The following is a 96230-nucleotide window of genomic DNA, read 5'->3' as shown; positions in this document are numbered from 1 at the left end:
GTGCATCCCCTATTTATCCATTTTTAAATTTAAAAAACAAAAAACCACCACCCTTGCATTCCGAAGGGGTCGCCATTCTAACCAAGTTATCCACATCTGTCAGGAAAATTTCAGATACTTTCGATGAAAAAGAAAGCATTCGTGAATTAAATTTAAATTCAAAGCACTTGTGAATAACTTTTAGCACATCCTGTGGATAGTTTTAACCACCAAGTTATCCACAATCTATAAAATCAATAAAAACAGAGTTACCCACAAGGTAACCATATGTTTAATGATGAAAATATGTGGTTCTCCACAGAAAATATCCACCCTAATAGTAATAAATTTAAATTTTAAAATTTGAATTTATTTATAAATCGAACCCGAAGTGTGGATAACTGAGCATATCGAAATTTAAATTCAAAATCCAAAGAATAAATTTAAAACATTTGCTTTATTGTGGGTAAGTCTATGGATAGGCTGTGAATATATCTTATTATTGATATAATTTAAATAGATAGCTTGTGTATGTTTTTTGTTTTCAAGAATAGAGAAGAAAGTGCACGACCAAAATATGAAAGAAAAAGTACAAGATAAAATGTAAAGTTTTTGATTTTTGATTGACAGCGTAAACATTGCACAATAAAATCGCGGACCTTTATAGAAAGATCATTTTGGGAGTTTCGATATGAAACGTACTTTCCAACCATCTGAATTAAAGCGTAAACGCGTTCATGGTTTCCGTGCTCGTATGGCAACTAAAGCTGGTCGTCAGGTTTTAGCTCGTCGTCGTGCGAAAGGTCGTCATAGCTTAACTGTTTAATACTGTTAAGCTGACCAGATTTGGGTGATGACACTTTACAGTTTTGGCACTGAATTTCGTATTCGTTGTGCTGCAGATTACAAAAGTGTATTTGATGGTGCGCTTTTTAAAGTGCATCAGCCCCATTTCCTTTTTTTAGCAAAATTAACCGAACAGCCAAATAGCCGTTTGGGTATTGTCGTTGCTAAAAAAAAGGTGCGTCGTGCACATGAACGAAATCGGGTAAAACGTCTTGCTCGTGAGAGCTTTCGTTTACATCAAGCACAATTTAATGCTGATATCGATATTGTGGTAATGCCTAAAGTAGGTATAGACACAATTTCAAATCAAGAATTACATCAACAATTAGATTTTGCTTGGCAAAAATTACAACGTTTAGCAAAAAAGCATTCTAAAGTCGCTACCACCGCCCTCCAAAATTAGAGATCTCCAATGGTACGTATCCTGCATTGGTTGATAAGATGCTACCAAATCGCAATAAGTCCATTATTGGGGCCACGTTGCCGCTATATTCCAACTTGTTCTCAATATGCTATAGAAGCTTTACAAACGCATGGGGCAGTTAAAGGAGTCTGGCTGTCAACTAAACGCGTTTGTCGTTGTCATCCTTGGGGAGGGTCGGGTTATGACCCAGTGCCGCCTAAAGCAGTTCGTTTTATTTCGTTTCATCAAATAGATTCTCAAATGCATCACGTTGCTGTACCCTTTCGTGATCGTTTATGTAAGCAAAATTTCTCTAATCATTTGGGATATTAGTTATGCAACAATGGGCCAGATTTGCAATTCTTGGAGCCATGTTTGTTACCGCATATTTGCTTATTTTGGCTTGGCAAAAAGATTATGGTCATGCTGCACCAGCTCCGCAACAACAAGCGGCAGTGGTCAGTGCACATGATGTGTCTGCAGATTTGCCAAATGCTCAAAATGCAACAGCGGCTTCAGACTTGCCACAAGCAAATGTGACTGCATCACAACAAGCCACAGAAACTACCTCTGTGAATCAGCAACTGATTTCAGTACAAACCGATCTCTATCATCTTTGGATTAATCCAAAAGGTGGTGACATTGTTCGTATTGAGTTATTGAGCCATGATCAAAGCAAAAATGGTGATCAACCATTTGTCATGCTGGAAAATGATGCGAACCGTACTTACGTCGCTCAATCAGGCTTAATTGGATTAAATGGACCAGATAGCAGCCGAAATGGTCGTCCAATGTATGATGTTGAAAAAACAGCATATACAATGGAAGATGCCAAAAAAGTGGCGACGACAGATGGTGCAAGCAGTCAAGTTTTGACTGTTCCATTGGTCTTTAAAACACCTGAAGGCGTTGAAGTGATTAAAACTTTCACTTTCACTCAAGGTGAATATCCAATTACCGTTAAACACCAAGTCGTTAACCGCAGTCAGCAAAACTGGCAAGGTCAAATGTTTGGTCAGTTAAAACGTGATAACTCAGATGATCCAGGTAAATCTGATCAAGGTATCTTTACCTTAGGGACCTTCTTGGGTGGCGCATGGGGTACACCTGATGCACATTACAATAAACTCAAGTTTTCAAACTTCTCTGATGAGAAGTTAAATCTTGATGCGAAAAATGCTTGGGTTGCGATGGTTCAGCACTATTTCGTGAGTGCATGGATTCCAGGTAATTTAAAACTGACGCAAGCGGATGGTCAGCCATATACTGCTAAATTAGAATCACGTCAGTCTGCGGACAAGATGAATATTATTGGCTTTACTTCTCCGACCATTAATGTGCCTGCAGGTACGTCGATGGAAGTTGATGCAAAGTTCTATTCAGGTCCAAAGATCCAGTCTGAGCTGAAAGATTTAGCTGTAGGTTTAAATCAAACCGTAGATTATGGTTGGTTATGGCCGATTGCAAAACTATTGTTCCTTGGCTTGCAATTTTTCCATAACATCGTGGGGAACTGGGGTTGGTCAATTATTCTTTTGACGATCTTAGTGAAGCTGATTTTGTGGCCACTTTCATCGAAAAGCTATCGTTCGATGGCAAAAATGCGTGTCATTGCACCTGAAATGCAACGCATGAAAGAAGAGTTTGGCGATGACCGTATGCGTTTCTCTCAAGAAATGATGGCATTGTATAAGCGTGAACAAGTAAATCCATTATCGGGTTGTTTGCCGTTGTTACTGCAAATGCCAATTTTCCTTGCCCTGTATTGGGTACTCATGGAAAGTGTGGAATTACGTCATGCACCTTGGTTGCTATGGATTCAAGATTTATCGGCGATGGATCCTTGGTTTATTTTGCCGCTACTCATGGGGGTTACCATGTATGTGCAGCAAATGCTCAATCCACAACCGACTGATCCAATGCAGGCAAAGGTTTTCCGTTTGATGCCAATCATCTTTACGGTATTTATGTTGTTCTTCCCAGCAGGTTTAGTCCTTTACTGGATTGTCAACAACGCCATTACGATTCTGCAACAGTCATTTATCAATAAGAGTGTAGAAAAAGATCGTCTCAACAAGGTTGAGTCAGCGTCTTAATTCTCCAACTTTTACTGAATAAATCCGCTTAAGATGGTAATCTTAAGCGGATTTTTATTTGGCTGAATTTTAGGGTTGTGAAGTGAAAAATATGCAACATCAAACCACAATTGCTGCGATTGCTACACCGTTGGGTCGTGGAGGTGTGGGAGTCATTCGTCTCTCTGGACCGAAGGCTTATATGATTGCCGAACAACTCACACAAAAACAACTACCTACTGCAAGAATGGCGGCTTTTCGCCAGTTTTATGATGTAGATAATTCAGTGATGGATGAAGGCATTATCTTGTGTTTTCCAAATCCCCACTCGTTCACGGGCGAGGATGTAGTGGAAATCCAAGGACATGGTGGTCCAGTCATTCAAAATGCATTGTTGGCGCGCTTGCTTGATTTAGGTGCGACAGCTGCAAAGGCGGGTGAATTTTCCATGCGTGCCTTTGAAAATGGCAAAATGGATTTGGTTCAAGCAGAAGCGATTGCAGATTTGATTGATGCAACCTCACAGGCAGCAGCACGTTCAGCGGTACGTTCTTTACAAGGTGCTTTTTCAACTAAAATTAATACCGTTTTAGAAAAATTGATTCACTTGCGTTTGCATGTGGAAGCCGCGATTGATTTTCCAGAAGAAGAAATTGATTTTTTAGCGGATGGTAAAATTCTAGCGTTATTGGATGATGTACAAGATTCTGTCAAGGCCGTACAACAATCGGCGCGTCAAGGTCAATTGTTACGTGAAGGTTTGCAAGTCGTGATCGCAGGTAAACCGAATGCTGGAAAATCGAGCTTATTAAACGCATTGGCTGGACATGAGCGTGCCATTGTGACCGATATTGCGGGTACCACACGTGATGTTTTACACGAAAAAATCAGTTTGAATGGCCTGCCGATTACTTTAACGGATACGGCTGGTTTACGCGAAACAGGTGATGTTGTTGAACGCGAAGGTATTCGCCGAGCGATCAAAGAGATTGAGCAAGCGGATTTGTTACTGTTGGTATACGACTTAAATCAAGGTGATGAACCGTTGCAATTGGCACATGAATATTTTGCAGATCATCTTGAGCCGAAACGGTTATTGTTGATCGGAAATAAATGCGATTTAACGGGTCAACCAGCAGAAATGACGGATTATCAAGGTTTCCGCCACATTCGGGTTTCAGCAAAACAGGATATGGGGGTTCAGGTGCTCATAGATGCGATTACAGCGCATGCAGGCTTCCAGCCCGAAGAAGATACCTTTATTGCCCGTACGCGTCATCTAGACGCAATGAAGCGCACTCAGCGCTATTTGGCAGAGGCTCGTGAGCAGCTTGTGGTATTTAATGCAGGTGAGCTTGTTGCAGAGTCTTTACGTTTGGCACAAAACGCCCTCGGTGAAATCACTGGTGATTTTAGTGCGGATGATCTGCTCGGAAAAATCTTTGGTTCGTTTTGTATTGGGAAATGATTCCAATTAGAAAAGTGTTCCACGTGAAACATCTCGGGTATTGGTTTGATTTTGGTTGTGACTCAGTAAGTCGTGCTGTATAGCCTTGTGAGACGGATTACAATAGCGGCTGATTTTTGATTCGAGTGTCAGTCATGTTAAAAAAAATTGGGATATTCTCATTATTGAGCTGTGTTTCTATGATGAGTTTAGCCAATGTGGAAACCTTAAAAAGTAATCTAAATAAAAACTATCCCGATATCCAAGTGACCAATATTCAAGCCACTGAAATGACGGGTTTATATAGTGCAAATCTAGATAATCAAATCATCTACCTCGATGAAAATGCCGAGCATATGTTTATCGGTTCAATGGTGCGTTTAAAAGACCAAAAAAATCTCACAAAAGATTTAGTACTTAAGCAAAATTCAATTGATTGGCAAAAACTCCCTTTACAAGATGCAATTAAAACGGTCAAAGGGAATGGTAAACGTCAGCTCGCTATTTTTTCAGATCCAAACTGTCCGTACTGTAAGCAATTAGAAGCAGAACTCGATAAGCTCAATGATGTAACGATTTATACCTTTATCTATGCCTTAAAACCGCAATCTATCGCTGTTTCTAAGCAAGTTTGGTGCGATGCAAATCCATCCTATGCATGGAAAAATTTACTGCAAAAAAATGTTCAACCTAAAGCAAAAAACTGTGCCAATCCAATTGATCGAAACCTAGCTTTAGGACGTAAATTAGGCGTGAATGGCACACCGACTTTGATTTTTTCAAATGGCTTAAAGATGGTGGGGGGACGTAGTGCTGAAGATATTCAAATGATTTGGAAGGAATTGGGACTATAAATATAAACCTCCCAATTCATAACAATCATGAATTGGGAGTGATTTCTATGCCTCTAGCTCTTCTTGGTAACGAGGTTGTAGATGAATAAAATAATCACAGCACCGACCACAGATGCAATAAATCCAGCCGCTGAATTTTCACCATATAAGCCGAGTAATCGGCCGCCATAGGTTGCCAATAAAGAACCCGAAATACCGAGTAAAGTGGTAACAATAAAGCCAGCTTTGTCATCACCTGGATGGAGCGCTCGTGCAATTAAACCCGCAAAGAAACCAACGACAATTGCTACAATTAGAGACCACATTGTTATTTCTCCTTGTTTTAACAATAGTATTTGTAGTTATCCTGCTTGATGAGGAGAGCTTTTGTCTGTAGCGGATTGCTTATTTATGTCGTATTTTTGTGCAGTGTTGAGATATTTTTAATTAGGATTTAAAAATAAAAAAGCGACGAAATCGTCGCTGAACAGGTGCTTGAGTTACTTTTGCATGGGGAGTTCAAGCACCGATAATACAGATTTTTTATTGATCAAAGACCAATTTCACCGATAAATGGAAGATGACGATATTTTTGATCATAATCGAGACCATAGCCCACAATAAATCGATCTTCGACTTCGAAACCTAAGAATTTGACTTCTAAATCAATTTCACGGCGTGATGGTTTGCTCACCAGCGTACACAATTCAATTGAATTGGGCTTGCGCGTTTGCAACATTTGAATGACTTTGTTGAGTGTATTGCCTGAGTCAATAATGTCTTCGACCACCAATACATCTTTACCGTGAATTTCACCATCCAAGTCCTTTAGAATTTTGACGTCACGGCTAGATGTGGTACCACCGCCATAGCTTGAAACGGTCATAAAATCGAGTTCATGCGGTTTTTCAATCGCACGGCATAAATCTGCCATAAAAATGACTGAGCCGCGCAGTAAACCAATCAATACCAGTTCTTTATCACTTTGAGCATAGTGTGCATTGATTTTTTCACCTAGCTCTTTCACTTTGGCTTGGATCTCTTCACTGGAAATCATTACGCGCATCGCAACAGTCATCGATAGATTCCTAAAACTTTAAAAATGGGAAAATAAAAAAGGTGTTGACCTGCAACACCTCGAAATCTTGAGTTAATGTGAGAATTTTAAAACAAAATGAGTTTTCATGCATCTTTTGATGATGAAGAATATGTATCATTTTGCCGTGAAGCACTGTCTCGCTTCAACAAAACTGCGCAGCTCATGGCAAAGATGATCAATCCAATCCTACGCTTATTGAATACTCTAGTTGGCGCTATAGGCTTTTTGTCCATAGATATAGGTTGCCTCGATATTACGGTCATCACCCATAGTAAACAGCGCAAATAAGCTGTCATCAATTGATTTAGAACGTGATTGACGTAGTTGTTGTAGAGCCGTTGCTTGCAGATTTAGCACGACAAAATCCGCTTCTTTACCAACATTGAAGTTACCGAGCTTATCATCGAGATCAAGTGCTTTTGCACCACCTAAGGTTGCATGATACAACGACTCAAAAGCAGAGAGTTTATCACCTTGTAACTGCTGCACTTTATAGGCTTCATTGACGGTTTGTAATAAGCTAAATGAAGTCCCTGCCCCAATATCTGTACCCAAACCAACTTTGACTTGTTGTTCCCAAGTTTTCTTTAATGGAAATAAGCCACTACCTAAGAACAGGTTTGACGTTGGACAAAAGGCAATTGCAGAGTCAGTCTCATGCATGCATTGCCATTCTGCATCTTCTAAATGTACGCAATGCGCGAATACCGAACGCTGACCCGTTAAACCATAATGATGATAGACATCGAGATAGCCCTTTTGCGCTGGGAATAAATCTTTAACCCATGCGATTTCATCTTTATTTTCACTTAAATGAGTATGTACATAGACATCAGGATATTCTGCTTTGAGTTGCCCTGCTTTTTCTAGCTGTTCTGGTGTAGAGGTTGGTGCAAATCGTGGTGTAATCGCGTATAAGGCGCGACCTTGGCCATGCCACTTTTCGATCAGGGTCTTAGAATCATCATAGGCGCTCTCTGCAGTGTCACACAGTGCTTCAGGTGCATGACGATCCATCATGACTTTACCTGCGATTAAACGCATTTGGTACTGTTCTGCGGCTTCAAATAAAGCATTCACAGACTCAGGATGAACAGTACAAAACACCAGTGCCGTAGTGGTGCCATTTTTAAGCAATTCCTGCACAAAGAATTTTGCAATTTCTTCGGCATAGGCTTGGTCTTTGAACTGGATTTCAGTTGGGAAGGTATAGGTATTGAGCCAACTGAGTAATTGTTCACCGTAGGCACCGACCATTTCTGTTTGTGGAAAGTGAATATGGGTGTCAATCATGCCAGGAATGATCAATTGATCTGGATAATGTTGAATCTCAACATCTGTAGGCAGATGATCTTGAGCGGCATCCCAAGTGCCAAACCAACGAATTTTGCCCTGTTCAGTGATCAGAACACCATCTTCGATATAACGCACTTGGTCTGCGATTTCAGTCGCTTGGGAAACAGTTTTTTTAATATCTAAGAAGCGACCACGAATAACCGTGATCGGAGTAGCCAACGTCATAACAACCTACAGTTTTACTTTTTTCGGTTGATTGTACCTGATTTTGTCCAGATTACTGGAATATTCGCCTAAATTAAGCGACCAAAATCTGCATTAGTAAGTTATGAAACTTTTAAGCAGCGTGTAAATTCTAAAAAATGGTTGCAGCAATGGCCTAAATTACAATGGGTTGATCCAATAACAAATTACACAATACCTGAATAGAAAAAAGGGCCTTCATTGAAGACCCATTTGATATGCTTTTTAATTATTCCGCTTGATGTTTATTGTGACGTAACGATAGATACGCCGTAATACTCAATACCAAGATGATAAAGCCGAGTGAGATCCAGATCGGCATGTGGAACACATCCAACAACAACATTTTCGTACCGATAAACAATAAAATAATACCTAAGCCATAAGGTAAATAATGCATTTTGGTTGCTGCGCCAGCGAGTAAGAAGAACATCGCACGCAAGCCTAAAATTGCCATTAAGTTTGCAGTTAAAACGATGAATGGGTCAGTCGTTACAGCAAAAATCGCAGGTATCGAGTCCACAGCAAAAATGACATCAGAAGCTTCGACCAGTACTAATACTAAAAATAACGGCGTTGCCCACAAAAGTCCATTTCGGCGGACGAAGAATTTATTGCCTTCTAGTTGAGGTGTAATGCGTAGGTGTTTACGTAACCATTTGAGTAAAGCATTGTCTTCGATATTGCTTTCTTCCTCCTGCCCTTTAAGAAATTTAAAGCCGGTGTAAACGAGGAAAGCACCAAAGATATAAAGAATCCATGAAAACTCTTGAACGAACCAAGCGCCAATAAAGATAAAGATGGTTCTAAGTACAATTGCGCCGAGAACTCCATAGAGCAAGATTTTGCGTTGTAAAGCAGGTGGAATCGTGAAAGCAGCAAAGATCATGAGCCAAACGAAGACATTATCGATTGCTAAGGATTTTTCGAGCAGATAGCCTGCGAAGTATTCCATGGTTTTTTGATTGGCAATGTTCACCCCAACTGTTTGCTGGAGATACAGCCACAATGCACCACCAAACAGTATGGCGACAGTGACCCAAGCAATACTCCAATAAGCAGCTTGTTTAAAAGGAACATTTTGGTTTTGCTTCTGTTTAAAACCTAAAAAGTCGATGATTAACATCACCGACACAATGCCAAAAAAGGCAAGGTATAGCCATAAATTGCCGATAGTTTCCATCACTACTCCCTATCTGGCAAATGGACATAAAAAAACCTTGACCAGTTGCCAGATGAATTAAAAAAACATCTGTTTCAACATGATCAAGGTCTTGCCTACATCACCATGAGAGATGATGCTCAGAGTCCGACTTTTTGCAAAGTGTAATGACGGAGCTCTGACACCTGAGTTTTAATTGCAACACTCAGGTTTGGAGGAGGCTACTCCCCTTGTCAACAAATACGGTATGGATGATGCCATCCAAATCTGCGCGTAGCATTACATAATTTGAGTAAATCTGCAAATGGATGCTTCATGGTTTCGCATTAAAAATGTTTAGAATTTCATGCCGTAAAAATTGATGGCGAGGGTTTTGTTTGACGTGGTCATGCCAATACATCCCCATCGTGATTTTTGGTAATTCGATAGGTAAGGCATGAATCTGTAATGTTTCCGCATAATGCAGATGATTCAGAATACTTTGTGGAATGGTTAATATCGCATTTGGGTATTGTGCCAAGACTTGTAGTGCGGTTGCGTAATGCTGGCAACGCAGAAAAACTTGTCGAGATAATTGTTGGCGATTCAAATAAATATCTTCCAATAAAACCCCAGTGCGACGAGAAGATACCCCAATATGTGGAGAGGATAAGTAGGTTGCTAGATCCATTTTACTTTGTTGGGTGCACACCACAAAATGATCTTGGATGAGTTGTTCAAACTGTAGATGTGCTTGATGAGGTTGTACTAGATCAATCACAAAATCGATCTGCTGGGCAGATAAGTCCGCCAGCATATTTTTACGATCGAGTTTGGAGCTAAGAAATTGAATATCGAGATTTAACTGTGCAAAGTGATGTACCAATCGAGGAAAAATAATCGGTTCAATTTCATCGTGAATCGCAATCTTAATACTTTGTAGCATGCTCGGAACAAACTCTTGCTGTGGCACAGCAATCTGTTGAATCGTCAATAACGCCTCTTGGATTGGATGATAAATTTGCTCTGCATAAGGCGTTGGAAGCATCTTTTGTCCACTTCGTACAAATAATTCGTCATTCAACTGTGTACGTAAACGTTGTAAGGCATGACTAACGGCAGATTGGCTAATACAGAGTAATTGAGCAGCTTTAGAAATGCTTTTTTGTTCAAAGATCGCAATAAAAAGTGGGTATAAATTAATATCTATACGGTGGAATTGTCCGACTTCGAGCGGGTTTATATTATGAATCTGGTTCATAGTTTTAAATAAAATAAAATCATTTCATTCATAATAAGTTTTCGCTTAAGGTGATGTAAAGCAGCGAATCAAGTTTCGTTAAATATTTACCTTGAGGGAAATAATGATGTTTGCATTATCTGAACGCGCGCAGGATTTTATTGCAAGAACGCAAACCTTTATTCAACAAGAAATAGAACCGATTGAAAAAGCCTTTTGGGATGAGGTCCATCATCTCAATGTCGATGGCGACTGGACCAAATGGCAATGGCCAGCCCAACTCGAACAATTAAAAAGCAAGGCCAAAGCAGCAGGCTTATGGAATATGTTCTTGCCAGATGCGGAACTCGGTGCAGGTTTATCGGTTCAAGAATATGCGCATATTGCTGAGTTGACAGGACGTAGCCTCCTTGCACCAACGGTATTTAACTGTAATGCGCCTGATACTGGCAATATGGAGGTGTTATGGCGCTATGGCAGTCAGGAACAAAAACAACAATGGTTGCAGCCCTTACTTGCTGGGGAAATACGTTCTGTATTCTGCATGACTGAACCTGCGGTTGCGTCGAGTGATGCCACTAATATGCAAGCTACGGCGGTGATTGAGGGTGATGAAATTGTTCTGAATGGTCGTAAATGGTGGTCATCTGGCTTGGGTGATCCGAATGCTAAAGTGATCATTTTTATGGCCTACACCCCTGATTCAAGCAAAGACCGTCACCATCAGCATTCGATGGTTCTGGTGCCGATTGATATCCAAGGTGTGACCATTGAACGGATGTTGCCTGTCTTTGGCGATTATGATGCACCGCATGGACATGGACAGGTCAGTTTTGACAATGTACGTGTACCTGTTAGTAATTTTATTGGTGGCGCAGGGCAAGGTTTTGAAATTGCTCAAGGTCGTTTAGGACCTGGGCGGATTCACCACTGTATGCGTTGTATCGGTGCAGCAGAAAAAGCGTTAGAGCTGATGATTGATCGTGGCATGTCGCGTAAAGCCTTTGGTAAAGAAATTCTTAAACTCGGTGGAAATTTAGAACGTGTTGCTGAAGCACGTGTGCAAATTGATCAAGCCCGTTTATTAACCCTTTATGCCGCTTATAAGATGGATACCTTAGGCAATATGGCAGCCCTCACTGAAATTTCTGCAATCAAGGTCGTTGCACCAACCGTATTGCAGAACGTAGTCGATATGGCGATTCAAATTCATGGTGGTGAAGGAGTATCTCGTGATACGCCATTGACTGCATTTTTTAATCAGGCACGAAGTTTACGTTTAGCCGATGGACCTGATGAAGTGCATAAGGGCATGATTGCTAAATTAGAACTGAAAAAACGTGGTTATGGTCGCGGATAAGGATATAAAAATGACAGTAATTGATGTGGGTGGTCAGGTTCGTCATGGCGAAGAACTCGATATTTCCGCTGTTGAAACATGGTTAAAAAAACAAGGTATCGTGCTCGAAGGTCAAGCACAAGTGACCCAATATTCTGGGGGAGCATCAAATTGGACGTATCGTATTCAATATGAAAATACCGATTTAATTTTACGTCGTCCGCCAAAGGGAACCAAAGCTAAGTCAGCACATGATATGGCGCGTGAATACAATGTGCAGAAGCATCTTGCACCGTTCTACCCTGTCCTACCTGAAATGGTTGCATTGTGTCAGGATGACAGTGTGATTGGCTGTGATTTCTATGTGATGCAGCGGATTGAGGGCATCATTCCACGAGCTAATTTACCCAAAGAATTACAACTCGATGAGCAACAAGTTCGGCAACTTTGTTTAAATGTACTCGATAAGTTGATCGAATTGCATCAAGTGCCGTATCAAGGCACAGAACTTGAAAAGCTAGGCAAAGGTGAAGGCTATTGTCGTCGTCAAGTGGAAGGTTGGGATGGCCGTTATAGCAAGGCGCTTACACCGAATGTACCTGATTTTAGCTTTGTGCGGGAATGGCTAAAGCAACATATTCCAACGGATGCTAAGACCTGCGTAATTCACAATGATTGGCGTTTTGATAATGTCATTTTAGATCCACAACAACCAACTACAGTGATTGGCGTACTTGACTGGGAAATGGCGACATTGGGTGATCCGCTCATGGATTTAGGCAGTGCTCTCGCCTATTGGATTCAAGAGGATGACGATGCTTTGATGAAATCTAGCCGCCGTCAACCAACCAATCTAAAAGGCATGCTGACACGTCAACAAGTCGTGGACTACTACTTAGAGAAAACTGGGCTGAAACCTGACAATTGGGCCTTTTATGAAGTGTTCGGTTTGTTCCGTTTAGCCGTGATTGCCCAGCAGATCTATTATCGCTATTACCATCAACAAACGGATAACCCAGCCTTTAAGGATTTTTGGATCATGATTCATGCCTTACATATTCGGGCACTCAAATTAATTGCACTGAACAATGCTGAAGCACAGCAGTTAATTCCTGAATATGGCGCAAAGCTAAAGGATATTTTAAAAGGATGAGCACAATTTATTTGGTGCGACATGGGCAGGCTTCATTTGGTGCTGATAGCTATGACCTGCTCTCTGCAAAAGGCGAGCAACAGGCACAAGTAGTGGGTAATTTTTTTAAACATACCTTAAAAAATCAGCCTTTAGTACTTGCAGGTTCAATGCAACGCCATCAGCAAACGGCGCAGCTCGCTTTAGCGCAAGGTTTTGCAGATGTATCGATTCAAACCGAGTCGGCTTGGAATGAATTTGACCATCAACAAGTGTTTGCCAAATACGATGCGCGCTTTAATCATCCTGAATTACTCAAACAGGATATTGCACAAGTTGCGAACCCACGTGCCTATCTAGCCAACATCTTTGATGGTGCGATAGATCGCTGGATTGGAGAGCAGTATGACCACGAATATCATGAAACATGGTTAGGTTTTCAATCACGGGTCGAAGGTGCCCTACAGACGTTATGTCAGTACATTGACGTCACACAACAACGTCAGGCGGTGGTGTTTAGTTCGGGTGGCGTGATTTCTGTAGCAGTCGGCAAGGTATTAGGTTTGAACGCCAAACAGATTTTTGCCCTGAATTGGTCAATCGCCAATGCCAGTATCACCACGCTACGTTGGACTGATGAGTGTTTGCAATTACTGAGTTTTAATGAGCATCATTATTTAAAAGCGCATGATGCAGAACTTTTAACATGGATTTAAATAAGAATAGGTGAAGGAAATGACAAAGACGATTTTAATTACAGGTGCAAGTTCAGGTTTAGGCGCTGGGATGGCACGCGAATTTGCGGCTAAAGGCTACAATCTAGCACTGTGTGCACGTCGTTTAGAGCGTTTGGAAGCCTTACAGCAAGAATTGCAAAGCCAGTTTGCAATTCAGGTCAAAATCAAAACCCTTGATGTGACTCATTACAATGACGTCTTTACGGTTTTTAAAGCTTTTCAGCAAGAGTTTGGCAGTATTGATCGAATTATTGTTAATGCAGGTGTGGGCGAAGGTCGCCGTATTGGGAAAGGACATTTTGAGGTGAACCGTGCCACAGCGGAAACCAACTTTATTTCAGCATTGGCACAATGTGAAGCAGCAGTAGAAATTTTTAGGGCACAAAATAAAGGGCATTTGGTGGTGATCTCCTCAATGAGTGCAATGCGTGGTTTACCGAAGCATTTGTCGACCTATGCAGCCAGTAAAGCAGCAGTGGCACATTTGGCTGAGGGGATTCGAGCGGAGTTGTTAGATACGCCAATTAAGGTTTCGACGATTTTCCCCGGTTATATTCGCACTGAATTGAATGAGGGTGCAAAAAAATTGCCGTTTGAAGTGGATGAGAAAACGGGTAGTCAGGCGTTGGTGAAAGCGATTGAGAAAGAGCCTGTGAAGGCATATGTACCGCAGTGGCCGTGGTTGCCAATGGGTATTGCAATGAAGATTTTGCCGTTAAAATTGGTGAATAAACTGAGTTGATTTGGATGGTTATTGCTGAGTCTTATGGAGATCTCATTTTAATTTCAAGCTAAGCCACTACGTCTTGCACTTCAGTTGAAATATATTTCAACTTCGTTCAGGCTCGACCTGAGAAGCGTGTAAAGCTTCGTAAGTCTTTCGGGAAAAGTAGGCAAAACCTGAGGTACGAATAGCAAAGATTAATAATCTTTGCCGTACCGCAAGGTAAAAGCTCGGCTTGAGCAATAAACTACGCACTTTGTTTGTCTTGCGCTAGTCCAAAGCTTTAAGCGCTTTGGTTAGCTCAGGTTGTGGATGACGTTTACTCGTATCATCTTTCTTGTCGAAATCAGATTAAATTAATTTTTTGCTGATATTTACTATTGTGACGGCGGCATGGATGCCGCCTGTTTGGCAGGGGTCACATGGATGTACCCTCTGCCAAACAAAGGGGTTTGGTTACTTTGCCCCGTCAAAGTAATAAATGCCTATACAAAAGTCATTTGTTCTTTCTTTATACACGAGGCCGTGCAAAGTTCATCTTTATTAAGACAAAGCCGTAATCAATTTTTGGTGTAAACCACCAAAACCACCATTGGACATGATCACCACTGCATCGCCCTCACCTGCTTCATTGACCACACGGGCAATGATCTCATCCAAAGAACGACTCACTTCAGCTTTGTTTGATGAAGCTGCAATCACAGGTTGTAAATCCCAATCTAAACCTTCTGGTTGATACCAAATCACTTCATCGGCCAAACGCGCAGAATGTGCTAAACCATCTTTGTGGCTGCCCATACGCATAGTATTTGAGCGCGGTTCAATGATTGCCCATAATTTACGTTCGCCTAGGCGTTTACGTGCACCGTCCAAAGTCGTTTCAATTGCTGTTGGATGGTGGGCAAAGTCATCATAGACTTCGATCCCACGGACTGTACCTAAAAGCTCCATACGGCGTTTCACACCACCGAAGTTAGATAATGCTTCACAGGCTTGTTCAATGCTGACACCGACATGTTGTGCAGCAGCAATGGTTGCCAAAGCATTGGCAACGCTATGCTGTCCAGTCATGCTCCATTTCACTTCCCCGATCACTTTGCCATTTTCAAGAACTTTAAAATGGCTGCCATCGGCACTGATCAGTTCAGCAGATAAAGCGGCTTGGTCATTTGGCTCAAGACTGGTACGAACCACAGGTGTCCAGCAGCCTTGTTCTAAGACTTCATCAATATTGGTCTCAGTAATTGGAGCAATAATACGACCTTCACTTGGAATGGTACGCACTAAATGATGGAACTGTTTTTGAATCGCAGCAAGGTCATCAAAAATGTCGGCATGATCAAATTCAAGATTATTTAAAATCGCGGTCTTTGGATGGTAGTGAACGAACTTAGAACGTTTGTCGAAAAAGGCTGAATCATATTCATCAGCTTCCACACAGAAGTATTTCCCGCCACCTAAGCGAGCGCTTTCGCTAAAACCAAGTGGTACGCCGCCGATCAAGAAGCCAGGGTTTAAACCTGCCTGATCGAGTACCCAAGCCAGCATAGTCGTAGTAGTGGTTTTACCATGTGTACCTGCAACACCTAATACATGTTTGCCTTGTAATACATGATCAGCTAAGAATTGTGGACCAGAAATATAAGGAAGACCTTCATTCAGCATATATTCAATCGCATCAATGCCACGTTTCATGGCGTTGCCAACGATGACAAGATCAGGATGTGGTTGTAAATGGCTACGGTCATAGCCTTGCATCAACTCAATACCTGCATTTTCGAGTTGCGTCGACATCGGTGGATAAACATTGGCATCTGAACCTGTGACTTTATGTCCTAAATCTCGTGCTAATAGAGCCAAAGACCCCATAAAAGTGCCACAAATACCCAAAATATGCAGATGCATCGTGCTTCTCTCTTATTCAATCACGTAATAAACGTGTGTAATGCAATTAAAAATTTGCTTGAAAAGATAGCAAGGCTGTTATGGAAAAGATAGTCAAAATTCGTTGTTGTTTACTTAAAATTAAAGCCAGAAATGTTAAGATTTCAGCGTTACCGTTGCAAAAAAATAGACACTATCCTCTTCACCGTTTTGCATAAATTTAACAACTTTATTCAATGGGAATATAAAACTTTCACCATCCGTAAGTACAGCGGCAAGTTCAATTGAATGGGCTTTTTCTTTAAAAAAATCAGGATTTATTTCTTTTGCTGTCTCATAGTCGACCCAATACCACTTTCTATTTTTATCATTTTTTCTTATTACTTCCCCGACATAAGCCCCTGCGCGTAAAATCGTCTTAAATCTTTGATCATCTGAGGTTTGATCTAAATTGGTCTTTCTTAAATCAGATAAATAAGTATCAATCAGTTTTAAGCTTTCAATAGAATAGTCTAGTTTTTTAGGGTTTAAAGTCTCAAACTGATATACAGGATCATTTTTTTCACTATAAAACATGTCTGCTAAATCTGATAGCGCCTCATTTTGATTGTCGAGATCTAATTCTACTGAATGACTTATACTGATTGAGAAGCACAAAATAGTCGTTAAAAATAATTTTTTCATAGCATCCTTAAGTTTTTGAAACCTTATCCAGGAACTGATTTTAATATAAAATTATTGCAAAATTTTTAGAGTAAATACAATTGAGCCCTACTCTTTTAGCGCTGTGTTTATTGGTGATTTCCAATTGTTTTATGACCTTGGCATGGTATGGTCATTTGAAATATTTACATGATGCGCCGATTTGGCAAGCAATTTTATTGAGTTGGTGTATTGCCCTACTCGAATACAGTTTTATGATTCCAGCGACCAAACTATTGAGTCAACATGGCTGGGGTCTGGGGCAAATGAAAATTACTCAGGAAGTGGTGACCTTGCTGGTGTTTGTCCCATTTTTACTATTTATGTTTAAACAGCCTTTTAAGTTAGATTATGTTTGGGCGATGCTCTGTTTATTGGGCTGCGTCTATTTTGTTTTCCGCAATCACAGCTAATTTTTCTGCGATCAGTTCAAGCGTTCTGTAGTTGGGGATGCTTGAAAAAACCGCTATAATATCTGCCAATTTATTCCTTTGTGTTTGGCGTAAGTCGAGACACTGCCCTCTTTTTTTATCAAGTTTTGGAAAAGCCAATGAATGCGGTCGCAACAGATAGCCAACCTTTAGTCGGGATTATCATGGGTTCTCAATCAGATTGGGCAACACTTGAACATACCGCTAACATGCTCAAACAATTGGGTGTGCCTTTTGAAGCTGAAGTGGTTTCTGCGCACCGTACACCAGATCGTTTATTTGAATATGCTGAAACAGCACGTGATCGTGGTATCCAAGTGATTATTGCAGGTGCTGGTGGTGCGGCACATTTACCAGGAATGTGTGCAGCAAAAACTGATTTGCCTGTGCTGGGTGTACCTGTTAAATCTTCGATTTTAAATGGTGTAGATTCATTACTTTCGATTGTACAAATGCCTGCAGGTATTGCAGTAGGTACATTGGCGATTGGTCAAGCGGGTGCAACCAATGCAGCCATCATGGCAGCGCAAATTCTGGGTTTAACACGTCCTGAGATCGCAAAAAATGTTGCGGATTTCCGTACTGCGCAAACTGAGAAAGTGTCGAGCAAAAATATCCCTGGTCATGAATGAGGATAAGCAAAGCAACGCTTTGCCCGAATGCAAGGCGAAGACTTTGTCTGAGCAAGTAGAGTCATATAAATGAATAAAACCATCGGTATTTTTGGTGGCGGACAACTTGGACGCATGATGGCGCAAGCAGCTCTGCCACTGAATATTCAATGTAGCTTTTTTGAAGCAGAAACGGATTGCCCAGCGGCGATTTTAGGTCCAGTCTTTTCAAGTAAAAATGAGCATGCCTTGCAGGATTTTATTGCCAGTGCAGATGTATTTAGCCTTGAATTTGAAAATACGCCTGTTGCGGATGTGGACGTCTTGACACAAACCAAAACTTTACACCCTCCTCGCCTTGCTTTAGCAACAGCGCAGAATCGTTTGGCTGAAAAATCCTTATTTGATGAATTAGGTATTCCTGTTGCGCCGTATCGTGCAGTAGATAGCTTAGACAGCTTAAAACAAGCAGTAACTGATCTAGGTTTGCCAATCGTTTTAAAAACCGTAACTGGTGGCTACGATGGTAAAGGTCAATTTGTTCTACGTTCAGAAGATCAGATTGATACCGCTTGGGCTGAGCTTGGACCTGCGAAAAGCTTAATCGCTGAAAGTTTTGTGAAATTCAGTCGTGAAGTATCCATTATTGCGGTACGTGGTCAAGATGGTGATGTCAAAACATGGGCATTGGCAGAAAACCACCATCACAATGGTATTTTGTCGCACTCGATTGTTCCTGCGCCAAATAGCACCGATTTACAACCTGTTGCACAAGACTACATCACACGCCTGTTGAATCATCTCAATTATGTGGGTGTATTGACGCTTGAATTGTTTGTGACAGAACAAGGTTTATATGCCAATGAAATGGCATGTCGCGTACACAACTCAGGTCACTGGTCGATTGAAGGCTCAATTTGCTCGCAATTTGAAAACCATATTCGTGCAGTTGCAGGCTTGCCACTCGGTGCAACTGATGTGGTGCGTCCGACAGTCATGGTAAATATCATTGGGCAACATCCAAAATCTGAGGATGTTTTAGCGCTCAAAGGTGCACATTTGCATCTATATAATAAATCTGAACGTGAAGGTCGTAAGTTAGGGCATATTACATTGATGCCGAATAATCGTGATGAGTTAACGTCATTGTGTCGTCAACTTGCTCAAATTTTACCTGTACCATTGGCATTAACAGATGAGATGACCATCTAACTTATCCACAGAACATCAAAAGCGATCTTCGGATCGCTTTTTTTATTACTTTAAATTCATAAAATAAAAGATATATCAAAAAGTGGGTGTGGATAACTTTTCTTTAAACTTTGAATTTAAATATTGTCTGTTTGTTTTGAATTTAAAACTTTGATTTGGGTGCGTGTGTTATTTTAAATTCAAAAAATCAAAGCGTTTTAAATTTAAAAGTTTGAAGGAGGTTGAGTTTTGAATTTAAAGTTGTGGTTTGTGGATATCTATTTGATCTAAAACAATAGGAATTAAGTCTATTTCTTTATTTTTATAAATGTATGGTGTGAAATGAATTCATAAGTGGTTGCTATTTTTGAATTCAAATGATGGTATAAGCCATACAGCTGCTTTTGAATTCAAAATATAGGTGTTATCTATTTTTAAATTTAAAAGAAATGATACTTTTGAATTTAAATCTTATGTTTTAAATTTAAAACTCAATTATGAATTCAAAAATTACGATTTCAAACGTTGTAACGTCAATGATCGTGTTATGTTAATCCTGAAATTTAAATTTAAAAATATGGTTTAGACATCATGCACCGTTTTCCTCTTTTTCTAGGCACTGCCTTATTGACCTTATCTTATAATGCTCATGCTGAGTTGATTATCAATGGCGCAAAAGTTTCAACCACGACGACGACGCCAGTGGTAAGCAATACCAGTACATTTAGTCCAACACGTGATTTTCAAAGCTGTATAGCAGGTTTACGATCTCAAGCAATTGCATCTGGTGTTTCGGCTGCAAGTTTTGATCGTTATACCCAAAATCTAAGTGCGGATTATTCAGTGATTGATCGTTTGAATTATCAGCCAGAGTTTTCTACACCGATTTGGGATTATTTATCAGGCTTGGTTGATAATGAGCGTGTACAAGCAGGGCAACAAAAACTTGCGCAACATCGTGATGTGCTTAGACGTGTAGAACAAGCTTACGGCGTGCCTGCTGAAACGGTGGTTGCAGTTTGGGGTGTCGAAAGTAACTATGGTGATATTTCTGGTCGATATCCTTTATTACAGGCATTAGGTACATTGAGCTGTGAAGGTCGTCGTCAAAGTTATTTCCGTGGTGAATTTTTTGCCACCATGCGTATTTTGCAACGAGGTGATGTGACTCAAGATCAACTTTATGGTTCTTGGGCAGGAGCATTTGGTCACACGCAATTTATGCCATCTACTTATGAACGTTTAGCCGTAGATTTTGACGGTGATGGTCGCCGTGATCTCGTATCGAGTATCCCAGATGCTTTGGCTTCGACAGCAAACTTTTTAAAACGTGCTGGATGGCAAACAGGTATGCCTTGGGGTTTTGAAGTGAAAATTCCACAAGGTATGTCGATTTCTGGCGAAAGTCGCCGCAATAAAAAATCACTTAATAATTGGATCGCACAGGGTGTAACACGTGCAGATGGAACAGCTTTGATCCAAGGGAATTTGACAGGAAGTACTCAAGCAGGTTTGATTTCACCCGCAGGTGCGAATGGCCCATTATTTTTAGTGTTTAGAAATTTTGATGCGATATATAGCTATAACGCTGCTGAAAGCTATGGTTTGGCAATCGCACATTTGTCTGATCGTCTGCGTGGTGGAACACCATTTTTAACGGCATGGCCTACAGATGATGCGGGAACATCAAGAGCAGAACGCCGTGAAATTCAACAATTTTTGATTCAGCGTGGTCATGACATTGGTGCAGTGGATGGTTTGATTGGTGATAAAAGTCGCCAAGCCATTCGTCAAGAGCAAACTCGTTTGGGATTCAATCCAACAGGACGCGCAGGGCAGCAAATTTTACGTGCTTTCCGCCAAGAGCAAGCGCGTAAAATGATGCAATAAGCTAATCATGTGAAAAGGTCTGCCAAGTGCAGACCTTTTTTTATGGCGCAGCGTCTAATTTGACGGCTTCTAAAATATCAAAAATAACCGCCGTAACATCTTGGCTTAGATCCCGATCATTAAAAATTTCATAAGCCGTAATTGTGACATCAGTATCACTTGGCAGTTGTTTTTGTTCTTCTTCGATTAAATGTTCAATTGGAAGCAAGGTTTGTTTCACTTCCAAATGTAAAATCTCGTCATAAGGCACATTTTCATCTTCTAATTCAACAATTTGTTCGTTGAAATAAGGAATCAAAATCGAATGAAGAAAGGGGCTAATATCTTCAATATTTAGGATTTCGATATCACGAGTCTGCTCAATCGTACTGATGTGGTCGTTCACTTCAATGAGGATATGATAATAACTCATGCTGATCTCCATTTAGATTAAAATGATGCTTTCACACCACAATAACATGAATAAATCAAAACAATCGACCCATTCTTGTTATCTCATAAAAACATCAGCTTAATCGATTTATCTTCAGTGAGACAAGCCTAATAGCGCTAAATCTGTGTCAGTTAACCTAAAGTCTTTTGCATCTTGTACTTTGATTCTCGGATACATCAAAGATTGTGGATCTTGAGTATGTTTCAGACCTAAAGCATGTCCGAATTCATGTGCCAAGGTGAGGCGTAGGTCATCAATTGAAGAAAACTCATAAATAAAGATTTGTTTTCCTTGAAATTGTCCCTTGTGTAAAACTTGTGGAGCAAACGTTTGATTAAATTGCTCGATGGCTTGCGTCAGTTGCTGATAAAGTTGTTTCGACTTTTGAGTTTGCAGATCAAACTGTTGGGTGAGTCGTTGATGTTGTTCTACGCTTTGTTGATAGATTGGCGTTTCTATTTGATGTTCATGTTTTAATGATTCCAGATGTGCCGTCGAAATAGCAATTTGTCTTTTAAGCTCTTGTAGTTGTTGGTTTTCATTTAACCAAATCTGTTGTTGCTGTTCCAGTTGATGTAAATTTTCCGAACGTTTCATGCTGCGGATCTGGCGTTGATCCATCACCAAATGAATCGAAAATTCAGCATTTGGATCATAAACGAAATAGTTTTGACCCGTATCTTTTTCCCAAATCGCGGCTGCTTGTTTGCTGATTTCAATCATTTGCTGTTGCGTGATATTCAAGCGAGGATCAAAATCAGCAATACGATAACGGAGTGGATGACCAGTACCATATTTTATGGGCGTAGAATTCTGTACCGAGGAAATTTGAGCAAAAGAGGTTGTATGGCCAAACATGAACATACATGTTGCCAATAGGAGAGGGAGCAAACGCATAACAGGAGAAATAAAACAAGAAAAAGGATGTATTTTAATCAGCTTTCATGATTAGTCAATTTGGGGAAAGGTATTTAAATTGATTGATTTAATAAAAAATCATTGAAAATAAATAAAGATACAAGTGTATAAAAATTAATCTATTAAATATAATTTATAGTCAATTTTGGTGATGGATTAATCAAAAATAGCCCGATAACAGAGATTTATTTTTTATGATCTGAGATTTAAATAGGGATAAATCGTTAAAATTTTAGATCGTGCTATGCCAGTCAATTTCTAAAAATTATTTCCTATTTCATTTAATATAAAAAACTGTTTGATCAAAAAATAATCAAAAACAACTGTAACTTTACGGTTTATTTGAGATTAGTACATGGCTTTAACTAGGGCTTTATCACTTTGTGTTAGTGCAAAGCGTTGTAAATTTTGTTGTTGTATAACAGGATACATGAGTGAAGTCGGATCATCGGTATGTGGCAAGCCTAAGGCATGCCCAAATTCATGTGCCAATGTTAAACGAAGATCATCGGTTGAACTAAACTCGTAAATCGTGATTTGTTTGCCATTAAAATTTCCTTTATGGAATAGACGCGGTTTGAATACCTGATTGAATCGCTGTGCTGATGATACAAGTAGCTGATTATTATCATTTAATTTTTTAATTTCTTGGTTGAGTTGTTGAGCTTTTAGATTGTGTAGATTCACCTCTTGTTGTAAAGCTTTGGATTGTTGATGTAATGCTTGCTGACGTTGTGCCAATTGATCTGCTAAGGATTTAGATGAAGAGCGCTGTTGGTTGAAGTGTTTTACATCTGCATTATATTGCTGAAATTGGGCTTGTAGTTGATTCTGCTTGATGGCCAGCAATGCATTATTTTTTTCAAGCTCTGCTCTAGCTTGTTGCAACTGTTGATTTTGATGCTCCCATCGTTGCTGCTGTTGATGAATTTGATCGAGGCTTTGCAGACGATGACTGCTTTGTTGTTGTCGCTCATCATAAATCAAATGAATGCTGAAACTCGCTTCAGGGTCATAAATAAAATGCTGTTTACCCGTTTCTTGGTGCCAAATATCCGCAGCTTGTTGGGTAAGTTGAATCACTTGCTGCATACTTAAATTAAAGCGGGGATCAACCTCTGCGATACGATAAAATATAGGCGTTTGAATAGCTTTATGGTCATGTTTATGGGTGCTATGTGACGTATTTTGGGCATGGCCAAGGTGCGGAATCCCCATGCATAAACATGCAATGATATTCAGTGCGGTAGTTAAATTTCGCATGACCTTTATCCCCCAAATAAAACTTATTTTTGGATAATTTTGTAAATAGGTCAAAAAGCTATCTAATTAATAAATAAAATAAAAAATGTGATTTTATTTGAGTAAATATAATAATTGATCGAATAATAGGCAAAATATAAAATCAAGAATTTGGCTTTCTATTTGCACATAAATTTATAAATATCAGTCCATTAATGTTAAAGAGCAGAATTTTAAGCGCAAAGTAGCTAAAAAATGCTCATTTGTTATCTTTTGTAAAAAAAATTATAAACTGAAAATATTTTGCTCTTTAACTGCAAAATTGTTGATTTATGACATTAAAGGTCGCTGGCTGTTTTAGCTGTGAGTTACTTATTTGCTTATATTAACGCTTCAAAAGCAGCTGAAGTTTTACGACAGTGTTAAGTCCGAGATTTTATGCTGTCTACCTAGCCATCAATAGATCACGATCTGTCTGGGTTAGGTGAAAGTCAGTAAAGTTCTGTTCTTTCAAAATCGGATGCATCAATGCTTTGGGATCATCAGTATGCTGTAATCCTAAAGCATGACCGAATTCATGGGCTAGCGTTAAACGTAAATCATCTTTGGATTCAAATTCATAGATAATAATTTGCTTACCATTAAATAAACCTTTATGAAATAAATGAGGCTGAAAGCGTTGTTTATATTCTTTCACAGCATCATGTAATTGCTGGTCAAGCGCATTTAGTTCATCTACTTTTTGATTTAAGTTATTGATTTTTTGATTAAAGTTGGTGATTTCTTGTTTTAATGCATCGACGTTGTATTGTAAGTTTTGTTGTTTTTGCTGTAGATGTTGTTGATAGGCACCAGTCATTGAGTTGAAATGTGCATTTTTTTTCTCTTGATTATATTGTTGGATTTGCTGATCTAGTTGTTGACGTTTTAAGCTTAAAGATTGTTTCGTCTCAACTAGTTCTTGTTCAATATGATCCAATTGCTTTTTTTTATCACGCCACTGTTGTTGATTAAATTCTAATTGGCTTAAATGGGCACGTCGTTGTTCGCTTTCAATTTGTCGTTGATCGTAAATTAAATGAATGGCCAGTTGCGCATTTGGATCATATACAAAGTAATCTTTACCTGTTCCATCTTTCCAAATTTGAGCTGCTTGATGGCTGATTTCTTGTACTTGTTCTAGGCTAAGTTTAAAACGAGGATCAACTTCAGCGATACGATAACGAAGACGCGTATCAAAAGGATGTGTTATGCGATCAAGCAGAGAATTAAATTTAAGCTGCGGGTGCTGATGGCTTTGATAACCAGACCATAAGATAAGGAAGAGTAATCCTGAAAAAATCAACAGACGAATCATTTTAGTTTCTTCTGAAATACGGCGCTCAATTGAGTTTATTAATCGTGCTTGCAGATCAGACTATAACAAAAATAGCGAGTATCGGGAAATGATATGATTAAACGGCAGATTTTGTTTTAATGCCTTATATAAGATAGATAAATAAAAAGATTAAGGAATAAAAATGCTGAAATATTTACTCAAAACTCCTGACATAGCATGGTCTGCGACGTCACCGGCCTTAGCAAATACTGAGAATTTAACCATTAAATATTTAGGTACAGCGGGTTTTATCCTTTCGGATCGAAATCGTACAGTCGTACTTGATCCTTTTATTAGTCGTCCCACGCTATGGCATACACTGACTCAACCTTTGCTCAGCGATCCAATATTGGTTCAGCAATATATTCCTCACGCAGATGATGTACTGATAGGACATGCACATTATGATCATATTTTGGATGCGCCTGAAGTATGTAAACAAACAGGGGCACGATTAATTGGTTCTCAAGCGAGTTTATGTATGGGCGATCGGCAGGTTTGTCTGAACAGCAAATGCTTGAAACAAAAGGGCGGGAAATTGTTGAATGTGGTAAATGGCAAGTTGTTGGGTTGCCTTCGATTCATGGCAAAGCATTGTTTGGTCGGGTGCCATTACCAGGTGATATGACCACACCGCCACCTTATCCACCGAAATTTCATCACCTACGGCATGGGCAGGTATTTAATTGGTGGATTAATACGGGGCATCTTCGCGTTGTACACATTGATTCAGCTGACTTTATTGAACAAGAATTGCAGGGTAGGCAGGCAGATATTGTTTGCTTATGTGCCATTGGGCGTAAATATCGTCCAAACTATGTTAAGGATGTCGTAAGACTACTCAAGCCAAAATATATTATTCCATGCCATTGGGATACGATGGTAACGCCAATTGATCAACCACCCCAGTTATTACCTGATGTGAATATCCCTGAGTTTTTAGGCGAAATTAAGGCTTGTGGAGTAGTACCTTTGTTTATACCGATTTTGGGTGAACTGTATTTCGATCAATCTAAATCTACTTAATAGTTACTTTCTATAAATAAGATTTAATTCATTTATGAAAGTCACAGCCTCAAATTTTGTGTAAAGTTTAAATGTTTTGCGTAGGCAAGATCCTACTTTGTTTTTGGACAAAGTAGGCAAAACCATTTGTTGGGCTGACAGTACATCCATGTTACCGCAGCCCAACAGGGCGGCTTCCATGCCGCCTCTACTGTAGCTAAAACTAATTTGAATTTAAGTATGGATATAAAAATTTAATGCAAAAAAAACCGCGCTTTCGCGCGGTCTTTTTTAAAGAGACAAATTATTTTTTGTCATCTTTTACTTCTGTGAACTCAGCATCTACAACGCCATCGTCCGCTTTTTGTTGTTGACCAGCATCACCACCTTGGAATGCATTTGGATCAAAACCTTCTGCGCCGCCAGCACCTTGTGCTTGTTCATAAGCACGTTGAGTGATTGGCATCAAGATGTTTTGTAAAGCTTCAGTTTTCGCTTTGATGTCTTCAACATCATTTTCTTTAGTTGCTGCTTCAAGCTCAGAAACCGCAGTAGCGATTGCAGTTTTTTCATCTTCAGTCACTTTGTCACCTAGATCTTTAACTGCTTTGTTAGAGCTAGATACTAAAGCATCCGCTTCGTTACGTGCTTTCGCTAACTCTTCAAATTTACGGTCTTCTTCAGCATTCGCTTCAGCATCTTTAATCATTGCTTCGATTTCAGCATCAGACAAACCTGAGTTTGCTTTGATCTGGATTGATTGCTCTTTACCAGTGCTCTTATCTTTAGCCGATACTTTTAAGATACCGTCAGCGTTGATGTCGAACGATACTTCAATTTGCGGTACGCCACGTGGAGCAGGTGGGATATCGCCTAATTGGAAGTTACCCAACAATTTGTTTTGTTGAGCCATTTTACGTTCACCTTGGTAAACAGAAATATCTACAGCAGGCTGGTTGTCAGCAGCAGTAGAGAACACTTGTGATTTCTTCGCAGGAATCGTGGTGTTCTTCTCAATGATCGGAGTTAATACGCCGCCCATTGTTTCGATACCTAAAGTTAACGGTGTTACGTCTAATAAAAGTACGTCAGTTTTGTCACCAGACAACACCGCACCTTGAATCGCTGCACCAATCGCAACTGCTTCGTCAGGGTTCACGTCTTTACGTGGCTCTTTACCAAAGAATTCTTGTACTTTTTGCTGAACCATTGGCATACGAGACTGACCGCCCACCAAAATCACGTCAGAGATGTCAGAAGTCGAAAGACCAGCATCTTTAAGCGCGATTTTGCAAGGTTCGATTGTACGAGCAACTAAATCAGCAACTAAACCTTCAAGTTTTGCACGCGTTACATTGATCACTAAGTGTTTAGGACCAGTTGCATCAGCCGTGATGTATGGAAGGTTGATTTCAGTTGCATTTGATGAAGAAAGCTCGATTTTTGCTTTTTCAGCAGCTTCTTTCAAACGTTGTAACGCAAGTGGATCATTTTTCAAGTTCACACTTTGTTCTTTCTTAAATTCTTCAACCAAGAATTCAATTAACGCGTTATCAAAGTCTTCACCACCAAGGAAAGTATCACCATTAGTTGATAACACTTCGATTTGTTGGTCGCCATCAAGGTCTGCAATTTCAATGATTGATACGTCGAATGTACCACCACCTAAGTCGTAAACTGCAACTTTACGGTCGCCTTCTTTTTTGTCCATACCGAACGCAAGTGCCGCAGCAGTTGGTTCGTTAATGATACGTTTAACATCAAGACCTGCAATTTTACCCGCATCTTTAGTTGCTTGACGTTGAGCATCGTTAAAGTAAGCAGGAACTGTAATCACTGCTTCAGTAACTGTTTCACCTAAATAGTCTTCTGCAGTTTTCTTCATCTTTTTCAAGATTTCCGCAGAGATCTGTTGAGGCGCTAATTTTTTGTCGTTTACTTCAACCCAAGCATCGCCATTGTCTGCTTTGATGATTTTGTAAGGTACAAGACCGATATCTTTTTGTACCGCTTGATCTTCGTAACGACGACCGATTAAACGCTTGATTGCGAATAATGTGTTTTTCGGGTTGGTTACAGCCTGACGTTTTGCACTTTGACCAACTAAGATTTCACCATCTTTATATGCAATGATCGATGGAGTGGTACGTGCACCTTCAGCGTTTTCGATTACTTTTACTTTATCGCCTTCGAGTACAGCAACACATGAGTTGGTAGTACCTAAGTCAATACCAATAATTTTTGCCATTTGGGATGTTCCTCTAAAATTTTGTGAATCCCCGATTTCTCCAGTAATAAAGGGGAGAGTCAAAAGGGGATTTTCTTGTTATTCGATATGAGAGTTAATCGGTTTTTTTCAAGCATTTTTGTGAAAAAAAATCAAAAAACTCTCAAAATTTTGCATTTTTGAGCAAATAAAGGCTTTGCTCCAGAGGGTTATTGACCCACCATCACCATTGCTGGGCGAAGTAGGCGACCATTTAAGGTATAACCTTTCTGTAAAACTGTACCGATTTCATTTGCTTTGGCATTTGGATCGATACCTACAGCTTGGTGTAGATCCGCATTAAAACCATTTTGTGTATCTGCTTCTACCACCCCAAATTTTTCAAGTGTAGTGAGAAGTGATTTCAACGTTAGTTTGACACCTTCAAGCACAGGTGTTTCTTCTGCGCCAGCGGCTTGAATTGCACGTTCGAGATTATCGACAGAATCCAATAATTCTTTGGCGAACTTTTCCAGCACAGTATCTTTGTGCTTTTCAGATTCACGTTGAATACGTTCAACACTCTTTTGTGCCTCGTAAACCGCATTGGCCGTACGTGCTTTTTCGAGTTTCAAGCTTTCTTCAAGTTGGGTGATGTGCGCTTGTAAATCTTCAACGCTAAGCTCGTTAGCTTGCTCTACACCTTCAGCTTGAGTTTGTTCAGCTTGTTGCTCATTTTGAATGTCTTGAGCTTGCTCATTGTGCTCATTAGCCATTGATGATCTCCGTTTAAAAAAGTTCTCAAACATGTACAGTCCTTTTGGCGTGAATGCTCATCGGGTTAAACCTGAACTGCCACATCTTGGTCATTCATTGATACGGATGAGGTATGGGCAAGGCGACAAAATTCAAGCGTTCAGGTGAATTTAAATCTTTTAATTTTGCTGATTTAAGTAAAAATTTAAGTTTTCGATGACAAAAGCAATAAATTCTTGGGTGATTTTGGGCAAATGTTGTCTTGATGCATAGACTAACGACAAGGTGAGATCGGGTGCAGAAAAATCTGTAAATACCTGTTGCAAGCGTTGTTGAGCAATATCTTGGCGTACAAGCAAGGTCGGAAGCATGGCAATTCCTTCTGCTTTGAGACACATTTGATAGAGTGCAATCACATCATTGCTTTTAAACGTAACATTTAAAGGATAGTTCTGCGGTTGCTGATCTGTATCAAACAGAGTCCAGTATTGATTATGAGTATGATGAGCAATACAGTCATGTTGAATCAATTGGCTTGGGTGTGACAGGGGCGTGTGATCTTGTAAATAATGTGGATGCGCACAAAAGATAGACTCAATTTGACAGACGGGACGAGCAATTAAACCCTCTGCCACTTTTTGGGTAATTCGCAAAGCAAGGTCAACCTGAGCATCCATCAGATCAATTGTATTTTCAGTAAGATATACATCAAAATGAATATGGGGGTAGCGTTTTTTAAACTGTTTAATGCATTCATTCACACCGAGCTGAAATAGAAATAGACCACAAGTAAAACGAATCGTGCCACTATGCTGTTCGGGTGCAGCCAAACCTTCAAGTAACTGTTGTTGCTGTAGGATATTTTCACAATAAAGCAGCGCTTTTTCGCCCGCAGGGGTCAGTGAAACTTTACGCGTATTACGTTGAAAAAGTCGCGTTGAAAATGTGGCTTCAAGATGCTCTAAATAACGAGACACCATGGCTTTAGAATAATTTAAATGTTGCGCCGCTTTGCTGAGATTACCTTGATGAGCAATACAGACAAACACTTGGATGGCTTTTAATGTATCCATATTAATGATCATTGTTGCAAGATATGCAACATTTTATCTTAATTTAGGGTGTTTATTTGGCAATAATTGCAACGTAAAGTGTGTCTTATCAGATAGGAGACATATAAATGAACCTTAAACCTTATGCATTGGCATTGACAGCATTTGCTGTAACTTCAACAAGCTTTGCGCAAGACTTAAAAATCCAAAATTTCTTAGCAAAACCTGAACACTTTGGCGTGACTTCAACCTTGATCGAAGGTGATAAAGAAGTGTTATTGGTCAATGCGCAATTTTCTAAATCAGAAGCTTTACGAATTGCTGCAGACATTCTGGATAGCGGTAAAACCTTAAAAACGATTTTCGTGAGTTATGGTGATCCAGATTTTTACTTTGGTTTAGATGTCTTTAAGCAATATTTTCCAAATGTTCAGATTGTTGCGACACCAGAAACGGTAAAGCATATTCAAGATACACAAGCACTAAAAGTAGCGTATTGGGGACCAAAGATGGGAGCCAATGCGCCGAGCAAAATTATTGTTCCGCAGCCTTATACGGCTAAAACTTTAAAATTCGAAAATGAAAATATCGAAATCAAGGGTAAAAAGGAACTGACTTATTTGTGGATTCCAAGTGCTAAAGCTGTTGTTGGTGGGATTCCTGTCTCGTCAGGTATTCATTTATGGATGGCGGATACACCCAATACGAAAGATCGTAATGAAGTCGTACAAACTTTAGAAAATATTAAGGCATTAAATCCTCAAGTGGTTGTGCCTGCACATATGAAAGCGGGTGCTGCTGAAGGTTTAGACGCAGTTAATTTTTCAATCGATTATCTAAAGCAATATGAAAAAGCAGTGAAAGCCAGCAAAAATTCGGCTGAGTTAATTCAAATGATGCAAAAACAATATCCAGCTTTAGGTGAGTCAAGTAGCCTTGAGTTAGGAGCTAAAGTAGTTAAAGGTGAAATGCAGTGGCCTTAATCTAGTGCTCAAGATCAAAAAAGTCGTGGTTTTCCACGGCTTTTTTTATTTGCGCTACATTTATTTTTAATCAGAATTACGCAATTGTAAGCTTATGAGAGGATTGTGCGGTGTTTCTATGAATTATAAAAACATAAGCTGATCATATTATTGGGTTATTCAAAATGCACCCAAATTGATTAAGTAATTAAATTATTGGTGATTTGTGGTGAACATTTAAAAGTATTAGAGCGTGAATAATAAAGTGAACTGATTTAATAAAAATTGCAAAAACATCCTGCATAAATAACAAACTGCAACTAATCCTCATCACGTTCTAGAAAAAAATTGTGAATCATAGGCAACGCAAAGACAACTTTGCTTTTTGTCATAATGAAAGGAAATACGTAATGAAAAAGTTAGCATTGATTTCTATGGTGGTATCTGGTGTTGCATTAACGGCAGTAGGTTGCTCAACTCAAGGTGGTCTAGAGGCATCAGGTTCAGCGCAAACAAGTGCAAGTCCAACGGGTGTTCAAGGTGGCGTTGGTATTCAAGCGGATACATCTATGGGCGTTGATCATAGCGGTGCATCGGCAGATGTATCTGGCGCAGTAGATGCTGAGGCTTCAGCGCAGTAATTTATCATGACCTTTAAACACAATAGATCATCACATTGATGCCAATAGATCGATCGAATCATATACTGCTATATATGCTGTGTTAGAGGTACTGAGTAAATTGAAAAAACTAGAATCATTGGCTTGATTCTAGTTTTTTGTTGTGGTGATTTAGCGTTTTATCAAACTGCGAAATTTGCCAAACTGACAATAAATAAATCCAATCCGGTCTATACACTCATACTTAAAATCGTAATGATGAGGATGTGCAACAAAAGTGCACATAGAAAATAGTAAAGGAAAAAATATGAAGCAATTTGCTCTAGTCTCTGTGTTAAGTCTAATGGTCATCAGCATGATTGGCTGTGTTTCTGTTGAAGCAACAGGTTCAACCAATGTTGGAGTTGGTTCTCATGGTGTTCAAACAGGAGGGGGCGTCAAAGCGCAGGTTCAACCTGGACAAGTTGGTGTTAATATTTCAGGTTCAGCTGCAGCAGGCCGAAAATAAAATTGTGTATATAAAACTCAAAAGTATTGAATATTCACTTTTGAGTTTTGTTTCAAATACGTCATAGATTAATCAATTGGCCTAAATAATGATCATGGATAAGCATAATGGTTAATGACTTTTGAAAACCAACACTATAGCGTACAAAATATTTTTAAATTCTTGATCTATCGCTTTGGATAAGCATATAGTCGAGAGGAAAAGAACGATGGATAGCGTAAGAAGGGGACAAAAAGTGACGGCATTACCTCAAAAAATACAAACCATTTTAGATCATGGACAAGGTCCTGCTGCACGAGCACTCGATAAGTTACCTACATTTGTACAAGAGTCTTTAGCTAAAATTTTAGGTTACCCACACCAATATCCTGATTTGGATGCATTTACCAAATGTTTGATGGCTGTTCAAATTAAACAAGGGCGCATTGGTTTTATTGGTGATGATCCGATTGAATCTCGACGCCAATTTGATGCGCAGATGCTCGCGATACTTAATAAATCGACATTTATTGAATCTGTTGAAGATATTCGTTTACCTTTGCAAAGCGGTACAGTTTTCGCAAGACATTATCATCCAGCACCCAATAAGAAACTACCGATGATCGTGTTCTATCATGGTGGTGGTTTTGTTGTCGGTGGTTTGGATACGCATGATGAAGCATGTCGCCTCATTGCCAAATATGCGAAAGTTCAGGTCATGAGTATTGATTATCCGCTTGCTCCAGAAGTTTCACCTAAACTGCTTATTCAATCATGTGAAGATGCTTTAGCATGGGTATATCAAAATCGCCGTCAGTTAAAGATCTATAAAAATCGTATTGCGGTCGCGGGGGATAGTGCTGGCGGAAATATTAGTACAGTTGTTGCACAGCATTCAGTGGGTAAGGCCTATGCGCCTCAAGCACAGTTACTAATCTATCCTGTGGTTGATTTTAAAAGTAGACACCCATCATTTTATGCTTATGGTGAAGGTTTAGTCTTGACCAGTAAAGATGTGGATTATGTGACAGCGTATTATGCCACCCAACATAATGTTGCTTTGGATAACCCATTAATTTCTCCAACCTATGGTGGTTTAAGAAAACTTGCACCTGCTTATGTGATCACAGCAGGGCATGATTTACTTCATGATGAAGGTGAAATTTATAGTCATAAACTTAGACAAAATGGCGTTAAAGTGAAATATATTGATTATCCAGACCAAACACATGGCTTTATCAACTTAACGCCTATTTCAACCAAAGCAAGACGCAATACCGTCGAAATTGCACGGAACTTTAGAAAGTTCTGGGACAAACACAGTTAAGCCGCCACGTACTGTAGTGCTATGTTTCACGTGGAACATGGCACTTAACAAATAAAAATAGTAAAGACCGATATGTAAAACTAAAATTAGGCTTCACGGTTAATTCTATTCTTAGACTGAGAATATAAAGATGAAAAAGTTATTTATTACGGCTAGTTTATTACTCGCAAGCAGCCATTTATTTGCAAATACCATGGTTGAAATGAAAACGAGTATGGGGAATATCGAAATTGAGCTTTTTGATGATAAAGCACCAGTTTCGGCAAAAAACTTTGAAAGTTATGTAAAAAGCAATTTTTACGCAGGGACGATTTTCCATCGTGTGATTCCTGGCTTTATGGTTCAGGGCGGTGGCTTAGATGCCAATATGGTAGAAAAGACAACCAAAGCACCAATCGTAAACGAAGCAGGCAATGGTTTGAAAAATACACGTGGTACTTTAGCAATGGCGCGTACGCGAGATCCAAACTCTGCTACAAGCCAATTTTTCATTAATGTTGTAGATAATAGTTTTCTAAACCGATCTGCAATGGATGCAGGTTATGCTGTTTTCGGTAAAGTGACCAAAGGTATGGAGGTTGTTGATAAAATCGTGAGTGTGCCTACGGGTAATCAGGGATTGCATCAAAATGTACCTAAACAACCTGTTAAAATCATTAGCGTTCAAATAAAGAGCAAAAAATAGAAAAGTGAAGCAGAAATATAAATAAAGTATTTCTGCTTTTATTTCATATGCTTGCTATCGATTTTAAATAGTTTGAATTGATTTTGTGCACAAAAAAAGAACACTCAATAAAACAAGGGATTAAAAAAGCTTGCATGCCTTTAAAAAACTCCTATAATGCACCTCATCCCGACGCGATACACGAAAATATCTTAGCTTACAGGGTTAAGATGATAGGTAGTGTTTTGCGTTAATTTTTTGCTGACGAAGTAAGAAATTAATCATTAAGAGAATAGAAGAACAACTTGTGTGGATTTTTACTGGTTGATCAATCGAAAATATTTCATTGATTGAATGGTAGAAATTACTCGAAGTTTATTTGAGAAATTAATGTCAGAAAATTGATGAGCCAAGATTTGTAGCCATAAGCTACTAATGATTTTAAACTGAAGAGTTTGATCATGGCTCAGATTGAACGCTGGCGGCAGGCTTAACACATGCAAGTCGAGCGGGGAAGTGTAGCTTGCTACATTACCTAGCGGCGGACGGGTGAGTAATGCTTAGGAATCTGCCTATTAGTGGGGGACAACATTCCGAAAGGAATGCTAATACCGCATACGTCCTACGGGAGAAAGCAGGGGATCTTCGGACCTTGCGCTAATAGATGAGCCTAAGTCGGATTAGCTAGTTGGTGGGGTAAAGGCCTACCAAGGCGACGATCTGTAGCGGGTCTGAGAGGATGATCCGCCACACTGGGACTGAGACACGGCCCAGACTCCTACGGGAGGCAGCAGTGGGGAATATTGGACAATGGGCGGAAGCCTGATCCAGCCATGCCGCGTGTGTGAAGAAGGCCTTTTGGTTGTAAAGCACTTTAAGCGAGGAGGAGGCTACTCTAGTTAATACCTAGAGATAGTGGACGTTACTCGCAGAATAAGCACCGGCTAACTCTGTGCCAGCAGCCGCGGTAATACAGAGGGTGCGAGCGTTAATCGGATTTACTGGGCGTAAAGCGTGCGTAGGCGGCTGATTAAGTCGGATGTGAAATCCCTGAGCTTAACTTAGGAATTGCATTCGATACTGGTCAGCTAGAGTATGGGAGAGGATGGTAGAATTCCAGGTGTAGCGGTGAAATGCGTAGAGATCTGGAGGAATACCGATGGCGAAGGCAGCCATCTGGCCTAATACTGACGCTGAGGTACGAAAGCATGGGGAGCAAACAGGATTAGATACCCTGGTAGTCCATGCCGTAAACGATGTCTACTAGCCGTTGGGGCCTTTGAGGCTTTAGTGGCGCAGCTAACGCGATAAGTAGACCGCCTGGGGAGTACGGTCGCAAGACTAAAACTCAAATGAATTGACGGGGGCCCGCACAAGCGGTGGAGCATGTGGTTTAATTCGATGCAACGCGAAGAACCTTACCTGGTCTTGACATAGTAAGAACTTTCCAGAGATGGATTGGTACCTTCGGGAACTTACATACAGGTGCTGCATGGCTGTCGTCAGCTCGTGTCGTGAGATGTTGGGTTAAGTCCCGCAACGAGCGCAACCCTTTTCCTTATTTGCCAGCGGGTTAAGCCGGGAACTTTAAGGATACTGCCAGTGACAAACTGGAGGAAGGCGGGGACGACGTCAAGTCATCATGGCCCTTACGACCAGGGCTACACACGTGCTACAATGGTCGGTACAAAGGGTTGCTACCTAGCGATAGGATGCTAATCTCAAAAAGCCGATCGTAGTCCGGATTGGAGTCTGCAACTCGACTCCATGAAGTCGGAATCGCTAGTAATCGCGGATCAGAATGCCGCGGTGAATACGTTCCCGGGCCTTGTACACACCGCCCGTCACACCATGGGAGTTTGTTGCACCAGAAGTAGGTAGTCTAACCGTAAGGAGGACGCTTACCACGGTGTGGCCGATGACTGGGGTGAAGTCGTAACAAGGTAGCCGTAGGGGAACCTGCGGCTGGATCACCTCCTTAACGAAAGATTGATGGCCGGTAAGAATCCACAACAAGTTGTTCTTCGAAGATGTATCTGAGGGTCTGTAGCTCAGTTGGTTAGAGCACACGCTTGATAAGCGTGGGGTCACAAGTTCAAGTCTTGTCAGACCCACCACTACTGACGAAGTGATGAATAATCACAAGCTGCTAGATGAGAAGATATATCGTTCATTATGATTAAAGCTGGGGACTTAGCTTAGTTGGTAGAGCGCCTGCTTTGCACGCAGGAGGTCAGGAGTTCGACTCTCCTAGTCTCCACCACGTACTTTACGAAGTACGAGCTAAAGTAAATTATAGAAATTAATAAATATCTAAATAAATCAAAAGAGATTTTGATTTGAGTTTATTAACTTCTGTGATTTATCACAGTTTACTGCAAGCTGACGAGGCTGTAGTTAATCATTAACAGATTAGTAGAATTGAGTCTGAAATAAATTGTTCACTCAATTCATTCGAAAGAATGAAATTGAGAACTAGCAAAAACACTGAATCAAGCGTTTTGGTATATGAATTTAGATTGAAGCTGTACGGTGCTTAAGTGCACGAGGCAACAAACTGGATGAGAGCGATGTGAGTTGAAAAACAAACATAGCAATCTGTCCTAACCTTACTTGTAAGGGTTAGCGACTGTTTGGGGTTGTATAGTCAAGTAATTAAGTGCATGTGGTGGATGCCTTGGCAGTCAGAGGCGATGAAAGACGTGATAGCCTGCGAAAAGCTCCGGGGAGGCGGCAAATATCCTTTGATCCGGAGATATCTGAATGGGGGAACCCACCCGCTATAAGGCGGGTATCATAAGCTGAATACATAGGCTTATGAAGCGAACGAGGGGAAGTGAAACATCTCAGTACCCTTAGGAAAAGAAATCAATTGAGATTCCCTTAGTAGCGGCGAGCGAACGGGGATCAGCCCATTAAGTTGTGTGTGTTCTAGTGGAACGCTCTGGGAAGTGCGAACGTAGAGGGTGATATTCCCGTACACGAAAGGGCACACACAATGATGACGAGTAGGGCGAGGCACGTGAAACCTTGTCTGAATATGGGGGGACCATCCTCCAAGGCTAAATACTCCTGACTGACCGATAGTGAACCAGTACCGTGAGGGAAAGGCGAAAAGAACCCCTGTGAGGGGAGTGAAATAGATCCTGAAACCGCATGCATACAAGCAGTGGGAGCACCTTCGTGGTGTGACTGCGTACCTTTTGTATAATGGGTCAGCGACTTATATTCAGTAGCGAGGTTAACCGCATAGGGGAGCCGTAGAGAAATCGAGTCTTAATAGGGCGTATAGTTGCTGGGTATAGACCCGAAACCAGGCGATCTATCCATGAGCAGGTTGAAGGTTGGGTAACACTAACTGGAGGACCGAACCCACTGTCGTTGAAAAGCCAGGGGATGACTTGTGGATAGGGGTGAAAGGCTAATCAAGCCTGGTGATAGCTGGTTCTCCCCGAAAGCTATTTAGGTAGCGCCTCGGACGAATACCATTGGGGGTAGAGCACTGTTTCGGCTAGGGGGTCATCCCGACTTACCAAACCGATGCAAACTCCGAATACCAATGAGTACTATCCGGGAGACAGACTGCGGGTGCTAACGTCCGTAGTCAAGAGGAAAACAATCCAGACCGCCAGCTAAGGCCCCAAAATCATAGTTAAGTGGGAAACGATGTGGGAAGGCATAGACAGCTAGGAGGTTGGCTTAGAAGCAGCCACCCTTTAAAGAAAGCGTAATAGCTCACTAGTCGAGTCGGCCTGCGCGGAAGATGTAACGGGGCTAAAACTATGTGCCGAAGCTGCGGATTTGACTTTAAGTCAAGTGGTAGGGGAGCGTTCTGTAAGCCGATGAAGGTGTATTGAGAAGTATGCTGGAGGTATCAGAAGTGCGAATGCTGACGTGAGTAACGACAAAACGGGTGAAAAACCCGTTCGCTGAAAGACCAAGGGTTCCAGTCCAACGTTAATCGGGGCTGGGTGAGTCGACCCCTAAGGCGAGGCCGAGAGGCGTAGTCGATGGGAAATTGGTTAATATTCCAATACTTCTGTGTAATGCGATGAGAGGACGGAGAAGGTTAAGTCAGCCTGGCGTTGGTTGTCCAGGTGGAAGACAGTAGGCATGCATCTTAGGCAAATCCGGGGTGCTCTATGCTGAGAGTCGATAGCAAGCTGTACTTGTACAGTGAAGTGGCTGATACCATGCTTCCAGGAAAAGTCTCTAAGCTTCAGTTACACAGGAATCGTACCCGAAACCGACACAGGTGGTCAGGTCGAGTAGACCAAAGCGCTTGAGAGAACTCTGCTGAAGGAACTAGGCAAAATGGTACCGTAACTTCGGGAGAAGGTACGCTGCTGACGGTGATGGGACTTGCTCCCTGAGCTATTGGCAGCCACAGAAACCAGGCCGCTGCAACTGTTTATTAAAAACATAGCACTCTGCAAACACGAAAGTGGACGTATAGGGTGTGATGCCTGCCCGGTGCTGGAAGGTTAATTGATGGGGTTAGCGTAAGCGAAGCTCTTGATCGAAGCCCCAGTAAACGGCGGCCGTAACTATAACGGTCCTAAGGTAGCGAAATTCCTTGTCGGGTAAGTTCCGACCTGCACGAATGGCATAATGATGGCGGCGCTGTCTCCAGCAGAGGCTCAGTGAAATCGAAATCGCTGTGAAGATGCAGTGTACCCGCGGCTAGACGGAAAGACCCCGTGAACCTTTACTGCAGCTTGACATTGAACTTTGACCTTACTTGTGTAGGATAGGTGGGAGGCTTTGAAGTTGGAACGCTAGTTCCAATGGAGCCGTCCTTGAAATACCACCCTGGTAATGTTGAGGTTCTAACTCTGTCCCGTTATCCGGGACGAGGACCATGTCTGGTGGGTAGTTTGACTGGGGCGGTCTCCTCCTAAAGAGTAACGGAGGAGTACGAAGGTGCGCTCAGCGTGGTCGGAAATCACGCGTAGAGTATAAAGGCAAAAGCGCGCTTAACTGCGAGACCCACAAGTCGAGCAGGTACGAAAGTAGGTCTTAGTGATCCGGTGGTTCTGTATGGAAGGGCCATCGCTCAACGGATAAAAGGTACTCTGGGGATAACAGGCTGATACCGCCCAAGAGTTCATATCGACGGCGGTGTTTGGCACCTCGATGTCGGCTCATCTCATCCTGGGGCTGAAGCAGGTCCCAAGGGTATGGCTGTTCGCCATTTAAAGAGGTACGCGAGCTGGGTTTAGAACGTCGTGAGACAGTTCGGTCCCTATCTACCGTGGGCGCTGGAAATTTGAGAGGATCTGCTCCTAGTACGAGAGGACCAGAGTGGACGAACCTCTGGTGTACCGGTTGTGACGCCAGTCGCATCGCCGGGTAGCTATGTTCGGAAGGGATAACCGCTGAAAGCATCTAAGCGGGAAGCCTACCTCAAGATAAGATTTCCCTAGGAATTTATTCCTCTAAAGAGCCGTTCGAGACTAGGACGTTGATAGGTTGGGTGTGGAAGCACGGTGACGTGTGAAGCTGACCAATACTAATTGCTCGTGAGGCTTGACTATACAACACCCAAACAGTTGTTGTATTCAAGATAAATTCAATACATAACTTGATTTAGTGTCAAAACTAGTTACAATACGACTCGATTAACTAATCCGTTAATAACTCTTTCGGTACTAAGTGGCATGAACTTAATAATAAGTTCAAAAGTAAGACCACCCAAAGCCAAAACAGTTTGCTGGCGACAATAGCAAGAGTGAACCACCTGATCCCTTCCCGAACTCAGAAGTGAAACCTCTTCGCGCTGATGGTAGTGTGGCACTTGCCATGTGAGAGTAAGTCATCGCCAGCTTTTAAATTCAAACACCCCCAACCTAACCGTTGGGGGTGTTTTTTATTGTGATTAAAAAATAACTAAAAGGTAATAGAAATTGAAAAGACTTATGTGGCATCGTGTTTAACTAATTTGAAACGTATAGAGATTTTGCATGTCTAATCAATATAATGGAAAAAAGCTGTATACATATATGAGTGCTAGTCAGGCCATTTATGAAGTAAGGGGCAATAAAATTTATAAATGCATAAACCTATTTCAGCCAGTTTATGAAATAAAGGATAATGAAATCTATCCATATATGGATTTAGTACAGGCGGAGTTTGAAATAAGAGGAAATAAAATTTATCAATATAATGATATGTATCAACCAATTTATGAGATTCGATAAATTGAGATTCGATATATATTATTTATTGATATTACGTACTATATGGAATTAGCTGTTTCTCTATTCCTAGAAGATGATGATGAAGAAGGTCTGATTTAATAGTAAATATTGATGATCTTAAAGCTTTAATGTCGCTATATAAAAAAAAGCCCCATCATCCTGACGGGGCTTCTTCATATTCAGTTTATTGTTGTTTACTTCCTATAAACAACCACTTCCTGTGGGTCTTGTTATTTTCAATGAGACTTCCTGTCTCTGTATGATTTGTATATTAAGATGAATCAGAGGCGTTGTATATTCGTCAATCTCCCCGATCCATGTACGTTCAGACTTACAGCTAAGCTGAACGATATTTCTCTAATTTCTCAAGCATTGCTTTCAAACCCTTCACCTCAAATTCATTTGCTTCAAAGGTTTGTTCTTTATTGCGTTTGAAGATATCCCGAATTTCTAAGGTCGCATTGGAATCAATCAAGCCAAGTTGTGTACCCACTTGACGGATCTGGTCAATCGAACGAGAGCCATTGGTTGAGCCATAACCGATGTAAGCAGCAGGTTTACCTTGCCATTCCTTACCTAAGTAATCCAATGCATTCTTCAGAGCTGGGCTATAACCATGATTGTATTCAGGACTAATCAAGATAAAAGCATCAGCAGTTGCAATTTTATCCGCCCACGCTTGTTGCTTTGGCTGATCATAGATGCCTGAAGCTGGCGGATGAGCGCCCGCAAAAATAGGCAGATCCCATTCTTTTAAGTCTACGATTTCTGTTTGAATATTATTTAACGCGAGTTCAGAAGTTGCTTGCTGTACCCAGTTTGCGACTTTAATTGCAGTTCGTCCTTCGCGTACACTACCGACAATAATATAAATGAGCATTTTTAATCCTATATTGTTTGAGTTGAAGTTTTGAAAATGAATTGTTGAATATGATCTTATACTTTTCTTTAGGGATAAAAAAAGCTCTCATTTGAGAGCTTTTATGTTACATCAGTTTAATGCCTTGCTGACCCGCAGGGGTAACTTTGAAAATTTCCACTTCAAAGGTGATATTCTTACCTGCCAATGGATGATTAAAGTCGATTTCAGTAATGTCCTCATTGACTGATTTAACGATGCCAAACAAAGTTGCTTTGGCCTTATCTTCAAATTCAATCATGTGACCAACAATAGGACGTTGCTCAAATTTCACCGTATCAAAACTTTGAACATTTTCAGGGTTCCAAGGACCAAAAGCATCTTCTGGTGGCAAATGTACGGTACGGCGATCACCTGCACGTAAACCAAATAAAGCCTTTTCAAAGCCCGGAAGTAAATTTCCATCACCAATCACTAAAGTGACTGGTTCTTCACGACCGCGGGTATTGTCGATTTCAACACCATTTTCAATCGATACTGAAAAATGCAAATCAACTTTTGAGCCGTCTTGAATACGGATTTCTTCGTTTGGTTCGATAATGTCAGTCATTATACATCCGCCTTTTGGTTACGTTTCTTCTCTAAGAAGAAGGTGTCAATGAGAAGCAAAATCGTACCTAAGGTAATGGCACTGTCTGCGAGGTTGAAGGCAGGGAAATGACTATTCTGATAATAGACATGGATAAAATCGACAACATAACCCAGACTGACGCGATCAATCAAATTACCAACTGCACCGCCTAAAATCAAAGCAATCGCCATAGGTAAAATAATCATTTTCTTAGGCATACGCATGAGCCAAAATACAAAAATGATCGAAACAATTGCTGCAAGTGAGGTGAAGAAGTAGCGTTGCCATCCGCCTGCATCAGATAAAAAGCTAAATGCGGCACCGTAATTATGCAACAAGGTCCAATTGAGAAAAGGCAATACGGGTACAGGATCTGCATAGTTTAAATGTGAGCTTGCGATCCATTTTGTCCATTGATCCAACACAATGGCAAGGACTGAAAGTCCAAGCCACAGCAAGTTATGAGGATAGAATTGGAACAAGCCTTGTTTTGCTTGTGAATTAGGCATACTTTCTCACTTCGCCACTGCCAGTGACGTTGACAATACAACGCGCGCATAAACCCGCATGACCTTCATGTGTATTTACGTCTGGTAATACATGCCAGCAACGTACACATTTTTCACCATCCGCAGCTGAGACCTTCACACGTAAACCTTCAAGGTCAGTGCTTTCGCCTTGTTCTGCATAAGGGTGGACGATGACTTGAGAGGTAATCAAGACAAAACGTAATTCGTCAGCCAGTTGGTTTAGCAGTTTTTGTAACGCTTCATCCGCCCAAAGTTCGACTTTGGCAGATAAGTTACTGCCGATCAGTTTAGCGTTACGTGCTGCTTCGATCTGTTTATTTACTGCTGATTTTACGCTAATCAATGTTTGCCAATCTGCTTCAGAAAGCAAGTTTGCTGTTGATGCAGTTGGGATATCGTACCATTCAGCCGTAAATACATATTTATCTGTTTGTTCAGGAATCAATGGCCAAGCTTCTTGAGCGGTAAAGCTTAGAATTGGTGACATCCAACGAACGAAAGCTTGTACCAAATGATACAGCGCAGTTTGTGCTGAACGACGCGCTTGTGAGTCCGCTTTTGTTGTGTATTGACGGTCTTTGATGATGTCGAGATAGAAACCACCTAAGTCATTGATACAGAAATTGGTCAATGCGTTAGTGACAATGTGGAAGTTCATCTCTTCATAGGCTTGCTGAATGGTTTTTTGTACTTCAGCCGCACGTTGTAAAATGTACTGATCCAATGCAATCAGTTCATCTACAAGTAATGCATCGGTTGATGGTTTAAAACCATTTAAATTCGCCAATAAGAAACGTAGGGTATTACGGATACGACGATAACCATCAGATGCACGGCTAAAGATCTCTTTACCTGCGGTCATTTCATAGCGATAGTCAGCCGAAGCGATCCAGAAGCGTAAGCCATCTGCACCCATATCTTTGATGATATCTTGTGGCGTGATGATGTTGCCTAATGATTTAGACATTTTACGACCTTTCTCATCTACGACGAAGCCGTGTGTGAGTAAGCCTTTATAAGGTGCACGTTCATTGATTGCAATTGAAGTTAACAAAGACGATTGGAACCAGCCACGGTGTTGGTCTGAACCCTCAAGGTATAGATCAGCAGGGTCTTGCAACTCTTCACGTTCACGCAATACTGCGTAGTGTGTGGTTCCTGAGTCGAACCAAACGTCTAAGGTATCGCGAACAGCATTGTATTGTTCGGCATCAGCACCAATGAAGTCGCTGGCATCACGGTTATACCAAGCATCAATCCCTTCTTGCTCAATCAGTTGGGCAACTTTTTCGATTAATTCAGGTGTACGTGGGTGTAACGCATTGGTATCTTTGTGTACAAAGAATGGGATTGGTACACCCCAAGTACGTTGACGAGAAATACACCAATCTGGACGGCCTTCAATCATCGATTGGATACGGTTTTTACCCCAATCTGGGACAAATTCGATGTCATTTTCAATCGCATTTAATGCAGTTTGACGCAAGCCTTTGGCATCCATGCTGATAAACCATTGCGGTGTCGCACGGAAGATGATTGGCGTTTTATGACGCCAGCAATGTGGGTAGCTGTGTTTGATCGGTTGATGCGCCCACAAACGACCTGTTGCTCCCAATGCTTCGATAATTTTTGGATTGGCTTTATAGATGTGCTCGCCAGCAAAAATCGGTGCTGTTGGTAAATATACACCATTGCCACCGACTGGATTATCCACTTTTAGGTTGTACTGTAGGCCAACCTTATAGTCGTCCACACCATGGCCCGGTGCGGTATGTACGGCACCTGTACCACTGGTTGCGATGACATGTTCACCGACGATCACAGGGACTTGGCGATCTGTAATCAACGGATGTTGTAATAATAGGTTTTCGATGACAGCGCCTTTAAAATCAGCCAGTACGACTGGATTTTCAAGCTTGTAACGTTCGATGGCAGATTCCACTAGATCTTTAGCAAGAATGAAGTTTTGCGCACCACGATCGTTCTGAATTTGAACAAGTTGGTAGTCAATGTCGGCATGTACAGCAACTGCTTGGTTGGCAGGTAGTGTCCATGGCGTGGTCGTCCAGATCACGATATCCGTTACATCTTGAACATCAACACTTAGGCGTGCGCTTAAATCTTTGAGATCAACAACGGTGAAGCCAACGTCAATTGCATCTGATTTTTTATCTTCGTATTCAACTTCGGCTTCAGCCAGTGCAGAACCACAGTCCAAACACCAGTTCACAGGTTTTAAGCCCGGTTCAATATGACCAGCTTTAGCAATCGCACCAAGCGAGCGAACGATGTCCGCTTCTTGTTGAAAGTTCATGGTCAGATACGGATTGTCCCAGTCACCAAATACACCCATACGCACGAAGTCTTTCTTTTGTAATTCAACTTGTGTGTAAGCGTATTCACGGCAGGCTTTACGGAACGTTGATGCGTCTACTTTCACGCCAACTTTACCGACTTTTTCTTCCACTTTAAGTTCGATTGGCAGACCATGACAGTCCCAACCTGGTACATAAGGTGCATCGAAGCCATCCAATACACGGCTTTTAATAATAATGTCCTTGAGGACTTTATTGACCGCATGACCTAAATGGATTTGTCCATTGGCATATGGAGGACCGTCATGTAGCACGTATTTCTTCTTGCCAATACGCGATGCGCGAATCTGCTGATAAATGTTGTCGGCATACCACTCTTCTAACCATTTGGCTTCACGCACAGCCAAATTTGCTTTCATCGCAAATTCAGTATGAGGTAAATTGAGTGTGGCTTTATAATCCACTGCATTTTCAGGAGTTTGCTTATCGCTCATGCAAGTTTTCTTCCAGTTTGATCAGTGTATAAACTGACATGTATTACAAATGAAAATTAAATTTAAAAAGGAAATTCTGAAGTACGATTACGATAGTCTCGTAATTTTTGCACATCATCATCTATTCCAGCTTTGAGTGCTTCAAGCGAAGGGTAATTCAGTTCACCATGCAAATAGTGAAGAAAGGTTACCCGCATTAATAAGCCATACAGATTAGCAGAAACATCAGGGAAATGTACTTCTAATCGCCACTCAGGCTGAACTTGTTCGATCGCAGGACGAGTCCCCACATGGCCAGCACCGAATAAGCTATCACTTTGATACCCTGCAATGCCGTTCAGGGCAGGGTTTGTATGTTTTACTTTTGCTGTCAGTGAGGCATTTTCACACACCACATCGACTGCATAGATGCCACTTAGGCAAGGCTTATGACGATTTAAACGAACATTAATTGTTGGAAAATCCAGTGTACGTCCGATTTGATCGCCATATTGCACACGACCCGTGATGCTGTAAGGACGACCCAGCAGTTTAGCTGCTAATGCCAGATCACCTTCTTGTAGAACCTGACGAATACGGGTTGAACTGACACGTTCATCATTCAGTGCAATCGTATCTAAATTGGTGACATTAAAACCATAATCTCTTAAAAATTCACTGTTTCCTTGGCGGTCTTTGCCAAAATGAAAGTCATCTCCCAAAACAAGGGTTTGGGCATTGAGCTTAAATTTGAGTAAATCCGCAAATTCAGTCGCATTCAGGCTTCTAAAGTATTGATCAAACTTTGCTACCGCAATGTAATCCACACCCAGTTCAGTTAAATATTCTACTTTTTCTCGTAAGGAGCTAATGCGGGGTGGGGCATCATAACCTTTAAAAAATTCAAGCGGTTGTGGCTCAAAAATCATCACTAAAGTTTTTAAGCCTTGAGCAGATGCTAACGATTTAAGCTGGGCAATCATCGCTTGATGACCAAGATGGACACCATCAAAATTGCCAATCGTTACCGCAGTCGGAGGTAACTGAAAATTTGGCGATAATGCGTTGAGACGAAGCAACTTCATGGGCGTTAAATACAGTGATTTTTACAAAGGCTATATATTGCCATATTCTCAGCGTTTCGTCTTGTTGTTGTGTTTTTACACAGAGAAATTTCAATATTTAAGCATTTTTATATAAATAAATCTGATTGATTAAATAAAAATAAATCAATTTTTCTTATTTTAAAGCTGAACTAAAATCAATCCATGTTGCTGAATATTGAGATAGAGATGAAAAAGCCATTTTATCAGCTAGAACAAAGTCGAGATGTCATTCGCCATTTTACCCCAAACTGGTTTACAGCCACTATGGGAACTGGTGTTGTGGCAATGATTTTAGCACAGTTACCTTTTGCTTCTGCTCTATTATTCAAGTTAGCGACACAATTATGGCAATTGAATATTTTGCTCTTCATAAGTTTTAGTGTGCTTTATATGTTGCGATGGATTTTATTTCCAACGGAAGCAAAACAGATTTTTAGTCATCCAAATATGAGCCTGTTTTTAGGAGCTATTCCGATGGGGCTGGCGACGATCATCAATGGTTTTCTCAGCTTTGGAACGCATTTATATGGTGATATTGCGGTGCAAATTGCGGAGTATCTTTGGTATTTCGATGTATTTCTCGCTGTGATGATCGCATGGATCGTGCCATTTTGTATGTTTAGCTGCCAAGATCATTTATTACAACGGATGACCGCAGTATGGTTATTACCGATAGTGGCTTGTGAGGTGGCTGCGAGTTCAGCGGGAGTATTACTACAACATTTAACTGCCGATCAGCACGCATTCAATATTTTAGTCACAGGCTATGTACTATGGGGCATTTCTGTATTGCCGGCTTTTGCAATTTTGACCATCTTAATGCTACGTTTGGCTTTACATCAACTGCCTGAGAAAGAGGTGGCAATTTCTAGCTGGCTTTGTTTAGGACCAATTGGCACAGGGGCTTTGGCGTTATTATTATTGGGGGAACAAGCACCACGTATCATGCAGGCGATGGGCTTTGAAAATTTAGCAAACTTACTGCCTGCATTAGGCATTGTGGCGAGTTTAGTATTATTGGGCTTTGGATTATGGTGGTTTGGAATCGCGATCTTGACCACATTGCGCCATATTCGTACTGGGATTCCATTTAATTTGGGTTGGTGGGGACTAACTTTCCCCTTCGGCGTGTTTATTTTAGCAATCTTTAACTTAGCGCATCAGCTGCAAGTTGCTTTTTTACAATCTATCGCTGTGGTTCTAAGTTTATTGCTAATAGGGCTGTGGGCTTTGGTAATGAAAAAAACTGTAGCTGGAGCATACAGCGGTCAACTGTTTTTCTCGCCTTGTTTGGCTGCGTTGCAACAGAAGATGCGATAATATCAAGGTGTGCTTTAGCACACCTTCTTTGTGTCTCTATTTTAATTTGAACGAGTCTTTTTATGAATGCTGATATTGCCCTGATTATGGCGTTGCCGAATGAATCTAAAGGTTTGTTTGAGCAAGCTGGTATTGACGTTCATTACAGTGGAATCGGCAAAGTAAATGCGGCATTCAAAGCCTTTGAAGTGATTCAGAAAACAGGCTGCAAGACGCTGATTAATTTAGGTAGTGCGGGTAGTTCGCATTTTGATGCACATAGCTTGGTAGAAGTAACGACATTTGTGCAACGTGATATGGATGTATCGCCTTTGGGTTTTGCTGTAGGTGTAACCCCAATGGATGATGACATCCCCGCAGAGATTTATACTCAACCACACTTTGAACACTTACCCAAAGGCATTTGTGGCACAGGTGATTCTTTTGAAACAGGTTTACCAAAGGTCAGCTGTAATTTGGTGGATATGGAAGCGTATGCTTTAGCCAAAGTTTGTCAAAAACTGGGTGTGCGTTTAATCTCGGTCAAATACATAACGGATGGCGCCAATGATACGGCTCATTTAGATTGGGAAGAGAATTTATTACTAGGAGCACAAAAATTATTGGCGTTGTATCAAGATCATTTTTAAATGCAAAGGTCTAGCCTTGTAGTTTGTATGGGTAAGTTTCTGTTTATAAATTATTGAAGTTAAATAATTGTTTTGTGGTAAATTCACATAATAGCTCATATATTAAATGATGAGGTGGCGAGAGATGAGATGCCTTACGGGATAAGGATTCGTAGCTTTATATGAAAGATTAATCTTAAAGAAATTCATTCAATATAAAGTAATTTTTTTTCTTGAGGACTCATTCTGTCCAAAATATCGGGAAAAAAATTTAGCATATTGCAACAACCACGAATTAAATAACTTTCAGCAAGTTCTAAAGCTATTGCACTATATTTTTCTTCAACTTCAGAATGGACTCCTGTTCCTCTATTTCCATCAATCATTCTAAAAAAACCCATGGGGAAAGAATGAACATTTGCTGATAAGAGCTTATACCAGTACCTGAAATCATTTTTATTCACTCCCTCTCGCTCTTCAATATCTTCTCTACTTATAAAAAAGCATTTTTACCTTTTAAATATTTTCCTCTATCTCTTTCATCTAAATTTTTAAAAAATATAGAGTTTTTTAGCTGATCTAAAACAATTTTTTCAATTTCAAAATCTTCGTTTTGCACATCATAAGTCTCAGGGAAAAAGGAGAAAAACTGTTTTCGAGAATAATAATCATGTACATTAAAAAGTGCTTTTCGTGCTTTTAATTCTTCTTCAGGCACATTATCAAAACATAAATAAAAAAGTGTTTGATAACATTCCATTATATTCCTTGTAAGACTAAAAGCAGATGCATAATCCCAGTCAGCTTTATATTCCTTTGAGATATCGTGATCTAATAGTTTTTTTAAGCTCCTACCAGTTGTGCATAGTTTAGTAAAAAGAATAGAGGCCCAAACTACTTTATCCTCTTGATCATACCGTCCTGCACCCAAGCGAGAAATTTTCACTGCTAAGTTGAGAGTTCTACAGTAACTTTTAAAAGCTACAGTAAATTTTTTATCACCTATTGCCATTTACTTTAAATTTTCGGAAAAGAGAAATTGTTTGTATCTTAACTTTTCTTTTCTCGACATTGTACACCTTAGAGTTTCAACTAAAAATTTTCCTTTTCAAATCTTTCTGGCTTTGATTTCATTTTTTATTATTTATATGGGTTTGTCTATGATTGTTCCATGATTTTATTCAGATAAATTTAATAATATTCTCAGCCATTCAATAAAAAAGCGACTATTGAAGTCGCTTTACTCGTGTATTTCAATCACTAAAATAAGGCTTGTGAAGAAAACTTAACGAGGAATTACGCCATACAGCATCAAATGGACAGTGTGTTCAATAGTGCGTTGGTACATACTACGGTTACGTAGTGTTTTACCCGTTACCATTTCCATTTGCGTTGCAAAATCAGCATAGTTCTGTGTAATTGCCCAAATATTGATAATCAATAATTCTGGATCAATATCCTGAGACAATTTACCTTGTTCTTGCCACGTTTGAATCACTTTGGTTTTACGCTTAAATAGCTTTTTCAAAGGGCCTTTTAAGATGGGCAAAATATGTGGTGCACCTTGAATGATTTCCAAGGCAAATAAACGAGAAGCCTTAGGCTGGTCACGCGAGCTTTCAAGCTTTTGAATCAAATAGTGGGTCAGTGCTTCAGTTGGTTCAAGCTCTGATTCTAATGTTTGTAAGGGAGCAAGCCACTTTTGTAATACGGTGGTCAAGACTTCCACATAGAGGGATTCTTTATTTTCATAATAATAGAAAATATTCGACTTATGCATATTCGCAAGCTGAGCAATCTCATCGAGACTAGCACCACTGAACCCATAGACAGAGAAAACATCGAGGGCAGCATTCAGCAGTTGATTGCGCTTTTGTGTACTTTTTTTCTGTTCCATCTGCGAGCTTGATTCAAAAAATGTCTTTGACATTGTAAGATAAATTGTCGGATTTGTGCACAACAACACAGTTTTTTTATTTAAAAAGTTGCGATTCTACGATCAGTGGTAGGGATCTATTTGATAATTATTAGAATCTAAACTCTAAAATACATATTTTGTTAATAATTTGATCATGATCGCGGCAGCATCTGCATGATGTTTGAGATATTTTAGTGCAATTTTAAAGAGGTATACGGTTTTAGCTGGCTAAAACCGCATCAAGGACTTGTTGTTCGAGTTGCGCAAAAGCAATGCTCTTTTTACGAGGGCGGGGGAGATTAACTTTGAAATCCTGTGCAATATGACCCTGATCAAGCAGGATAATTCGATCAGCCAATTGCACAGCTTCACTAACATCATGGGTGACTAAAACTGCGGTAAAGCCTTGTTCTTTCCACAGTTGTTCAATCAGATTTTGCATTTCCAAACGCGTTAATGCATCCAGCGCTCCAAGTGGTTCATCTAGCAGCAAAATGCGTGGAGAGTGAGACAATGCTCGTGCTAAAGCAACACGTTGACGTTGTCCACCTGAAAGTTGTGCAGGCCATTGTGAGGCTTTGTCTTTTAAGCCAACTTTTTCTAATAGCGTACTTGCCAGCGTATGCTGATGTTTGGATAAGCCAAGTTGCACATTTGCTAAAACATTTTTCCATGGCAATAATCTTGGGTCTTGGAACATGACTCGAATATCCGCACTGCTAATGCCTTCACGAAAATTTCGAGCAGATTGAAATTTGATTTCACCATAGCTGGGTTTTTCTAATTGAGCGATAAGGCGCAATAAGGTGCTTTTCCCACACCCACTCCGACCAACGATTGCAACAAATTCACCGGCTTTGATCTGGAGGTCTAAATCTTCAAGCACCTTGACCTCTGCATAGAATTTATACAGCTGTTCGATCAGAATCTCTGCCCCATTGGCAGATGAGAGTGCTGTTTTTACTTCAGTAAGTGTTTTAATTTCATGGTTTTCATGAAAATTTAGGTTTAAATTACTCATTTTAGTCCCCCCTTTTTATTTTTGATAACCCGCATGCCAGCGTAATAAATAACGTTCCAATGCTTGTGCCAGTACATCTGCTAATTTACCGAGTAAGGCGTACAGTAAAATGCCGACCAAGACGATATCCGTTTGCAAAAACTCACGTGCATTCATGGTCATATAGCCGATACCTGCTTGTGCTGAAATCGTCTCTGCAACGATGAGTAAGACCCATACCAAACCTAGGGAGAAACGTAGTCCCACCAGAATCGAAGGCATGGCACCGGGGAGAATAATCTCTTTATAGAGTTGCCAGCGATTGAGTCCGTAACTTTTCCCCATTTCAATCAGTTGAGGATCGACGGAACGAATACCATGATAGGTGTTGATATACATCGGGAAAAACACCCCCACAGCCACCAAAAACAGCTTGGCGGTTTCATCAATGCCAAACCATAAAATCACCAATGGAATCAGAGCAAGTGCAGGAATATTGCGAATCATTTGCAAGGTGGTATCAAGTAAGGTTGATGCGATGCGAGATGAACCATTCAATAAGCCTAAAATGAGACCTAAACCACCTCCAATCAATAAACCGAGTAAGGCACGACCAGCACTAACTTGGACGTGCTGCCAAAGTTCACCACTGACCAATAGTTGCCAAAATGCACTTACCACTGCGCTTGGAGCGGGTAAAACACGATATTGTAAAATGCCTGAGCTTGACGCAATTTGCCAAATGGTCAAAAGTAGAATTGGAAATAGCCAAGGGAGCAAACCTTTAGTGATATGTTTTGTTCCACGTGAAACATTGCTCAAATAAAGTTGTTTGGTCATGCGCTTTCCTTGCTTGGAAGTTTGGATTGCTTCTCTTCAGGTACATAGTTGTTGGCAATGATTTCTCCAAAAGGACCAGTCAAATGCGGTTGTGCCAGTTTTTGTCGTGTCTGTAAGGGAAGTAAAGGAAAGACTAACTCGGCAAATCGAATGGATTCCTCTAGATGCGGATAGCCAGAAAAGATAAAGGTATCAATGCCTAAATCCGCATATTCTTGAATGCGTGCAGCCACAGTTTCTGGGTCACCAACTAAAGCTGTACCAGCACCACCACGGACCAAACCAATACCTGCCCATAAATTTGGCGAGACTTCGAGTTGGTCTTTACGTCCGCCGTGCAAAGCGGCCATTCGTTGTTGACCAACAGAGTCCATTTTTGCAAATTTTTTCTGTGCTGCTGCAATTGTTGCATCATCTAAATATTGGATCAGTTCATTAGCAGCTGCCCATGCCTGTTCATTGGTTTCGCGAACAATCACATGTAAGCGAATGCCATAAGTGAGTGTGCGACCTTTAGCTGCTGCTTTGGCGCGGAGATATTCAATTTTCTCTTTTACTGCGGCAGGAGGTTCACCCCAAGTTAAATAGGTATCGACCTGTTCCGCTGCTAATTCAGTTGCAGCTTCTGATGAACCGCCAAACCATAACGGTGGATAAGGACGTTGTACGGGCGGGTAGAGCAGTTTGGCATCATCGACACTTAACCGCTCACCATGAAAAGTGAAGGATTCACCTGTATGTGAGCGGGTCAAGATTTCACGCCAGATTTTGACATATTCGGATGCGGTTTGATAACGGGTGTTATGGTCTTCATACAGGCCATCACCTTTAAGCTCTTGTTCATCACCACCTGTCACTAGGTTCAATAAAATACGACCATTAGACAGGCGATCAAAGGTTGCTGCCATTCGTGCGGCCAATGCGGGTGTGGTAATGCCTGGGCGCAGTGCCACCAAAAATTTAAGTTGTTTGGTGGCATCAATTAAGCTGGCGGCTGTGATCCAAGGGTCTTCACAAGAACGTCCCGTTGGAATTAATACACCTGCATAGCCGAGATTATCCACCGCTACAGCAATCTGTTTCATATAAGCATGATCAACTTGACGTGCACCCTTGCTGGTACCTAAATAACGACTGTCACCGTGAGTGGGGATAAACCAGAAAATATTCATGTTGATATTCCTTATAAAATCAATCTTTATTGCGTCATGCACATACTGTGCTGAATACACATGGGACTAGGAATCACTTGCTTTAAATCGTAATCCTCTTTGTTCCCTTGATTATTCAACTTGGTTTTTCAAGACAGCCTCTTGAATGTGAAGTTGTTTTGGGATGAGCTGTTGTGCAAAGAAAGCATCAGCAACATATTGTTGTTCTGTTACCACTTTTTCTGAGATGGGTTGAACGCCAAAACCCATACGAGATATCGAGGTCTTTAACACATCAAACCCAAGACCAGTCGGCTTTTCGAGTAGTTTTGCTGCATCTTCAGGATGTGCTTTGACCCAGTCTGTGGTCTGATTCAGTGTGGTAATCACTGTTTGTAAAACTGCTAGATTGTTCTCCGCATATTGGCGATCTGCCAAATAAAATTGATGGTTGTTCACCAGATCTTCGCCATTAGCGATTACACGGGCTTGGATTTGGTGCTCAGCTGCAGCAAGGAACGGGTCCCAAATAACCCAAGCGTCAACCACGCCTTTTTCAAAGGCCGCACGTGCATCTGAAGGCGGTAAATAAACAGGTTGAATATCACTGAGCTTGAGATTGTGAGCTTCAAGTAGTTTAAGGAGGAGGTAATGCACATTCGAGCCTTTATTAAGCGCGATTCGTTTACCTTTTAAGTCTTGTATCGATTGTATAGGTGAGTCTTTATGAACGATTAATGCCTCAGCTGTTGGAGCAGGTGGTTGGTTGGCGACATAAATCAAATTGGGATTCGCTGCTTGTGCGAATATCGGTGGTGCTTCGCCTGCTTCACCAAAAACAACACTTCCTACATTCAAACCTTCCAGAAGCTGGGGACCCGCTGGGAATTCAATCCATTTCACCTTGATTCCCTGAGCAGCAAGGCGTTTTTCTAATTCACCTTTTGTTTTAACGATCGGCAAGATGCCATACTTTTGAAAGCCGATATTGAATGTTGTGGTTTCTTGTTGTGTTGTTGCTTGCTGCTCAGGTTTCTTTGCACAACCTGTGATTCCCATCAAACTGGCAAGGCTCGCTGCAATGATGAGATATGACCATGAGTGATTGCTTGAAATGATCATGTTGGTTGTGCTCCCCAAAAAATCAAAGATTGAATTAAGATGAGCAACCACGCTAAAACTTTTTCTATGATAGAAAAAATAACGAATTAGGCTTTATTTATACGGAAAAGTGCAAAACACAAGATTGCATAAGCTTAGCCATGCTTTGTATAAACGCGATCATCAGAAAAGTTTATAAGGTATTGTTTTTAGTTTAATTAATTTTGGTATTTCAAGAAGATGACTATTTTTTATTTTAGATCAATCAGTAATATTGATGTGTTGTAGATATCTTTATGAGAAATAAAAATATCTACAACCGAAATGAACTCAAACTAAAACTTTTTTAAAGACTAAGGAGTTACGTTGATAGTTATAGAGCGCTTGGCGAGCATTGGGTAAATCATCGATGCTGGCCGCGATAAAGCCTTGTTCCAAGAACCAGTGGGCCGTGCGAGTGGTTAGCACGAACAGTTGTTGAATGCCTTGTTGTTTGGCTTTAGTTTCTAGAAATTGCAAGATCTGGCTGCCACGATTGGATTTTCGATAGTTTGAATCCACAGCAACGCAGGCAATTTCTGCTGAACGGATTTCATTTTCTCCTGTAGGGATGGGGTAGAGTGCCGCACAGGCCAAAATCATGCCGTCACGTTCAATCACGGCAAATTGCTCAATTTCGCTTTCAAGAAGTTCGCGTGAGCGATAGACCAGAATCCCTTCTTGTTCGAGTGGGCGAAGTAGGTTAATCAAACCACCGACATCTTGAATATTGGCGATTCGTACCTCCTCATAGTGAGCATCTGTGATTAGTGTACCGACCCCATCACGTGTAAATAGTTCTTCAATTAATGCACCATCATACGCATAAGAAATTAGATGCACACGATGTACACCAGACAATGATGCCTGTTGAGCTTGTTTGAGGTGTAAGGCAAACTCAGGATATTGGGATTGGAATTGTTGAATATAGGGTTCAAGTTGACGCGGACTTAACTCGCGTAGCAGTTGTTGTTGATCATTGATTAGCCCTTGTTTTTCACCTAAGAAAATCAGTTTATCGGCGTTTAATGCAGTTGCCGTTTTGGTTGCGACTTCTTCAGCGAGTAAATTAAAGACTTCACCCGTGGTCGAATAGCCAGTTGGCCCTAATAAAACAATATTATGATTATCTAAATGACGTTGAATTGCATCGGTATCAATCGAACGTACATCGCCAGTAAGTTGGAAGTCGATTCCTTCACGAATACCATAAGGTTTTGCAGTCACGAAATTGCCTGAAACCACATCAATGCGTGCGCCGTACATCGGCGAATTGGCTAAACCCATGGATAATAGAGCTTCAATTTCTAGGCGAATTGAACCCACGGCATTCATTACACCACGTAGAGATTCGCGTGTGGTAATACGACGATTTTGATGAAACGGTGTTTCGATCTGTTGTTGATGTAGATTTTGATTAATCTGAGGACGTGCGCCATGTACGAGAATTAAGCGAATGCCTAAAGAATGCAGCAGGGCAATATCGTGAATAATATGCTGAAAATTTTCATGCTGAACGGCTTCACCACCGAACATCAGAACAAAGGTTTTATCTCGGTGTGCATTAATATAAGGTGCAGAATGGCGAAACCAATGTACATAATGTTGAGTGCTGTGATGCAATTTTTCTACAGGCTTACTTGGCATACCGATCTCAAATCAACAGATATGAGATGATTCTAAACAAAAAAACTCAAACTCACATGATTTAGTTTAATAAAAAGCACTCAAATGAAATTTGAGTGCGATCTTGTGAGCCATCCATCTCGTATAGGACTATGTGGTGTAGTTAGAATGCTCGAATAGTGACAATACTATTATCATCTGAGTTAACTAAGATATAGTCGTTGTTGATTTTGTACCATTGTTGATTACGTCCCGGCTTCGGTAGATTATTTTCTTTGTAATCTATTTTATAGCCATTGCCACGGTAGTGTTGGGGCATGACATATCCCGCTTGCCAGCGATGTTGTTTCAAGCGCTCTACACCACGTTCCTCACGCATCCGGCGTTCACGCATCCGGTTGTCATTATCTGAACGTTCAAAATTGCGACCATGTTTGCCTCGCGTATCTTCATCGCGATCAAATGGAGGACTCGCAAAACTTGTTACACTCCCCAATAAGGCAGTTGAACCTAAAATCAAAATAATGAAAAATTTTTTCATGATACACCTAATATCGGATGTCTCTCATGTGAAAACTGTACCTTAAAAATGCAGAGAAACTGTGAAGATCAATTCATTGTTCCTTTAAAAAGATGAAGATAATTTACACGGCTCTCTGCATCAAGTTAGTCTTCAATGCTGTTTGGAATTATTCTCATAAAGTCTTAATCTTGCGCATCAATACTTTGCCCATTCATGTCTAGGCTATCATCACCCATCAGATAAAGATAGGCAGGCATGATGCTGTCTGGTGTAGGTAACACTTTTGGATCTTCATCTGGATAGGCTTTAGCACGCATTGCGGTACGTGTTCCACCCGGATTAATACAGTTATAGCGAATGTTTGGGAAGCTATTTTCTAAGGCAAAGATTTTGCTCATGGCTTCCGTCGCAATCTTGGAAACTGAATAAGCACCCCACAATGCACGCGCTTCACGCCCAACACCTGAACTGGTAAAGATCACAGAAGCATGTTCTGATTTTTCGAGTAAAGGTAATAAGGCTTGAGTTAAAGCAAAAGGTGCACGTAAATTTACCGCCATGACATCATCCCAGACATCCACAGGATAATTGGCGAGTTCCACACGATCACCTAGCATGCCAGCATTGTGCAAAATACCATCTAAACGGCCAAACTGCTGTTCTAAGGTATCGACCAAAAGCTCATAATCATGACTCGATGCCGTTGAGAGTTGTAATGGGAGAATAGCAGGTTGCGGCGCACCTAAAGCCTCAATTTCATCATAAATGACTTCAAGTTTGTTTAAGGTACGACCGTGTAATACCACAGTTGCACCATGAAGGGCATAACTCATCGCAGCAGCTCGTCCGATCCCATCACCAGCACCTGTGATTAAGATAATGCGATCTTTAAGTAGATCTGGGCGAGGTTGATATTCTGAATATTTCATTGTTATGCCTCCTGTTGTTATCTGAGTTGTTTAACTCATCATACCCTGATTTTCTGCTAAAACTGTGATTTTCTGTTGGAGCAATTGTTGAAGCTCAGCAACAGTGTGAATAATGGCATCTGCTTGCCACGCACTAAGATCATCACGGGATTCAATAGGTAAATAGCCATATGCAGCTAGAATGGTGTACATCTCTGCATGACGACCCGCATCAATATCACGAGGATGATCTCCGACATAGATAATCTCTTTCGGATCAATCTGTAGTTGTTTTGCCGCTAAATACATGGGTTCAGGATCTGGTTTAGTTTTACTCACATCTTCAGGACAAACCAAAACAGAACAACGTTTAGTCAGTTGCAATTCTGCCAGTAAGGACTCACTCAAACCACGTGGTTTATTGGTCACGATCCCCCAAGGAATCTGATTTGCCTCAAGTTGTTCAAGTAATGGATACATGCCCTCAAATAGATCGGTATCAACGACGATGTTGTCACCATATACATCTAAAAAGCGTTGGCGATGTGCTAAGAAAATAGGATCAGTGAGTTCTAATTCAGGATAAACCAATTTCACCATAGCACGCGCGCCCTCGGACACTTGGGTGCGAATGAGTTCTGCATCAACGACTGGACGTTGCTCGTCCCGACACATTTGCTGAATGATTCGAATAAAGTCAGCTGCTGTGTCAATTAAGGTGCCATCTAGATCAAATAAAACAGCTTTCATTAAGCACCTGTATTCGTAGTATGAACCATGTAATTCACATCGACATTTGGGGCAAGCCAATAGTGCTTGGTGATCGGATTGTAATGTAAGCCAATCATTTCCTTGAGGGTTAAACCTGCATTGCGAATATCATGTGCCATTTCTGAAGGGCGGATGAATTTATGATAATCATGTGTGCCCTTTGGCAGTAAGCGCAATACATATTCTGCGCCAATAATCGCAAATAAATAGGATTTTGGATTGCGATTAATAGTTGAAAAGAACACATGACCACCGGGTTTCACCAAATTTTGGCAAGCTTGAACAATTGATGCAGGATCAGGTACGTGCTCCATCATTTCCATGCAAGTAACGACATCATATTGACCTGCTTGCTCTAGTGCTAGTTGTTCAACAGGAATTTGGCGATATTCGATATTTTGTACATTTTCTTGTTGCGCATGTAGGCGGCCCACTGCAAGCGGAGCCTCACCCATATCAATGCCAAGAACATCAGCACCACGACGGGCCATACTCTCAGCTAAAATTCCACCACCACAACCCACGTCGAGGACTTTTTTACCCGTCAAACCGCTAACGCGTTCATCAATCCAGTTTAGACGTAAAGGATTGATTTGATGGAGCGGGCGAAATTCCGAATGTTGATCCCACCATTTGGCAGCCAATGCTTCAAATTTTGCGATTTCTTGCGGGTCAACATTCAATTGCGACATAGTGTCACCTCTATATTAGGATGATTATTTCGGTTTAATCTTTGGGTAGTGTAGCGATTCTGGCAAAAAAAGCGATAAATCCTATAAAAAACTTCACAGAAGAAAAACGAATTAGTCGAGTTTGCTTTATATTTAGCATATAAACTTACGAAAAATGCTTAGAGGAAAAGCACAGGCAATGAAAAAGTTAGTACTCAGTGGTTTAGGTGCAGTTGCGTTGACGTTTTCAATGAATACAATGGCTGCCAATTTTGTTGAAGGCAAAGACTATACAGTTGTGGCCAATCCTGGAAAAACGGTTGCGCCAGCAGGACAATACGAAGTCCGTGAATTTTTTTGGTATGGTTGTGGTCACTGCTATAACCTTGAGCCGCATATGCAAACTTGGTTAAAGAAAATTCCAAAAGATGTGTATTTCCTTCGTACACCAGCAGCCATGAATAAAGTGTGGGAACAAGGTGCGCGTGGTTACTATGTGTCAGAGGCACTTGGTGTTCGTAAGAGAACTCATATTCCATTGTTCCATGCGATTCATGAGGGTGGTCAGCAGATCTTTGACCAAGCATCTCAAGCGAAGTTCTTTGCGCGTTATGGTGTGCCAGAACAGAAATTTAATAGTATGTTTAACTCTTTCCCAATTACTGCAAAAATTGCGGAATCAAATCAGTTGGCTCAACAGTACCAATTGACAGGCGTACCTGCAGTCGTGGTAAACGGGAAATATGTGGTACAGGGTGAAGATGCAAAAGTCACCCAAGTGGTTGACTTCTTGCTAGAAAAAGAGCGTAAAGGCAAATAAAATTGCCATTTAACTCAAATACAAAGGACTGAGGAATTACCACAGTCCTTTTTTATTCAGGGTTATTCACTATCCAAAGCTTCTATGTCAATTTGCACTTTTTGTGTAGGTAGAGATAAAGCTTGGTTGACGTAGAGGTTAATTAATTTTTCCCGTGAGCCGATTGAGCGTTGGTAATAGCTTGAATTTAATAATAAGGCTGCGCCATAGGTCAGTGACCAAATATAAGACAAATAATCACGAATCGACATGTCATAATTTTGCGACTTTAAATATTTTTCGGTCATTTCTTTCAAAGAAACAATACGTTGCTGACGAATTTCATAGAGCTCATCAAAGAGATGTTTTAACTTTGATTCAGTCATGGTGAGATGTTCTTCTAATTGATGCAATAGAATCGTACGACTGGGTGCTTTTAGATGATAGAGCATATAGCGAGGCGCATATTCTTTGACATCAGTATTATATTTATCTGAAATTTTTAAAATTTCTTTTTCATTTTGAATAATAAGTTCCAGGAGCAGTTCGTTTTTGCTGCGGAAATGTTTGTATAGTGTACCTTTGGCAATGTCCAGTTCGGCAACCAGTTCATCTAGGGTCATTTCTTGGTTGTTTTCTAGTAATAGTTTTTCAGCAACCTGCAAAATTTTTTCTTTGCGAATTAAGAACTGTGTATGACGATCAGGATTCATGATGCTTATAAGCTCCTCATAGTGTTCTAAACGGCAATGCTTTATTGTCTAATGCATAATAACGCGAAGCAATGCTTTTATATATCAAACTTTAAGCTTGATATAGTCAAACGTTTTGTGGTTCCCAATTTGAGATCCCATTAAATAACAAACGAACCTGAGTGGTTGCGTTGTCTATAAATAGATTCTGTTGTTCTAATAAATTATCGATCTCAAACTGTTTGGGTAGATTGATCCACGTCATCGCCCATGTAAAAGACATATTGATTAAAATGGTGGATAAGACTTGTAAATGTTTGGCGTCTTTAATGTGCTTGAAGGTTTCAAGCTTGCAGAGATCAATAGCGAGATCTTCAATCAAAAACTCAATTTCACGTGCAATTGCGATTCTTACCGTTTCAGATCCACCCCAACGTTCGGCAATCATAAACTGCCATTGTTGCGGACTATGATTGACCGCTTGCACGAACAGCTCAATACTGGTGCGGGTTTTAGCTGCTCCACTATGTTTTAGATAGCTTTGACCGAGTTGATGAATCAGACTTTTGAGATGTAAAGAGACTTGATCAACGAGCTCTTGCCCCAGTGCTTCCATATCTTGGAAATGACGATAAAACGCTGTTGGTACTAAACCAACTTCACGAGCAACTTCTCGCAAACTAATACTACTAAATGAGCGCCCAGAGGTACTGAGGTGAAGTGCTGCATCCAGTAGAGCTTGCCGACTCTGTTGTTTTCGTTCATCTCTAATCGACATGAATAAGATCCATTAAAACCATATAGTAGGGTTTGTTGATATTTCAGCCATGCCTTGCGTTATAGGCTAAAACCACACAAACAAGGCATGAAACGCAGACAATGGCGGCTCCCTTGTCAAGCTTCATAACGAAGTTTGGGGCAGTTTTAGCCATAACCCTGCGGGACAGGTTCATCTTTTGTCGCTACTGCGTTATGCCTTACTCATTTAGAAGGGCTAAATTTCGTAAGTCAAGCCTTGTATCGTCAAAAAGATGTTCTCTGTCGCAAGCATCTGTGAAATGCCAACAGACCCTATAGTCTAGCAAAAAAAATAGCTTTTTTTTAGCTTTAATCCATTGCTCAATCAGACACTTTTTAGCTTTTGGCAAATTCAGTCACATTTTCAGCAGGTTCAGTATCTCCTCAAGGTGTTGTTTTTCTCAAGAGAATTTAAGCATTTATAAAAAAGAGTAAAAAACACTCAGAAAATTAGTGAACAAGTGTTGACTCAGTGAACACAAGTGAATATAGTGTACACATGTTCACTACATGAACATTTGTTCACTCAATATAAATAGCCAGATACAAAACGAGGAACGTATGAACGCAAAGTTAGAGTATCAGCCACACTGGGTTAGAGAAGATTTTGTTGATTTTGTTTTGCAAAAAATAAAACCAACTTTTGCTTGGAAACGTATTCTTGCTGAAGTGACAGCAGTACGCTCATTAAGTACAGATATGGTTTTATTGACTTTAAAGCCAAATCATAACTTTGACCTTTCGCAAGTAAGTGCAGGACAAAGTATTTTGATTACCTTGATGATTCAGGGGATTTATCATCAGCGTAGTTATTCAATTATTGATATTACGCCACAAGGTGAGATCCGTCTGGGAATCAAAGTGCAAGGTCTGGTTTCTAGCGCAGCTCAGCTTTTACATGTGGGTGATTGTATCGAAATCTCGCAAGCACAAGGTGATTTTGTTTTGCACCAAGGGCAGCAACCCGCGCTATTAATTGCATCAGGTTCTGGTATTACTGCCATCTATTCTTTATTGCAACAAGCGATTACACAGAACTTAAAAGAAATTCATGTGGTGTACTTCAACCGCGCTGAAGTGTTCCATCAAGAGATCGTGGATTTGGGGAAACAATATCCACAGCTAAAATATCATTTCTTTAATACCTCTGTAGCCAAACAACATTTAGATACAGCTTTATTAGAGCAATTGGTACCGAATTTTAAAGAAATTCAAGCCTATGCATGTGGTCACCACAGCATGATGCGTCAAGCACAAGAGATCTATATGCAACATGGCGCAGCAGAAAATTTCCATCAGGAATTCTTCCAGCCTGTGCAGTTGGAACAGTCCAATGAAGCCCAACAGATTACCTTCCGTCGTGCACAACAGAACTTTATTGCAACGACGAATCTCCTAAGTAGTGCAGAACAAGCAGGTTTACGCCCACAACATGGTTGCCGTATGGGTGTATGTAACCGCTGTAGCTGTACCAAAGTCAGCGGCGTGACAAAAAATGTGATCACGGGTGAAATTGATGATCAACCGAACCGCGCAATCAAATTATGTGTGAGTCAGGCGCTTAGCCCAGTCACGATTGACCTATAAAAAGAAATATTGAGGATTATCACAATGAATATGGCATTAGAGTTTAAAACCGCATCCAAATCGGCCCATTTAACACCTGAGCAAGTTGCAGAGTTTGGTCGCCGTGTAGAAGCAATTCGTCTTGAGGTGATGCAAAACCTTGGTGAACAAGATTCGAAATATATCTACAAAGTACGTAATTTTGTGCGTTATACCGAGATTGCTTCACGTAGCATGTTGATGTTTGGAGGCTGGATCCCACCTGTATGGTTAGTCGGAACAGCAATGCTGGGCGTTTCTAAAATCGTAGAAAACATGGAGCTTGGACACAATGTTATGCATGGCCAGTTTGACTGGCTGAATGATCCAAGTTTACGTGGTGAAGACTATGATTGGGACAATACCTGTTCAGGCAATGACTGGCGTTATACGCATAACTATATGCACCATACTTACACCAATATCGTTGGTAAAGACCACGATGTCGGCTATGGTATTTTACGCGTAAGTGAAGATCAGAAATGGGAAGTCCGTCACTTGGCGAATATTCCATTGGCATTGCAATTGATGTTCTTTTTCCAGTGGTATGTGGGCGTACAAAATTTACATTTGGAAGATGCTTTAGTCTATAAAACCAAAACCTGGAAACAGGTATGGGCAGACGCTGCTGAGTTCCGTAAAAAAGCGAAACGCCAAGTCCTAAAAGATTATGTATTTTTCCCTGCGATTGCGACCATTAACTTTATTCCTGTGTTAGCTGGAAATGCAGTGGCGAACATTATCCGTAATCTTTGGTCATCGGCAGTGATTTTTAATGGTCACTTCACCGAAGATGCTGAAACTTTTGAAGCAGACAATACTGAAAATGAAACCAAGGCTGAATGGTACTTACGTCAGATTCGTGGTTCAAGCAACTTCACCGGTGGGAAATGGATGCACTTTATGAGTGGTAACTTGAGCCATCAGATTGAACACCATTTATTCCCAGATATGCCAGCCAATCGTTATGAAGAAGTTGCACCTAAAATCAGAGCGTTATGTGCTGAATATGGTATCAACTATAACGAAGCGAACTTTATGAAGCAGTTTTGGACGGTTTGGGTACGTTTAGCCAAATGTTCATTGCCAAATGATGTCGGTAGCCATCTTGCTCAAGCAATAAGCAAACTGAAGGCAAAATTGAAGTTTGCTTAAATGAGTGAATTGTAACGAATAAGTAAAACGGAATAGGTAGGCAAATGAGCTATACTATGGCGCAATTACTTTTGTGCCATAGTTTTAAGGAATCATTATGCGTATTGACCAGAGAGCATTAGACCAATTACGAGAGGTAAAAATTACCCGTAACTATACCCGTTACGCTGAAGGTTCAGTTTTGGTTGAGTTTGGTCATACCAAAGTGCTGTGTACAGCAAGCATTGACAACTCTGTTCCGCGATTTTTAAAAGGACAAGGGCAAGGTTGGGTGACTGCTGAATATGGCATGTTACCGCGTTCAACACATACCCGTAGTGATCGTGAAGCAGCACGCGGTAAGCAAAGTGGTCGTACTCAAGAGATTCAACGTTTGATTGGTCGTAGTTTGCGTGCCATGGTGGATTTGAAGAAGTTAGGTGAAAACACCATTACGATTGACTGTGATGTGATCCAAGCGGATGGCGGAACGCGTACTGCAGCAATTACAGGTGCAGCAGTGGCTTTGGTTGATGCAATGAATGTATTGCTCAGCAACAAAAAAATTAAACAAGACCCTTTAAAAGGTCTGATCGCTGCAATCTCGGTGGGAATGTATCAAGACGAAGTTCTCCTCGATTTATGCTACGAAGAAGATTCAAATTGCCAAACGGATTTAAATGTGGTGATGACACAAGCGGGTGAATTTATTGAAATTCAAGGAACGGCAGAAGATAAACCGTTTACTCGCCAACAGTGTAATGCCATGTTAGAGCTTGCAGAAAAAGGAATCGCGGAATTGATTCAGAAGCAACAGCAAGCACTCGGTTGGTAAGTTCCAGTTGATAGTGCGGGCGGTCTGGTTTTTTTAGACCGCCTTTTTTTTATTTGAATGCGACCTAATAGATTATCATTGATAACATCATAATAGGATGTTTATATTTAAAGACCTGTTACTGGGATAGCCTACAAAGATCAAGCGAATACTTTCATAAAGTAACAGAGCACTCTGATTTACCCCATTTTATTTTGATAGATTGAGTAAAAATTGAAATGAAGAATGATAGGGGAAATGATGCTACAGATATTTCTGGTATTTCTAACAGCAGTTACGTTTGTATTAATGGCGGTTGATCCGCGACCAAATGATGTGGCGGAGTCAAAATCAGCGTGGACTGAACAGACCAAAGCATCTGATAATTCGAAACCAGATGCTTCGTTTACTGAGCAATTAACGATGAATAAAAACGACTCCGAGCAGGTTTAAGCATTAAAACGCATTGATAAATCAACAGCTCTTACATCTTTGGTGAGCACACCCATTGAAATGTAATCCACACCTGTTGTCGCAACTTCGCGTAAATTCTCAATGGTGATATTGCCAGAAGCTTCTAATTTACAGCGACCTGCAACATGTTTTACAGCATCAATCATTTGTTGCTGACTAAAGTTATCTAACATGACAATATCAGCACCTGCTTCAAGTGCCTGATTGAGTTCATCCCAAGTTTCAACTTCAACTTCGACAGGTTTACCCGGCGCGATTTCATGGGCCTTAGTAATAGCTTGTGCAATACCACCCGCTGCCATGATGTGATTTTCTTTAATTAGGAAAGCATCAAATAAACCTAAACGATGGTTTTGACCACCACCTACAGCCACTGCATATTTTTGTGCGATGCGTAAACCCGGTAAGGTTTTTCGTGTATCGAGTAGTTTGGTATGTAAGCCATCAAGTTGTTTTACATAACTGGCTGTTTTGGTTGCAACTGCTGAAAGTGTCTGGATAAAGTTTAAAGCTGGACGTTCCACTGTCAATAAACTACGGGCTGAACCTGCAAGCTTTAAAAAAGCTTCATTGGCAGCCACAACATCACCTTCTTGTTTTAACCAAGTGACTTGAACCGTGTTGTCATAAGCTTGAATCAGTGCATTGACCCAAGGTTGACCCGCCAAGACCATTTCCTCACGGCTGATAATAGTTGCAGTTGCTAGTTCATCTGCTGGTGTGAGCATGGCGGTGATATCACCGTCCCCAATATCTTCTTGTAATGCTTGTTGAATATTGATTTGAATAGATTGTTCAAGCAAAGATTGAGGAATACTCATACCATTTCCAGTAGATTCTGATTAAAAAACTTGGGGCTTATATTAGCACCCTCGGCTTAAAAAATAAGTATTTCATCTCGATTATTCTGGATAAAGCATGTCAAAATGGAAACATAAATATTAAATTGCTGATTCGAGTCACAATGTCACAATCTAGATTTACGCAAGTTCAAGATGGAATATTATTGGGTGCAACACAGATTGCATCACCAAATTTTAACGCACGCCCCGCGGATATCGATATTCAATTGATTGTGATTCATAATATCAGCTTACCGCCGTCGCAGTTTGGTGGTGGTTATATTCAGCAGTTTTTTCAGAATCAATTGGACTGGTCCGTGCATCCTTATTTTCAGACCATTGAAGGTATGCAGGTATCGGCTCATTTATTGATTTTGCGGACAGGTGAAGTCATTCAATTTGTGAATTTTCAGCACCGTTCGTGGCATGCAGGCCGTTCGAGTTATCTTGCCCAAAAAGAATGCAATGATTATTCGATTGGTATTGAACTCGAGGGGAGTGATGATCTGCCATTTGAGCCTGAACAATATCAAGCTTTAGTTGAGGTGGTGCACACACTGCGTCAAGCATATCCTAAGATTCAACGCCATATTGCAGGGCATTCGGATATTGCGCCTCAGCGTAAAACTGATCCTGGCCCTTATTTTGATTGGCAATTATTTCGTAATATGCTCGCGAAACACAAATGAAGTGAAAAAACAGCATCAGATTTATGATTCTACAACGAAATTTGTTTGAACTTTTATTACAATAACGCTTTTGAAAAATAAGCCGTAGGTGAGTGTGATGGCATTGTGGCGATCGACTGTTATTGTCAGTGCAATGACGATGTTATCTCGAGTACTTGGATTGGTACGAGACATTGTACTGCTCAATGTTTTTGGTGCAGGTAAGGATTTCGATACCTTTGTCGTGGCGTTTCGTATTCCCAACTTTTTTCGACGATTGTTTGCGGAAGGGGCATTTTCACAAGCTTTTATTCCTGTTTTGACGGAATATAAGACCAGTCGCACCCATGCCGAAGTACAAATTCTCATTAGTCGTGTTTTTGGGTGCTTACTAACAGCGATGTCACTGCTGACGCTGATTGCAATGATTGCCGCGCCTGTGATCATTTATATCTATGCACCTGGCTTTCATAAAGATCCAGAAAAATTTGCACTTGCGGTAGATTTGTTTCGCCTCACTATTCCTTACTTAATGTTTATGTCACTGACGGCTTTCGCCAGCAGTATTTTAAATAGTTATGGCTCTTTTGCCTCACCTGCATTTGCCCCCGTACTACTGAACATTGCAATGATCGCAGGTGCATGGTGGCTGACACCTTTTATGGCAGAACCGATCATGGCGCTGGGCTGGGCAGTGGTGGTGGCGGGTGTACTGCAACTGGCGATCCAGATCCCTGAATTATGGAAAAAGAAATTACTGATTCCACCAAAAGTTGATTTTAAACACGAAGGTGTGGATCGTATCTTAAAGTTAATGCTGCCCGCGTTATTTGGTGTTTCTGTCACTCAAATCAATTTATTACTGAATACGATTTGGGCATCGTTTATGCAAGATGGCTCAGTATCATGGTTGTATAGTGCTGAACGTATGACTGAGCTGCCATTAGGTCTGATTGGGGTCGCGATTGGTACCGTGATTTTACCGTCATTGTCTGCCCGTCATGCGGAACAGGATCAAACAAAGTTTAGAGGAATGTTGGATTGGGCAGCAAAGATCATCATGTTGGTGGGCATTCCAGCCAGCATTGCTTTATTTATGTTGTCTACACCGATTATTCAGGCTTTGTTCCAACGTGGTGAGTTTACCTTACAAGATACACAAATGACGGCTTTGGCTTTGCAATGTATGAGTGCAGGTGTCATTTCATTTATGCTGATAAAAGTTTTTGCCCCAGGTTTTTATGCACAACAAGATACCAAGACACCTGTGCGTGTCGGCTTAATCGCAGTTGCTGCAAATGCGATTTTAAATGTCCTATTTATTGGTTTATTTAAATTGAATGGTTGGGAGGCGGAGCACATGGCGTTGGCGATGGCGTCTTCAGGTTCGGCTTTAGTAAATGCAGGCCTACTCTATTACTATTTGCACAAGCGCAATATTTATCGCTTTGGGGCACACTGGAAGAAACTCGCTTTCCAATTTAGTGTTGCCAATATCGTAATGATTGCTGCCTTGTGGTATGGCCTAACGTGGTATCAAGGTGATATTTCACAGTGGTTACGTGTTGCAGAGGTCATGGGTTTGTGCGTACTTGGTGTAGTTGCTTATGTTATTGGATTATTCGTAACAGGATTTAGACCAAGACATTTGAAACACTAAATTATAAGCATTAAAAAAATACCCCTCCTTATTGAAAGAAGGGGTATTTCAAATTTGAATTACTTAACTTCGATGAGCTCAATTTCAAAAATGAGTGTGCTGTTGGGACCAATCGCATCACCCGCACCGACTTCACCATAAGCAAGATTTGATGGAATAAAGAAACGACTTTTGCCACCTTCCTTCATGGTTTGTAGTCCTTCGGTCCAACCGGGAATCACTTGACTGAGTTTAAACTCAACCGGTTGATTGCGGGCAATTGAGCTATCAAACACTGTACCATCCAGTAAGCGTCCTTCATAGTTAACCTTTACCGTTGCACTAGCTTTAGGTGACTTTCCTTTACCGGCTTGAAGCACTTGATACTGTAAACCTGATCTTGTGGTTACGATATTGGCTTTTTTACGATTTTCTGCCAAGAATGCTTTGCCAATTTTGTCATTCTCTTGAGCAATTTCTTGAAACTCAACCAGTTGTTTGGCTTCTATGCGCTTTTTATACTGATTTAATACGTTTGCCATTTCTTCATCGCTTAAGGATGCAGGCTTGCCCTGTGTTGCTTCTTTTAAGCCTTGTATGAAAGCATCAATATTCAAATCTTTGAGGGTATTGGCATTGCCTTTACCCATCAAATAACCGTAGCTATAGCCCAATTGTTCTTGTTGTGGGCTTTTCAAAGTGATTGGTGACGCATAAGCGCTACCCATCAGCATACTCATTAAAATTAAACTTAATTTTTTCATTATTTCTTCCAGAATGCATTTGCAAAAATAAGGGAGAGCACATGCTCTCCCTATATCTATTATTTAACTGCGATGAGTTCAACATCAAAAATCAAAGTACTATTCGGCGGAATAGAGCCTGGAACACCTTGAGTACCATAACCTAAGTTTGCAGGAATATAGAAGGTTGCCTTACCACCTTCTTTCATCAATTGTAAGCCTTCAGTCCAGCCAGGAATCACTTGATTGAGTGGGAACTCGATTGGCTCACCACGATCATAAGAACTGTCAAATACTTTACCATCAGTCAATTGACCTTTGTAATGTACTTTCACCACTGAAGTCTCGGTTGGTTTTTTACCTGTGCCTTCTTTCGTGACTTTATATTGCAAGCCCGAATCTGTGGTTTTAACGCCTTCTTTCTTGGCATTTTCTGTTAAGAATGTATTGCTGGTTGCTTCAGCTTTTTGAGACTCTTCGATTTGCTTTTGTTGCATATCTTGTTGAAACGCTACGTAAGCGGCTTGTAGCTCTTCCTCGGTATAAGCAGCAGGTTTATCTGCATGTCCATCACGAAAACCTGTGATAAATGCGCTTGTTTCTAACTCTGGTGGAGTCTGTTTCGCAACTTCATAACCTAAGGCGTAGCTAATTTTAGCAACTGGGGCTGCATTTTTATCAGCTTTACTACCAAGCTCAGTCGCAGGATGTTGAGTGGCATAATAAATTGGAACAAGGGCTGCACCGCCTAAAACGGCTGCGACAATAACAGGTAACGCTTTACTCATGAGATGTCCAAAATTGAGATTTTGATAAAAAATATGGCATTGATCTTAGCATGTCTCTGCTTTCGCATTGAATAACTGATCAGAAAAATGCGTGTATTTTTTATAGGCTTTATGTTTTCTAAAAGATGTTAGTATCTGGTTTCGCAATAAAGCCAGATCATTGATCTGGCTTTATCATCATGTAGATAAAGAGGGTTTAGTCGTCTTTGTTATTTGCTTTGTAGGCATAGGCATAGTTATAACCATAGCCATAACCACCGCTGGCACGTTGAATATCATTCAAAATGAATCCATTTACTTTGACGCCAGCTTGATCAAAACGATTCAAACTGAGCTCAAGTTCTTTCATTTGTGATTTGGCATAACGAGCAACCAATAAAGTAACGCCGACGTATTGAGAAATGATAATACCATCCGTTACTGCCAAAATTGGTGGTGTATCAATGATGATATGGTCGTATTGAGAGCTGAGGGTTTCAAGCAAAGTTTTAAATTGCTCAGAGCTTAGAATTTCAGATGGATTAGCTGGGTTTTTGCCACGAGTAATAATACTCAGACCTGAAACTTCCGTCTCATGAATCACTTGGCTCAGTTCAGCTTGACCAGTCAGTAATTCAGCAAGTCCTGGTTTCACGTCTTTGCTAAAGTATTTATGCAAATAGCCGCGACGAAGGTCCGCATCAATCAGTAAGATCTTTTTATTACTTTGAGCAAAGATCGTTGCAAGATTGGTTGAGATGAATGACTTCCCGACCTCAGGTGCAGGGCCTGCGATCATCACAATATTGTTTTTGGCATTATTTAATGCAAAGTGAATGGCGGTACGAATACTCCGTAAACTTTCGACAGCAATATCATCACTATTTTTAACTGCAAGAATTGGAATGCTCTTTTTCTTTTTCAAAATACTCATACGAGTTTCTTGAACTGGGGAACGTGGTACTGTGGCATAAACAGGTAGATCAAGCTCTCGTTCAATCTGAGCTGAATCTTTAATCCCGGTACGTAACATATTACGTAACAAAGCAATCAAAGTGCCAAGGAAGCCACCAAGGAAAATAGCAAGTATTAGAATTTGCAACTTTTTCGGTTTAATTGGTTCTACTGGTTCTACAGCGGTATCCACAATACGTACATTACCAATCTCACCAGCTTTGGCAATACGAAGCTGTTGGTAAGAGTTTAACAATGCTGTGTACAATTGCGTGTTGACTTCAACTTCACGATAAAGCTGTAAATATTGTCTTTGTAGATCAGGTAATTGTTTTAATGTGCTGTTCAGATCGGCAATTTGCTTTTTTATCGCAATGATTTGGGCATTAATTTCACGCATTGCTGGGTGTTCTGCCGTATATTTGGCTGCAATATCTGCTTGTTTCTGTTCTAGTTCAATCTTTTTAGTTTCTAATGTGATGCTCTGTGTGAGATATAGTTCCGACTCTTTGGTAACGTCCACAGTATTGTACTGTTGGCGGAACTTATTGAACTCGCGCTCTGCCTTATCCAGTTGTTGTTTTAACTCTGGTAATTGTTCATCCAAAAATTTGAGTGTTTGTTCTGTTTCTGCCGATTTACGTGCTACATTTTGTGCACTATAAGCGGACAAGATTGCATTGAGCACTTTGGTGATGTGTTGTTTGTCTTCACCTTGATAGCTCAGTCCTAAAATCCCAGTCAACTTACCTTTTTCTGCTACCGAATAGTTTGCACTAATGGCCTTAACTGCTGCAGGTAAAGAGCGTTTACGAATCAGGTAGTTAGTCTCTAGCTGATCTCTTGAGAAAATACTGAGTTTCCATACTCCATAATGATTTGAAAGTTGATTAACTTGATTTAATGGCGCAGACAAGAGTATTTCATCTGTTTGTGTATCAATTAATTCAAACTGATCTGCTTTAAAGTTTAAGTTGAGTGTTTTATCCAAAAATGCTTGAGGCACATCAAACTGACGAACTTCAAATGATTTTTGACCATCTTGAAATGTGATGCCTTTAGGAGCATATTCGATAGCATCATCAGGTTTTCCAAGTAATCGTTGTACAAAAGTATCATTCGGATTTGATATATTGATATCGAGATTTAAGGCTTGAATTACTGAGCCAAGAACCAAGCGCGATTTTAAAATTTCGATTTCAGATTGGGCTGGGGATTTTTGATCGATGACTTGTGAAAGATCACCTAATAATGCTGCCGAGGCACCTTTAGTATTCTCGACTTGTACGAGCGCATCTACAGAATATGTATTGGGGGTGGTACGTAGATATAACAATGCACATACAAGACTGAGCATGACGCATAATGCGATCAGTTTCCATTGTGCCAGTAGCGCAAAGAAAAGTTCCTTTAAGTCAATCGTATCTTCAGTATTGGTATTTTGGCTCATAATCTTAAATCTAAAAGTTAAATATATTTTTTCCAATCAGCCACACACTGCTGAATCAGCTGGCATGTACTATCAAAAAAAGCTTGATCATGTTGATAGGGATCGGACACATTCTTATTTTGCCAATGTCCTAGGCGAAAGACTTTGCCTTTCGCAAATGGCCATGTTTGTTCAATATGTTTTTGTTGATTTTGACTCATCACCAAAACCAAATCCGCATTTTTAAGATGTTCGGCTTTTAGCTTTTTTGCAATATGTGCACTCATGTCGATATCAAGTGCTTGCATGCAATGCAGCGCTTTTTCATCTGCTGGATGACCTGTTAAGCCTGAGATACCAGCAGATTCAATATGAAGTTGGGGGTAGGCTTGCTTTAAGAAATATTCTGCCATTGGACTTCGACAGATATTTCCTACACAGATCACCAAGATATTTTTAATCTGCATCAGTTCCCCAAACGATCAATATTATATAAAGCACTTGAGAAAGGAATAATTTGGTTGACCACACGCTGCCAACGCGTTAAACCAGTTGCATCCACATAGACAATATCGTTACTGCGCAATTTAAATTGATTGGCAAGACCAAAATCACCTAAGCTCATCAAATTCATATGATACAGTGCCGTGCTGCGGTCATTTGGATTGGTTCTGAGTACGTAAATACGACTAGCACTGCCTGATAGCGGGTTGATTCCTAAGCTTTCACCTAAAGCATCACTTAAGGTCATGCCTTGATCACGCATAGGTAACGCCTGATTCTTACCAGATTCACCCATCACATAAATTTTTTGATTCTCTCTGGTGCTCACATAAATCGTATCATTCGGTTGTACTAAAAGTTTATGTAGTGAGTAGCCTGACTTTTCAAGCTCGATTGTGTTCAGATCGTAAGTTTGGCCATTACGAATCAACTGAATATAAGTATTTGCGCCTTTGTCATTAATGCCGCCGGCCATACCAAGTGCAGTATAAATACTGGTTGGCTGGTCATTTAAATAGAATTGACCGCCACGAAGCACACTGCCTTGTACTGAATAACGTTGGCCCTGATAAGATAAAACACGAACGATAACATCAGGATTTTTTAAATAACGTGCAAACTGGTTCCGTAGCTCAGTATTTAGCTGTGCCAAACTTTTCCCAGACGCTTTGTAACGACCAACTAAAGGGAGTTGAATATAGCCACTCGCATCAATCGGGTAACCACTTGCTTTAGGATCAGCTGTGTTGCCAGTAATTTCAGGATATGCCCAAAGTTGAATGGAAAGTACATCACCTGCACTTAAACGATAGCTGACTTGTTGTTTTTGAAATAAAGTATTGTATTGATGCTGATAGTTCACTTGTGCGGGTTGTATAGCAACTAGGTTTTCCTGATCTATTTTAATGACATTGACTGTTGTTCCCAGATCGGTGGTATACAGCCCTTCTGCTGGGATGTCATAGGTTTGTAAGCCCGAGGTAACAGCACAACTAGTTGCAGCGATACTCACCGCGAGAATAGAAAAAAGCTGATAATACTTCACACACGACCCTTGATTATTTATATCTAATTAATATCAGTGGCCCAAAAACTCACAGTCTTGAGGCCCAGAATTTTTCCAATTCTAGCTGAAAAAACTCAAAAAAGCATTGAGAAATATAGGGGCTTTGTATGTTTAGTATTACTGCAATGATCGGCATTTCTAAACAGACTTTTCTTTTCTGTGAGGATTTTCCCGCTTTGAACAGATTCTTTTTATTGTAATTGTAACTTAATGAAGTAAAAACGTTCTGAGCCGTTTTCGTTGAGAGGATGTGTTGTATGATGGCTTCGTATAAAAAATAATAGGTGAGATCAAATGAAAAAAAGAATTTTACTGATATTCGGTACACGACCAGAAGCAATTAAAATGGCACCTTTAGCATTAAAATTACAAGCATACGATCAAGACTTTGAAACTAAGGTATGTGTGACAGGACAGCATCGTCAGATGCTAGATCAAGTTTTAGAGCTATTTAGTTTAAAGCCTGATTTTGATCTTAACTTGATGAAACCTGGGCAAACCTTATCTGATGTGACATCTGGTGTTTTAAAAGGGCTCGAACGGGTATTTGCAGAATGGATGCCGGATCTGATTCTTGTTCATGGCGATACTGCAACAACTTTTGCAGCCTCACTAGCGGGTTATTATCATAAAATTAAAATTGGTCATGTAGAAGCAGGATTGCGGACAGGTGATCTTTACTCACCTTGGCCAGAAGAAGCAAATCGTCAGCTTACAGGCGTTCTCGCAAATTATCACTTTGCACCGACTCAGTCATCTTATCAGAATTTGATGAATGAGAATGTTGATCCCGCAACAGTGGTGATTACAGGGAATACCGTGATTGATGCTTTACTTCAGGTTAAAACCAAAGTGGAACAAGAGCAGCAACTCATTCAGACGTTAGAGCAAGAATTTAGCTTTTTAGATAAAAGTAAAAAATTAATTTTAGTTACCGGCCATCGCCGTGAGAACTTCGGGCAAGGTTTTCTCAATATTTGTACTGCTTTGGCAAACCTTGCAAAAAAATATCCTGATATTCAGATCGTGTACCCTGTTCATCTAAATCCAAATGTACAGCAGCCTGTAAATGAACTGCTGGCAAATATTGACAATGTTTTTCTGATCGCACCTCAAGATTATCTACCATTTGTTTACTTGATGAATCGTAGCTATTTAATCTTGACTGACTCCGGTGGTATCCAAGAAGAAGCTCCTTCTTTAGGTAAACCAGTTTTAGTAATGCGAGATACAACAGAACGCCCTGAAGCTGTTGAGGCAGGAACGGTGCGTTTAGTAGGCACCGATGTGAATACAATTGAAAATGCTGTGATTGATTTATTAGAAAATCTAACAACCTATAAGACGATGTCTGAAGCACACAATCCCTATGGTGACGGCACGGCTTGTCAGAAAATCGTTGGATATATGAAAAGTAAGATGGTTTGAACACTACTAAATATTAAACTTACCATTTAATTTATAATATTGTGATGAACTTCACGATATAGGGTTGGCAGTGTATGGGTTATGAAAGCTTGTAAACACATTCATACAATTGAAATGTAGAGGCTATAAAAAATCTACTATATAGTACGCGCAATTATTTCATTGCTGTTCTATGCAGTATCTACAGATAAAAATTGTAAGGGATAAGGCTTCAATTTATGCTAACACTTGCCGAGTTAAAAATAGCAATTATTGGTTTAGGGTATGTCGGTTTGCCACTGGCAGTTGAATTTGGTAAGAAAGTCTCGGTTGTTGGATTTGATATTCATCAAAAACGTGTAGATGAACTTAAAAGTGGGCAAGATCACACGCTAGAAGTTTCGCCAGAAGAATTAAAGCAAGCCTCTCATTTGAGCTATACAGCAGATTTAGACGATTTAAAAGATTGTAATTTTTTTATTGTCACCGTTCCAACTCCGATTGATGACTATAAACAACCCGATTTAACACCTCTAATAAAAGCCTCTACGAGTATTGGTAAGGTCTTGAAAAAAAGAGATATCGTTGTTTATGAATCAACTGTTTATCCTGGGGCAACAGAAGAAGCATGTATTCCAGTGCTTGAGCAGGTATCTGGTTTAAAATTTAATCAGGATTTTTTCGCAGGCTATAGTCCAGAGCGTATTAATCCAGGTGATAAATTGCACCGTGTGACTAATATTCTTAAAATTACGTCTGGTTCAACGCCAGAAATTGCTGAATTTGTTGATCAGGTTTATAACTTAGTTATTGAGGCGGGAACGCATAAAGCACCGAGTATTAAAGTTGCTGAAGCTGCTAAAGTAATCGAAAATACGCAGCGTGATGTCAATATTGCACTGATTAATGAGTTGGCTGTGATCTTCAATAAGATGGGCATAGATACTGAAGCCGTACTTGAGGCTGCAGGTACTAAATGGAACTTCTTGCCATTCCGTCCTGGTTTGGTTGGGGGGCATTGTATTGGGGTTGATCCATACTACTTAACTCATAAAGCCCAAGCAATTGGTTATCACCCTGAAATTATTCTTGCTGGTCGTCGTTTAAATGACAATATGGGTGCTTATGTCGTTACTCAGCTTGTTAAAGGAATGATTAAAAAGAAAATTCAGGTGGAAGGTGCCAAAGTTTTAATCCTAGGCCTTAGTTTTAAAGAAAACTGCCCAGATATTCGAAACACCAAAATTATTGATATAGTAGCTGAGCTAAAAGAATACGAGACACAAGTTGATGTGTATGATCCGTGGGTTGACCAAGCAGAAGCTGAGCATGAATATGGGATTACACCCGTTCAGTCAGTTGAAAAAAATACTTATGATGCGGTGATCTTGGCTGTTGCGCATGAGCAGTTTAAAGAAATGGGTGCTGATGCTATCCGTGCTTTGGGTAAAACAAATCATGTTTTATATGACTTAAAATATGTTTTATCTCAAGCAGAGTCAGATATCCGTTTATAAATCATAAGGAAACTAAAAATGAGCCAATATCAATCAGTGTGTGAGCAATTAAAACAACAGCCTAAAATCTGGTTAATTACGGGAGTTGCTGGTTTTATTGGCTCAAACTTGCTTGAGACCTTGTTAAAACTAGATCAAAAAATCATTGGCCTAGATAACTTCGCAACGGGTCATCAACATAATTTAGATGAAGTGCAGAGTTTAGTTACGACAGAACAGTGGGCGAGATTCACATTTATCCAAGGTGATATTCGAAATCTTGAAGACTGTCAAAAAGCGTGTGCAAATGTTGATTACGTTTTACATCAGGCAGCTCTAGGTTCAGTCCCTCGTTCCATTGCTGATCCAATTACGACTAATGCCGCAAATATTACAGGTTTTCTTAATATGTTAGTAGCTGCTCGTGATGCACAGGTAAAAAGTTTTACCTATGCAGCAAGTAGCTCGACTTATGGCGACCATCCTGCACTTCCTAAAGTAGAAGAAAATATCGGTAATCCATTATCTCCATATGCTGTAACTAAATACGTTAATGAGTTATATGCAGATGTATTCGCTCGTACATACGACTTTAAATGTATTGGTCTACGTTATTTTAATGTATTTGGAAAGCGTCAAGATCCAAATGGAGCATATGCTGCGGTAATTCCAAAGTGGACAGCTGCAATGATTCAAGGCGATGATGTCTTTATCAATGGTGACGGTGAAACCAGTCGAGATTTCTGCTTTATCGAAAATACAGTTCAGGCAAATATTTTAGCTGCTACTACTGAAAATGAAGAAGCAAAAAATCAGGTCTATAACGTTGCAGTAGGGGATAGAACCACCCTAAATGATTTATTTAATGCGATTAAATTTGCCTTAGGCGAAAATAAGGTGATTTATGAGAAAGAGCCTTTATATCGTGACTTTAGAGCTGGAGACGTAAGACACTCGCAAGCGAGCGTAGAGAAAATTCAAAAATTATTAGGATATAAAGCTATTTATAAAATAGATGATGGAATTAAGTTAGCTATGGCATGGTATTGTAATTAAATAATTATGAAATTGAAAACTAAGTTACAAAGAGTCTTTCAAACCTATTTGAAAGATACCTTTATTGTTCTTCTAGGTACACTGTTAGGTGCTCTTTTTGCTTTTCTTTCTCAAACGTTAATTGCTAGAAACCTGACGGTAGCTCAGTATGGAGTTTTTTCTACACAACTTACACTACTGAATTTTTTAGCACCATGTATTGGAATGGGTATCTCTGCCTTTTGGTTAAAAGTATATGGGGAAGAACAAAGTAATGCAATAAGATGGATGCCTATTTCTCTGAGACTAGTAAAGTTAACGAGTTGTATAGTTCTGTTTATTTTAATTGTAAATGCTTTAATGGTTAAGAATATTTCTTTTCTAATTTTACTTTTTTTTAGTTTTTATTGTTTCGGACAATCTTTTGTTGAATTAATAGGCTCAAAGTATCAAATAGAATTAAATTATAAGAAATTTTCAATTATACAATTAATCCCCCATACCTTAAGATTTATCCTCATATTAATAATAATTGCTTTAGGTGAAGGGAAACTAATTAATTTCATGATTGCATATGGTTTTTCAGGGGCTTTAATTATTTTTTGGGGAGCAAAAGATTTAATTAATTTTTTGAGTGAAAAGCCTAAAAATTATGCAGGAAAAATAATTAAGACATCAGAGTTGCTAAAAAAATCGCTTCCTTTCTGGTCAGCAGGATTTTTATATCTAATTTATGTGCAAAGTGCAGTTTTAATATTGAGTTTTTTAGCTGGATCTGAATCTACAGGATATTATAGTGCAGCATTTGTCTTTTTAGCCTCAGTATATATTATCCCAAGTGTAGTATATCAAAAATTTTTACTTCCCCAGTTACATAAATGGGCTTATCATGATAATAAAAAGATAATTAAAGTTTATTCTTTAGGTAATAAATTAATGTTTTTTATTGGATGTATATTTTTAATAATTTTGTTTTTTTATTCAGATTTTCTTGTGGGCACGATTTATGGGGAAAATTATAGTCATGCAGCCCTAATAGTTAAAATTCTTTGTTTTGCTATTCCATTTAAATTTATATCTTCAAGTGTAGGAGCAATTCTATCAACTAAGGATTATGTAGGGCGCAAAGTAAAAGTAATGTTGTTAGCGAGTATATTTAATGTAGTAATGAATTTTTTCTTTATTTACTATTTTTCATCTGTAGGAGCTGCGATAGTTACTGTACTTACTGAAATCTTCTTGATGATTATGTTGATGGCTTTATATAAATTCAGTTATGAGAGAAATTTATGAAATTTAAATATGTATATATAAAAATCTTAAACTTTATCAAAGGATTTTATGGTCTTTTTAGTAATGGACTATTAATGAATTATTGTATTGAAAAAAATGCAGGTGATTTATTTAACAAAGATTATCCAAACTATAAGTTTGGAAATAAAGTTTATAAATATTCTTTCGGGAAAAAGAAGCATTTTTTGTTTTGTGGAAGTATTTTAGGTCGTTCAAATTGTTATAGCACGATTATAGGTGCTGGTTTTATTTCACGTGAACAGTCAGAAAGTCCAATTGAATTCGATAAAGTAATTGGTGTAAGAGGAGAACTCACAGCACAAGCTTTATTAAAGAAAAACTCTAAATTAGAATTAGTTTTTTTGGGTGATCCTGGTCTATTAGCAAGAGAAGTTGTTCAGCCAAGAATTAATAGTAGCGTATCACCTACATCATCTATAGGTATTATCCCTCATTTTATGGACTTAGATAAAGTTCGAAGTCTTATTAAAGATTGCGATGGAGTTAAAATTATTGATATAAGAGATGATTTTAAGAGTGTTTGCCTTCAAATATTAAATTGCGATAAAATTTTATCATCTTCTTTACATGGATTGATCTTTTCTGATGCAATGAATGTCCCTAATAATTGGATTAGTGTGGGGAACGAAATTATTGGAGGGGATTTCAAGTTTAAAGATTATTACTCTGTTATGACTCATCCTAAAAAAAATCCTATTCTTTGTAAGAATATATCTGATTTAAGAAAAGCAGCCACTAGTGCAAATGTATGTAGTAATGTTAATTATGAATTAATGAAGTCTTCTATAGAAAATAATTTAGGTATATGATGACATTTTTTTCAATTGTAATTCCTTTATTCAATAAAGAACACTTAGTCACTAAAGCTATAAGTTCTATAATTGATCAAGATTATAAAAAATGGGAACTTATAATAGTAGATGATGGATCTACTGATTCTTCTTTAAGTATTGTACAAAGTTATTTATTCAAAATAGATAACTCAAAATTTGATATAAAATTAATTCACCAGATTAATCAAGGAGTTTCAGTAGCAAGAAATCGCGGTGTGGAAGAAGCAAAGTATCCGTATGTTTGTTTTTTAGATGCGGATGATGAATGGTATCCAGATTTCTTATATAATATAAATTCTTTAATAAATAAATATCCTGATGCTAGCATGTATTCACTTCAGCATGAAAATTGTATTGATGGAAAAGATATCTTAAGAAATTCATCATATTATGAGAATGATTATAGAGGCTACGTCGAAAACTTTTTTAAAGATTCCTTGTATGGTAGCCTTGTAAATAGTTCAAAAGTATGCTTGAGGAAAAGAGAATTTCTAGAAGTTAATGGATTTCCGGTAGGATATAAATCTGGCGAAGATTTATATGTATGGATTGAATTGGCTTTAAGAGGTAAAATGGTTTTTTATAATAAAGTTTCTACGAGAATTAATATTGTATCAGATCACTCTCGTTCAGGTAGAGATATTAGTATTCCTTATCCATTTACTTATTATTCTAATCCGAAGAATAGGAATAGATTATCTTTTTGGGCAAAAGTTTATTTGAGAAAAATTTATTTAGCTCATATAAAGGAATCTATTTCTTCTAAGAACTATTATGCTGCAAAAATTCGGGCTAAGTCAGCAAGACGATTGTTTCCTGTTTTAAGTAAACTTTTACTATTAATTCTTTTTTTTATTTCAATATAAGGAGTAAGCTATGTCTTTAAAGGAGAAAATTGTTAGAATTAGTCCATATTTTATTCAAAATATTGCAGTTACTTTTTTTAATGTATATCAATATAAGATACGACATAGTGGTGATTACTCTAAATTTAGAAAATATTATAAAGATATAGAGAAATTACCTAAAGATCATCTAGATAAAGAGATAGAAAGTAAGAAAAAAGCTTTCTTTGGATATGTATCTAAAAATTCAATCTGGTATAAGGATTATGATTTTGATAATTTATCTATTAACAGGCTTTTAGAAAAAAAAGAAGTTATCAATAATTTGGATTTAATCAAAACAATAAATGAATCAGAAGGCCTAGTTAGTCTAACGGGAGGAACAACAGGGGCTTCTATGAAAGTGATATATACAAAAAAGGATATGCAAGAAAGATTTGCTATTTTAGATCACTTTCGAGCACAACATGGTTACGAGCTTGGTAAAAAGACAGCTTGGTTCTCTGGAAAAAATTTAATTACTAATGAAGATCTTAAGAAAGGTAGATGTTCACATTATGATTTTATAAATAAAATTCGTTTCTATTCTACTTTTCAGATTAATGAAAAAAATTTTGATATTTATTGGAATTCAATAAATAATTTTCAACCAGAATTTATTGTTGGTTTTCCTTCTAGTGTTTATGAGTTGTGTAAAATTGCCCAGGCAAGAGGGTTAAGATATAAAGGAAAAGTTCAAGTATTTTTTCCAACAGCAGAAACAGTTCTTAATGAACATAGAGAAGTAATTAATGCAGTATTTGGATGTAAATTGGTTGATCAATATGCTTCATCTGAAGGAGCACCATTTATATTAGAGTGTTTGCATGGTGGGTTACATATACATCCTTTAACAGGAATTTTTGAAGTTTTAGACGATAATTTGCAGCCTAGTCAAATTGGTCAGCTTGTAATTACATCCTTTACTACACATGGAACACCATTAGTAAGATATAAAATTGGTGATTCTATAATATTAGCTGATGATAATAAGAAATGTAAATGTGGTTCGGTATTTCCTCTTGTTGAGAGTATACAGGGAAGAACTAATGATTATATTCTTTCACCTGATTTTGGAAAAGTAAATTTAGGTAATATTAGTAATTCTACTAAAGATACTCAAGGGATTATTTGTTTTCAACTTATTCAAAATGAAATTTACAATATTGATGTTAACTTGGTTGTAAATGATAAATATAGTAAAACTCAAGAAATTAATTTTATTTCTGCTTTAAGAGAAAGAGTTGGACCGAATGTTAAACTAAATTTTAATTACTTAGATGAAATCCCTAAGGAGAAAAGTGGGAAATTTAGACTAGTTAAAAATAATATAGGTAATTAAAGTGAAAGATTATAGTTTAGAGCAGAATATGTTGTCTATTTCTATCTTTTTTTTGGGATGGATAATTGTTTTTCTGATTGCTCATAAAAGTTATAAAGAAACTTTTTTTACTTTTTTTTTGTATATTTGGCATACTTTTTTTTGTATTTATTACTACAATTTTTCAATTATCAATGGTGCAGATGCAATTACATATTATGACAAAATTGTTTCAGGTGAGGGAGCATTTTATCCTGGAACTCCTTTTGTTACTTTCTTAGGTGGAATTGTTTATAAAATATTTAGTGCTTCCTATTTAAATGTTTTTCTTTTTTATAATATTGTTGGGACTATTGGCTTAGTGTTGTTGTATATTGTTTTAAAGGGATATGCAAAGAATAAGTTATGGTTATTAATTATTTTTCTGCCATCCATGAGTTTTTGGACATCTGCGTTAGGAAAAGACTCTATAGCTTTTTTATCCGTTTGCATTTTTCTTTATACATTAGTAACAAATAAAAAAGTTTATTTATTACTTCCACTTTCTTTTTTCTTTATGTTTATGGTGCGTCCGCATATCGCTCTTTGTATGATTGTAGCATATGGAGCCTCTTTATTATTTAAGTCAAAAGTTCATCTTATATTAAAATTATTATTTGTTCCTATTTTATTTGGTTTAATGTTTATAGCTTCCAGTTTTGTAAGGGATTATGTAGGGTTAGAGGATGGGGGGTATGAAGATGTATCTGCATATGTAGATCAAAGACAGTCGCTAAATGCTTCAGGTGGCTCATCTATTGATATTGCATCTATGAGTTATCCAATGCAAATGTTTACTTATGTTTTTAGACCATTACCTTATGAAAGTCATAGCTTACTTGCATTTATTAATAGTCTTGAAAATTCATTATTGTTATTGATATTTTTATTAATATTGTATAAATCAAGGATGAATTTAAAATTTCTCTTTGATGGAAAAAATTTATTACTTTTCATATATACCTTGCTAGTATGGTCTATTCTCGCAATGACAACAGCTAATTTAGGAATAGCAACGAGACAAAAGTGGATGTTTATGCCTATTTTAATTTATTTCTTAATTTATGGGATGTCAAAAATCAATAGTTTATCAAACAATAAAATTAGGTAGTAATAGGTAGATGAAATTTTTAATAATTAGTAGCTATTTGCCTTCCATTTTGAACTTCCGTGGAAAGCTTCTTGAGGCAATTTCAAAAAAAGACATTCAAGTTTATATCTTAGGTCCTGATCTAGATTTATTTACTAGTGAAGTGAGTCAACTAAGAAACTTGGGCTATAGTGTAGATGAAATTCCAATGCAGCGTACAGGAACTAATCCACTTTCCGATATGAAAACCTTATGGGCTGTATATAACTGTATAAGAAAAATAAAACCAGATTATGTATTGTCTTATACTATTAAACCTGTCATTTATGGGACGTTAGCTGCTAAATTGGCAAAAGTCCCTCATCGTTTTGCGCTAATAACAGGATTAGGTTACGCTTTTCAAAATGTAGAACAGGGGAGTAAACGAAGTTTTTTCCAAAAAATTGTGCATGGCCTATATCAATATGCGCTCTTACATAGTGAAAAAGTGTTCTTTCAGAATCCAGATGATCAACAATTATTCCACGATCTAAACTTAGTTAATCACAATAAACCGACTGTAGTCGTAAATGGTTCTGGTGTGAATGTTCAAGACTTTACAGTTGTTGAGCCACCTAAAAGTAATTCTGGACAAATTAAGATATCTTTTTTGCTTATTGCACGTTTATTGGTTGACAAAGGCGTAAGAGAGTTTGCTGAGGCAGCTAAACAGATTAAGCAAATATACCCAGAAACTGAGTTTCACTTGGTCGGATGGATCGATGAGAACCCAACAGCAATTGCTCAAGAAGCATTAGATGAATGGATCGCCGATGGTAGGCTAAATTATTGGGGTAAACTTGCTGATGTTCGTCCTGCAATCGCGGCTAGCTCAATATATGTTTTACCTTCTTATCGTGAAGGAACCCCTAGGACAGTTTTAGAAGCAATGGCGATGGGCAGAGCTGTTATTACAACGAATGCACCTGGATGTAAAGAAACTGTAATTCATGGTGAGAACGGATTCCTAATTGAAGTAAAATCAAGTGAAAGTTTAGTCAAAGCAATGCAACAATTTATTCTTGATCCGAGTTTAATTGAAAAAATGGGAAAAAGATCGCGTGAAATTGCTTTAAATAAATATGATGTTGATGCAGTTAATAAACATATGCTAACTGAAATGGGCTTATTGAAATGATCAAACGTTTATTAGATATCATTATTGCTTCAACGGCACTGGTTTTGCTGTCGCCTTTATATTTTTACGTTGCCTATAAGGTAAAGAAAAATTTAGGTTCTCCAGTCTTGTTTCGTCAGGTTCGTCCAGGTCTGCATGGTAAACCGTTTGAAATGATTAAGTTTCGTACCATGAAAGATGCTGTTGATGCACAGGGAAATCCATTGCCGGATAGTGAGCGTTTAACCCCTTTTGGTAAAATGTTACGTTCCACCAGTCTGGATGAAATGCCAGAACTTTGGAATGTGATTAAAGGTGATATGAGTATTGTAGGGCCTCGTCCTTTATTAATGGAATATTTACCACTTTACAATAAAGAGCAAGCCAAGCGTCATGATGTACGTCCAGGTATGACGGGCCATGCGCAAGTCAATGGACGGAATGCCATCAGCTGGGAAGAGAAGTTTAAACTAGATACATGGTACGTTGAAAATCAGTCGATCTGGTTGGACTTTAAAATCATGTTGAAAACAGTGAAAAAAGTGATCGCTAAAGATGATATCAGTGAAGCAGGCGAAGCAACGATGACCAAGTTTACAGGTTCAGCATCGGACAATCAGAATGAACCACAATAATATTTATGCTGTTTATGGCGCTTCAGGTTGTGGCCGAAGTTTAATGCCAGTTGCACGTCAGCACTTACAACGGATGGGCATCCAAGCCGAACTCTACTTTATAGATGACAGCTTGGTCGCGTCTCAAAAGATTAATGGTCATGTGGCATTAAACTATCAGACTTTCAAAGATTTAAATTACTTAAATAAACATGTGCTTATCGCGATTGCCAATAGTAGTGTTAGAGAAAAGATAGCCAATCGTCTTGCAGAAGATGGAATGAATCTATGGTCTGTATATGCTGACAATACCTTGTTTATGGATGAGGTTGAGATCGGAGAGGGTGCTGCGCTGAGCCCATTCGTGACAATTACGTCAAATATCAAGATAGGTAAATGCTTTCATGCTAATTTGTACAGTTATGTCGAGCATGACTGTGTAATTGGCGATTACGTCACCTTTGCGCCTGGCGTAAAATGCAATGGCAATATTCATATAGAAGACCATGCATATATTGGGACAGGTGCTGTTATTAAACAGGGTACGCCTGATAAACCTTTAGTCATTGGAAAAGGTGCGGTTGTTGGAATGGGCGCGGTTGTGACCAAAAGTGTACTGGCAGGCGTAACAGTGGTCGGAAATCCTGCACGTATATTGGAAAAGAAATAATACAAACTGTATGAAAAAGACAGTTTTTTCATATAAGTAAATGATAGCGGAAAAGCATGCCATTTTTGATAATGGTCAATGAGAAGGTAAATTAAGATGTTAAACACTGCATTTGAACCATGGCCAAGTTTCACTCAACAAGAAGCAGATGCCGTATCTAAGGTATTACTTTCAAATAAGGTGAACTATTGGACGGGGCAGGAGTGTCGCGAATTTGAAAAAGAGTTTGCTACATTTGCTGGTACTCAATATGCGGTCGCTTTAGCGAATGGAACGGTTGCATTGGATGTAGCACTTAAGGCATTAGGTATCGGTGCTGGACATGATGTGATTGTGACATCTAGAACTTTTCTTGCTTCAGCTAGTTCAATTGTCACAGCTGGTGCAAATCCTATATTTGCAGATGTTGAGTTAGATTCTCAAAATATTTCGCGACGAACCATTGAAGCTGTTTTAACACCTAATACTAAAGCGATTATCTGCGTGCATTTAGCAGGTTGGATGTGTGACATGGATCCGATTATGCAACTTGCTGAGGAAAAGGGTTTGTATGTTATTGAAGATTGTGCTCAGGCTCATGGTGCTCAATACAAAGGCAAACCCGCTGGCTCTATTGGACATATTTCTGCTTGGTCATTCTGCCAAGATAAAATCATGACGACAGGCGGTGAAGGTGGTATGGTCACCACCAATGATGAAATACTTTGGAAAAAAATGTGGTCTTATAAAGATCACGGTAAGAGCTACGATAGCGTTTATAACAAGCAACATCCTCCAGGTTTCCGATGGTTACATGATTCGTTCGGCACGAATTGGCGTATGATGGAAATGCAGGCTGTAATTGGTCGTATTCAGTTACAGCGTATGCCTGAGTGGACTCAGCAGCGGACGATTAATGCAGAAAAGATATGGGCTGCTTTTGATGATTCGCCATATTTTACAGTACATCGTCCAAGTGAGGATTATGTGCATGCTCACTATAAATGTTATGTCCAAATTAATGAACAGGCGTTACCTGAAGATTGGTCACGTGATCGAGTGATGCAAGAAATTAATGCTCAGCAAGTGCCGTGCTTTAGTGGGTCATGTTCAGAGGTTTATTTGGAACATGCTTTTGATGATACTGCTTGGCGACCTGTTGAGCGTCTAAAAAATGCACAACAACTCGGTGAAACGAGTTTAATGTTTTTGGTTCATCCAACTTTGAGTGAATTGAGTGTTCAAAAAACTGTAGATGCAATTGAGAAATTACATACATTGATGGTCAATTAGAATCGCAGACTAATTCATAAAAATAGTAGGATGTGAGGTGCATATCTTACTATTTTAAAGATAATGTACATCATATGTAAAAGTTATTTCGAGTGAGATCAGAAGTGCGTATAAAGATCGAACTGAATGTAGGATGATTAGAAGATCACTGTGAAAAAGATTATTCATCAATTTGCCTCAGCGCCAAGATTATATAAACAACTTTTTCTTGTTTTTTTAGACATTTTAGTCTTCCCAATCATTTTATGGTTGTGCTATTCCATTCGCCTGTTTGATATAGGTGCGCAGGTTATTCCTGGTATTGATCATGGGATTCTCCTCGTCAGTTTGATTGCTGTGATTAGCTTAGGTGTTACAGGCGTATACCGATTTATCGTAAGAACCTTTGATGAGGTTTTTATTGTTAAATTGGCATTTGCTGTCGCATTGACCATGATTGCTTTATATGTGCTTAATGCATGTACTGAAGCTTATGTGCCTATGTCGATCCCATTCATGTTCGGTTTTATGATGTTTGCATGGGTCTGGGCGAGTCGTGCATTTATCCGTTTTGTGGTGAAAGCCTCTTTCTATTCTGAACTTGGGCGGAAAAGAATTGCAATTTATGGTGCAGGGGATGCAGGTCAACAAATTGCGGCTGCATTGAACCGTTCTGATGATCATTTGTCCGTATTTTTTATTGATGACTATGCATCATTACAAGGTCAGATTGTTGGTGGTTTAAAGGTTTATTCGGTAGAAAAGGCACTACAACGTTTCGAAAAAGATCGCATCGATGAAATTCTTTTGGCCTTGCCTTCTGTTGGTCGTGTACGCAAAACTGAGATCATTCAACAATTTGAATCTGCTCGTGTTAAAATCACCGAGCTGCCTGGTTTAACCCAGTTGGTGGATGGTGAAATTCGTGTTTCAGATATTCAGGAAGTCGATATTATTGACTTATTGGGACGTGATCCTGTACCGCCAATTGCTCATTTATTGGTTAAAAATATTCAAGATAAAGTTGTGATGGTGACAGGTGCTGGTGGTTCAATTGGCTCAGAGCTATGTCGTCAAATTATTAAAAACCAACCCAAACTTTTGGTGTTATATGAACTCACCGAGTTTGCATTATATGATATTGATAAAGAGCTAAGACGCAACACAACTTGCGAGATTATTCCTATTTTAGGAACGGTACAAGATCAACAAAAGCTTGAACGAATTATCGAACAATATCACGTACAGACGGTTTATCATGCGGCTGCGTATAAACATGTACCATTAGTTGAATGTAACCCAATTGCAGGCTTAAAAAACAATGCAATTGGTACGGCAAATAGTTTGAATGCAGCAGTGAAAAAGGGTGTAGAAACCTTTGTGCTTATTTCAACAGATAAAGCGGTGCGACCGACCAATGTGATGGGGGCGTCTAAACGTATGGCTGAGCTTTATTGTCAGGCTGTTGCCGAGACGAAGCCAAATACGCAAATCAGTATCGTTCGTTTTGGTAATGTTCTCGGTTCTTCGGGCTCTGTGGTGCCATTATTCAAGCAGCAAATCGCTGTCGGTGGTCCAATTACAGTGACGCATCCAGATGTGACACGCTACTTTATGACCATTCCTGAGGCATCACAGTTGGTGATTCAAGCTGGTGCATTAGGTTCAGGCGGTGATGTATTTCTGCTGGATATGGGAGAGCCTGTTCGCATCCAAGATCTCGCACGTCAAATGATTAAACTCAGTGGTTTAAAAGTGCGTGAAACAGGTTCTTTAGAGGGTGATATTGAAATCGCGTATAGTGGTTTAAGACCAGGTGAAAAACTGTATGAAGAGTTGCTGATTGATCAGGAAAATACAGAATATACGCAGCATACGCGAATTCTTCGTTCTTTTGAAAAGCATTATCCGCTAGAAGAGATCCAAGATATTTTTGCTAGAATCAACCAAATGACAGCGATTGATCATGATGTGGACTGGGCTTTGACCCAGCTGGAACATTATGTGGACGGTTATAAGCGTAGTGGCGAAGTCAGAGTGAATTAATTCGAGAAAAGTTATGATCAAAAAAGCAATTTTACCTGTTGCAGGTTTAGGCACGCGTTTTCTGCCAGCAAGTAAATCCATTCCTAAAGAGATGGTAACGGTGGTGGATCGTCCAGCGATTGAATATGTTGTGAATGAAGCAGTAAAGGCGGGAATCGAGCAAATTATTTTGGTTACGCATTCTTCCAAAGCATCGATTGAAAATTATTTCGATCGCAACTTTGAGCTTGAAACAACGTTAGAGCAAAAAAAGAAATTCGATTTACTCAAAGAAATTACTGATATTCTACCAAAACATGTCAGCGTCGTGAGTGTACGTCAGCCGCAACCTTTAGGGCTAGGACATGCTGTGCTTTGTGCAAAAGATATCGTGGGGGATGACGCTTTTGCTGTTTTGCTGCCTGATGTGTTGGTGAAAGATACTGCGCCAGAAAATGATTTATCGCTCATGATTCAACGCTTTGAGCAATCGCAAGCTGCGCAAATTATGGTGGAAGCAGTGCCCGACCATTTGGTCGATCAATACGGTATTGTAGATGTGGCAAACTCTCCAAACGAGGGTGAGAGTATTGTTATGCAAGGGATTGTTGAGAAACCCGCAGTGGGAACAGCACCTTCGAATTTATCGGTTGTGGGTCGTTATATCTTACCTGCCAAAATTATGACAATGTTGGAAAATACCCCTCGTGGTGCGGGTAATGAGATTCAATTGACAGATGCTATTGCAAGCCTGCAACAACTTGAACCTGTTGAAGCCTATCGTATGAAAGGTCAAACCTTTGATTGTGGCAGTAAGATTGGTTATCTTAAAGCTGTATTACATTATGGTATTGAACATCCAAAACTGGGTGAAGATTTTAAGGGCTTAATTCGCGAGTTAGCCCTATAGGTTTAGGGTTAACGGTTATGAAAATCGCAGTTTTTGGCAATACCTTATATGCTGGGGTGATGTCTGCACTTCTATCTGAATCTGGGCACTTTGTGTATTGGTGTTCAGATACTCAGAAACAACAAAATTATTTGCAATATGCATTTCATGATGAAAATGTCAGCCGCTTATTAGAAAAACAGTTGAAAAGTGGGTTTCTAAAAGATACTGCGCTTCAAAATATCCCTTTAGATATCGATGGATATTTATTCAGCTTTAATCAAACTCAAGAGGCCTTTGTCTTTGAGCTTTTAGAGACTCTTAAGCAAAGAACCATTATTCACCCCAAGTTAATGATCAATGCTTCGACCTTTGGTTTACATGGTACTGAGAAAATGCAGCAGATCCTTTCAGAAGATGATTGGGTTTATTTACCTGATACGATTCAGGAAGGTAATGCTTTGCAAAGTTTAACTCAAGCGAAGCAGTTGATCGTTGGATGTTTAGACAGTCGTGCCCAAAGCAAAGTCAAAGAGTTATTAAGACCTTTTTTCCCTCTAGAGCAACAATATTTGTTCATGCCGATTTTGGATGCGGAGTTTACCAAACTCAGTATTTCAGGCATGTTAGCAACCCGAATTAGCTATATTAATGATTTAGCAGTGGTTGCTGAAAAACTCGGTATTGATATCGCTTCGGTTAGACAGGGAATGGCTGCGGATAATCGAATTGGTGCTGCCTATTTGTATCCTGGTGCAGGCTTTGGTGGGGAGAATTTCTCTCATGATGTTATGACATTGGCAAGTACTGTTGCAAATACTGGAGTCAAAAGTCAATTACTCGCGCAAGTTTGGGATATTAATGAGCAACAAAAAGAAATTCTGTTCCGTAAATTGTGGAATTATTATCATGGAGAATTACAAGCCAAAACCATAGCAATATGGGGGGCTTCATTTAAGGAAAATACGTCAAGTATTCAACAATCACCGATACACCAAATGCTAAAAGCATTATGGGCGCAAGGCGTAAAGGTTCGTTTACATGATCCACAAGCATTAGATGAAATCGCGATGATTTATGGTGAAAGAGCTGATTTAATTCTCTGTAATGATCAATATGATGCAGTACATCATGCTCACGGTTTGTGTGTCTTAACTGCTTGGAAGCAATATTGGAGTCCAGACTTTAAGCAACTCATTCAGTTGATGGAACATCCGTTGATTTTAGATGGGCGCAATATTTATGATCCTCATTATGTGAAAGCACAAGGTTTTGCTTATATGGGAGTGGGGCGTTAATTATGATTAAAAACATACAGCCTTTTCCTGTACAAGAGCAGGCTTCTGTTTTAGAGCGTTTAGTCTCTTTGCAAAAGCAATTTAAAGATGTCCACCTCAATACTTTGTTTGCAGATAATCCTACGCGTTTTAGCCACTTCTCGGTTGAACATGATCAAATTGTCTTGGATTTTAGTAAGCATCGTGTTGATCAAAACATCTTAAAAGCGTTGGTTGAACTCGCAGATGCACAAAGCCTAGGGCGTTGGATCAAAACATTATTTTCATCTGAGCAAATTAATTATACAGAGCAGCGCGCAGCGATGCATTGGGCATTACGACTGCCACGAGATTCAGCGTTTCAGTCTGAAATCACAGCACAAGTCCATGCACAACTTGATCGTATGTATGCCTTAGTAGAAAAAATTCATGCGGGACAATATCGCGGTGCAACAGGTGAAGTGATTCAAGATGTGGTCAATATCGGTGTTGGTGGATCCGATTTAGGTCCATTGATGGTGACTCATGCACTGTCTGATTTTAAAGTCTCGACGGCTAAACCTTTAGTTGTACATTTTGTTTCCACCATGGATGGAAGTCAGTTATCTGATTTATTACATCAGTTACGACCAGAAACAACGCTTTTTATTATTTCGTCAAAATCGTTTGGCACCATTGATACGCTTTCCAATGCACAAACTGTTCGTCAATGGTTAGAAAAAGCATTAGGTAGTAATGATAAAATTCTGAAAAATCATTTTATTGGGGTTTCAACTAAGCCTGAAAAAATGACGGAATGGGGCATTGCAGCTGATAAACAATTGCAACTTTGGGATTGGGTCGGTGGTCGTTACTCTCTGTGGTCTTGTATCGGTTTGCCAATTGCATTAACCATTGGCGTAGCAGGTTTTAAGCAACTGTTGGCTGGTGCGCATGCGATTGATCAGCATTTTCAAAACGCGTCATTTCATCAAAATATCCCTGTCTTAATGGGCTTGTTAGGTGCATGGAATAACAATTTCCTCGATATTCAGACCCATGCTGTATTGCCTTATGATGGACGCTTAAAATATTTTGCGGCGTATTTACAGCAGTTAGAAATGGAGTCGAATGGAAAGTCGATTCAGCGAAATGGAGACAAAGTCGATACTGCAACTTGTCCAATTGTTTGGGGCGAGGTTGGGCCGAATGCACAACATGCATTTTATCAACTTTTACATCAAGGCACACATTCGGTGAGTTGTGATTTCATCGCACCCGTGAAACGCTATAACGGCAATCAGTTTACCTATGTGGAAAATGCAGATGCGTTCGTTGAACAACATCATTTAGCATTGTCAAATTGTTTGGCACAATCAAGATTATTGGCCTTTGGTAATCAAGCTCTTGCGGCCAATGAGTTACAAGACTTACCTGCTTATAAACAATATTCTGGTAATCAACCAAGTTCAACAATTCTATTAAAAGAATTGAATCCTTATAGTTTAGGGATGTTGATTGCAATGTATGAACATAAAGTCTTTGTGCAATCCGTACTTTGGAATATTAATCCTTTTGACCAATGGGGTGTTGAGAAAGGCAAAGAAATTGCCAATCAACTGTTACCGATTCTAAATCGTGAACAAGAGGATTTATCAAGTTTCGATGCATCTACTCAAGGTTTATTAAAGATATTATTAGGAAAGACAGATGGCTAAAATTTTAGTAACTGGCGGTGCTGGCTATATTGGTTCACATACCTGTTTAGAATTACTCAGCGCGGGTCATGAGGTCATTGTATTTGATAATCTTTCAAATAGTTCCGAAGAATCGCTAGTTAGAGTACAAAAATTAGCAAATAAAACCTTGGTTTTTGTACAAGGTGATATTCGTGATGAAATTGCATTAGATCAGCTTTTTCAGTCTCATCAAATTGATGCGGTGATCCATTTTGCTGGTTTAAAAGCCGTTGGAGAAAGTCAGGAAAAGCCATTAATTTATTTTGATAATAATATTGCAGGTAGTATTCAGCTTGTAAAATCTATGGAAAAAGCAGGTGTATTCACTTTAGTTTTTAGTTCATCTGCAACAGTTTATGATGAAGCTAATACATCACCTTTGAATGAAAATATGCCGACAGGTATGCCTAGTAATAATTATGGCTATACGAAGCTTATAGTTGAGCAATTATTACAAAAATTATCCTTATCAAATCCAAAATGGTCAATCGCATTACTTCGTTATTTTAATCCAGTTGGTGCGCATAAAAGTGGTCAAATTGGCGAAGACCCACAAGGCATTCCAAATAATTTAATGCCGTACGTCACCCAAGTTGCTGTAGGGCGTCGTGAGAAGTTATCAATTTATGGTCATGATTATGATACGGTAGATGGTACGGGTGTTCGTGATTACATTCATGTGGTGGACTTAGCGAATGCTCATCTTTGTGCCCTGAATAACCGCCTTTCAGTCCAAGGATGCCGTGCTTGGAATATTGGTACAGGCAATGGTTCATCCGTACTACAAGTAAAAAATACCTTTGAACGGGTGAATGGAGTACCAGTGGTCTTTGAGTTTGCACCTCGTCGAGCAGGAGATGTAGCCACTTCATTTGCAGATAACTCAAGAGCTATTACAGAGTTGGGTTGGAAACCTCAATATACTTTGGAAGATATGCTAGCAGATAGTTGGTATTGGCAAAAGCATAATCCTAAAGGATATCAGTAACTACTGTTTCAAATAGAACAGGGAGCAATTGCTCCCTGTTTTTTTTTAATTCTTAGATTACCCTTGAATCAGTGCAGTTAGCTCATCCACATAACTTTGCATTGGCTGTGGATTCCGATCAGCACGGCTTTCGATATTCAGTCGAAGTAATGGTTCTGTATTTGACGCACGAACATTTAAACGCCATGCACCGAAATCCAGACTCACACCATCGGTACGGTCTACTAATGGATTTTGGTCTGCATAATGATCAAAGATCTTTTGGACCGTTGCTTGCGTGTCGGCCACTTTAAAATTGATTTCGCCACTACATGGGAATTTGGCAATCATATTTTCCACGAGTGTCGAAAGAGATTGCCTTGTTTCTGAGAGTAGGGCAATGCTGAGTAACCAAGGAATCATACCGCTATCACAATAAGCAAAGTCGCGGAAATAATGATGAGCGCTCATTTCCCCACCGTAAACAGCATTGTGTTCACGCATTACATCTTTAATAAAAGCATGTCCAGATTTAGATTGTACTGCGATACCTTGGTATTGCTCTACGATATCAAAGGTATTCCAAACTAGGCGTGGGTCATGCACAATCTTTTCGCCTGATTGTTTGATCAGGAATGCTTGTGCCAATAAGCCAACAATGTAATAGCCTTCGATGAATTGCCCCTTCTCATCAAATAGGAAGCAACGGTCAAAGTCACCATCCCATGCAATACCCATATCTGCATGGTGTGCAAGCACAGCATCGCGGGTGCTGTCTCGGTTTCCAATTAAAATTGGGTTCGGAATCCCATTTGGAAAAGTACCGTCTGCTTCATGATGAATTTTGATAAATTCAACTGGAATATTGAGTTGCTGGAATTTCTGCTCAATCGCATCAATCACATGACCTGCTGCGCCATTGCCTGCATTCACCACCAGCTTAAGTGGTTTAATTTTTTGAGGGTCGATGTAGGTTAATAAGTGATCGATAAACTCTGGCAGAATATTATAGTTTTCAGTCGAACCTTTTTGCTCAACTTCGATAAAAGCACCTGATTCAGCGAGTGCTTGGATGTCTTTTAATCCTGTATCGGCACTGATTGGACGTGCATTTTCACGAACCAATTTCATGCCATTGTAGTCCATCGGATTATGGCTGGCGGTCACTTCAATGCCACCTTGTACATCAAGATGGAAAGCGCCGAAATAAACTTCTTCAGTACCCGTCATGCCTAAATCTAGAACATTGACACCTGCATCATTCAGACCACGAATGGTTGCTTGCTTTAAGCCTTCACTACTCAGACGGATGTCACAACCAATCACTACTTTTTTAGGTTGATAGATTTGTCCGTATGCACGACCAATTTTATAGGCGATGTCTTCGTTCAGTTCTGTACCTAATTTTCCGCGAATATCATACGCTTTGAAGCAAGTTAGTTGAGTCATTTAAAAGAGCTGTTTGTAGTTTATCAATGTGTTGAAGTATACAAAGACTAAGCGTAATTGAACATTGATTGATACAGAATTAAGCAAAGAGAAAGTCTTATTTTTAGGTGGTTGAGCGTTTCTCATTTCAATCACTCTTAGCTTAGAAAATAAAAAAGGTTGTTTCACGTGAAACAACCTTTTTTGATCCATAAAGTCTCCCTTTTGAAAGGGAGATGAGGAGCGATTATAGCTCCGCAAGGGGATGTTTAGCTGATTTCGCTAGAACTTCAGCCATTGCTTTAGCAACTTTATAAATATTATTCATATTTAAACCAGCAACGCAGATACGACCACTGCGCACAAGGTAAATGGCATACTCTTCACGCAGCGTATCGACTTGTTCGCCTGTCAAACCTGTATAGCTGAACATGCCTTTTTGGTTTACAAGGTAGCTAAAATCACGGTCAGGAAGTGCTTTAGTCAACTCATCTTTTAAGATGCTACGCATTTTGATAATACGCTCGCGCATCTCTTTCACTTCGCCTTGCCATTGTTGATTCAGATCAGCGTCATTGAGCACTTGATCAACCAACCAGGCACCCGTTGTTGGTGGGCTAGAGTAGATACGACGTACCGTTGCTTTTAACTGACCGAATGTGCATTTTGCTGCTTCAGCATCGTCACATACGAAAGTTAAACCACCAACACGCTCACCATAAAGTGAGAAGATTTTAGAGAATGAGTTGCTGACGATGAAGTTCAAACCTGCTTGGTCTAAAGCACGAATCGCATAAGCATCTTGTTCCATACCATCGCCAAAACCTTGATAAGCGATGTCGAGGAATGGGATGAGGTTACGCTCTTTTAATACCGCAATCACTTGATCCCACTGTGCTGGATTTAGATCTGCACCTGTTGGGTTGTGGCAGCACGGGTGTAACAACACGATGCTTTGCTCTGACAAAGTTTTTAGTGTTGATAACATGCCATCAAAATCAACGC

87 protein-coding genes, 2 tRNA genes, 3 rRNA genes and 2 pseudogenes (1 of these 94 only partly in view) are annotated in these 96230 nt (G+C 39.7%); 53 read left to right on the top strand and 41 right to left on the bottom strand.

All coding sequences use genetic code 11. From position 1 onward, the window contains the following. The first annotated feature begins 670 nt into the window (after positions 1 to 670). The 6 genes from rpmH (at position 671) to DS737_RS15945 (ending at position 5604) form a co-directional block, all read left to right on the top strand. Positions 671 to 805, top strand: a complete 135-nt coding sequence (gene rpmH / locus DS737_RS15970) for a 50S ribosomal protein L34 (protein WP_000831329.1) — start codon at positions 671 to 673, stop codon at positions 803 to 805. Positions 806 to 832: 27 nt separating this feature from the next. Then, positions 833 to 1228 carry a ribonuclease P protein component gene (rnpA, locus tag DS737_RS15965; protein WP_004637316.1) on the top strand — a complete coding sequence of 132 codons (396 nt, stop codon included), beginning with the start codon at positions 833 to 835 and terminating at the stop codon, positions 1226 to 1228. A gap of 9 nt (positions 1229 to 1237) precedes the next feature. Next, positions 1238 to 1561 carry a membrane protein insertion efficiency factor YidD gene (gene yidD, locus DS737_RS15960; protein WP_005086077.1) on the top strand — a complete coding sequence of 108 codons (324 nt, stop codon included), beginning with the start codon at positions 1238 to 1240 and terminating at the stop codon, positions 1559 to 1561. 2 nt (positions 1562 to 1563) lie between these two features. Then, positions 1564 to 3324, top strand: coding sequence for a membrane protein insertase YidC (yidC, locus tag DS737_RS15955; protein WP_005086079.1), 1761 nt, complete (start codon positions 1564 to 1566; stop codon positions 3322 to 3324). 91 nt (positions 3325 to 3415) lie between these two features. After that, positions 3416 to 4771 carry a tRNA uridine-5-carboxymethylaminomethyl(34) synthesis GTPase MnmE gene (gene mnmE / locus DS737_RS15950; protein WP_005086080.1) on the top strand — a complete coding sequence of 452 codons (1356 nt, stop codon included), beginning with the start codon at positions 3416 to 3418 and terminating at the stop codon, positions 4769 to 4771. Between the two features lie 134 nt (positions 4772 to 4905). Beyond that, complete coding sequence (locus DS737_RS15945) at positions 4906 to 5604, top strand: DsbC family protein (protein WP_113997941.1); 699 nt, start codon at positions 4906 to 4908, stop codon at positions 5602 to 5604. A 53-nt stretch (positions 5605 to 5657) separates the two neighbouring features. Here the strand turns inward: DS737_RS15945 and DS737_RS15940 are convergent, their stop codons facing one another. The 3 genes from DS737_RS15940 to guaD all read right to left on the bottom strand — a co-directional run bounded on the left by DS737_RS15940 (position 5658) and on the right by guaD (position 8203). Then, positions 5658 to 5909 carry a GlsB/YeaQ/YmgE family stress response membrane protein gene (locus DS737_RS15940; RefSeq protein ID WP_004637321.1) on the bottom strand — a complete coding sequence of 84 codons (252 nt, stop codon included), beginning with the start codon at positions 5907 to 5909 and terminating at the stop codon, positions 5658 to 5660. A gap of 224 nt (positions 5910 to 6133) precedes the next feature. Continuing rightward, a complete protein-coding gene (gene hpt, locus DS737_RS15935) occupies positions 6134 to 6661 on the bottom strand; it encodes a hypoxanthine phosphoribosyltransferase (RefSeq protein ID WP_004637322.1) in 528 nt (175 codons plus the stop codon). A gap of 225 nt (positions 6662 to 6886) precedes the next feature. After that, a complete protein-coding gene (gene guaD, locus DS737_RS15930) occupies positions 6887 to 8203 on the bottom strand; it encodes a guanine deaminase (RefSeq protein WP_113997940.1) in 1317 nt (438 codons plus the stop codon). Positions 8204 to 8281: 78 nt separating this feature from the next. On the opposite strand from guaD, the pseudogene DS737_RS16415 reads away from it, so the two are divergent. Next, a pseudogene (locus DS737_RS16415) lies at positions 8282 to 8407 on the top strand (nucleotidyltransferase family protein); the annotation flags it as partial. Between the two features lie 43 nt (positions 8408 to 8450). On the opposite strand, the gene DS737_RS15925 reads toward DS737_RS16415, so the two are convergent. Together DS737_RS15925 and DS737_RS15920 are read right to left on the bottom strand one after the other, a co-directional pair. Continuing rightward, a complete protein-coding gene (locus DS737_RS15925) occupies positions 8451 to 9404 on the bottom strand; it encodes a TerC family protein (protein WP_113997939.1) in 954 nt (317 codons plus the stop codon). 292 nt (positions 9405 to 9696) lie between these two features. Then, a complete protein-coding gene (locus DS737_RS15920; RefSeq protein ID WP_113997938.1) occupies positions 9697 to 10623 on the bottom strand; it encodes a LysR family transcriptional regulator in 927 nt (308 codons plus the stop codon). 106 nt (positions 10624 to 10729) lie between these two features. Between DS737_RS15920 and DS737_RS15915 the strand changes: the two genes are divergently transcribed. From DS737_RS15915 to DS737_RS15900, 4 genes are read left to right on the top strand one after another with little or no spacing between them, the layout of a single operon-like run. Further along, the gene (locus DS737_RS15915; RefSeq protein ID WP_162784547.1) at positions 10730 to 11962 is read left to right on the top strand and encodes an acyl-CoA dehydrogenase family protein; all 1233 of its coding nucleotides are present in this window, start codon (positions 10730 to 10732) and stop codon (positions 11960 to 11962) included. Between the two features lie 10 nt (positions 11963 to 11972). Next, complete coding sequence (locus DS737_RS15910) at positions 11973 to 13094, top strand: phosphotransferase family protein (protein WP_113997936.1); 1122 nt, start codon at positions 11973 to 11975, stop codon at positions 13092 to 13094. Beyond that, the gene (locus DS737_RS15905; RefSeq protein WP_113997935.1) at positions 13091 to 13789 is read left to right on the top strand and encodes a histidine phosphatase family protein; all 699 of its coding nucleotides are present in this window, start codon (positions 13091 to 13093) and stop codon (positions 13787 to 13789) included. Before DS737_RS15910 ends, DS737_RS15905 begins: the two co-directional genes overlap by 4 nt. A gap of 19 nt (positions 13790 to 13808) precedes the next feature. After that, on the top strand, positions 13809 to 14552 hold the full coding sequence (locus tag DS737_RS15900) for an SDR family oxidoreductase (protein ID WP_005091975.1): 744 nt from the start codon (positions 13809 to 13811) through the stop codon (positions 14550 to 14552). Between the two features lie 525 nt (positions 14553 to 15077). On the opposite strand, the gene mpl is transcribed toward DS737_RS15900, so the two are convergent. Both mpl and DS737_RS15885 read right to left on the bottom strand, forming a co-directional pair. Continuing rightward, positions 15078 to 16439, bottom strand: coding sequence for a UDP-N-acetylmuramate:L-alanyl-gamma-D-glutamyl-meso-diaminopimelate ligase (gene mpl / locus DS737_RS15890; protein ID WP_005086091.1), 1362 nt, complete (start codon positions 16437 to 16439; stop codon positions 15078 to 15080). 135 nt (positions 16440 to 16574) lie between these two features. After that, on the bottom strand, positions 16575 to 17102 hold the full coding sequence (locus tag DS737_RS15885; protein WP_113997934.1) for a hypothetical protein: 528 nt from the start codon (positions 17100 to 17102) through the stop codon (positions 16575 to 16577). A gap of 131 nt (positions 17103 to 17233) precedes the next feature. On the opposite strand from DS737_RS15885, the gene DS737_RS15880 reads away from it, so the two are divergent. The 4 genes from DS737_RS15880 to DS737_RS15865 all read left to right on the top strand — a co-directional run bounded on the left by DS737_RS15880 (position 17234) and on the right by DS737_RS15865 (position 21243). Continuing rightward, on the top strand, positions 17234 to 17533 hold the full coding sequence (locus tag DS737_RS15880) for a DMT family protein (RefSeq protein ID WP_008942560.1): 300 nt from the start codon (positions 17234 to 17236) through the stop codon (positions 17531 to 17533). Positions 17534 to 17670: 137 nt separating this feature from the next. After that, positions 17671 to 18183, top strand: coding sequence for a 5-(carboxyamino)imidazole ribonucleotide mutase (purE, locus tag DS737_RS15875; RefSeq protein ID WP_005086095.1), 513 nt, complete (start codon positions 17671 to 17673; stop codon positions 18181 to 18183). 69 nt (positions 18184 to 18252) lie between these two features. Beyond that, positions 18253 to 19374, top strand: coding sequence for a 5-(carboxyamino)imidazole ribonucleotide synthase (locus DS737_RS15870; protein WP_005091979.1), 1122 nt, complete (start codon positions 18253 to 18255; stop codon positions 19372 to 19374). Positions 19375 to 19944: 570 nt separating this feature from the next. Beyond that, a complete protein-coding gene (locus DS737_RS15865) occupies positions 19945 to 21243 on the top strand; it encodes a lytic murein transglycosylase (RefSeq protein ID WP_113997933.1) in 1299 nt (432 codons plus the stop codon). A gap of 40 nt (positions 21244 to 21283) precedes the next feature. Here the strand turns inward: DS737_RS15865 and DS737_RS15860 are convergent, their stop codons facing one another. The 4 genes from DS737_RS15860 to DS737_RS15845 form a co-directional block, all read right to left on the bottom strand. Then, positions 21284 to 21667 carry a hypothetical protein gene (locus DS737_RS15860; RefSeq protein WP_004637339.1) on the bottom strand — a complete coding sequence of 128 codons (384 nt, stop codon included), beginning with the start codon at positions 21665 to 21667 and terminating at the stop codon, positions 21284 to 21286. Between the two features lie 102 nt (positions 21668 to 21769). Next, positions 21770 to 22573 carry a matrixin family metalloprotease gene (locus DS737_RS15855; RefSeq protein ID WP_113997932.1) on the bottom strand — a complete coding sequence of 268 codons (804 nt, stop codon included), beginning with the start codon at positions 22571 to 22573 and terminating at the stop codon, positions 21770 to 21772. Between the two features lie 369 nt (positions 22574 to 22942). Continuing rightward, complete coding sequence (locus DS737_RS15850) at positions 22943 to 23857, bottom strand: matrixin family metalloprotease (RefSeq protein ID WP_017395358.1); 915 nt, start codon at positions 23855 to 23857, stop codon at positions 22943 to 22945. Positions 23858 to 24281: 424 nt separating this feature from the next. Next, positions 24282 to 25193: a matrixin family metalloprotease gene (locus DS737_RS15845; protein ID WP_113997931.1), complete on the bottom strand. Its 912-nt coding sequence runs from the start codon at positions 25191 to 25193 to the stop codon at positions 24282 to 24284. Between the two features lie 163 nt (positions 25194 to 25356). Here DS737_RS15845 and DS737_RS15840 point away from each other — a divergent pair. Next, positions 25357 to 26240, top strand: a pseudogene (locus DS737_RS15840) (MBL fold metallo-hydrolase). A gap of 283 nt (positions 26241 to 26523) precedes the next feature. On the opposite strand, the gene dnaK reads toward DS737_RS15840, so the two are convergent. From dnaK to DS737_RS15825, 3 genes are all read right to left on the bottom strand, one after another. Then, positions 26524 to 28467, bottom strand: coding sequence for a molecular chaperone DnaK (dnaK, locus tag DS737_RS15835; protein WP_005086107.1), 1944 nt, complete (start codon positions 28465 to 28467; stop codon positions 26524 to 26526). A gap of 188 nt (positions 28468 to 28655) precedes the next feature. Continuing rightward, positions 28656 to 29201 carry a nucleotide exchange factor GrpE gene (grpE, locus tag DS737_RS15830; protein WP_005091991.1) on the bottom strand — a complete coding sequence of 182 codons (546 nt, stop codon included), beginning with the start codon at positions 29199 to 29201 and terminating at the stop codon, positions 28656 to 28658. Positions 29202 to 29360: 159 nt separating this feature from the next. Beyond that, positions 29361 to 30254: a LysR family transcriptional regulator gene (locus DS737_RS15825; protein ID WP_017394688.1), complete on the bottom strand. Its 894-nt coding sequence runs from the start codon at positions 30252 to 30254 to the stop codon at positions 29361 to 29363. Positions 30255 to 30361: 107 nt separating this feature from the next. Here DS737_RS15825 and DS737_RS15820 point away from each other — a divergent pair, with 107 nt between their 5' ends. From DS737_RS15820 to DS737_RS15770, 11 genes are all read left to right on the top strand, one after another. Then, a complete protein-coding gene (locus DS737_RS15820; RefSeq protein ID WP_004637354.1) occupies positions 30362 to 31216 on the top strand; it encodes an MBL fold metallo-hydrolase in 855 nt (284 codons plus the stop codon). Positions 31217 to 31605: 389 nt separating this feature from the next. Beyond that, the gene (locus DS737_RS15815) at positions 31606 to 31836 is read left to right on the top strand and encodes a hypothetical protein (protein WP_005086115.1); all 231 of its coding nucleotides are present in this window, start codon (positions 31606 to 31608) and stop codon (positions 31834 to 31836) included. 286 nt (positions 31837 to 32122) lie between these two features. Next, positions 32123 to 32323: a hypothetical protein gene (locus tag DS737_RS15810; RefSeq protein ID WP_005086118.1), complete on the top strand. Its 201-nt coding sequence runs from the start codon at positions 32123 to 32125 to the stop codon at positions 32321 to 32323. 235 nt (positions 32324 to 32558) lie between these two features. After that, a complete protein-coding gene (locus DS737_RS15805; RefSeq protein WP_174703631.1) occupies positions 32559 to 33629 on the top strand; it encodes an alpha/beta hydrolase in 1071 nt (356 codons plus the stop codon). 130 nt (positions 33630 to 33759) lie between these two features. Further along, the gene (locus DS737_RS15800) at positions 33760 to 34314 is read left to right on the top strand and encodes a peptidylprolyl isomerase (RefSeq protein ID WP_113997930.1); all 555 of its coding nucleotides are present in this window, start codon (positions 33760 to 33762) and stop codon (positions 34312 to 34314) included. 422 nt (positions 34315 to 34736) lie between these two features. Further along, positions 34737 to 36274 (top strand): 16S ribosomal RNA (locus tag DS737_RS15795). A 59-nt stretch (positions 36275 to 36333) separates the two neighbouring features. Beyond that, positions 36334 to 36410 (top strand) — tRNA-Ile (locus DS737_RS15790). A 70-nt stretch (positions 36411 to 36480) separates the two neighbouring features. Next, positions 36481 to 36556: transfer RNA gene (locus DS737_RS15785), tRNA-Ala, on the top strand. A 382-nt stretch (positions 36557 to 36938) separates the two neighbouring features. Then, positions 36939 to 39830: ribosomal RNA gene (locus DS737_RS15780) — 23S ribosomal RNA — on the top strand. Between the two features lie 175 nt (positions 39831 to 40005). Further along, a 5S ribosomal RNA gene (gene rrf / locus DS737_RS15775) occupies positions 40006 to 40120 on the top strand. The 16S, 23S and 5S rRNA genes sit together here with 2 tRNA genes alongside, the layout of an rRNA operon. Before the next feature lie 136 nt (positions 40121 to 40256). After that, a complete protein-coding gene (locus DS737_RS15770) occupies positions 40257 to 40493 on the top strand; it encodes a hypothetical protein (protein ID WP_004637359.1) in 237 nt (78 codons plus the stop codon). A 337-nt stretch (positions 40494 to 40830) separates the two neighbouring features. Here DS737_RS15770 and DS737_RS15765 read toward each other — a convergent pair whose 3' ends face one another. The 5 genes from DS737_RS15765 to ribF all read right to left on the bottom strand — a co-directional run bounded on the left by DS737_RS15765 (position 40831) and on the right by ribF (position 46386). After that, a complete protein-coding gene (locus DS737_RS15765) occupies positions 40831 to 41373 on the bottom strand; it encodes an NADPH-dependent FMN reductase (protein ID WP_113997929.1) in 543 nt (180 codons plus the stop codon). A gap of 106 nt (positions 41374 to 41479) precedes the next feature. Beyond that, positions 41480 to 41962 carry an FKBP-type peptidyl-prolyl cis-trans isomerase gene (locus tag DS737_RS15760; protein ID WP_004637361.1) on the bottom strand — a complete coding sequence of 161 codons (483 nt, stop codon included), beginning with the start codon at positions 41960 to 41962 and terminating at the stop codon, positions 41480 to 41482. Further along, positions 41962 to 42492, bottom strand: a complete 531-nt coding sequence (lspA, locus tag DS737_RS15755; protein ID WP_004637362.1) for a signal peptidase II — start codon at positions 42490 to 42492, stop codon at positions 41962 to 41964. Before lspA ends, DS737_RS15760 begins: the two co-directional genes overlap by 1 nt. Further along, on the bottom strand, positions 42485 to 45322 hold the full coding sequence (gene ileS, locus DS737_RS15750) for an isoleucine--tRNA ligase (RefSeq protein WP_113997928.1): 2838 nt from the start codon (positions 45320 to 45322) through the stop codon (positions 42485 to 42487). The genes lspA and ileS overlap by 8 nt, the downstream gene beginning before the upstream one ends. 62 nt (positions 45323 to 45384) lie before the next feature. Further along, positions 45385 to 46386 (bottom strand): bifunctional riboflavin kinase/FAD synthetase, encoded by a 1002-nt coding sequence (ribF, locus tag DS737_RS15745; protein ID WP_004637365.1) that lies wholly within the window; start codon positions 46384 to 46386, stop codon positions 45385 to 45387. Positions 46387 to 46593: 207 nt separating this feature from the next. On the opposite strand from ribF, the gene DS737_RS15740 reads away from it, so the two are divergent. After that, complete coding sequence (locus DS737_RS15740) at positions 46594 to 47727, top strand: TDT family transporter (protein ID WP_005085889.1); 1134 nt, start codon at positions 46594 to 46596, stop codon at positions 47725 to 47727. A gap of 62 nt (positions 47728 to 47789) precedes the next feature. Continuing rightward, complete coding sequence (locus tag DS737_RS15735) at positions 47790 to 48356, top strand: 5'-methylthioadenosine/S-adenosylhomocysteine nucleosidase family protein (RefSeq protein WP_113997927.1); 567 nt, start codon at positions 47790 to 47792, stop codon at positions 48354 to 48356. A 185-nt stretch (positions 48357 to 48541) separates the two neighbouring features. Here the strand turns inward: DS737_RS15735 and DS737_RS16315 are convergent, their stop codons facing one another. The 12 genes from DS737_RS16315 to ubiG form a co-directional block, all read right to left on the bottom strand. Next, positions 48542 to 48799, bottom strand: a complete 258-nt coding sequence (locus DS737_RS16315) for a hypothetical protein (protein ID WP_228206834.1) — start codon at positions 48797 to 48799, stop codon at positions 48542 to 48544. Between the two features lie 29 nt (positions 48800 to 48828). Further along, the gene (locus tag DS737_RS16310) at positions 48829 to 49347 is read right to left on the bottom strand and encodes a DUF5677 domain-containing protein (protein WP_228206833.1); all 519 of its coding nucleotides are present in this window, start codon (positions 49345 to 49347) and stop codon (positions 48829 to 48831) included. 273 nt (positions 49348 to 49620) lie between these two features. Further along, positions 49621 to 50232 carry a TetR/AcrR family transcriptional regulator gene (locus DS737_RS15725; RefSeq protein WP_005085882.1) on the bottom strand — a complete coding sequence of 204 codons (612 nt, stop codon included), beginning with the start codon at positions 50230 to 50232 and terminating at the stop codon, positions 49621 to 49623. A gap of 241 nt (positions 50233 to 50473) precedes the next feature. Continuing rightward, the gene (locus DS737_RS15720) at positions 50474 to 51274 is read right to left on the bottom strand and encodes an ATP-binding cassette domain-containing protein (RefSeq protein WP_113997926.1); all 801 of its coding nucleotides are present in this window, start codon (positions 51272 to 51274) and stop codon (positions 50474 to 50476) included. 15 nt (positions 51275 to 51289) lie between these two features. Continuing rightward, positions 51290 to 52093, bottom strand: coding sequence for an aliphatic sulfonate ABC transporter permease SsuC (ssuC, locus tag DS737_RS15715; RefSeq protein ID WP_113997925.1), 804 nt, complete (start codon positions 52091 to 52093; stop codon positions 51290 to 51292). Then, on the bottom strand, positions 52090 to 53265 hold the full coding sequence (gene ssuD, locus DS737_RS15710; RefSeq protein WP_113997924.1) for an FMNH2-dependent alkanesulfonate monooxygenase: 1176 nt from the start codon (positions 53263 to 53265) through the stop codon (positions 52090 to 52092). Before ssuD ends, ssuC begins: the two co-directional genes overlap by 4 nt. Before the next feature lie 111 nt (positions 53266 to 53376). After that, positions 53377 to 54366, bottom strand: coding sequence for a sulfonate ABC transporter substrate-binding protein (locus DS737_RS15705; RefSeq protein ID WP_113997923.1), 990 nt, complete (start codon positions 54364 to 54366; stop codon positions 53377 to 53379). Positions 54367 to 54675: 309 nt separating this feature from the next. Further along, positions 54676 to 56031, bottom strand: coding sequence for an amino-acid N-acetyltransferase (gene argA, locus DS737_RS15700; RefSeq protein ID WP_004637376.1), 1356 nt, complete (start codon positions 56029 to 56031; stop codon positions 54676 to 54678). Positions 56032 to 56173: 142 nt separating this feature from the next. Next, on the bottom strand, positions 56174 to 56551 hold the full coding sequence (locus DS737_RS15695; protein ID WP_113997922.1) for an RcnB family protein: 378 nt from the start codon (positions 56549 to 56551) through the stop codon (positions 56174 to 56176). A gap of 164 nt (positions 56552 to 56715) precedes the next feature. Beyond that, complete coding sequence (locus tag DS737_RS15690) at positions 56716 to 57462, bottom strand: YciK family oxidoreductase (RefSeq protein WP_109441793.1); 747 nt, start codon at positions 57460 to 57462, stop codon at positions 56716 to 56718. Between the two features lie 30 nt (positions 57463 to 57492). Beyond that, complete coding sequence (locus DS737_RS15685; RefSeq protein WP_113997921.1) at positions 57493 to 58191, bottom strand: HAD family hydrolase; 699 nt, start codon at positions 58189 to 58191, stop codon at positions 57493 to 57495. Then, positions 58191 to 58904, bottom strand: coding sequence for a bifunctional 2-polyprenyl-6-hydroxyphenol methylase/3-demethylubiquinol 3-O-methyltransferase UbiG (gene ubiG / locus DS737_RS15680; protein WP_113997920.1), 714 nt, complete (start codon positions 58902 to 58904; stop codon positions 58191 to 58193). Before ubiG ends, DS737_RS15685 begins: the two co-directional genes overlap by 1 nt. A 178-nt stretch (positions 58905 to 59082) precedes the next feature. On the opposite strand from ubiG, the gene DS737_RS15675 reads away from it, so the two are divergent. Beyond that, positions 59083 to 59703 carry a thiol:disulfide interchange protein DsbA/DsbL gene (locus tag DS737_RS15675; protein WP_113997919.1) on the top strand — a complete coding sequence of 207 codons (621 nt, stop codon included), beginning with the start codon at positions 59083 to 59085 and terminating at the stop codon, positions 59701 to 59703. 62 nt (positions 59704 to 59765) lie between these two features. On the opposite strand, the gene DS737_RS15670 is transcribed toward DS737_RS15675, so the two are convergent. Together DS737_RS15670 and DS737_RS15665 are read right to left on the bottom strand one after the other, a co-directional pair. Continuing rightward, the gene (locus DS737_RS15670) at positions 59766 to 60395 is read right to left on the bottom strand and encodes a TetR/AcrR family transcriptional regulator (RefSeq protein ID WP_004637382.1); all 630 of its coding nucleotides are present in this window, start codon (positions 60393 to 60395) and stop codon (positions 59766 to 59768) included. A gap of 106 nt (positions 60396 to 60501) precedes the next feature. Continuing rightward, entirely contained in the window at positions 60502 to 61152 is a 651-nt protein-coding gene (locus tag DS737_RS15665) for a TetR family transcriptional regulator (RefSeq protein ID WP_113997918.1), read from the bottom strand. A 581-nt stretch (positions 61153 to 61733) separates the two neighbouring features. On the opposite strand from DS737_RS15665, the gene DS737_RS15660 reads away from it, so the two are divergent. The 4 genes from DS737_RS15660 to DS737_RS15645 all read left to right on the top strand — a co-directional run bounded on the left by DS737_RS15660 (position 61734) and on the right by DS737_RS15645 (position 65178). Beyond that, on the top strand, positions 61734 to 62759 hold the full coding sequence (locus tag DS737_RS15660; RefSeq protein WP_113997917.1) for a ferredoxin reductase: 1026 nt from the start codon (positions 61734 to 61736) through the stop codon (positions 62757 to 62759). A gap of 30 nt (positions 62760 to 62789) precedes the next feature. After that, positions 62790 to 63932: a fatty acid desaturase family protein gene (locus tag DS737_RS15655; RefSeq protein ID WP_171055756.1), complete on the top strand. Its 1143-nt coding sequence runs from the start codon at positions 62790 to 62792 to the stop codon at positions 63930 to 63932. 97 nt (positions 63933 to 64029) lie between these two features. Further along, positions 64030 to 64746 carry a ribonuclease PH gene (gene rph, locus DS737_RS15650; RefSeq protein ID WP_004637386.1) on the top strand — a complete coding sequence of 239 codons (717 nt, stop codon included), beginning with the start codon at positions 64030 to 64032 and terminating at the stop codon, positions 64744 to 64746. A gap of 240 nt (positions 64747 to 64986) precedes the next feature. Continuing rightward, on the top strand, positions 64987 to 65178 hold the full coding sequence (locus DS737_RS15645) for an ABZJ_00068 family colistin stress protein (RefSeq protein ID WP_113998007.1): 192 nt from the start codon (positions 64987 to 64989) through the stop codon (positions 65176 to 65178). Here DS737_RS15645 and nadC read toward each other — a convergent pair. Beyond that, the gene (gene nadC, locus DS737_RS15640; RefSeq protein WP_113997916.1) at positions 65175 to 66020 is read right to left on the bottom strand and encodes a carboxylating nicotinate-nucleotide diphosphorylase; all 846 of its coding nucleotides are present in this window, start codon (positions 66018 to 66020) and stop codon (positions 65175 to 65177) included. The genes DS737_RS15645 and nadC overlap by 4 nt on opposite strands. 143 nt (positions 66021 to 66163) lie before the next feature. Between nadC and ampD the strand changes: the two genes are divergently transcribed. Then, positions 66164 to 66730: a 1,6-anhydro-N-acetylmuramyl-L-alanine amidase AmpD gene (ampD, locus tag DS737_RS15635; protein WP_113997915.1), complete on the top strand. Its 567-nt coding sequence runs from the start codon at positions 66164 to 66166 to the stop codon at positions 66728 to 66730. An 88-nt stretch (positions 66731 to 66818) separates the two neighbouring features. Next, positions 66819 to 68369, top strand: coding sequence for a murein biosynthesis integral membrane protein MurJ (gene murJ / locus DS737_RS15630; protein WP_171287596.1), 1551 nt, complete (start codon positions 66819 to 66821; stop codon positions 68367 to 68369). Positions 68370 to 68428: 59 nt separating this feature from the next. Here the strand turns inward: murJ and DS737_RS15625 are convergent, their stop codons facing one another. From DS737_RS15625 to DS737_RS15605, 5 genes are all read right to left on the bottom strand, one after another. Next, positions 68429 to 69112, bottom strand: a complete 684-nt coding sequence (locus DS737_RS15625) for an FKBP-type peptidyl-prolyl cis-trans isomerase (RefSeq protein ID WP_113997913.1) — start codon at positions 69110 to 69112, stop codon at positions 68429 to 68431. A gap of 59 nt (positions 69113 to 69171) precedes the next feature. Continuing rightward, a complete protein-coding gene (locus DS737_RS15620; protein ID WP_113997912.1) occupies positions 69172 to 69879 on the bottom strand; it encodes an FKBP-type peptidyl-prolyl cis-trans isomerase in 708 nt (235 codons plus the stop codon). 196 nt (positions 69880 to 70075) lie between these two features. Continuing rightward, positions 70076 to 72262, bottom strand: coding sequence for a polysaccharide biosynthesis tyrosine autokinase (locus tag DS737_RS15615; RefSeq protein WP_113997911.1), 2187 nt, complete (start codon positions 72260 to 72262; stop codon positions 70076 to 70078). A 17-nt stretch (positions 72263 to 72279) separates the two neighbouring features. Then, a complete protein-coding gene (locus DS737_RS15610; RefSeq protein WP_004637394.1) occupies positions 72280 to 72708 on the bottom strand; it encodes a low molecular weight protein-tyrosine-phosphatase in 429 nt (142 codons plus the stop codon). Continuing rightward, on the bottom strand, positions 72708 to 73790 hold the full coding sequence (locus DS737_RS15605; RefSeq protein ID WP_113997910.1) for a polysaccharide biosynthesis/export family protein: 1083 nt from the start codon (positions 73788 to 73790) through the stop codon (positions 72708 to 72710). Before DS737_RS15605 ends, DS737_RS15610 begins: the two co-directional genes overlap by 1 nt. Before the next feature lie 315 nt (positions 73791 to 74105). On the opposite strand from DS737_RS15605, the gene wecB reads away from it, so the two are divergent. From wecB to galE, 17 genes are all read left to right on the top strand, one after another. Further along, positions 74106 to 75239 carry a non-hydrolyzing UDP-N-acetylglucosamine 2-epimerase gene (gene wecB, locus DS737_RS15600; RefSeq protein WP_113997909.1) on the top strand — a complete coding sequence of 378 codons (1134 nt, stop codon included), beginning with the start codon at positions 74106 to 74108 and terminating at the stop codon, positions 75237 to 75239. A gap of 218 nt (positions 75240 to 75457) precedes the next feature. Then, a complete protein-coding gene (gene tviB, locus DS737_RS15595) occupies positions 75458 to 76735 on the top strand; it encodes a Vi polysaccharide biosynthesis UDP-N-acetylglucosamine C-6 dehydrogenase TviB (RefSeq protein ID WP_017395886.1) in 1278 nt (425 codons plus the stop codon). An 18-nt stretch (positions 76736 to 76753) separates the two neighbouring features. Continuing rightward, positions 76754 to 77770 carry an NAD-dependent epimerase/dehydratase family protein gene (locus tag DS737_RS15590; RefSeq protein WP_113997908.1) on the top strand — a complete coding sequence of 339 codons (1017 nt, stop codon included), beginning with the start codon at positions 76754 to 76756 and terminating at the stop codon, positions 77768 to 77770. 6 nt (positions 77771 to 77776) lie between these two features. After that, positions 77777 to 79042: an oligosaccharide flippase family protein gene (locus tag DS737_RS15585; protein WP_113997907.1), complete on the top strand. Its 1266-nt coding sequence runs from the start codon at positions 77777 to 77779 to the stop codon at positions 79040 to 79042. Continuing rightward, on the top strand, positions 79039 to 79872 hold the full coding sequence (locus DS737_RS15580) for a polysaccharide pyruvyl transferase family protein (protein ID WP_113997906.1): 834 nt from the start codon (positions 79039 to 79041) through the stop codon (positions 79870 to 79872). Before DS737_RS15585 ends, DS737_RS15580 begins: the two co-directional genes overlap by 4 nt. Continuing rightward, positions 79869 to 80762 carry a glycosyltransferase family 2 protein gene (locus DS737_RS15575; protein ID WP_113997905.1) on the top strand — a complete coding sequence of 298 codons (894 nt, stop codon included), beginning with the start codon at positions 79869 to 79871 and terminating at the stop codon, positions 80760 to 80762. Before DS737_RS15580 ends, DS737_RS15575 begins: the two co-directional genes overlap by 4 nt. A gap of 10 nt (positions 80763 to 80772) precedes the next feature. Further along, entirely contained in the window at positions 80773 to 82122 is a 1350-nt protein-coding gene (locus tag DS737_RS15570) for a phenylacetate--CoA ligase family protein (RefSeq protein WP_113997904.1), read from the top strand. Between the two features lies 1 nt (position 82123). Continuing rightward, a complete protein-coding gene (locus DS737_RS15565; protein ID WP_113997903.1) occupies positions 82124 to 83251 on the top strand; it encodes a hypothetical protein in 1128 nt (375 codons plus the stop codon). A 10-nt stretch (positions 83252 to 83261) separates the two neighbouring features. Beyond that, positions 83262 to 84407 (top strand): glycosyltransferase family 4 protein, encoded by a 1146-nt coding sequence (locus DS737_RS15560; RefSeq protein WP_113997902.1) that lies wholly within the window; start codon positions 83262 to 83264, stop codon positions 84405 to 84407. Then, complete coding sequence (locus DS737_RS15555; protein ID WP_113997901.1) at positions 84404 to 85021, top strand: sugar transferase; 618 nt, start codon at positions 84404 to 84406, stop codon at positions 85019 to 85021. The genes DS737_RS15560 and DS737_RS15555 overlap by 4 nt, the downstream gene beginning before the upstream one ends. Then, positions 85008 to 85670: a NeuD/PglB/VioB family sugar acetyltransferase gene (locus DS737_RS15550; protein WP_113997900.1), complete on the top strand. Its 663-nt coding sequence runs from the start codon at positions 85008 to 85010 to the stop codon at positions 85668 to 85670. Before DS737_RS15555 ends, DS737_RS15550 begins: the two co-directional genes overlap by 14 nt. A gap of 96 nt (positions 85671 to 85766) precedes the next feature. Next, positions 85767 to 86942 (top strand): DegT/DnrJ/EryC1/StrS family aminotransferase, encoded by a 1176-nt coding sequence (locus DS737_RS15545; protein WP_005085829.1) that lies wholly within the window; start codon positions 85767 to 85769, stop codon positions 86940 to 86942. Positions 86943 to 87092: 150 nt separating this feature from the next. Continuing rightward, complete coding sequence (locus DS737_RS15540; RefSeq protein WP_113997899.1) at positions 87093 to 88967, top strand: polysaccharide biosynthesis protein; 1875 nt, start codon at positions 87093 to 87095, stop codon at positions 88965 to 88967. A gap of 13 nt (positions 88968 to 88980) precedes the next feature. Next, a complete protein-coding gene (galU, locus tag DS737_RS15535) occupies positions 88981 to 89856 on the top strand; it encodes a UTP--glucose-1-phosphate uridylyltransferase GalU (protein WP_100834183.1) in 876 nt (291 codons plus the stop codon). Positions 89857 to 89873: 17 nt separating this feature from the next. After that, positions 89874 to 91133 (top strand): nucleotide sugar dehydrogenase, encoded by a 1260-nt coding sequence (locus DS737_RS15530; RefSeq protein WP_113997898.1) that lies wholly within the window; start codon positions 89874 to 89876, stop codon positions 91131 to 91133. A 2-nt stretch (positions 91134 to 91135) separates the two neighbouring features. Continuing rightward, on the top strand, positions 91136 to 92809 hold the full coding sequence (pgi, locus tag DS737_RS15525; RefSeq protein ID WP_113997897.1) for a glucose-6-phosphate isomerase: 1674 nt from the start codon (positions 91136 to 91138) through the stop codon (positions 92807 to 92809). Further along, complete coding sequence (gene galE / locus DS737_RS15520) at positions 92802 to 93818, top strand: UDP-glucose 4-epimerase GalE (protein ID WP_113997896.1); 1017 nt, start codon at positions 92802 to 92804, stop codon at positions 93816 to 93818. The genes pgi and galE overlap by 8 nt, the downstream gene beginning before the upstream one ends. A gap of 57 nt (positions 93819 to 93875) precedes the next feature. Here the strand turns inward: galE and DS737_RS15515 are convergent, their stop codons facing one another. Together DS737_RS15515 and DS737_RS15505 are read right to left on the bottom strand one after the other, a co-directional pair. Then, complete coding sequence (locus DS737_RS15515; RefSeq protein WP_113997895.1) at positions 93876 to 95246, bottom strand: phosphohexomutase domain-containing protein; 1371 nt, start codon at positions 95244 to 95246, stop codon at positions 93876 to 93878. A 226-nt stretch (positions 95247 to 95472) separates the two neighbouring features. Next, a protein-coding gene (locus DS737_RS15505) for an amino acid aminotransferase (protein ID WP_113997894.1) crosses the window boundary here: on the bottom strand, positions 95473 to 96230 show its 3' portion. The gene runs 469 nt beyond the window's last position; only the last 758 of its 1227 coding nucleotides appear in the window; its start codon lies beyond the right edge, outside the window — the gene reads right to left on this strand; the stop codon is at positions 95473 to 95475.

Origin of the sequence: Acinetobacter haemolyticus, assembly GCF_003323815.1 — a bacterium.
GTDB classification, from domain to species: domain Bacteria; phylum Pseudomonadota; class Gammaproteobacteria; order Pseudomonadales; family Moraxellaceae; genus Acinetobacter; species Acinetobacter haemolyticus.
This window is presented reverse-complemented; position numbering and strand designations above follow the sequence as displayed.

Bases quoted from the DNA above. Each gene is read 5' to 3' on its own strand.
- DS737_RS15655 (WP_171055756.1), top strand. From the start codon at position 62,790: ATGGCATTAGAGTTTAAAACCGCATCCAAATCGGCCCATTTAACACCT.
- ileS (WP_113997928.1), bottom strand. From the start codon at position 45,322: ATGAGCGATAAGCAAACTCCTGAAAATGCAGTGGATTATAAAGCCACA.
- DS737_RS15625 (WP_113997913.1), bottom strand. From the start codon at position 69,112: ATGAAAAAATTAAGTTTAATTTTAATGAGTATGCTGATGGGTAGCGCT.
- DS737_RS15660 (WP_113997917.1), top strand. From the start codon at position 61,734: ATGAACGCAAAGTTAGAGTATCAGCCACACTGGGTTAGAGAAGATTTT.
- DS737_RS15725 (WP_005085882.1), bottom strand. From the start codon at position 50,232: ATGGAACAGAAAAAAAGTACACAAAAGCGCAATCAACTGCTGAATGCT.
- DS737_RS16310 (WP_228206833.1), bottom strand. From the start codon at position 49,347: ATGGCAATAGGTGATAAAAAATTTACTGTAGCTTTTAAAAGTTACTGT.
- ribF (WP_004637365.1), bottom strand. From the start codon at position 46,386: ATGAAGTTGCTTCGTCTCAACGCATTATCGCCAAATTTTCAGTTACCT.
- DS737_RS15765 (WP_113997929.1), bottom strand. From the start codon at position 41,373: ATGCTCATTTATATTATTGTCGGTAGTGTACGCGAAGGACGAACTGCA.
- DS737_RS15690 (WP_109441793.1), bottom strand. From the start codon at position 57,462: ATGAAATATTCAGAATATCAACCTCGCCCAGATCTACTTAAAGATCGC.
- DS737_RS15645 (WP_113998007.1), top strand. From the start codon at position 64,987: ATGCTACAGATATTTCTGGTATTTCTAACAGCAGTTACGTTTGTATTA.
- DS737_RS15735 (WP_113997927.1), top strand. From the start codon at position 47,790: ATGAATGCTGATATTGCCCTGATTATGGCGTTGCCGAATGAATCTAAA.
- DS737_RS15880 (WP_008942560.1), top strand. From the start codon at position 17,234: ATGACCTTGGCATGGTATGGTCATTTGAAATATTTACATGATGCGCCG.
- DS737_RS15810 (WP_005086118.1), top strand. From the start codon at position 32,123: ATGAAGCAATTTGCTCTAGTCTCTGTGTTAAGTCTAATGGTCATCAGC.
- DS737_RS15610 (WP_004637394.1), bottom strand. From the start codon at position 72,708: ATGCAGATTAAAAATATCTTGGTGATCTGTGTAGGAAATATCTGTCGA.
- DS737_RS15570 (WP_113997904.1), top strand. From the start codon at position 80,773: ATGTCTTTAAAGGAGAAAATTGTTAGAATTAGTCCATATTTTATTCAA.
- DS737_RS15865 (WP_113997933.1), top strand. From the start codon at position 19,945: ATGCACCGTTTTCCTCTTTTTCTAGGCACTGCCTTATTGACCTTATCT.
- mnmE (WP_005086080.1), top strand. From the start codon at position 3,416: ATGCAACATCAAACCACAATTGCTGCGATTGCTACACCGTTGGGTCGT.
- dnaK (WP_005086107.1), bottom strand. From the start codon at position 28,467: ATGGCAAAAATTATTGGTATTGACTTAGGTACTACCAACTCATGTGTT.
- galE (WP_113997896.1), top strand. From the start codon at position 92,802: ATGGCTAAAATTTTAGTAACTGGCGGTGCTGGCTATATTGGTTCACAT.
- DS737_RS15585 (WP_113997907.1), top strand. From the start codon at position 77,777: ATGAAATTGAAAACTAAGTTACAAAGAGTCTTTCAAACCTATTTGAAA.
- DS737_RS15555 (WP_113997901.1), top strand. From the start codon at position 84,404: ATGATCAAACGTTTATTAGATATCATTATTGCTTCAACGGCACTGGTT.
- guaD (WP_113997940.1), bottom strand. From the start codon at position 8,203: ATGACGTTGGCTACTCCGATCACGGTTATTCGTGGTCGCTTCTTAGAT.
- DS737_RS15580 (WP_113997906.1), top strand. From the start codon at position 79,039: ATGAAATTTAAATATGTATATATAAAAATCTTAAACTTTATCAAAGGA.
- DS737_RS15905 (WP_113997935.1), top strand. From the start codon at position 13,091: ATGAGCACAATTTATTTGGTGCGACATGGGCAGGCTTCATTTGGTGCT.
- DS737_RS15705 (WP_113997923.1), bottom strand. From the start codon at position 54,366: ATGATCATTTCAAGCAATCACTCATGGTCATATCTCATCATTGCAGCG.
- ubiG (WP_113997920.1), bottom strand. From the start codon at position 58,904: ATGTCGCAATTGAATGTTGACCCGCAAGAAATCGCAAAATTTGAAGCA.
- DS737_RS15740 (WP_005085889.1), top strand. From the start codon at position 46,594: ATGAAAAAGCCATTTTATCAGCTAGAACAAAGTCGAGATGTCATTCGC.
- DS737_RS15615 (WP_113997911.1), bottom strand. From the start codon at position 72,262: ATGAGCCAAAATACCAATACTGAAGATACGATTGACTTAAAGGAACTT.
- lspA (WP_004637362.1), bottom strand. From the start codon at position 42,492: ATGCCTAATTCACAAGCAAAACAAGGCTTGTTCCAATTCTATCCTCAT.
- DS737_RS15770 (WP_004637359.1), top strand. From the start codon at position 40,257: ATGTCTAATCAATATAATGGAAAAAAGCTGTATACATATATGAGTGCT.
- DS737_RS15530 (WP_113997898.1), top strand. From the start codon at position 89,874: ATGAAAATCGCAGTTTTTGGCAATACCTTATATGCTGGGGTGATGTCT.
- DS737_RS15800 (WP_113997930.1), top strand. From the start codon at position 33,760: ATGAAAAAGTTATTTATTACGGCTAGTTTATTACTCGCAAGCAGCCAT.
- DS737_RS15855 (WP_113997932.1), bottom strand. From the start codon at position 22,573: ATGCGTTTGCTCCCTCTCCTATTGGCAACATGTATGTTCATGTTTGGC.
- DS737_RS15695 (WP_113997922.1), bottom strand. From the start codon at position 56,551: ATGAAAAAATTTTTCATTATTTTGATTTTAGGTTCAACTGCCTTATTG.
- grpE (WP_005091991.1), bottom strand. From the start codon at position 29,201: ATGGCTAATGAGCACAATGAGCAAGCTCAAGACATTCAAAATGAGCAA.
- DS737_RS15915 (WP_162784547.1), top strand. From the start codon at position 10,730: ATGTTTGCATTATCTGAACGCGCGCAGGATTTTATTGCAAGAACGCAA.
- hpt (WP_004637322.1), bottom strand. From the start codon at position 6,661: ATGACTGTTGCGATGCGCGTAATGATTTCCAGTGAAGAGATCCAAGCC.
- DS737_RS15860 (WP_004637339.1), bottom strand. From the start codon at position 21,667: ATGGAGATCAGCATGAGTTATTATCATATCCTCATTGAAGTGAACGAC.
- DS737_RS15590 (WP_113997908.1), top strand. From the start codon at position 76,754: ATGAGCCAATATCAATCAGTGTGTGAGCAATTAAAACAACAGCCTAAA.
- nadC (WP_113997916.1), bottom strand. From the start codon at position 66,020: ATGAGTATTCCTCAATCTTTGCTTGAACAATCTATTCAAATCAATATT.
- DS737_RS15515 (WP_113997895.1), bottom strand. From the start codon at position 95,246: ATGACTCAACTAACTTGCTTCAAAGCGTATGATATTCGCGGAAAATTA.
- DS737_RS15900 (WP_005091975.1), top strand. From the start codon at position 13,809: ATGACAAAGACGATTTTAATTACAGGTGCAAGTTCAGGTTTAGGCGCT.
- DS737_RS15885 (WP_113997934.1), bottom strand. From the start codon at position 17,102: ATGAAAAAATTATTTTTAACGACTATTTTGTGCTTCTCAATCAGTATA.
- galU (WP_100834183.1), top strand. From the start codon at position 88,981: ATGATCAAAAAAGCAATTTTACCTGTTGCAGGTTTAGGCACGCGTTTT.
- DS737_RS15670 (WP_004637382.1), bottom strand. From the start codon at position 60,395: ATGAATCCTGATCGTCATACACAGTTCTTAATTCGCAAAGAAAAAATT.
- ampD (WP_113997915.1), top strand. From the start codon at position 66,164: ATGTCACAATCTAGATTTACGCAAGTTCAAGATGGAATATTATTGGGT.
- DS737_RS15920 (WP_113997938.1), bottom strand. From the start codon at position 10,623: ATGAACCAGATTCATAATATAAACCCGCTCGAAGTCGGACAATTCCAC.
- DS737_RS15910 (WP_113997936.1), top strand. From the start codon at position 11,973: ATGACAGTAATTGATGTGGGTGGTCAGGTTCGTCATGGCGAAGAACTC.
- DS737_RS15845 (WP_113997931.1), bottom strand. From the start codon at position 25,193: ATGATTCGTCTGTTGATTTTTTCAGGATTACTCTTCCTTATCTTATGG.
- argA (WP_004637376.1), bottom strand. From the start codon at position 56,031: ATGCCAAGTAAGCCTGTAGAAAAATTGCATCACAGCACTCAACATTAT.
- DS737_RS15560 (WP_113997902.1), top strand. From the start codon at position 83,262: ATGAAATTTTTAATAATTAGTAGCTATTTGCCTTCCATTTTGAACTTC.
- DS737_RS15925 (WP_113997939.1), bottom strand. From the start codon at position 9,404: ATGGAAACTATCGGCAATTTATGGCTATACCTTGCCTTTTTTGGCATT.
- DS737_RS15675 (WP_113997919.1), top strand. From the start codon at position 59,083: ATGAAAAAGTTAGTACTCAGTGGTTTAGGTGCAGTTGCGTTGACGTTT.
- DS737_RS15720 (WP_113997926.1), bottom strand. From the start codon at position 51,274: ATGAGTAATTTAAACCTAAATTTTCATGAAAACCATGAAATTAAAACA.
- DS737_RS15945 (WP_113997941.1), top strand. From the start codon at position 4,906: ATGTTAAAAAAAATTGGGATATTCTCATTATTGAGCTGTGTTTCTATG.
- DS737_RS15815 (WP_005086115.1), top strand. From the start codon at position 31,606: ATGAAAAAGTTAGCATTGATTTCTATGGTGGTATCTGGTGTTGCATTA.
- pgi (WP_113997897.1), top strand. From the start codon at position 91,136: ATGATTAAAAACATACAGCCTTTTCCTGTACAAGAGCAGGCTTCTGTT.
- rpmH (WP_000831329.1), top strand. From the start codon at position 671: ATGAAACGTACTTTCCAACCATCTGAATTAAAGCGTAAACGCGTTCAT.
- DS737_RS15575 (WP_113997905.1), top strand. From the start codon at position 79,869: ATGATGACATTTTTTTCAATTGTAATTCCTTTATTCAATAAAGAACAC.
- ssuC (WP_113997925.1), bottom strand. From the start codon at position 52,093: ATGACCAAACAACTTTATTTGAGCAATGTTTCACGTGGAACAAAACAT.
- purE (WP_005086095.1), top strand. From the start codon at position 17,671: ATGAATGCGGTCGCAACAGATAGCCAACCTTTAGTCGGGATTATCATG.
- yidC (WP_005086079.1), top strand. From the start codon at position 1,564: ATGCAACAATGGGCCAGATTTGCAATTCTTGGAGCCATGTTTGTTACC.
- wecB (WP_113997909.1), top strand. From the start codon at position 74,106: ATGAAAAAAAGAATTTTACTGATATTCGGTACACGACCAGAAGCAATT.
- DS737_RS15940 (WP_004637321.1), bottom strand. From the start codon at position 5,909: ATGTGGTCTCTAATTGTAGCAATTGTCGTTGGTTTCTTTGCGGGTTTA.
- DS737_RS15665 (WP_113997918.1), bottom strand. From the start codon at position 61,152: ATGTCGATTAGAGATGAACGAAAACAACAGAGTCGGCAAGCTCTACTG.
- DS737_RS15870 (WP_005091979.1), top strand. From the start codon at position 18,253: ATGAATAAAACCATCGGTATTTTTGGTGGCGGACAACTTGGACGCATG.
- DS737_RS15550 (WP_113997900.1), top strand. From the start codon at position 85,008: ATGAACCACAATAATATTTATGCTGTTTATGGCGCTTCAGGTTGTGGC.
- ssuD (WP_113997924.1), bottom strand. From the start codon at position 53,265: ATGAATATTTTCTGGTTTATCCCCACTCACGGTGACAGTCGTTATTTA.
- tviB (WP_017395886.1), top strand. From the start codon at position 75,458: ATGCTAACACTTGCCGAGTTAAAAATAGCAATTATTGGTTTAGGGTAT.
- mpl (WP_005086091.1), bottom strand. From the start codon at position 16,439: ATGCATCTGCATATTTTGGGTATTTGTGGCACTTTTATGGGGTCTTTG.
- DS737_RS15825 (WP_017394688.1), bottom strand. From the start codon at position 30,254: ATGGATACATTAAAAGCCATCCAAGTGTTTGTCTGTATTGCTCATCAA.
- DS737_RS15620 (WP_113997912.1), bottom strand. From the start codon at position 69,879: ATGAGTAAAGCGTTACCTGTTATTGTCGCAGCCGTTTTAGGCGGTGCA.
- DS737_RS15545 (WP_005085829.1), top strand. From the start codon at position 85,767: ATGTTAAACACTGCATTTGAACCATGGCCAAGTTTCACTCAACAAGAA.
- DS737_RS15760 (WP_004637361.1), bottom strand. From the start codon at position 41,962: ATGACTGACATTATCGAACCAAACGAAGAAATCCGTATTCAAGACGGC.
- DS737_RS15685 (WP_113997921.1), bottom strand. From the start codon at position 58,191: ATGAAAGCTGTTTTATTTGATCTAGATGGCACCTTAATTGACACAGCA.
- DS737_RS15850 (WP_017395358.1), bottom strand. From the start codon at position 23,857: ATGCGAAATTTAACTACCGCACTGAATATCATTGCATGTTTATGCATG.
- rnpA (WP_004637316.1), top strand. From the start codon at position 833: ATGACACTTTACAGTTTTGGCACTGAATTTCGTATTCGTTGTGCTGCA.
- DS737_RS15820 (WP_004637354.1), top strand. From the start codon at position 30,362: ATGAACCTTAAACCTTATGCATTGGCATTGACAGCATTTGCTGTAACT.
- yidD (WP_005086077.1), top strand. From the start codon at position 1,238: ATGGTACGTATCCTGCATTGGTTGATAAGATGCTACCAAATCGCAATA.
- rph (WP_004637386.1), top strand. From the start codon at position 64,030: ATGCGTATTGACCAGAGAGCATTAGACCAATTACGAGAGGTAAAAATT.